We start from the raw sequence: 111192 nt of genomic DNA on the forward strand, positions 1-111192 counted from the left end.
CCCGCCGGAGCGTCTACCTGTGTAGCGGGCCGGCGCACATGCCATCCGGCCAGTGTATCAAGCGGCCCTGGACCGCTCAGGAGCGGTGATAGATTTCCGCCCCCTTCTTCACGAACTCCACCGCCTTCTCCTGCATTCCCTTGTTCAGGGCCTCGGCCTCGCTGACGCCGATCTGCTCCGCGTATTCGCGCACGTCCTGCGTGATCTTCATGCTGCAGAAGTGCGGCCCGCACATCGAGCAGAAGTGGGCGACCTTCATTGAGTCCTTGGGCAGGGTTTCGTCGTGGAAGTCCTTGGCGGTGTCCGGGTCCAGGCCGAGATTGAACTGGTCTTCCCAGCGGAATTCGAAGCGCGCCTTGGACAGCGCGTTGTCGCGGATCTGCGCGCCGGGGTGGCCCTTGGCGAGATCGGCGGCGTGGGCGGCGATCTTGTAGGTGATGATGCCGTCCTTGACGTCCTTCTTGTTGGGCAGGCCCAGGTGTTCCTTGGGCGTGACGTAACAGAGCATGGCCGTGCCGTACCAGCCGATCTGCGCCGCGCCGATGCCCGACGTGATGTGGTCGTAGCCGGGCGCGATGTCGGTGGTCAGGGGGCCGAGCGTGTAGAAGGGCGCTTCGTGGCAATGCTCGAGCTGCAGGTCCATGTTTTCCTTGATCATGTGCATGGGCACATGGCCGGGGCCTTCGATCATGACCTGCACGTCGTGCTTCCAGGCGACCTGGGTCAGTTCGCCCAGGGTGCGCAGTTCGGACAGCTGCGCTTCGTCGTTGGCGTCGTAGATCGAGCCCGGACGCAGGCCGTCGCCCAGCGAGAAGCTGACGTCGTAGGCCTTCATGATCTCGCAGATTTCCTCGAAGCGTTCGTACAGGAAGCTTTCCTTGTGGTGCGCCAGGCACCACTTGGCCATGATGGAGCCGCCGCGCGAGACGATGCCGGTCATGCGCTTGGCGGTCAGCGGCACGAAGGGCAGGCGCACGCCGGCGTGGATGGTGAAGTAGTCCACGCCCTGTTCAGCTTGTTCGATCAGCGTGTCGCGGAAGATTTCCCAGGTCAGTTCCTCGGCCTTGCCGTCGACCTTCTCCAGCGCCTGGTAGATGGGCACGGTGCCGATGGGCACGGGCGAGTTGCGGATGATCCACTCGCGCGTTTCGTGGATGTGCTTGCCGGTGGACAGGTCCATGACGGTGTCGCCGCCCCAGCGGATGGACCACGTCATCTTCTCGACTTCCTCGGCGATGGAAGAGCTGACGGCCGAGTTGCCGATGTTGGCGTTGATCTTGACCAGGAAATTGCGGCCGATGGCCATCGGCTCGATTTCCGGGTGATTGATGTTGGCCGGGATGATGGCGCGCCCGCGCGCGACTTCGTCGCGCACGAACTCGGGCGTGATGCGCGCGGGGATCGAGGCGCCGAAGGACTGGCCCGGGTGCTGGCGGCCCAGCAGCTCGGCCAGGCGCTGGCCTTGCGGGCCGCTGGCGCGCAGGGATTCGATGTATTGCTCGCGCCGCAGGTTTTCGCGGATGGCGACGAATTCCATTTCCGGCGTGACGATGCCGCGGCGCGCGTAGTGCATCTGCGTCACGTTGGCGCCGGCCTTGGCGCGGCGCGGGGCGCGGTGCAGGTTGAAGCGCAGCTCGGCCAGCTTGGGATCGGCCAGGCGCTCGCGGCCGTAGGCGCTGCTGGGGCCGTCGAGCTGTTCCGTGTCGCCGCGTTCGGCGATCCAGTTCTCGCGCAGCGGCGCCAGGCCCGAGCGGATGTCGATCTTGACGTCGGGGTCGGTGTAGGGGCCGCTGGTGTCGTAGACGGTGATGGGCGGGTTCTTTTCGCCGCCGAACATGGTGGGCGTGTCGGCCTGCTCGATCTCGCGGAAGGGCACGCGGATGTCGGGGCGCGAGCCCTGTTCGTAGACCTTGCGCGACTTCGGCAGCGGCTGGATGGCGGCCTGGTCGACCTGGGCCGTGGCGGCGATGAACTTGGGATTGGCGTTCATGGAAGCTCCAAGAAAAAGGTTTCCGGAGCCGAACGAAGGAAGGGATTTTCCGGGTGGCCCCCGGGGACGTCCGTGCACGGACTGGGGGGGCGGCCTGGGGCCGCATGCCGGGAACGCGAGGTTCCGCCGGAAAACGCTCCCTGCATCGGCATTATCCGTACAGGTGCTGAGGGTGTCATCTCAACCCACGCCGAACCGGCGATGAGTACCCCTGCGTCACGGGCGTAAGTATAGGCCGGCGGCGGTCAATGTCCAGCGCGCGTTTCTTGCGCGTTGCACCATGAAGCGTGTCAGGACCGCAGGCCTGGCCTGGCCGACTCGGTCAGCAAGCGCTCCTGCACGCGCTGGGCGGTTTCCATCACGTGCTTGCGCATGAGGCGCGCCGCTTCGTCGGCCTGCAGGGACACCGCCGCCTGGAACAGTTTTTCGTGTTCGTTCTCGCGGCCCTTGCGGTACTCGGCCGTGATGCGGGAGTAGCGGCGGTAGTAGGTGGAGGCTTCGAACATCTGGTTGCAGTAGTCGATCATCCAGCGCGAGCGGCAGCCGGCGATCAGGGCGGTATGGAAGTCCCGGTGCGCGGCTTCCCACTCGGGATTCTCGCGGGGACCGTCCTTGCCCTTCAGATAGCGGTCCAGCCGCGCCAGGCGGTGGTAGGCCTGGACCAGTCCCTGGACCCAGGTCTGGTCCGCGTAGTCGATGGACGCTCGCAGGGCGATGTCGTTGAGCCAGGACCGCGTGCGCGAGAGCTCTTCCAGGTGCGCGCCGCCGAAGTTGGGCACGGCGAAGCCGCGCCGGTCATGCTGTACGACCAGGCCCTCGCGCGACAGCCGCGTCAGCGCCTCTCGCAGCGGGGCGAGGCCGACGTCGTAGCGTTCGCTCAACTGGCGGGTGCCCAGCTTCTGGCCGGGCGCGTAATGGGCGTCCACGATGTCGCGCCGCAGACGCTCGTAGGTCTGCGAGGCGAGGGTGGCGGGCACGATGCGGCCGGCGTGGCCAAGGCCGCGCCCGACGGCTACACCCTGCTGCACGTGACGACCTCGTTCGTCATCAATCCCCATGTCTACAAGAAGCTGCCCTACGACATCGGCAAGGACTTCGTGCCGGTGGTGAACGTGGCGACCGGCACGGGCTACCTGCTGATGGTCAATCCCGCGCTGCCCGTGCGCACGGTGGCCGAGCTGGTGGACTATGGCCGCAAGGCCGCCAAGCCGATCACGTATTCGTCGCCCGGCATAGGCAACACCCTGCACCTGGCGGGCGAGCTGTTCGCCGCGCGCGCCGGCATGAGCATGCTGCACGTGCCGTACAAGAGCGCCTCGCAGGCGCTGAACGCGGTGGCGGCGGGCGACGTGGACATCATGTTCATTCCGCCCACGATCGCGCTGCCCTATGTCCAGTCGGGCAAGGTGCGCACGCTGGGCTTCACCGGCGAGCAGCGCACGCCCGAGTATCCGGATGCGCCGACCATGGCGCAGGCGGGCGTTGCCGACTTCGTGCTGCCGGCGGCCTGGCAGGGCCTGTTCGCGCCGGCCGGAACGCCGCAGGCGGCGATCGACACGATCGCGGCCACCGTGCGCGACATCGTCGCCCAGCCGGCGTTCGCCAAGATGCTGCGCGATGGCGGCTATGAACCCGACCCGCGCGCCGGCCAGGCGTTCGCGGAACTGGTGCGCGCCGATTCCGCCCGCTACGCGGAAGCCGTCAAGCGCGCCGGTATCGAAGCCCAATGATCCGATGACCATGACCGAACGAGGAAACGACATGGATGTATTGAACCTGCACGCCGGCGCGACCGAGATCCATCCGCCCGCCGGCTTCCTGCTGCCCGGCGGCAAGCGCATAGGCGTGGTGTTCCGCATGGCCTACGAATGGTGGTCGGACGGCGCGTGGCCGGGCATCGGCCCCATGGGCAATCCGCTCAAGGGCGGCATTCCCGACCTGAACGCGGTCGGCTGGGCCGAGTACGGACATCGCCGCGGCGTGCACCGCGTGCTCGAGGCGCTGGCGCGCAACGGCGTCCGGGCCTCGATCCTGGTGAGCGGGATCATGGCCGAGCGCTATCCGGAAGAGGTGAAGGACATCGCCCAGGCCGGCCACGACGTCGTCGCGCATTCGTACGCGATGGACGTGATCCCCGCCTATCTGGACGAGGCGCAGGAGCGCGACAACATCCGCCGCACGACCGACCTGATCGCGGCGGCGACGGGCACGGCGCCGCTGGGGTGGATCAGTCCGCGCGGCACGCCCAGCCACCGCACGGCGCGCCTGCTGGCCCAGGCCGGCTATCTCTGGCATGGCGACACGCTGAACGACGACATGCCCTACCTGGTGGATTTCGGCGACCACGCGATCGTGGCCGTGCCCGGTACTATGGAAGTGAACGACCTGCCGCTGGTGATGCGCCATGGCCAGCCGCCCAGCGCCATGGTGGACATCTTCGAGGACTGGCTCGACTACGTCCGCAAGTGGGAACGCACGCCGCAGAAGATCGATCCCACGGTGCATGCCCACGTATGCGGGCGCCCGGCCGGGATGGCGGCGTTCCAGCGGCTGCTGGAGATCGCCACGGCGGCGGACGACATCTGGATAGGCACGCGCGCCGAGCTTGCCCGGCACCTGATGCAGGCCATCGGCCGCCCCGTGCCGGCCCACCAACAGCCATAGGCGGAAGACTCATGGATCTGCAGATTCGCGGCCGCAAGGCCATCGTGTGCGCGTCCACGCGCGGGTTGGGGCGGGCTTGCGCCGCCTCGCTGGCGCGCGAGGGCGTGCATGTCGTGATCAACGGCCGCTCGCCGGATTCGGCGGCCGCCGCCGCCCGGGAGCTGGCCGCCGAAACCGGCGGCGCCGTGCGCGCGATCGCGGCGGACATCAATACCGACGCGGGCCGCGCGGCGCTGGTGTCGGCCTGCCCGGACGCCGACATCCTGGTGACGAACAACGAGGGGCCGGCGCCCGGGCGCTTCGTCGACTGGGAGCGCGAAGACTATCTGCGGGCGATCGAGGCCAACATGCTGGCGCCCGCCCTGCTGATCCGCGCGCTGTTGCCCGGCATGCGAGCCCGGAGATTCGGCCGCATCGTCAACATCACGTCGGCCATGGTGAAATCGCCCAGCCCGGCCATGGGTTTGTCGACGTCCGCGCGCACCGGCCTGACGGCGCTGTGCAAGGCCATCTCGCGCGAGGTGGTGGCCGACAACGTCACCATCAACAACCTGCTGCCCGAGCGTTTCGACACCGACCGCCAGCGCTTCATGGCCGAGCGCATGGTGCGCGAGCAGGGCCTGGGCTATGAGGAAGCGCGGCAGCGCATCGTCGACACCATCGCGGCCGGCCGGCTGGGGCAGCCGCGGGAATTCGGCGACGCCTGCGCCTTCCTGTGCAGCGCGCAGGCAGGTTATCTGTCGGGGCAGAACCTGCAACTGGATGGAGGGTCGTATCGCGGCGTGTTCTGAACAGGACCGCCAGCCGGGCCCGCTCGGTTTTCTTCACTGGATCCTGTGATGCGCCGGGCGGCGCGATTTTCGAGAATGCCGACATTGCCTATTCATTCAGTAAGGAGTCGAGCATGTCGAAATCGTTGACCGCACTTTGCGCCGCCTTGATGGCGGCATCGCTGGCCGCCTGCGGGGGCGGCGGCGGTGATGATTCGGGCGGTGGCGGAGGCGGCGGTGGGGGCGGCGGCGACGGCAAGACGCTCAGCGAGAAACAGATCTGGTACGGCCACGAGACGGCGTTCTCGGCCGTGTCCCTGCACCAGGCGTTCGAACCCATGCTCGAGAACGGAATCGTCATTGGCCGGGACGGCACGCCCGAGTGCCTGGACGGCGGGACGGTCTCGGGCGTCTGGACCGATGCGGATGACAGCGGCACCCTGTCGGCCGGGGACTCGGTGGCATTGACCATGAACGACTGTCGCGTGTCCGACAACGGCATTCCGTTCACGGGCAAGGCGACGGTCGATTTCGACGAGGTGGAGGGCGACCTGCTGGAAGAGGAGTCGGACTGGACATTGGCCGCCAGGGTCTCGCTGGGCGAGGGCGCGTCCTTCGACGGGACGTCCGCGTCGGGAACGGCATCGGTGAAGGCGTCCAACGACGTGAGTTCGGCCGAACCCAAGGGGCAGCGCGCCGAGTTCGATATTCCCGCGATCGTCCTGACCGAGGATGGCGGTGCCGTGACGATGAAGTTCAAGGACTACGCCGTGGCCGTGGCCTACGATCCCACGACGGATGCCGATACCTATTCGCGCATTTCGTTCTCGGTCAGCGGCTCGGATCCGGTGCTCGGCCCCGACTACGCCTACGACGCCAGCATGACCGAGACGGTCCGCTTTTCGCATGAGGCGGGCGGTTTCCTGGCGGGTGCGTTCGCCACGAAGACCGCGGCCGAAACGATCACCACCCGCTTCCAGGCGAATGGCAACGCGCCGGGCACCGTCACCTTCTCGTCCAGCCTGGGCGGCAGCAAGACGATGACCTACGGGGAATTCGACGACCTGTAATCACGATCAGTCCCCCGGCGTCAGCAGGCCCAGGTGTCCCATCAGCCGCACCAGGTCTGCCTGCCGCCGGGTCTGGGTCTTGTCGAAGATCGATCGCAGCTGCGTACGCAGTGTGTTGAGCGAAACGCCCAGGGTTTCGGCAACGGTGGGCAGCGGATCGTCGTGCCGGGCCAGGTGGTGGGCCAGGCGGATTTCCGCCGGCGTCAGCCGGAACAGGGTACGCAGCAGCGTGCCCCTCGGGGTGGGACGCCATTGCGGCCCCTGCGCGGCAAGCAGCGCCAGGGCGTCGCCGCCGCGCAGGTCTTGGGTGAGCGGACATGGCAGGACGATGAGCCGGCCGCCGTCTGGTAGCGCGAGCGAGCCGGCCGAGGGGGCCTCGGCGCCGTGGCCGCAGGCCCTGTCCAGCAGCCGGCGGATGGGCTGGGGCAGGCTGGAGGCGCGGGCGCCCAGGGGGCAGTCGGGCTGTTGCCGCCAGATGTCGCCCAGGTGGTTGGACTGCACGATGCGGCCGCGCGCGGAACAGACCAGCAGCGGGAAGCCGAGCCGGTCCAGCATGTGCCGCAGAAGCAGCGATTCGGCTTGTTGCTGGCGGAATCGAAGTTGCAGGTGCAAGGCGGTGCGCAGATGGGGCAACACGGCATGCATCAGCCGGGTCTCATCGTCGTCCAGCGGCGGACGGCCGTTTTCCCTTTGCACGGAAAAGGTGTACATGCGCTCTTCGTCCTGTCCCAGCGGGAGCAGGGCATAGGTGCCCAGGCCGTTCGGCTTCAGGAACTCCTGGTAGAAGGGTTCGCGCTGCAGGCGCGCCTGGCCATGGAATTCGTAGTCCAGGTAGATGCGGCCCGATGCGAGCAGCGACGATGCCGCGCGGCCAGGGTCCAGGTCCTGCATTTCGTTGAAATGCGCGATGACCTTGGGCGGCAGGCCGATGAGCTCGTCCAGTTCCAGCGAGTCCGTCGGCACGTGCAGGGCCACCTGACCGGCGCTGGCCGCGCCGAGCGACAGGCTGATGTCCCGCAGCGACTGCCGCCATTGGTCCTCCGAAAGGACGCCGTCATAGAGCCGCTCCAGCAAGTGGAGTGCAGTCCCTTTCGTATCCATCGGTATATCTATTCTGTGTCCGGAGCGGGCCGCCGCGGCCGCAGATGCCTGGCGGAACTCCCGGGATGTGTCGAAGGGTAACGGTCACCATAGCCGCAAACGAGAGGCAAGCGCAACTCATGCGGTTCTACACCGGGCTGCCCAGTTCCCCCAGCCGCCCCGCGATCATGTCCACGCATGCCCGGACGATGGGATCGGTCTGGTCGACATATTGGAGGCTGGCCTCGTCCGGCGCCTGCCGGCGAACGATGAACAGCGTGATGTGCATGCCAGGATCGACGATGGGGCGCGCGATGACTTCGCCCCGCTCCAGCTCGCGCGCGATGGCGCCCAGGGGCATGACGGCCGCCGCCGCGCCGCGCAGCACCAGGTCGCGCTGGCTGGTGATGGAGTGCGTCTCGCACTGGATGCGGGGCTGCGCGCCTTTCTCGAAGGCGCTGGCCTCGACCAGCCGGCGCGCGACGTCGCGTTCGTTGCCCAGCACCAGCTCGTGCGCCAATACTTCGTCCATGGTGACGGGGCCGCAGGAAGGCGCCAGGTCGGCCCGGACCGTCAGCAGCAGCCGTTCCTTCAGCACCGGGGTCGTGGACAAGCCGGGGTGGGGCGATACGGAATAGGCCAGCGCGGCATCGATGTCCTTGCGCTCGAGCGCGTCCACCAGCAGGAAGCTCGGGTTCTCGTACAGCTGCAGGTCGATGTGGGGGTACCGGCGCTTCAGGGTCAGCAGCAGGTCCGAGCCGATCAGCAGCATGGTGCTGGAGGTCAGCCCCAGGTTGAAGCGGACCGGCGCGGCCTGGTCGGCGCGCCGTACGTCATCCTGAGTCCGTGCGACCAGCTCGAAGATCTGGCGCGACCGTTCCAGCAGCAGGCTGCCGGCCGGCGTCGGATCCACGCCGCGCGAATGCCGCGACAACAGCGGAACGCCCAGGGCCGCCTCGAGCTCGCGCATATGGGTGCCCAGGGCCGGCTGGGCGATGTGCAGCTGTTCCGCGGCGCGGGTGATGTTTCTCGTCTCCACGACCTTGGCGAAGTATTCGAGTCGCTTCAGCGTGATCATAGGCGGCAGGCATGGGGGATTCCGCCCTATAGTAGGCCGATTCCGCCGCGGCCGGCACCGCGGCGGAAGGTGGCGAGCTATTGGGTGCCGGCCAGCCCCGCCCGCTGGACCATGCCGCCGAACCGGTCGATCTCTCGCCGCATGTAGTCCCCGTACTCGGCCAGGACGCGGCCGTCGGGGACGATGCCCAGGTCGGCCAGTTTGCGCCGCACGTCGGGCAACTGCGCGACGCGCGCCTTGCTGGTCACGCCCAGCAGCCGCAGGCGGCCCGCCCGCACCAGCCCTTCTATCGAGGGCAGGCCGGCCAGCAGCATGTCGGCCGTCCCCGCCGCGACGGGGGCGGAAGGCTGTTCGCGGAACGGGACATGCATGATGTCGATGCCGGCCGAGCGGCGGATCTCCTCGAACATGACGTGGTGCAGCGAACCGATGCCTATGGTGCCGTAGGTGAGCTTGCCCGGGGCGGCCTTGGCCTGGGCCACCATTTCCTGGAAGGAGTTGGCCTTCAGCGAGGGGCCGGCCGTCAGGAACAGCTGGGCCGCGCCCAGGAAGGCGATGGGCTCGAAACTGTCCATGCCCTGGTAGGGCAGCTTCTTGTACAGCGTGGGGTTGATGGTAAGCGGGCTGGAGTCGGCCACCAGCAGGGTGTAGCCATCGGGATTGGCCTTGGCCACCGATTCCAGGGCGATGATGCTGCCCGCGCCGGTCTTGTTCTCGACGGCGATGGGCTGCCCCAGCGAGGCGGACATGTGCTGGCCCACCAGGCGCGCGATGACGTCGGGCACGCCGCCGGTGGGCGCGGCCACCACCATCTTGATCGGACGGCTGGGAAACCCGGCGTCGGCATGGCCAGCGGCGGGAGCCATCGCCAGCAGCAGGGCGGCGAATAGAGCTGGCTTTTTCATGTCAGGCCTCCACCGGTTGCGCGATGCGGGAAAGATGGGCGATGACCTCGTCTAGCGGGACGACGTCGCCGTACTTCGCATCCATGTCGAGCAGACTCTGGCGATGGGCCGCGCCGGAGCGGTCGCCCACGGCTTCGGGCGCGACGATGGGGCGGAAGCCGCTCTGCACCGCGTCCACCACCGTCGCCCGCACGCAGCCGCTGGTGGTGCAGCCCGTCACGATGACGGTATCCACGCCTTGCGAGACCAGGCGCGCGGCCAGGTCCGTGCCGGCGAAGCAGCTCGCGTATTTCTTGGACATGATGGAGTCGCCATCCACCGTGTCCAGGCGCGGATCGAGCCGGACGTTGTCGCTGCCTTCCAGCAGGCTGGCCATGCCGCCCATCTTGCGCTGCCAGACGCCGGCGTCGGACAGGTCGGCCCGGTAGCCCACCGTGAAGAAATGAATGGGCGCGCCGATCCGGCGGCATGCGGCGACGAGGCGGTTGGTGGCGAGCACCGCCTGCTTCAGGTCGGCGCCCAGGGGCTGCGCCGGGTCCGTGAAGCCGCGGATCATGTCGACGACGATCAGCGCGCAGTGGCGCCCGAAACCGATGCGGCGCCCGAAGCCCTTTTCCTTGAACAAGGGGTCGTCGATCTGCAAGTCCTGGTCCATTTCTCCTCCATGGAATGTGAACGGCCACTCGGTGGCTCTGGAGGAGAATTGGACCGCGCGGGAGGCGGCCCTGTCCAAGACGGGTTTCGGCTGGAAGCCATACGTGCGGGGTATGGCTGGCGCCGGCGGCTAGAACTTGTAGGTCGCGCTGGCGATGATGCTGCGGCGCGCGCCGTACCAGCAATCCCCGCGCGACAGGCACGTCGCCACGTAGGTCTTGTCGGTCAGGTTGTTCAGGTTGAGCGCGTAGCGCCAGTGGTCGGTCTCGTACGAGACCATGGCGTCGAACAGCGTGACCGATGGCGTGGTGGGGGCCACGCCATCGCGGAACGAGCTCATCCAGCGCACTCCGGCTCCCAGCGCGAAGCCGTTGACGCCACCCAGCGCGAAGCGCCACTTGCCCCAGGCCGCGGCCTGGTGGCGCGGCATGCCTTCGAGCGACTTGTCCAGGTCGATGTAGTTGTAGTGTGCGATCAGATCGAAGCCGCGGGTGATCGCGCCGCGATACTCGAGCTCCAGGCCTTTGGTCTTGGTCGCGCCCACCTGGATGGAATAGAGCGGATTGGCCGGATCGCCCGCCAACTGGTTCTTTTCCTTGAGCTGGTAGACCGAGGCGGTGGCCATCCGCCGGCCGTCGGCCGACTGATGCTTGACGCCCAGCTCCCACTGTTCGCCGCGCAGGGGCTTGAAGCGCGCGCCGTCCTTGTCGGTGCCCGGCACGGGCGTGAAGGATTCGCTGTAGTTGATGTAGGGCGCCAGGCCGTTGTCGGCCACGTACATCACCCCCAGGCGCTTGGTCGTGGCGTTGTCTTTTTCGTCGGCGCTGCCCGCCAGTCCGGCGGTTGTTCGATCGTGGCGCACGCCCGCGGCGACGATCCAGTGCTTGCCTATCTTCATCTGGTCCTGCAGGTACAGGCCCGCCTGGCGCAGCGTATAGCGCGGCTCGTCGGTCAGCACGGGCGGCGTGTAGTTGCCGTAGACCGGATCGTAGGCGTCGATGGTGCCGCCGTCTGCGGCGCCGCTGCGGCGATCGCGGCGGTAGCGGGTCCAGTCGAAGCCCAGCAGTACCTGGTGCTGCACGATGCCGGTCTGCAGCTTGCCGGTCAGGTGCTGGTCCAGGGTGTCGATGCGCACCTTGGTAAGCGCGTCGTCCGCGTAGCGGCCGATGCGGCGCTGGTTGATCGGGTCGGCGGCCCAGCCCCCGGGTTCGGTGAACGAGTCCGCATAATGCGTCAGGTAATCCACCTTGTTGTTGGCATGGCGGAAACCCTGGCTGAAGGACCACTGGTCGTTGAAGCGGTGCTCGAACAGCCAGCCGAACGAGGTGCGGCGCGAATCGTAGCGATCATGGCCGGGTTCGCCGATGAAGCGGCTGGTGGGGATCCTGCCGTTGGGATTGTCGGTGCGCATGCCCGACCACGGCATGAACTGCGCGGTCGAGCCGCTTTCATCCTTCTGCCACAGGCCTTGCAGCGTGAGCGAGGTGGACGCGCCGGGGCGCCACGTCAGCGAGGGCATGACCAGGCTGCGGTTGTCCTTCACGTAGTCGACCTGCGTGTCGGCATCGCGCTTGAGCGCGACGAGCCGGTACAGCCACTGCCCGTCGGCCGTCAGCGGCCCGGTCAGGTCTACCTGGGCCTGCTTGCGGCCGCGGTTGCCCAGTTGTATGCCCGCTTCGCCCTGGAACTCGGCCTGCGGGCGCTTGCTCACCATGTTGATGATGCCGCCGGTGCTGCCCTGGCCATACAGCATGGCGGCGGGACCGCGCAGCACTTCCAGGCGCTCCAGCGTATAGGGCTCGGTGCGGGTGGTGCTGGTGTAGTAGTCGTAGTGCTGGCGCAGGCCGTCCAGGTACAGGGTGGGCTCGGTGCCGCGTATGCGTACCGAGTCGGCGCGCGAGTCGATGCCGTAGGCGTCCGATCGCACGCCGGCCGCGTAGCCCAGCGCGTCCTGCAGGTTGGTGGCTCCCTGGTCCGTCAACTGGTCGCGCGTGACCACCGTGACCGACTGCGGCGTCTCGTGCAGCGGCGTGTCTGTCTTGGTGGCGGTGGCCGAACGCTTGGCGGCGTAGCCGTAGACGGGCCCGCTGGCGGTCTCGCGCTCGGGAGTGGCTTCGACGCGGATTTCCTGCAAGGTGGCCGGTTCGGTGGTCTGCCCGAGCAGGGCGCCGGGAAGCGTGCCCAGCGCGGCGGCCAGGCCCGCGCGGCGCAGTGGGGTGGAGAAGGGTGGCATGGGGTGCGATTTCCGGTGGCTATGGTGAATAAATCTTTTAATGATAATTATTATCAATTCTATTTCAATAGTGAATTTGTAAACGCCGGAGTGGTCGGCACAAGGTGCCCAGACGAAAAAAAAGCGGCCTGGAAAGGCCGCCCGGGTCAGGCGTGGCAAGTGCCCGGCGCGAGGCCGGGCCGGCCGTCACGGTTTGGCGTTGGGGAAGAACAACTGCTGGCCGTCGATCTTGTAGCTGGCGATGGTTTGCTGGCCGGCGGGGGAAATGACCCAGTCCACGAATTTTTGCGCGGCTGCGACCTTGACGTGCGGATGCTTGGCCGGGTTGACGACCATCACGCCATACTGGTTGAAGAGGCGTTCGTCCCCTTCCACGAGGATGGCCAGGTTGCCCCGGTTCTTGAAGCTGAGCCAGGTGCCTCGGTCCGACAGCACGTAGGCGCCGGTGGAGGACGCCATGTTCAGCGCGGGGCCCATGCCGCAGCCGCAGGCCTTGTAGCCGCTGCCCTTCTTGTCGTCCAGGCCGGCCTCCTTCCAGTAGCGCAGCTCGGCCGAGTGCGTGCCGCTCTTGTCGCCGCGGGAGATGAATTCGGCGTTCGCCGCCGACAGCTTCTTCAGCGCCTGGACGATGTCCTTGCCCTTGACGCCGGCGGGGTCGGCGGCGGGACCGATCAGCACGAAGTCGTTGTACATGACCGGATAGCGCTTCACGCCATAGCCCTCGGCGATGAATTTCTCCTCGGCGGCCTGGTCGTGCACGAACAGGACGTCGGCATCCCCGCGCCGACCGGTGTCCAGCGCCTGCCCCGTACCTTGCGCGACGACCTTGATGTCGATGCCGCTGGCCTTCTTGAAGGCGGGCAGCAGGTGGGCGAACAGGCCGGACTGCTCGGTCGAGGTGGTCGAGGCCATGACGATGGTTTCGGCGGCCGCGGGCAGGCTGGCCAGGGCGGCGGCAGCGGGCAGCAGGCAGCCCAGGACCAGCGGACGCAGGCGGTGGAAGAGCTTCATATTTTTTCTCCTTTGACGAAAAGACCGGCTTCCTCGGGCAGCGGCCCGTTGAAGAAAGCATGGACGGGAAGGTCCGCCAGGACGCGGCCCCGCTCCAGATAGACCACCCGGCTTGCCAGGCGCTTGACCTGGCCCAGGTTGTGGCTGCTGAACACCATGGTCATGGTGCGTCCCGAACGCGGCTGCGCGAATTCCTGCATCAAGGCTTCCACCTCGCGCTTGGCGTGCGGATCGAGATTGGCGGTGGGCTCGTCCAGCAGCAGGGCGTCCGCGTCCATGGCCCAGGCCTGGGCCAGCGCCACGCGCTGCTGCTGCCCGCCGGACAGCGCCTTGGCGTTGCGGCCGGCCAGTTCGGCCATGTCGACGCGCGCCAGCGCGTCCACGGCAGACCGCCGCGCCTGGCGCCAGCCCATGCCCCGCAGCCACAGTCCCAGCGCGACGTTGTTCCGTACCGAGGTGCGCAGCATGTGCGGCCGCTGGAACACCAGGGCCTGCCGGTTGCGCGGCAGGCAGGAGACGGTGCCCGACGTGGGGGCGAGCAGGCCGTGCAGCACGCGCAGCAACGTGCTCTTGCCGCTGCCGTTCGTGCCGACCAGGGCGACGCGCTCGCCCGCGTGGATGGACAGGTCGACCCCGTGCAGCGCTCGCACCTGCCCGTAGTGCAGATCGACATCGCGCAGCGAGAATAGGGCCGGCGCAGGGGCCGGCTCGCGCACGTCCGCCGCGGCCGGAATCGCGAGGACCGGGTCGGTGTCCAGGGGCATGATCGAGGCCGCGCGTTTCATGCGGCCGGACCCGGCATGCGCAGCCACGCGGACAGTCCCGCGTCGCGCCGTTCGCGCCAGCGGCGCACCAGCGAGATCAGCGTGTTCAGCAGCAGCACCACGGCCAGCAGCACCATGCCCAGCGCCACGGCCAGGGGCAGGTCGCCCTTGCTGGTCTCGAGCGCGATGGCCGTCGTCATGACCCGCGTGTAGCCTTCGATGTTGCCGCCGACGACCATCACGGCGCCCACTTCGGAGACCGCCCGGCCGAATGCCGCGATGAGGATGGTCAGCAGCGCGAAACGCTCGTCCCAGGTCAGCAGCAGCCCGCGCATGAAGGTGCCCGCGCCCAGCGAGCGCAATTGTTCGCCATGGCTGCGATCGGCATCCTCGACCACCTGCCGCGTCAACGCCATGACCACCGGCAGCACCAGGATGGACTGCGCCACCACCATGGCCTGGAACGAGAACATCCAGCCCAGAAAGCCCAGCGGCCCCGACCGCGACAGCAGCAGATAGACCAGCAGCCCCACCACGACGGAAGGCAGGGCCAGCATGGTATTGAGCAGCGTCAGCACGGCCCCCCGCCCGGGGAACCGCGCCACCCCCAGCCATGCTCCCAGCACCAGCCCGGCGGCACAGGCCAGCAGACAGGCGCAGGCGCTGACCGCCAGCGACAGCCGGACGATGTCGAGCAGGACGGGATCGAGAGAAGTGATAAGGCGCAGCGCTGTGCCCGCGCTTTCCGCAAGAGTGTTCATGCCGTCTTCAAATGTGCCGCCCCAGCGTAACGGAGTGCGACAGCCGAAGCGATATGAAGCAGCGTGCATAGGTGCCCCACCCCCAAGCGGCCTTCGGCCGCTCCCCCTCAAGGGGGCGGCGCTGGCGGACCGGCAGGAGAGCCCACCCCACGCGGCCTATGGCCGCGCCCCTCAAGGGGCGGCACTAGCGGACCGGCAAAGCCGGATCCGCGGCGCCCTGGGTCTAGTACCCGTTTCTTGGTACGCCACACCGTTGCTACCGCTGGCAGCCAGCGAAGCACCGGCGCCACAACTCAAGACAGCGGTACTAGACCCAGGATGCGGTGGATCCGGCTCCGCCGGTCCACCCGCATCGCCCCCTGGGGGGCGCGCGAAGCGCGTAGGGGGGGGTCATATATACTCCTTCAGTGCATCAAATCGAACTCTCCTACACCTTCGGCGTACCGCGCGCCAACGCCGCCTCCATCCGCAATCCGCTGATGGACCTGCTGCATGCCATACGCGAGCAGGGTTCAATCTCGGCCGCCGCCAAGGCCCTGGACCTGTCCTATCGTCACGTCTGGGGCGAGCTCAAGCGCTGGGAAAAGAGTCTCGGGCACGCGCTGGTGGTCTGGGACAAGGGCCAGCCGGCCCGGCTGTCCGAGTTCGGCAACAAGCTGCTATGGGCCGAGCGTCAGGCGCAGGCGCGGCTGGCGCCGCAGATCGGCGCCTTGTACGCCGACCTGGAGCGCGCCTTCGCGGTGGCGTTCGACGATGCCGCCCACGTGGTGGCCCTGCATGCCAGCCATGACGACGCACTGGCATCGCTGCGCGAGCACGCCGTGGCCAGCGACAAGCTGCACCTGGACATACGTTTCACCGGTAGCGTCGATGCGATCAAGGCGTTGAACGAGGGCCGGTGCGTGATGGCGGGGTTCCATGTCCCCGCCGATTCCCCGCCGGGGTCGTTGGCCGAGCGCACGTACAAGCCGCTGCTGCGGCCCGGGCAGCACAAGATCATCGGCTTCGCGCGCCGCAGCCAGGGGCTGATGGTGGCGCGGGGCAACCCGCTGGGCATCGTGTCGCTGGCCGATCTCGCGCGGCCCGCTGTGCGCTTCGTGAATCGTCCGCTGGGCACCGGCACGCGGGTGCTGCTGGATGAACTGCTGGCCAGGCAGGACTTGCCTGCGTCGGCCATCCAGGGCTATGCCCACACCGAGCCGTCGCACGCGGCGGTGGCGCACGCGGTGGCCTCGGGAGCCGCGGACGCGGGCCTGGGCATCGAGGTCGCGGCGCGGGCCAGCCGGCTGGATTTCATCCCGCTGGTGTCCGAGAACTATTTCCTGGTGTGCCTGAAATCCACGCTGGAGCTGCCTTCGACCCAGGCCTTGCTGGGCATCCTGCGCAGCGAGTCCTGGCAGCGCAAGCTGGCGGCGATGCCGGGCTACCAGCCGCAGCAAAGCGGCGAGGTGTTGTCGATGCGGCGCGTGCTGCCCTGGTGGAGTTTCCGCACGCCCAAGGCCGGCAAGCGCGCTTGAGCCCGCGCGGTCAGGCGCCCTGCGGCGCGGTGCGTGCGGGGCGCGGCGCCGCCGCCAGTTCCGGCTGCAGCGTCAGGCGCCAGGGCGCCGTATAGCAAAGGAAATGCTTGTTGGTGGCCCGGCCGATCGCGCACAGGCCCAGCCGCTCGGCCAGCTCGTAGCCCATCTGCGTGATGCCGCTGCGCGAGACGACGATGGGGATGCCCATCTGCGCCGCCTTGATGATCATTTCGCTGGTGAGCCGCCCCGTGGTGTAGAACACCTTGTCGTCGCCCGCCATCCGGGCCGGGTCCTGCAGCCACATCCATCCGGCGATGGTGTCGATGGCGTTGTGGCGCCCCACGTCCTCGACGAACATCAGCATGCGCTCGCCCTGGAACAACGCGCACCCGTGCACGGAGCCGGCGGACTTGTAGGTGGTTTCCTGCAGCCTTATGGCATCCAGCAGGCCGTAGAGCTGGCCCTGGGTGAGACGCGCGTCGCCGGGCAGGCGGATGTCGTCGATCTCGTCCATCAACCCGCCGAAGACGCTGCCCTGGCCGCAGCCGGTGGTGACCACGCGCTGGGAGGTGCGGGCTTCCAGGTCCTGGATGCCGTCGCGTGTCTGCACGGCCGCTGCCTGGACTTCCCAATCGACCGTGACCGCCTCGACCTCGTCTATCGAACGCACCAGGCGCTGGTTGCGCAGATAGCCCAGCACCAGCAGTTCGGGCATGGCGCCCAGGGTCATCAGCGTGACCAGTTCACGCTTGTCGACGTAGACGGTCAGCGAGCGTTCGGCCGGGATGGAAACCGTATCGCGTATGCCGTGTTCGTTGACGACGGCGATCTCGCGCGTCAGCGGGGCACGGGCATCGGTCAGGAAAGGACGGTGGCGGGGCGATGCGGTCACTGTTTGGGCGTGGCGGCGTCGGGCGCGGCGGAATTGTGCGGCGCCTTGGCCGTTTCCGACGGCGAGTGCGCACCCGCGGCTTCCAGCGGCTTGGCTTCGGGCGGCGTGTAGACGAACGGGCCCGGATCGGCGCAGGGCGGCGTGGACGCTGATGCGTGGACGGGCTTGCCGGCGGCGCGCGCGCTGGCGAAATAGGCGGCCGCGGCCTTGTCCTGCGCCTGGCAGAGCTTGTAGCCGTCGACCTTGGCGGCCCAGGCCGTGCGGGCGGCCGCCTCGGCCGCCTTGGCCTGGGCCTCGGGGCTGGGTGGGGGCAGCTTGGCCAGGGAGGCGGTGGAGAAGACGGCCAGCAGCAGCGCGAGGGCGGTTTTCATGCAGGATCTCCTGGTCGGGGCCGGCGGTTCAGGCGTTCGCCGGCCGGGTGTCCGGCTTCTTCTGGGCGGGCTGGGTGCGCTGGGCGGGGATCTTGCCCGCCTGGATGTCGTTGTACCAGAGTTCGTGGTGCTCGCGGGCCCAGGCCTCGTCCACGTAGCCGGTCTTCATGGCCTTGTAGGCGCCCTTCATGCCTATGGTGCCCAGGTAGATGTGGCCCATGAACATGCACATCATCAGGATGGTCGCCACGGCGTGGACCATGTGCGCGACCTGCATGGTGCCGCGGGTGTAGACCAGGCCGGGGATGACCCGGTCCAGCACCAGCCCGGATCCGATGACGATGAAGCCCAGGAACAGCACGCCGCCCCAGAACACGAGCTTTTCCCCGGCGTTGAAGCGGCCGGTGGGGATGTGCTGGCCGTTGAACAGTCCGCCGCCCTTGCGCAGCCAGACCATGTCGTCGCGCGTGGGCAGGTTGTCGCGGATGAAGGTGAGGAAGACCACCACCAGCGAGACCGCGAACAGCGGGCCCACGAAGTTGTGGGCGGTCTTGAGCAGCCAGGTCATCCAGCCGAACAGGGCACTGCCCATGATGGGCAGCAGGAAGAACTTGCCGAAGGCCATGATCAGGCCCGAGATCGCCAGGATCACGAAGGCGATGGCGTTGACCCAGTGGGCCGCCCGCTCGAAGTACGTGAAGCGCTCGATCTTGCGGCCGGTCTCGGCGCCGTGGACGGTAAGCGGGCCCTTGGTGAAATAGAACAGCGCGATGGCCACCAGCACGATCAACAGCAGCGAGCCGCCGTAGGGGATCAGCCAGTTGTTGCGCACCTGGCGCCAGGCTTCGCCGGCCGAGGTGTATTTCGAGCCCGGGTACTGCACGAAACGCTGGATCAGCACGCCGGCCTCCGGAGCTTCGCTGCGCGGCAGGCTGCTATAGCCGGGCTGCCCGGAGTTGACCAGGCGCCAGTTCGGCGCGTTGTTGCCCGGCTGGACCTTGGCGCGTTCGGCGTTGGTCTGGTCGGCATAGCCCGGGTCCTGGCTGGCGTCGGGCTTGACCTCGAAGATGTTGGCGCTCTGGATGGCACCCATCGAGGTGCCGGCGGGGGGCTGCGCGGCATCCGCCGCCTGGGCGGCGGGGGATCCCAGCATGGCGCCGAACAGCGCCAGCGCGGCAAGTAGCGACCGTAACATGGCGACCTCCGGTCAGTTCACCCGGGTGTATTCGTTCTGGCCTCGCTGGGCCCGGGTCTTGAGTTCCTGCTCCCAACTGTTCCGGTCGCCCGGCGACCAGCCCGGCGCGGTGAAGGCCGAGACGCCCGTGCCCTTGTACGCGGGCTCGCCGTTCTGGACCTTGCCCTGGTAGAGCGACTGGTCACGTTCGGTACAGGCGGCCGTGCCGAAAACGAGCAGGACGGCGAGAAAGATGCTGGCTTTCATCACTTGCCTCCGGTGTTCGTGCCGCCCGGCTGCGGGTTCTGCGGCGGCTGGCCGGCCTGCTTGGAGCCGTAGGCCGTGCCCCAGCCCCAGACTTCGGCGCCCTTGCCGCGCGTGACCACGCGGGTGCGGAAGATGTCGGCGATCACGTCGCCGTCGCCGCCCAGCAGCGCCTTGGTCGAGCACATCTCGGCGCAGGCGGGCAGCTTGCCCTCGGCCAGCCGGTTGCGGCCGTACTTCTTGAACTCTTCCTCGCTGCCGTGGGCCTCGGGGCCGCCGGCGCAGAACGTGCACTTGTCCATCTTGCCGCGCACGCCGAAGGTACCCTGCGAGGGGAATTGCGGGGCACCGAACGGACAGGCGTACGAGCAGTAGCCGCAGCCTATGCAGGTGTCCTTGTTGTGCAGCACCACGCCTTCGTCGGTGTGATAGAAGCAGTTGACGGGGCAGACCGCCATGCAGGGCGCGTCGCTGCAGTGCATGCACGCCACCGAAATGGATTTCTCGCCCGGCACGCCGTCGTTCAGCGTGACCACGCGGCGGCGGTTCACGCCCCACGGCACCTCGTGCTCGTTCTTGCACGCGGTGACGCAGGCGTTGCATTCGATGCAGCGCTCCGCATCGCAGATGAACTTCATTCTGGCCATGGCGCGCTCCTTATGCCTTCTCGATGTTGCAGATGGTGGTCTTGGTTTCCTGCATCATGGTGACGCTGTCGTAGCCATAGGTGGTTGCGGTGTTGACCGCCTCGCCGCGCACGATGGGGGCCGCGCCCTCGGGGTAGTAGGCCAGGAGGTCCTTGCCCTGCCAGCGGCCGGCGAAGTGGAAGGGCATGAACGCGGTGTCCGGTCCGACCCGTTCGGTGACCAGGGCCTGCACGTTGAGCCGTGCGCCGGTGGGCGTGACCACCCAGCAGCGCGAGCCGTTGGTGATGCCGCGCTCGGCGGCCGCCTTGGGGTTGATCTCGACGAAGCTTTCCTGCTGCAGCTCGGCCAGCCAGGGGTTGGAGCGGGTCTCGTCGCCGCCGCCCTCGTATTCGGTCAGGCGGCCGGAGGTCAGGATGATGGGGAATTTCTCGTACAGCTTGTCGTCCACGTTCTTCTGCTGCAGCGATTTGTACAGCGTCGGCAGGCGCCAGAAGGTCTTCATGTCGTCGTGGGTGGGGTACTTGGCGACGAGGTCCGGACGCGTGCCGTAGATGGGCTCGCGATGCTGCGGGATGGGGTCGGGGAAGTTCCATACCACCGCGCGTGCCTTGGCGTTGCCGAAGGGGTGGCAGCCGTGGATCTTCATCACCACGCGGATGATGCCGCCCGACAGGTCGGTCTTCCAGTTCTTGCCTTCGGCCGCCGCCTTCTCGGCGTCGGTCAGTTCGTCCCACCAGCCGAGCTTCTTCATCAGCACGTGGTCGAATTCCGGATAGCCGGTGGGGATGTCGGCACCCTTGGAATGGGAGCCGTCCTCGGCCAGCAGGTTGACGCCGTTGCGTTCCACGCCGAAGTTGGCGCGGAAGTTGCCGCCGCCGTCCATGACGTGGCGGGAGGTGTCGTACAGGTTGGGCGAGCCGGGGTGCTTGAGCTCGGGCGTGCCGAAGCAGGGCCAGGGCAGGCCGAAGTAGTCGCCCTGGATGTCGTAGCCGGTTTCCTTGTCGACCACGCTGCCCTTGGCGCGCAGGGTCTTGACGTCGAAGGCGTGCATCAGCCGCATGTGGGCCTTGAGCCGTTCCGGGCTCTGGCCGGTGTAGCCGATGGTCCAGTTGCTGCGGTTGATCTCGCGCAGGATGTCCTCGATCACGGGCTCGTCCATGCCCTTGACCTTCTGCATCTTGTAGTTCTTGCACAGCTCGGCGCCGAAGCCGAGTTTCTGCGCAAGCTGGTACATGATCATGTGGTCGGTGCGGCTCTCCCACAGCGGCTCGATGACCTTCTCGCGCCATTGCAGCGAGCGGTTCGAGGCGGTACAGGAGCCGCTGGTCTCGAACTGTGTGGCCGCGGGCAGCAGGTAGACGGCGCGGTTGGGGTTCAGGTCCTCGCTCTTGCCGGGCATGGCCGCCATGGCGGCGGTGGCCGAAGGGTAGGGATCGATCACGACCAGCAGGTCGAGCTTGTCCATGGCCCGCTTCATTTCCAGGCCGCGCGTCTGCGAGTTGGGCGCGTGGCCCCAGTAGAAGACGGCCCGCAGGTTGGAGTCCTGGTCGATGACGTCGTTCTTTTCCAGCACGCCGTCTATCCAGCGCGAGACGGTGATGCCCGACTTGGTCATCATCGCCGGCGAGGCGTAGCGGCTCTTGATCCAGTCGTAGTCGACGTCCCAGACCTTGGCGTAGTGGCGCCACGAGCCCTCGGCCAGGCCGTAGTAGCCCGGCAGCGAATCGGGGTTGGGGCCGACGTCGGTGGCGCCCTGCACGTTGTCATGGCCGCGGAAGATGTTGGCGCCGCCGCCGGAGACGCCGATGTTGCCCAGCGCCAGTTGCACGATGCACGAGGCGCGCACCATGGCGTTGCCGATGGAGTGCTGGGTCTGGCCCATGCACCACACCAGCGTGCTGGGACGGTTCTCGGCCATGGTCCTGGCCACTTCGTACACCGTGGCCTCGTCCACGCCGCAGACGTCCTGCACCTTGTCCGGCGTCCACTTGGCCATGACGTCGGCCTTGACCTGGTCCATGCCGTAGACGCGGGCGTCGATGTACTTCTTGTCTTCCCAGCCGTTCTTGAAGATGTGATAGAGCACGCCGAACAGGAAGGCGACGTCGGTGCCCGAACGGATGCGGATGTACTTGTCGGCCTTGGCGGCGGTGCGGGTGAAGCGTGGATCGACCACCATGACCTTGCAGCCGGTTTCCTTGGCGTGCAGCAGGTGCAGCATGGACACCGGATGGGCCTCGGCGGCGTTCGAGCCGATGTAGAGCGCCGCCTTGGCGTTCTGCATGTCGTTGTACGAGTTGGTCATCGCGCCGTAGCCCCAGGTGTTGGCGACGCCGGCGACCGTGGTCGAGTGGCAGATCCGAGCCTGGTGGTCGCAGTTGTTGCTGCCCCAGAAGCTCATGAACTTGCGCAGCAGGTAGGACTGCTCGTTGTTGTGCTTGGACGAGCCGATGACGTAGACCGAATCCGGGCCGCTTTCCTTGCGCAGCTGCAGCATGCGGGCCGAGATTTCCTCGAGCGCGGTGTCCCAGCTGATGCGCTGGTACTTGCCGTCGACCAGCTTCATCGGATAGCGCAGGCGGTGCTCGCCGTGCCCGTGCTCGCGCACCGAGGCGCCCTTGGCGCAATGCGCGCCCAGGTTGATGGGCGAATCGAACACGGGTTCCTGGCGGACCCAGACGCCGTTCTCGACCACGGCGTCGATCGCGCAGCCCACCGAACAGTGGGTACAGACGGTGCGCCGGACCTCGACCTTGCCCTTGCCGGTGCCGGCCTTCTGGTCGCCGTCGGCGGCGCCGGCCTTCCTGACCAGGCCGAGCTGCGTGGCCGCGAGCCCCGCGCCCACGCCCAGGCCCGAGCGGCGCAGGAAGGTGCGGCGGTCCATGGTGGGCAGCGCGTGGGCCATGCCGCGGCGCAGGCTGTGGACGAACGAGGAAGAGGATGCGCCGGAGTCGCCGGCGCCCGTTTTCTTGGTCAGCAACATGCCGTGCTCCGGTGGTTAGACCAGCGTGGACTTGTAGTAGCGCTTGACGTGGTCGGTCACGCTGTAGCCGCCGCCTCGTTCGGGGGCGGGCTTGGCGTCTGCCTGCGGGGCCGGATCGGGGCGCAGCGAGGGCGCGACGGCCGCCCCGACGGCGGCGGCGCCGGCGGTGGCGGCACCCACGAAGAAACCCCGGCGGGATAGGTTGGCGGTCTTGGGCATCTCTGTCTCCGTTGGAGCTGGCAGATATGAAGTGCTGTGCATACTGTACCCCCGGTAACCAGTTACAGGCAATGCCGCCAGCCGCGCCACGCCTCGGGTATACCCTCGACCGTAGCCGGTCAGGGCAGCATGTCGAAGCCCTGCGCCTCCACGCTGGCGAAGGCCCGCGTGAATTCGCCCAGCGCCGCGTAGAAGCGGGCGCGCGGGTGGGCCGACAGGGCGTCGCACATGGCGGGCACCCACGGCAGCAGGTGGTCGCCGAAGAATTTCCGCTGATTGGCGAGATGGCACTGTCCGGCGTCGTCTCCGGCGATCAGGTAGCGCATGACCTCGCACAGGTAGGCGATGTGATCCTCGGTCTCGGGCATGGCCGGATCCCGGGCCAGGCCCAGGGCGGCCAGGTCGTTCCTCAGCGCGATCAGCGATTTTTCGTTCAGGAAACCGTTCAGGTAGTGCGACCCGTACAGGTAGACCTCGGGCTTGCCCAGGCCGCCGAACAGCGTTTCGTACTCGTCGCGCAGCGACGGATCGTCGGCGGCCCGGGCCGCGGCCACGAGGTCGCGCCACGGAGCTTCCAGGAAGGCGCCCGCCATCGGCGCCTCGGTGGCCGCCGCGCGCAGGCCGGCCGCGAAGTCCGGATCGGGCGGGGCGTAGAACAGGCGCGCCAGCACGCCGTACAACTCGGCGCGGGCGATTTCCTCGTCGAGCGAGGCCGAGCCGATGTCGGCGGGGGAAATGGAAGCGTTCATAGATCGGTGATGCGCGTTTCGTTGGCGCCGGAGTACAGGTCGATCACGCGGCAATCGCCGCACATCTTCAGCCGTTCCAGGCCGGCGCCCTGGAACATCGGGTGGCCGCTCAGCCGGGCCAGCATGGCTTCGATCGCCTTTTGCGTGCCGAAGGGCTTGCTGCAACGCACGCAGTGGTAGGGGGCCGTCTCGTTCAGCACGCGCGGCCGGGTGCGTTCGGGCGTGGAAAGCAGGCGCGGCACGAGGGCGAGCGCGTCCTCGGGACAGGTCTCGACGCACAGCCCGCACTGCACGCAATTCTTTTCCAGGAAACGCAGCTGGGGCGCGTCCGGGTTGTCGAGCAGGGCGCTGGACGGACACGCGCCCACGCAGCTCATGCACAGCGTACAGGCGTCCTTGTCGATGGCCAGGCCGCCGAGGGGCGAGCCGGTGCCCGGCGGGCCGCCGGGCAGGGCAATCTCGTCGCGTGCGGCCGGGGCGTGGGCGATCAGGTGGTCCAGCGCGAGGTCCAGCGTGCTGCGTTTCTCGCGCACCATGGCGAAGCGCGCCGGCGCGGCCGGCACCCCGGGACGCCGCGCCGCCAGCTCCCGCAGCGCCGCGTCCAGCGCCTGCGGCGTATCGGGGCGCAGCAGGTGCAGGTGCGGTCCCGCATAGCCCAGGCCGTCGAGGATGGCCTGGCCCACCGCGAGCTGCGCGGCCAGGTTGTCCAGGTATTGCGGCGCTTCCTCGGCCGTGGCCAGGATGGCGACCTGCGAGGCGCCCAGCGCGACGGCGCCCAGCCACGCTTCCAGGCCGAGGCTGGCGGTGTGCCAGACTCCCAGCGGGATGACGTTGGCGGGCAGGCCGTGGCGCCTGCCCAGGCTGGCGTCGCGGCCCAGGCGTTCGACCATCGCGCGGCCGGCCTCCTGGCTGTGCACCAGCAGGACCGGGGCCTGGCCGCCGGCCCGCGCATAGGTGGACAGCAGCGTGCGCAGCACCGCGCCCTGGTCCGTCATGCGCGGATAGGCGTAGGTGATCGCGCCGGTCGGGCAGGCGGTGGTACAGGCGCCGCAGCCCACGCACAGGTTGGGATTGACCTTGATCTGCTGGCGCGCCTTGTCGCTTTCGATGGCGAGGGCCGAGCAGATGTCGACGCAGGCGCGGCAGCCTATCGTGTCGTTGCGGCTGTGCGCGCACAGCGATTGCTTGTAGTCGAAGAACTTGGGCTTCTCGAATTCGCCCACGAGCTCGCGCAGGCGCAGGAGCGGGGCCGGGTCCGCGCCGTTCCAGGCGAAGTAGCCCTGCGGCGGCGCATGCTGCGCGAACAGCGTGCCGCCACCCAGCTCCAGGACCAGGTCGAAGCGCGCTTCCTGCCGTTCGGGGGCGCGGACGAAGTCGATGGCGCCCGCGGTCGTACAGGCCGCCACGCAGGCGCGATGGTCGCGGCACCGGGCGCGGTCGATCTGGTAGTCGAGCCCTATGGCGCCTTCGGGACACGCGGCAAGGCAGGCATTGCAGCGCGTGCACAGGTCGAGGTCGATGGGGTTGTCCTGCACCCATGTCAGGTCGAACGCGCCCAGCCAGCCTTGCAGCGACTCCAGGCGGCCCGCCAGCACGGGATGGCGCCGTTCCTGGCTCGCGTCCGCCGTGCCCGGGCCGCGCGCGAAGATGGTGACGTCAAGCGTGTCCGCCAGCATCGCCGCGGCGCGTTCGGCCTCGTCCAGCGGGCCGACGATGAGCAGGCGCCCCGCGCTGCGATAGCTGACGGTGGGGACCGGTTCGGGGTCCGGCAGCCGGGCGGCCGCCAGCAGCGCCGCCAGCTTGGGCGTGGCTTTCGGGGCCTCGCGGCTCCAGCCTCCGGTCTCGCGGATGTTGACGAAGCGCACGGGGGCGACGGCGGCCTCGGTGTGCTCGCCTATCTGCGCGAACAGGCGCTTCTCTTGCGTACAGGCGACGATGACGGAAGCGGTGCCCGTGACGGCCTGCTGGAACGCGCCGGCCTCGTGGCGGCAGAGCGTGGAGTGCAGAACCAGCTTTTCGTCCAATGCCGCGCCGAGTGCATCGGCGTCCAGGGGCATGGTGTTGTTGCAGTCGCAGATCAGTGTGGGCATGGGCGCTCGAGGGAGCCCGGCTACCTGGGAGGATCGGGCTCGGGAAAGTCGAAATGCGTCTGGCCGTCGCTGGGCGCTTGGCCTGTGGATGCGCCAGACTCTAGCACGGAACCCCGCGCGCCATCATCGGCCGGCTCCTTGCTTGCGGGGGCGTGGCCGGGCGCCGCATCGCCCGCAGGCGGGGCGGGATCGTCCTGGACCAGGGCCAGCACGCGCGCGCTCACCATCTGCCTGAGCGTGGATGCGGGCAGCTTCTCGGGCGAGGAATAGTCGTCGATGTAGACGTCCAGCCCGTCCATGACGTTGTAGTGCGGGTCGGAGAAAAGTTTCTTGAGCGCGGCCAGCTTGACGTCGGGCTCGACCGCCGGCCGCATGAAGGGCGAGAAATCGGAGTCATGCGTCAGCGCGGCCAGGTCTTCCCGCGTCGGGGCGGGCGCTGCCTTGGCGGCGGTGTCCGGCGCCTGCGTCGCGCCGGCGTCGTGGGCCTCGCCCTGGGGGTGGTCCTGCGGATGCGTGGACGGCGCGGCGGGCACGCCCGGCGAGGCCTCGAGCGGCCCCGGCTCGGCCTCGGGAGCGGAAGCGGCGTCGACCGGCCGTTCGTCCCCCACGCCTGCCCGCGACCGGGCCTTGCGCCGCGACCAGCGGCCGAGGAAGCCTTCGCCGTCGCCGCTCATGGTTCTTCGCCGTGCTTGCGCCGGCCGGTGCTGACCGACGCCGGGTTGCCGAAGCGGTCCTGCAACGGCACGAAGCTGACCGGGCGCCGCTTGCGCTTGGGCTCGGCCACGTAGTGTTGCGCCACGAAGGCCCGCAGCCAGCCCACGACGTCGGCGGGGGCGGGCACCTGTTCGACCGTTTCCTGGGCGTCCAGCAGCCGGCCGGCGTGGTAGTAGCTGAGCGTGACCAGCTCCGGCCGCGCCAGCGGTTCATCGTCCGGGCCCGCCGCTTCCTGCATGCGCCACATCACGAACCAGCAGGGCGCCTCGGTCGTGGCGTTCAGGTAGTAGCCCTCGGCGTCGTCCTTGAACAGCTCGACCGCGAAGCCGGGATGCAGCCACAGTTCGCCGTGCGCGTCCTGGCGCAGCCGGTGGGGCGCGCCGCCGAACGCCGGCTCGTCGGCCACCACGTCCGCCAGGGTCCACCGCCAGGACTGCCACCGGCTCATCGGGCCGTGGACGCGCTCCTTGCGCATGATCACGGCGACGTCGATGCGGGGAGCCTGGCTGGTCATGGCGGCCTCGGGTCAGGAATCGGCGCTGATGGAGATGGTGGGGAACTTGGACGAGAAGTCCTTGTTCCGGGCGGCGATGGCCACGGCCACCTGGCGCGCGACGGTCTTGTACAGGCCGGCGATCTCGCCATCGGGGTCGGCCACCACCGAGGGCCTGCCGCTGTCGGCCTGCAGCCGGATGTTGATGTCCAGCGGCAGCGCGCCCAGGTAGGGCGTGTCGTATTCGGCCGCCATCTTCTTGCCGCCCTCGGCGCCGAAGATGTGTTCGACGTGTCCGCACTGGCTGCACACGTGCACGGCCATGTTCTCGACCACGCCCAGGATGGGCACGCCCACTTTCTCGAACATCTTGATGCCCTTGCGCGCGTCCAGCAGGGCGATGTCCTGCGGCGTGGTGACGATGACGGCGCCGGTCATGGGCACGCGCTGGCTGAGCGTGAGCTGGATGTCGCCGGTGCCGGGAGGCATGTCGACGATCAGGTAGTCGAGGTCTTTCCAGTTGGTTTGCCGCAGCAGTTGCTCGAGCGCCTGCACCGCCATGGGGCCGCGCCAGATCATGGCTTCGTCGTGGGCGACGAGGAAGCCGATGGACATGACCTGCACGCCATAGTTCTCGAGCGGCTCCATGGTCTTGCCGTCGTCGCTGACGGGGCGTGCGTCGATGCCCATCATGAGCGGCTGGCTGGGGCCGTAGATGTCGGCGTCGAGCAGGCCGACGCGCGCGCCTTCGGCCGCCAGGGCCAGGGCCAGGTTGACGGCCGTGGTGCTCTTGCCCACGCCGCCCTTGCCCGAGGCGACGGCGACGATGTTCTTGACGCCCTGCAGCAGCGGCACGCCGCGCTGGACCGCGTGGGCGATGATCTCGCTGCGCACGTTGGCGCTGACGTTGGAGATGCCGGGCACGGTGCGGGCCGCCGCGATCAGCGCGCTGCGCAGGGCGGGGATCTGGCTCTTGGCGGGATAGCCGAGCAGGACGTCGAAGGAGACGTCGCCGCCGTTGATCTCGATGTTCTTGATGGCTCGCGTCGAGACGAAATCCTTGCCGGTATTGGGATCGACGACGGTTTGCAGGGCCTGGAGCAGGGAATCGGATGTGGCCATGGGAAGGGGGCGGACTCGTGAGTGGGAGGCTGCGTATCGCAGGCCGATGAGGGATATTAGACCACCAGCCCGCGGACGGCGAAATCCGCGGGCGCCTCGTCTATACTCAGCCGCATGATCGACAAGGACTCCATTACCGGCCTGATCCTGGCGGGCGGGCGCGGCAGCCGCATGGGCGGTGTCGACAAGGGCCTGCAGAACTACCAGGGCATTCCGATGGCCATGCATGCGCTGCTCAGGCTGGGGCCCCAGGTGGGGCAGGTCCTGGTCAACGCCAATCGCAACCTGGCTGCCTACGAATCCATGGGCGTGCCGGTGTGGCCCGACGCGCTGCCCGACTACGCGGGGCCGCTGGCCGGATTCCTGACCGGGCTCGAGCACTGCGAGACCGCCTACCTGGTCACGGTGCCTTGCGATACGCCGAAGTTTCCCGAAGATCTCGTCGCCCGCCTGGCCGGCGAACTGGAGGCGGCCGGCGCCGAGATCGCCATGGTGGCCACCCGCCAGGACGGCGCCGTGCGGACCCAGCCGGTGTTCTGCCTGCTGCGGGCGGAGCTGCTGGACAGTCTCGTGGCCTTCACCGCCGCGGGGGGACGCAAGATCGACAAGTGGACCGCCACCCATCGCTGTGTCGAGGTCCTCTTCGACGACCCCGCGGCTTTCGCGGGCGCCAACACGATCGCCGAATTGCAGCAGCTCTGATGCCATGAACGACAAGCCCGCCCCCTCGCTAGAAGAAATCTCGTCCTGTGTCAGCGGCTACGACCCGAATGCGCTGCCGGTCGAGCAGGCCCGCGAATTCATCGCCCGGCTGGTGCCGCGCGTGGAGGGCGTGGAGATGCTGGCGTTGCGCTCGGCGATGGGGCGCGTGCTGGCGCGCGACATCGTGTCCGACATCGACGTGCCGGCCCACGACAACTCGGCCATGGATGGCTACGCGTTCTACGGTTCCGACCTGGCCGCCGGCGGCGATACGGCCTTGCAGGTCGTGGGCAGCGGCCTGGCCGGCAATGCCTACACGGGCAGCGTGGCGTCCGGGCAGTGCGTGCGGATCATGACCGGCGCCACCATGCCCGACGGGCTCGATACCGTGATCCCGCAGGAATTCGTCCGCCAGGATGGCGACCGTATCGTCGTGCCCGCGGGCGCGGTCAAGGCCGGCGAGAACCGCCGGCTGGCGGGAGAGGACCTGGCCCGCGGCGACGTGGCCCTGTCCGCCGGCCGCGTGCTGCGCCCGGCGGACCTCGGCATGCTGGCCTCGCTCGGCCGGGCCGAGGTGCCGGTCTGGCGCCGCCTGCGCGTGGCGTTCTTCTCCACCGGCAACGAACTGCGCTCGATCGGCGAGCCGCTCGATCCGGGCTGCGTGTACGACAGCAATCGCTACACGCTGTGGGGCATGCTCCAGCGGCTGGGCGTCGACGTGCTCGACATGGGCGTGGTGCGCGACGATCCGCAGGCGCTCGAGTCCGCGTTCCGCGACGCGGCCGCGCAGGCCGACGTGGTCATCACGTCGGGCGGCGTGAGCGTGGGCGAGGCCGACTACACCAAGGCCATCATGGCCAGGCTGGGCGACGTGCTGTTCTGGCGCATCGCCATGCGGCCGGGGCGCCCCATGGCCATCGGCCGCATCGATACCGGCGGGCGTAGCGCCATCCTGTTCGGCCTGCCGGGCAACCCCGTGGCGGTGATGGTGACTTTCTACGCGCTGGTGCGCGATGCCCTCCTTGCCATGGCAGGCGCGCCGGCCCAGCCGCTGCCCATGCTGCGCGCGGCCAGCGCGGGGGCTATCCGCAAGAAGCCGGGGCGTACCGAATACCAGCGAGGCATCGTCACGCCCGCCGCGAACGGCGGCTGGGAAGTGCGCATCACCGGTTCGCAGGGGTCGGGCATCCTGCGCAGCATGAGCCAGGCCAACGGCCTGGTCGTGCTGGGGCACGAGCAAGGCAACGTGGAGGCCGGCGAGCTGGTCGACGTCCTGCCTTTCGACGGACTGATCTGATGACGCGCGTCCTGGGGCTGGCCGGGTGGAGCGGAGCCGGCAAAACCACATTGCTGACGAGGCTGATTCCCGCGCTGCGGGAGAAGGGCTACAGCGTGTCGACGCTCAAGCACGCGCACCATTCGTTCGACATCGACAAGCCGGGCAAGGACTCCCATCGACACCGCGAGGCCGGTGCCGGGGAAGTGCTGGTCGCATCGGGCAGCCGCTGGGCGCTGATGCACGAACTGCGCGGCCAGGCCGAGCCCCGCCTGGGCGAGCTGCTGAACAAGTTTTCGCCCGTCGATTTCATCCTGGTCGAGGGCTTCAAGCGCGATCCGCACGTCAAGATCGAGATCCACCGCGCCGCCAACGGCAAGCCGTGGCTGTATCCCGACGACGCCAGCATAGGCGCCGTCGTCAGCGACGTGCCTCCCGCGGGCCAGGCATCGCTGCCCTTCGTCGACCTGGACGACCTGCCCGGCATCGCCAACCTGGTCGTGGATCTGGCCTGGCCCATGGAACGAACCTTGGCCGCTCTGCGCGCGTAAACAGACGACCGTTCACCATGCCGGCGCGCGTAAGCGCGTAGGAGGGCCTACCCCAGCCGTTTAATCAGGGATGACGTGTCCCAGCGGCTGCCGCCCATCTGCTGCACGTCGGCATAGAACTGGTCGACCAGGGCCGTCACGGGCAGCCGTGCGCCATTGCTGCGGCTCTCGTCCAGCACCAGGCCCAGATCCTTGCGCATCCAGTCCACCGCGAAGCCGAAGTCGAACTGGCCGTCCACCATGGTCGCGCCGCGGTTTTCCATCTGCCAGCTTTGCGCCGCCCCCTTGGATATGACGTCCAGCACGAGTTTCATGTCCAGGCCGGCCTTCTGTCCGAATGCAATGCCCTCGGACAGGCCCTGCACCAATCCGGCGATGCAGATCTGGTTGACCATCTTGGCCAGCTGGCCGGCACCGGGCTCGCCGACCAGCGTGACGGCCCGCGAGTAGGCCTGCGCCACGGGCTTCATGCGCTCGAACGCGTCGGCATCGCCGCCGCACATCACCGTGAGCACGCCGTTGACCGCGCCGGCCTGGCCGCCCGAGACGGGAGCGTCGATGAAAGCGACTTCCTGGTCCTGGGCCGTGGCGTACAGTTCGCGCGCGACCTTGGCCGAGGCCGTGGTGTGGTCCACCAGCAGCGAGCCGGGCTTCATGCCCGCCAGGGCGCCATCGGCGCCCAGCACGACGCTGCGCAGGTCGTCGTCGTTGCCGACGCACAGGAAGACCATGTCCGCGTCCTGGGCGGCCTCGCGCGGCGTCGGCGCGTGGCTGCCGCCGAACTCCTGTACCCAGTCGCGGGCCTTGGACGGGGTGCGGTTGTAGACCCGGACCGCATGCCCGGCCTGGGCCAGGTGGCCGGCCATGGGAAAGCCCATGACGCCCAGGCCGATGAAGCTGACGTTGAGCGGGGAGGTGCTGTCGTAGGTCTTGGTGCCAATCGATGCCATGCTGATTCTCCATTGCCAGAGGCAAGTGTATAGCGTCCGGGGTGCCTGTTTCCGCCGGATGGCGAAGGTGGGCGGTGCTGCCCTCCAGGGGGGCGCTTTTTCATCCTGGGGCGGCCCGGCAATGAAAAATGGCCCCCACGCTTGCCGCTTCGCGGCGGCGCTGCCCCCCAAGGGGGCGTTTTTCATCTTGGGGCGGCCCGGCAATGAAAAAAGGCGCCCGGAGGCGCCTTTTTTCTTGCAGCCGCCGGAGCGGCTGGTGTGTCGTCAGTCTTCGACGAAGGTTTCTTCGCGCTTCTTGCGGATCGTGGGCGAGGCCACGATCAGCACCAGGATGACGGCGATGACCAGCAGGGTCGCCGACAGCGGGCGGGTCACGAAGGTCGTGAAGTCACCACGCGACAGGAGCAGGGCGCGGCGGAAGTTCTCTTCCATCATGGGACCCAGCACCAGGCCCAGCAGCAGGGGGGCGCCTTCGCACTTCAGCTTGGACCAGATGTAGCCGATCAGGCCGAAGGCTGCCGTCATCCAGATGTCGAACACGTTGTAGTTCAGCGTGTAGACACCGATCGAGCAGATCAGCAGGATGGCCGGGAACAGGATGGGATAGGGCACCTTCAGCAGCTTGACCCAGATACCGATCAGCGGCAGGTTCAGGATCACCAGCATCAGGTTGCCGATCCACATCGACACGATCAGGCCCCAGAACAGGTCCGGGTTGCTGGTCATGACCTGGGGACCAGGCTGGATGTTGTGGATGGTCATGGCGCCGACCATCAGGGCCATGATCGCGTTACCCGGGATACCCAGCGTCAGCAGCGGGATGAAGGAGGTCTGCGAGCCGGCGTTGTTGGCCGATTCCGGACCCGCCACGCCGCGGATGTTGCCCTTGCCGAAGCTGGAGGGATCCTTGGCGAGCTTCTTTTCCACCGTGTACGAGGCGAACGAGGACATCACCGCGCCGCCGCCGGGCAGGATGCCCAGGGCCGAGCCGATGGCCGTGCCGCGGATGATGGCGGGCGCGGCTTCCTTGAGGTCGGGCCAGGTGGGGTACAGGTGGCCGATCTTGTCCAGGAAGACTTCGCGCTCTTCCTTCTGCTCGACGTTGTTGATGATTTCCGAGAAGCCGAACACACCCATGGCGACCGCGGCGAAGTCGATGCCGTCGGTCAGTTCCGGGATGCCGAACGAGAAGCGGGCCACGCCCGAGTTCACGTCCGTGCCGACCATGCCGATCAGCAGGCCCAGCAAGATCATGCAGATGGCCTTGATCAGTGAACCCGACGCCAGCACGACCGCACCGACCAGGCCCAGGCACATCAGCGAGAAGTATTCCGCGGGACCGAACTGGAAGGCCACTTCGGCCAGCGGGGGCGCGAAGGCGGCGATCAGCAGCGTACCCACGCAGCCGGCGAAGAACGACCCGATGGCCGCAATGGCCAGCGCCTGTCCGGCGCGGCCGTTCCGCGCCATCTGGTAGCCATCCAGGCAGGTCACCACCGCGGAGGTTTCACCCGGCAGGTTCACCAGGATGGCGGTGGTCGAACCGCCGTACTGGGCGCCGTAGTAGATGCCGGCCAGCATGATCAGGCCGGCCACCGGGGGCAGCGCGTAGGTGATGGGCAGCAGCATCGCGATGGTCGGAACGGGACCCAAGCCGGGCAGCACGCCCACCAAGGTGCCGATCAGGCAACCGAGAAATGCGTAGATGATGTTCTGAAACGAGAGCGCCGTTTCAAAACCTAGGGCCAAGTGCTCTAACACTTCCATGGATGGCTTTCCTTAGTTCAAACCGAGAAACGAAGGCCACAGCGGGAAGATCAGACCCAGGCCCACAATGAAGATGAGGTGGACGGCGACCACCAGGCAGATGCCGTTGATGATCGCGACCTTCCACTTGAATTCGTGGCTGGCCATGCTGGACAGCAGCACGAGCAGGAACGCCGACACGTACACGCCCAGCGGACGGAGCAGGATGCCGAACAGGACCACGTTGCCCAGGATGATGCCCGTGGTCTTGAGATTGAGTTTCGGGATTTCCGTGGGCTCGGCCTTGGGCGACAGGCCGGAGATGCCGATGATCGCACCGAGGATCGCCAGGATCACGCCCAGCCAGAACGGGAAGTAGCCCGGCCCCATCTTGGCTGCCGTGCCCATCTGGTAATCAACGGCGAACCCGGCAAAAAATAGCCCGAGGAAGACGAACATCACCCCGGACCAGAAATTTTGTTTTGACTGAATGCGCATTGGAAGTGGGCTCCTATCTGACTTCACTTGCAAGGCCGGCATGTTAGCTCACGCGAAGCTGGCGTGAATAACGAAATTGCTCGCAATGAGTCGGGGTTTTCCCGAAAAATGATGGATCGGCACAACTTTGTGCCAAATTGATCCATAGGATGTTCAGACTCCTGTCAGCCTTGACAGCTTTTTCGCATCCGACGTGTCGTGCAGACTTCCCCTGGGGGGCGCGAAGCCCTTCCCACGGCAAGGTTATCCAATGAAGGGGAAGCACGATGAAGGCGATGCACGGGTGGGACGATGGCCAGGAACGCGGCAAGTCTCTGACGCCGCGGGAACGCGAAGTCATGGACCTGCTGGTCGAGGGACGTGCCAACAAGGTGATCGCCGACCGGCTGGGCATATCCATCCGGACGGTCGAGGTCCACCGCGCGCGGGTGCTGGCCAAGCTGGGCGTGCGCAACGCCGTCGAGCTGGTCTGGCGCATGCACACGGACAGGATGGCCGTGGTGGCCGAGATGCAGGGACTGCGGGTGGCCGAGGGCGGAACCGACCGCTGGGACCACCGCGCTGATTGAGCAGAGGGGCCGGACCTGCATCCGGCCCCCTGCTCAGTTCAGCTTGGCGCCCGAGATCCTGACGATCTCGGCGTACTTGCGCAGGTCGGACTGCACCAGCGCGGCCAGCGACGCCGGCGTGCCGGGTTCGGCGTCCGAGCCCATGTCGGCCAGGCGCCGGCGCATGTCGGCGCCGCCGAGCGCCCGCGCGTATTCATTATGGAGTTTTTGCACCACGGCCTCCGGCGTGTGCGCCGGCGCGAAGATCCCGAACCACGTTCCCAGGTCGAAGTCCGGCACGCCGGCCTGCATCATGGTCGGAACCTCGGGCAGCAGGCGCGACCGGGCCGCCGTGGTGACCGCCAGGGCCTTGAGCTTGCCGGCGGCGATGAGCGGCGAGGCGGCCGCGAGATTGTCGAACATGAAGTCCGTCTGTCCGCTCATCAGCGCCACCTGCGCCGGCGTGGCGCCGGCATAGGGGATGTGCGCGGCGAATACGCCGGCACGGGTCTTCAGCAATTCCCCCGCCAGGTGCCCCGCGCTGCCGTTGCCGCCCGAGCCCATGTTGAGCCTGCCCGGGTTGCGCCGGGCGTAGCCGATCAGGTCCTGCACGGTCTGGATGCCCAGCCTGGCGGCCGTGGCGGGGTTCATCACCAGCACGTTGGGCACCGAGGCCACGAGCACGATGGGGGCGAAGTCCTTGACCGGATCGTAGGGAATCGAGGGGAAGAGCGCCGGGTTGATCGCATGCGTGGCGACCGCCCCCATCACCAGCGTGTAGCCGTCGGGCGCCGACTTGGCGACGAGATCGGCGCCGATGTTGCCGCCGGCGCCCGGCCTGTTCTCGACGACCACGGGCTGTCCCAGCGTGGGGCGGATCTTTTCCGCCAGCGCGCGCGCCATGATGTCCAGCGGGCCGCCGGGCGGATACGGGACCACGAAGCGGATGGGGCGCGTGGGATAGGCGGCGTCCTGCGCGGCGGCCGGCGCGGACAGGCAGGCCGCCGCGACCATGGCGCCGCCTGCGAGCAAGGCCCGGCGTCGGTTCATGAGGGGTTCCTTCAGGATTGCTTGAGCTTGTGGGAGAAATTCTTGCGCATCTTGGCCACCTTGGGCGCCACCACGAAGGCGCAATAGCCCTGGCCGGGATTGCGCAGGAAGTAGTCGCGGTGATAGTCCTCCGCCGGCCAGACCGTGGCCGGGGGCAGCAGCCGGGTCACGATGGGCGAGCCGAATACCTGCCGCGCCTCAAGGTCGGCGATCACCTCGCGCGCCGCCGCTTCCTGCGCCGGGGTCTGCCAGAAGATGGCCGAGCGATACTGCGGCCCGACGTCGTTGCCCTGGCGGTCCACGGTGGTCGGGTCGTGCGAGGCGAAGAAGATTTCCAGCAGTTCGTGATAGGTGATGGCAGCCGGATCGTAGGTGACGGTGACCACCTCGATGTGGCCGGTATCGCCGTCGCAGACCTGCTCGTACGTGGGGTTGTCCACGTGCCCCCCGGCATAGCCGGAATCGGCGCGCAGCACGCCCTCGATCTGCTGGAACACCGCTTCGATACACCAGAAGCAGCCACCGCCGAATACGGCCTTGTCGACTTGTGCGGGCATGATCGTCCTCTTCGAGAGAGCCGGCGCCAGGGGCGCCCATGACGATAGTGTATGCGTTCCCTGGGGGCCGACAGGGTGCCATGGATGTCGATTCCGGCGTTCAGGACGCGGCGCGGGGTTGCCGGAACAGCTCTGCGAACAGCTGTCTCAGCCAGACGTTGGCGGCGTCGTGATGCGCGCGTTCGTGCCAGAACATCCGGATCTCGTACGAGGGCAGCGGCACGGGAGGCGGCAGGATGCGCAGCGGCATGGCGCCGGCCAACTGGTCGGCCAGGCCGCTGGGCATCGTGACGACCAGGTCGGACGACGGGATGATGAAGGGAAGGGCGATGAATTCGGGGGCCTCCAGCCCGATGCGGCGCACGATGCCGTGCCGGCGCAGCGCCTCCTCGACGACACGATGGGCCATCGCGCCGGTGCCTGTCACTGCGTGGCGGGCTTCGCGGAAGCCGGCTTCCGTCATGCCGGCGGCGAAGCGCGGATGGTCGGGGGAAACGGCGCACACATAGTGTTCATGGAACAGCAACCGCTGGTGGAAGCCCGCGCTCAGGGCCGTGATATGGCCGACGGCCAGGTCGACCTCGCCGCTCTCGAGCAGGGCCCCGGGCTGGTGGTCGGGCAGCGTGCCGATCTTCAGCGCGATGCCTGGGGCGTGCCGGCGCAAGTGGTCGAGCAGCCTGGGCAGCATGACCATCTGCCCCACTTCATTCATATAGACGCGGAATATCCGCTCGGCCGTGGCCGGGTCGAAGCTGCCGGTATCGCGCAGGGCCTCGCCAAGCGTGGCCAGCGCGGAGCGGGCGGCGTCCGCGATGCGGGCACCCCGCGGCGTGGGCACCATGCCGCCCGGCGTCCGTACGAACAGCGGATCGCCCAGGGTCCTGCGTAGCCGCGCCAGAGAGTGGCTGGCCGCCGATTGGGTCAGGCCCAGCGCATCGGCGGCTTTCGAGACGCTGCCACCCGTGCGCAGCGCATCAAGCAGTTGCAACTGCGTCAATTCCAGTTGGTGGATATGCACAAAGTTCATGAAGAGAATGATCGGCGTGACATTGACAGCATGAGCGCCATTCTAGATCATGGCGTGGCGAATTTTTCCGGAGTCTCGTCCCATGCTCGCCCCCCATCTCCAGGCCCGCTGTCCTTCCGGGGACGTCCAACTGGCATACCGTCTTTTCGGCCCCGGGCCGCGTCCCGCCCAGGCCACGCCCGTCGTGTTCATCCACGGCCTGTCGTACTTCTCGTACGACTGGGTCGATTTCGGCGCGCGGCTGTGCGGCAGCGATCGCGCCGGCTGCGCCATGGACATGCGCGGCTTCGGCGACTCGTCCTTCAGTCCGCAGAAGGACTATTCCATCCCGGCCATGGCTCAGGACGTCGAGAACCTGCTCGATCACCTCGGCTGGCCGCGGGCCGTCCTGGTCGCCCACTCGATGGGCGGACGCAGCGCGACCTGCCTGGCGGCCCGCCGGCCCGAGCGCGTGGCCGCGCTGGTTCTGGTCGACTGGTCGCCCGAGAACGCGCCCGCGGGAAGCCGGCGCGTAGCAATGACCGTGGCCGGCACGCCGGACAGCTTCCCGTCGGTGGATGCCGCCATGCGCCACTTCGGCACCGATCCCGACACGCCCGCCGCCAGCCGGTTGCGCCCGCGTTTCGAAGCCTATCTGCGCGAGGTGCCGGGGGGTTATGCGCTCAAGCGCGATCCCCATTTCCGGGATCAGTTCCGCCGTCAGTTGGAAACCGGCGAGAAGCCGCGGCACGGTGTGGACCTGTGGCGCGCGCTGGGCGACGTCTCCGTGCCGACGCTGGTCTTGCGGGGAACCCGGTCGGACCTGTTCGCGGCCGAGACCCTGCCGGCGGTCCAGGCCTGCAATCCGCGCATACGCACTCGCGAAATCGAGGGCGGGCACCACATCGCCGGCGAGAACCCCGACGGGGTGCTCGAGGCCATCCAGACCTTTCTGTCCCAGGAGTCCCTATGAATTCCTCCGCTCGCAGCTCCGCGCCCATGCGCGGAATCGACCACCTGGCGTTCGTCACCGACGACCTGCCCACCACCATGGATTTCTATACCCGCGTGCTGCAGATGCGCCTCGTGCACGTACGGCGCGTGCCCTTCGAACAGGATCGGGGCCAGCCTCCGTACGACAACCTGCGCCACTACTTCTTCGACATGGGGCACGACCAGTTGCTGGCGTTCTTCGAGTATCCGACCGGGCTGGCGCGCCAGAACCGCGACCTGCCCGGCGGGATGCAGCACGTCGCCTTCCACGTCGAACCCGAGCGGTTCGATGCGCTGCTGGCCCATGTGCGCGGCGCGGGAGTCGACGTCATCGGACCGGTGGCCCTCGGGGGACGTTTCTGGTCCGCTTATTTCTACGACCCCAACGGCATTCGCCTGGAGTTCGCGACCAGCCGCGGGCCGCGGCAGGACGGCGTGGTCGATTCGGTCCTGCAGTCCGAGGACGAGGCCCGCGCCGAACTGGGCACCTTGTTCGCGGATCCGGCCCGGGTCGAATTCTGGCTCGGCCAGATGCCCCTGCGGGAACACGCGGACGCATCCTAGCGCCCGACGACCAGTAAGGAGGAGACCATGCACCGCTATTCCAACAACGCAAGGCGGCGGCTGCTTGCTGCCGCGACAGTCGCCGCGGCTGCCGCGGGCACGCCCTGGCGGACATCCCTGGCCCAGCATGTCGTCCGTCTGCTGGTGGGCTTCCCGCCCGGTGGAGCGATAGACGTGACCGCCCGGGTCTACGCCGAGGCCATGCGCGGCGTGGGGACCTTCGTCGTCGAGAACCGCGCGGGGGCCGCCGGCAACATCGCGGCGACGGCGCTGGCGCAGAGCCGGCCGGATGCTTCGACCGTCATGCTGGCCCCGCTGAATGTGTATTGCATATCGACGGCCCTGTATCGCAGCCTGTCGTTCGAGCCCGCCAGGGATTTCGCGCCGGTCGGCATCGTCGCCACGTTTCCGTGGGTGCTGGCGGTGCATCCCGACGTCCCGGTCAGATCGGTGCAGGAGTTCATCGCCTGGGCCCGGGCGCGGCCCGAGCAGTCCTTGTGCGGTATGGCGGCCGTCGGCAGCGAGGGCCACCTGATGGCATTCGGGTTCAGCCGGAGCGAGAGGTGCCCGGTGACCTTCGTGCCTTACAAGGGCGGCGCGCCCATGGCACAGGATCTCATGGCCGGCCACATTCCGGCGGTGTTCGATCCCATCGTCAACCTGGCGCCGGCACACAAGGCCGGCAAGGTGCGGATACTGGCGGTGACGAGCGCGGAAAGGTCGGCACTCCTGCCCGAGGTGCCGACCTTCGCGGAACTGGGTTATTCGTCGGCGGTGGGCGAGACCTGGATAGGCGCGAGCGTCAGACAGGGTGTTCCGGCCTCGGCGGTGCGGGATCTGTCGACGGCCCTGCTGGCGGCGGGCCGGATCGCCGCGGTGCACGACAAGCTGGCCGCCATCGGCCTGGCGGCCAGGGCCCAGGGGCCCGAGGCCATGGCCGCGGTCTTGGCCTCGGACACACGGCGCTATGCCGGGCTGGTGCGCGAGTTGGGATTGAAGCTGGACTGACGCGCGCCAGTCCGGGGGAACGTCAGTTCTTCAGCGTCAGGATCCACTGAGCCAGCTTGCGCGCCTCGTCGTCATTGACGGCGTTCTGCGCGGGCATGGGAATGGCGCCCCACTTGCGGAAGCTGCCCTTGCGGATGGAGGCGACCAGCTTGTCGGCCGCTTCGGAGTCCGTGGCATAGCGTTGCGCCACGCTTTGATAGGAGGGGCCGACAAGCTTGGCGTCGACGCTGTGACAGGCCATGCAGTTCTTGGCCTTGGCGAGATCGAGTCCGGTGGTCTGCGCTCCGGCGGTCGTGTGCAGGGCGGCCAAGGCCACCAGTGCGCCCAGGCTGAGGGAACGAATGGACATGAAGATTCTCCGTTGGATGCTGCGCGATGCGCGTATTTCTCGACGGGGCAGAGTATATACAAGCGAAGCGGGTGTACACCGGCTCGGATGCCGCCTGCGTCGATCTGTCACAGGGCCTCGGGACAAGGGGCGTTATGATCGCCACTGTTCGACAGACATCGTGGCCGGGCAGACGTCCGGCCTTTCCTTGAAAGGCGCGCGCAAACATGTTGGTTCACCCGCAGTTTTCTCCCATCGCGTTCGAGATCGGACCCCTGGCGGTGCGTTGGTATGGCCTCATGTACCTGGTCGCGTTCCTCCTGGCCTGGACGCTGGGCCGCTGGCGCATCCGCCACGGCAAGACGGCGCTTACGACGCGCGATCTGGACGATCTCCTGTTCTACAGCGTGCTGGGTGTCGTGCTGGGCGGGCGCCTGGGCTATGTCCTGTTCTACAAGCCGGGCTACTACCTGGCGCATCCGCTGGAGATTCTCGCGGTCTGGCATGGCGGCATGTCGTTCCATGGCGGCTTGCTGGGCGTGCTGCTGGTCATGGCGCTGTTCGCGCGCCGGCGCGGTTTCCGTTTCCTGCAGGTAGGCGATTTCGTCGCGACGCTGGTGCCGCTGGGGCTGGCGGCCGGGCGCCTGGGCAATTTCATCAACGGCGAGTTGTGGGGCCGGCCCACGACGGTGCCCTGGGGCATGGTGTTTCCGCAGGCCGGCGACGGCGTGGCCCGCCATCCTTCGCAGCTGTATGAGGTCGGCCTGGAAGGCCTGGCCCTGTTCGCGCTGGTCTGGCTGTTCGCCAGCAAGCCCCGGCCGGTGGGCCAGGTCAGCGGCGTGTTCCTGATGGGCTACGGGTTCTTCCGCTTCATGGTGGAGTACACCCGGGAGCCGGACAGCTTCCTGGGCATCCTGGCGGGGGGGTTGAGCATGGGGCAGTGGCTGTCGCTGCCCATGGTGCTGGTGGGACTGGCCCTGTTCGTCTGGGCGCGCCGGCCGGCGACGGCCTGAGCCGCCGGCCGGCAGGCACGGCCTATTGCAGGTAGACCGTGCCCCGCACCGAGACCGACACCGACGACTTGCCGCCTTCCAGGGGCAGGTCGGCCGCCTTGGCTTCCATGGCGGGAGCCGCCATCGCATAGGCGCGCGGCATGGGCGTGACCGTGCCGCTGCCGCTCAGGTCGAGTTGCTTGACCGCATAGCCGGAGAAGCCGAATGCCTTGGCGGCCTGGGTTGCTCGCGTGGTGAAGGCCTTGGCCGCTTCGGCCAGCAGGCGCTGCTCTTCGGCCTCGCGCGCCTCGCGCGACAGCGAGAACGACACGTTCGACACCGCCATCTGGCGGCTCAGTTCACCGGCCAGCTTGGAGGCGGCGCCGAAGTCCTTGGATTCCAGGATCAGTTCCGCGCGTCCGCGCCAGGTGGTGATGCGCCCGTTGCGATCGGTGTTGGCCCAGACGTTGTAGTTGCCGCTGCGCGCGGTGACCGCGGTGTTGCGCTTGGCTTCGGCCAGCGTGGTCTCGAGCAACTGGTTGAGTTGCTGCGACAGCTTGGCCTGGTCGTTGCCCTCGATCTCGTTGGCGAGCGTGATGGTCACCTTGTCCTGCGCCACTTCCGAGGTGGCGGCGGCCGACAGCGACAGCGTCGGCCGATCGGGCTTGGCGGTGTCCGGCGCGGCCTGGGCGACGGCGATGGACGACATCGCGGCCGAGGCGGCCAGTGCCGCGCCGCACAGGGCGCGGCGCATGGTGGGAGCGAGGGTGGGGCGGTAAGCCATGGTGTGAGTCCTTGTTCTGATTGATGGAAGGGCTGACCACGCGCACCGCGACCCGGACCGCGGCGCCTGTCAGGCCCCCGTCAGCGCGGTGACAGCCTTGTATAGCATATAGGCCGCCAGCAGCATCAGGAGGTAGGCGAAGATGCGCTTGAGCGAACGCACCGGCAGCTTGTGCGCGGTATGGGCACCCACCGGTGCCAGCAGCACGCTCGAAACGATCAACACGATCAGCCCCGGCCAATAGACATACCCGAGCATGCCGGGTTGCCCGCTGGGATGCTGCATGCCTGACCAGATGTAACCCGCGGTATTGGCCAGCGCGATGGGAAAACCCAGCGCCGCCGAGGTGGCGACGGCGTTGTGCAACGGGACGTTGCACCAGGTCATGAAAGGGACGGACACAAAGCCGCCGCCGGCGCCGACCAGTCCGGACAGGAAACCGATGCCGGTTCCCGCGGCGGACGTGCCCAGCGTGCCCGGCATCTGGCGGGTCGGCTTGGGCTTCTTGTCCAGCAGCATCTGGATGGCCGAGTATCCGACGAACAGCGCGAACACCAGCGCCAGCCATCCGGTCTTGAGCGCCGAGAACACCGCCCCGCCCGCGAGCAGCCCGCCGATCACCAGCCCAGGCGCGAACCGCGCCACGATGTCCCACCGCACCGCGCCCCGCTTGTGGTGCGCGCGCACGCTGGAAACCGACGTGAACAGGATGGACGCCATCGACGTCGCGATCGCCGCATGCACCACCAGTTCGGGCGGCAGGCGCTGCCAGGTGAACAGCATGGTCAGGAAAGGCACCATGATCATGCCCCCGCCTATGCCGAGCAGCCCCGCGGCAAAGCCCGTGCAGGCCCCGAGTACGAGCAAGGCAACGATAAACAATGGATCCATGTTGAAGTCTTGACGATAGTTGGTAAATCGGTGGACGCGTCTCTTCTCCCCAAGACGCACCCTTCGTTCTAGTTCTAGCACCGAAAAAAACTACCTCGGCAATGCTTGGTCGAAACCAATCAAGTCGGCATTGACGAACGCCGCCCCCCGCCAGCCTGTTGGTACCCCAGGATGCGGTGGATCCGGCTCCGCCGGTCCACCCGCATCGCCCCCTGGGGGGCGCGCGTAAGCGCGTAGGGGGGGGCAAAAAAGAACCCGGAGCATAACGTATATGCTCCGGGTCGGATAGGATCCCCGCCTGTGTCGCTAGGCCGGCATCTTGAACCGGGGTTCAAGGTGGTCGCGGTCAGCCGCGCTTCGGGTTCGTCTGACGGAGAGACGATCACGCCCGCGGGCAATTTCCACAACCTCATGCCATAAGCATGGGTCCAAGAAATATAAGGCCAAACACGAGCACGGCAGGGAAGACTGATCATACGCGTTTGTGCCGCACAGAAAAGTACCGCACAAACATCAAAACTTAAAACAACTTCTCTTGGGCCCCCAGGGCTGCATCGACCATGCGATGCATGTCTTCAATTTTACGCTTGTAGTCACCGACTGCAAGTCGTGAGTCGGGAGAATTCGCATTCATCAACTCGGCGGCCAATTGCAGCGCCGCCATCACCGCGATGCGTTCGGTGCCCGCGACCTTGCCTCCGGCCTTGATGCGCTGCATGGCGCGATCGACCATGGTGGCCGCGGTCAGCAGCGCTTCCTTTTCGGAAGGTTCGCAAGCCAGCGGGTAGTCCTTGCCGAGGATGGTGACGTCAAGACGTTCCATATAGACTCCGAGCGCCCGGGGCGGCGCTTTCTGATCCAGGAGAGGAAGCGTTGTCCGGCGCATCGGCCTCGCCCTCGACTTCCTCGGCGGGTTCCTCGCCGCCGGGCAGGCGCGCCAATACGCCCTCGACCCGCGACTGCGCGGCGGCCAGCGTATCGCGCAGCACGCGGATGTGCGAATCGCGTTGCGCAAGGCTCTTGCCCAGCGCCACGTTTTCGTCGCGCAGGCTTTGCGTCAGCTCGGTGAGCTGGCGTATGCGGCTGGCGAGAAGGTCGAGATCTTCGATCATGGGCGTATCGTAAACCATCCAGTGCCGGGAATTGTAGCGAACGGCGCGCAGCCGGGGACCCGGCCGCGCAGCGCTGTATCAATTGCTTGCAAGCCTCGCAACCGAGGCCGGATGGCGCGCCCGCCTACAGCTCCAGGTTGTCGATCAGCCGGGTCGTGCCGAGCCTGGCCGCGGCCAGCGCGACCAGCGGCTCGCCGCCTTCGACCTCTTCGCGGCTGGGCGGCAGCAGGTCGCGCTGGCGCCGCACCGAAATGTAGTCCACCTTCCAGCCCCGTCCGTCCAGCGTGGCGACCGCCCCGCGCTCGAGCGCGGCGACGTCGTGGTTGCCGCTGCGCAGGTCGGCCTGCACGCGGCGCAGCGTCGCGTACAGCTGCGGCGCCTCGGCGCGCTGGTCCGCGCTCAGGTAGCCGTTGCGCGAGGACAGGGCCAGGCCGTCGTCCGCGCGTATCGTTTCCTGCGGCACGATCTCGATCGGCAACTGGAACTGCCGGCACATGGCCCGCACCACCATCAGCTGCTGGTAGTCCTTCTTGCCGAACACGGCCACGCGCGGCTGCACACAGGACAGCAGCTTGAGCACGACGGTGGATACGCCGGCGAAGAAGCCGGGGCGGAACTCGCCTTCCAGGATGCCGCCCAGGTCGTCGGGCGGCTGGACGCGGAAGTTCTGCGGCTCGGGGTACATCTCGCGCTCGTCGGGCGCGAACAGCACGTAGACGTTGCGGTCGCGCTCGAGCTTCTCGATGTCGGCGGGCAGCGTGCGCGGATAGCGGTCGAAGTCCTCGTTGGGCCCGAATTGCAGGCGATTGACGAAGATGCTGGCGACGACCGGGTCGCCATGCTGGCGGGCCGTCTTCATCAAGGCCAGATGGCCCTCGTGCAGGTTGCCCATCGTGGGAACGAACGAGACCCGGAGCTGGCCGCGCAGTTGATCGCGCAATTCTTCGATGGTGTGGACGACCTTCATGGCGTTGGATTCGGTAAGGTGGGCTTGGAGGCCGGGGAGGCGGGCGGCCGGGCCGCGCGCCGGGGCCTCAGTGGGTATGGACGGAAGTGAAGGCGAGGCGCACGTAGATCGGCGCGTACGGCTCGGCCTGGGTGATCTCGAGCAGCGACTCGCGTGCCAGTTCCAGCATGGCGATGAAGTGCACGACGATCACCGGCACGCCGGCGCCGTCCTGCACGCGTTCCATGAAGAGTTCGGTGAACTCCATGTAGCGCACGTTCTGCAACCTGCGCAGGATCTGGCTCATGTGATCGCGCACGGACAGTTCCTCGCGCGAGATGTGGTGGTGCGCATTGAGCTTGGCGCGCTTGACGATGTCGGCCCACGCGTCGCGCAGTTCCTCGACGTTGACGTCGGGCAGGCGGCGCACGGTGGTCTGTTCCAGCAGCACCTGGGCCCGCACGAAGTCGCGTCCCAGCTGCGGCAACTGGTCCAGCTTCTGCGCGGCCAGCTTCATCTGTTCGTACTCGAGCAGGCGCCGGACGAGTTCGGCGCGCGGATCCTCGACTTCCTCGTCGGTGTCGGCCTTGCGCACGGGCAACAGCATGCGTGACTTGATCTCGATCAGCAGCGCCGCCATGAGCAGATACTCGGCGGCCAGTTCCAGGTTGTGCTTGCGGATCTGGTCGACGTACGACAGGTACTGGCGCGTGACTTCCGCCATGGGAATGTCCAGTACGTTGAAGTTCTGCTTGCGGATCAGGTAGAGCAGCAGGTCGAGGGGGCCCTCGAAGGTCTCGAGGAAGACCTCGAGCGCATCGGGAGGGATGTACAGGTCTTGCGGCAGCGCGAACAGCGGCTCGCCGTAGAGCCGGGCGATGGCAACGCCGTCGACGACGTCGGGCGTGCTGTCGACCGCGGGTTCAGCCAATGCTGCCAGCCCGTCGTTGGGGGGCGGGGAAGAGCCCATGCGGGAGGTGATCAGTCTTCAGTCTGATAGACATAGGGCTTCTGCGGCACCGTGCCGGCCTTGAAACCTTCGACGAGTTCCGGATCGATGGTCTTGTCCCACAGGCGGGCGCGGCCCTGCTTCTGCTCGCTTTCGAGGTTGGGGCGCTGCTGCTTCAGGTCCTGCAGGAATCGGGTGATGTCGGATTCGTAACTCTTGGCCATGACTAACCTTTGTTCTGGCATGCCGTGCCGCCGGCGCGTGGGCCGTCGGTCGGGACGTCTGCTGTGCACCCGGGAGTTTACTGCACGCCGGGCCGTGGCGCCGGCCGGCGGGCGTCCGGGGCGGTTTGTCCGGGGTGGCGGGGTGATTTTTCTTCATTTTCCCGGATTTGGGGAATGATTTTTATCTTCCGGCCTGGCTTGGACGTAAATTTGCAGTAATTTTGCGGGGCTCAATTGATAAAGTATTCCCCGGTTTCCCTACTTTCCGACATTCCCATGAGCAAATGGTCGTTCACTTCGCATCCCGCTTCCGTGGGTGAGACGTACTTCGAACATCTCGCCGCGTCGTGGGGGTTCGCGTTCCGCATGTTGATGGGCGGCCTGGCGGCCCTGATCCACGGCCTGTTCCCGTTCCTGTGCGTGCGCACCGGTTCGTCCATCATCAAGAACCTGAACGACAAGATGGTGGTGAATCGCGTCAAGGCCGGCCACGCGCCGGCCGGGCAGACGCCGCAAGCCCGGGCGCGCTAGGCCCGGCGGGCGCCGCCCCCCGGGCGAAGGCACGGCCCGCCGCGCCGCCTACCGTACGCGCATGCCGGGCTGGGCGCCCGCCACGGGCTCCAGCACATAGATGCCGGGCTGCGTCTTTTCATCGGCGTGGCTCGCGGCCAGCACCATGCCCTCGGATACCCCGAACTTCATCTTGCGCGGCGCGAGGTTGGCCACCAGCACGGTGAGCTTGCCGACCAGGTCTTCCGGTTTGTAGGACGACTTGATGCCGGAGAATACGTTGCGGGTGCGGCCTTCGCCGGCATCCAGCGTCAGCCGCAGCAGCTTGTCCGAGCCTTCCACGTATTCGCAATTGACGATCCTGGCGATGCGCAGGTCGATCTTGGCGAAGTCGTCGATGGTGATGACGGGTGCGATCTCCTCGCCGCCAGGCGTGGGCGCCGCGGGCGCCGGCGCGGCGGGCGCTTCCAGCAGCGCGTCGAGCAGCTTCGGGTCGACCCGCTGCGCAAGGTGCTTGTAGGGCGCGATGCGCTGCGGCGGCACGACCACGTCGCGCCATTCGAAATCGCGCCCCAGGCCGAACAGCTCGTGCGCCACCCGCCGCGTCAGCTCGGGCAGGACCGGCGCCAGCATGACCGACAGCGCCTTGAAGCCGATCATGGTGCGCGAGCAGATCTCGTGCAGTTCGCGCTTCTTGTCCGCGTCATCCAGCTGCTTGGCCAGCACCCAGGGCTGGGCCGCGTCGAAGGCCTGGTTGATGCGGTCGGCGGTGGCCATGATCTCGCGGATGGCCTTGCCGAACTCGCGCGCCTCGAATGCGTTGCGCACGAGCGTCGCCGCGGCGTTGAGCTCGTTCTCGAGTTCGATGGGCGTCCCGCCTTCATAGCAGAGCTGGCCGTCGAAATGCTTGATCAGGAAGTTCGAGGCGCGGCTGGCGATGTTGACGTACTTGCCGACCAGGTCGCTGTTGACGCGCGCGACGAAGTCCTCGGGGTTGAAGTCCATGTCCTCGACGTGGGCGTTGAGCTTGGCGGCGATGTAGTAGCGCAGCCACTCGGGGTTCATGCCCAGGTCGAGGTAGCGCAGCGGCGAGATGCCGGTGCCGCGGCTCTTGGACATCTTCTCGCCGCTGACGGTGATGAAGCCGTGGACGTGCAGGCCGTCGGGCGTCTTGCGCTGGGCGAAATGCAGCATCGCGGGCCAGAACAGGGCGTGGAAATAGACGATGTCCTTGCCGATGAAGTGGTACTGCTCGGTATCGGACTGCGGATCGAGCAGGGCGTCGAAGTCCAGGCCGGTCTTCTTGCAATAGGCTTTCAGCGAGGCCAGGTAGCCCACCGGCGCGTCGAGCCAGACATAGAAATACTTGCCCGGCGCATCGGGGATCTCGATGCCGAAGTAGGGCGCGTCGCGCGAGATGTCCCAGTCCGCCAGCTTGCCTTCCTCGCCCAGCCATTCGCGGGTCTTGGCGTAGACCTCGGGCTGCAGGCGCGGCGTGCCGTTGCCGTTGACGCTGCCGGTCCATTCCTGCAGGAAGGCGTAGCAGCGCGGGTCGGACAGCTTGAAGAAGAAGTGGTCCGACGTCTTGAGGACGGGCGTGGCGCCGGTCAGGGTGGAATACGGATTGCGCAGGTCGGTGGGGGCGTAGACGGCCCCGCAGACCTCGCAGGAATCGCCGTACTGGTCCTTGGCGCCGCACTTGGGGCATTCGCCCTTGATGTACCGGTCGGCCAGGAACATGCCCTTGACGGGGTCGTAGAACTGCTCGATGGTGCGGGTCTCGATCAGGCCGGCATCGCGCAGTTTCAGATAGATCTGGCGCGACAGCTCGGTGTTCTCGTCGGTGTCGGTGGAGTGCCAGTGGTCGAATGCGATGTGGAAGCCCTGGAGGTACCTGGGGCGTTCGGCGGCGATGCGGGCGACGAGTTCGCGCGGCGTGATGCCTTCGCTTTCCGCCTTCAGCATGATGGGCGCGCCATGGGCGTCGTCGGCGCACACGAAGTGGACCGTATGGCCTTGCATGCGCATGTTGCGGACCCAGATGTCGGCCTGGATGTATTCCATGATGTGGCCGATGTGGAAGGATCCGTTGGCGTAGGGCAGGGCGGTGGTGACGAAGAGTGTGCGCGACATGGGGCGGAAACGAGGGGGCGATGAAAGTATCGAATAAGGGATTTTAGCCGCTGGGGCGGCCGATGGCCGGGCACGGCGCTTGCGCGCGCCGCTTGGCCGCCGTTTTTGCCATACTGGGCGTACAGGAGGCATCCATGTCCATGAACACCGTTTATGCGGCCCGGGAACCCGCCCGGGACGAGATCGACGCCCTGGGCGAGCCCACGGTGCTGGAGTTCGGCGCGCCCTGGTGCGGGCATTGCCTGGCGGCCCAGCCGCTGATCGAGGCCGCCTTCGAGGGACACGCCAAGGTGCGGCACCTGAAGATCGAGGACGGCAAGGGCCGGCCGCTGGGGCGCTCGTTCGGGGTGAAGCTATGGCCCACGCTCGTGTTCCTGGATCGCGGGCGCGAAGTGGCGCGCCTGGTACGCCCCGGCCAGGCGGGGCAGATACGCGAGGCGCTGGCCCTGATCGATCCGCCGGCCTGAAGGCGGGCGCCGTCAGGCGCGCGCCGCGCGGCCGGCGTTGCGCAGCATGTCGTAGAGCAGGTTGGCGGCCGGGGAAAGCGGCCGCCCGTGCTTGGAGATCAGCCCCAGCGTGCGGCTGACGCGCGGCTGCGACAGCGGAATGCCGACCAGGGTCGCGTGCGTGGTCAGGGGCAGGGCCAGTTGCGGGACGGCCGCGACACCCAGGCCGGCTTCCACCATGCCCAGCAGGGTCAGGATATGGCTGACCTCGATGGCGGTTTGCGACCGCTTGCCGCTCTTGGCCAGCGCGGCTTCGATCAGCAGCCGGTTGCCGCTGCCCTTGTCCACGGTCATGACGCGTTCCCGGGTCAGGTCCTCCCAGGTGACCGACTTGCGCCGGGCCAGGGGATGGTCCTTGCGCGCCGCCAAGACGAAGTTTTCCTTGAAGATGGCCTTGAAATCGACCTCGGCCTCCTGGGTGCCGATGAAGTTCACGCCGAAGTCGGCCCGGCCCGAGATGACGGCGTTCAGGACGGTGTTGGCGCCTTCGTCGATGACGCGGACCCGGATGCGCGGGTGCTTGGCGGTGAAGTCGCGCAGCACCGAGGGCAGGAAGTAGTAGGCCACCGACGGCACGCAGGCCACCGTGACCAGGCCGCTGAGCTGCGCCGCGAGGTCGCTCACGCCCAGCATGGCGCTTTCCAGCTCGTCCAGCGCGGCGCGCGAGCGTTCCAGGAACACGCGCCCCACATTGGTGAGCGAAACGTGCCGTGTGGTGCGGTCGAGCAGGCGCGCGCCCAGGATGGCCTCGAGCTTCTCGATGCGCCGGCTGAGCGCGGGCTGCGACAGATGGAGGTCGTCCGCGGCCGCGCGGAAGCTGGAGCGTTCCGCGACCGCGACGAAAGCCTGCAATTCCTGGAGGTCAAAACTGATGCGTGCCATGCATCAAATTATATAAAAAATGCAATTTACTAATGCACAAGCCAGGTGCATTATTTCGTCATGCAAAAAGCCATACCTTGTGTACTGATGCGGGGCGGTACGTCCCGCGGTCCCTATTTTCGCGCCGAATGGCTGCCGCAGGACGTCGCCAAGCGCGACCAGGTGCTGCTGGCGGCCATGGGCTCGCCGCACGAACTGCAGGTCGACGGGCTGGGCGGGGCCAATACGCTGACCAGCAAGGTCGCCATCGTTTCGCCCTCGACGCGTCCCGGTTGCGACGTCGACTACCTGTTCGCCCAGGTGTCGGTCGACCGCGCCCTGGTGGACACCCGCCCCAACTGCGGCAACATGCTGTCCGGCGTCGCGCCCTTCGCGATCGACCAGGGCATGGTCGCCGCCAGCGACGGCGAGACCCGCGTGCGGATCTACAATGTCAACACGAATTCGACCATCGATGCCGTGGTGCAGACGCCGGGCGGCAAGACCGAATACGAGGGCGATGCCCGCATCGACGGCGTGCCGGGCACCGGCGCGCCGATCCGGCTGAACTTCCTCGATGCCTGGGGCTCGGTCACGGGCAAGGTGTTTCCCACGGGCAACACGCAGGACGTCATCGACGGCGTGCCCGTCACCTGCATCGATGCGGCCATGCCGCTGATGATCGTGCGCGCATCGCAACTGGGCGTGAAGGGCGACGAGACGGCGGCCGAGCTGGATGCCAACACGGCCATGCTGGCACGGCTGGAGTCCCTGCGCCTGGAGGCCGGCCGGCGCATGGGCCTGGGCGACGTCACCGACAGCGTCATTCCCAAGCCCGTACTGGTCAGCGCGTCGGCGGATGCGGATACGGTGGTGTCGCGGTATTTCACGCCGCACAAGTGCCACCGCTCGCATGCGGTGACCGGCGCCATCGGTGTGGCAACCGCCTTCGTGACGCCGGGCACGGTGGCGTTCGAGCTGGGCGCGCCGCGCGCGGCCGGCATGCATCGCATCGCCGTGGCGCACCCCTCGGGGCGCATCGAGGTCGATGTCGAATTGCGCGGCACCGCGCCTTCGATCGAAGTGTGCGGTGCAGGCCTGATTCGCACCGCCCGGAAAATCATGGAAGGGCAGCTTTACATTCCTGCACGCTTTTTTTAGGACCGCGTCATCCGCCTCCGGGCGCCATCGTCGAGCGCCTGGCGGAAGCCGCTTACGCTTCGGTAGTTCCGAAGAATCACACGGAGACTCATTCATGCAAGCCTCGTTCCGAGTGCCGGCGATCGCCGCCTTTGCCACTGCCTTCACCCTGTCCCTGGGCGCCGCCAGCGTCCAGGCCGCCTGGCCCGAGCGCCCGATCACCATCGTCGTTCCCACCGCTCCCGGCGGCGGCAACGACGCGTTCGCGCGCGTCATCGCCCAGAAGATGGGCGACAGCCTCAAGCAAAGCGTCGTGGTCGTCAACAAGGCCGGCGCGCAGGGCGCCATCGGCAGCGAGTACGTGGCGCGCGCCCCGGCGGATGGCTACACCATCCTGTTCGGCTACATCGCCACGCACGGCATCAACCCCGCGCTGCAGAAGCTGCGCTACGACCCGGTCAAGGACTTCAAGCCCATCGGCCTGCTGGCCAGCTCGCCCACGCTGCTGGTCGTGTCCTCGTCCTCCGGCATCACCTCGGTCAAGGACCTGATCGAGAAATCCAAGAAGGATCCCAAGGGCCTGAGCTACGCCTCGGCGGGCGCCGGCACCGCGCCGCACGTCACGGCCGAGCTGTTCAAGATGGTGACGGGCGCCAACATGCTGCACGTGCCGTACAAGGGCTCGGCGCCGGCGATGACCGACACGCTGGCCGGCACGACGCAGGTCATGTTCCCCAGCCTGTTCAGCGCCTATCCTCACCTGGCCTCGGGCCGGATCAAGGCCCTGGCCCTGGCCGGCGACAAGCGTTCCGACGTCCTGAAGGACGTGCCGACGCTGGAAGAGCTGGGCGTCAAGGGCGTCAGCGTGCCCCAGTGGTATGCGCTGTTCGCGCCGGCCGGCACCGACGACGCCATCGTCGAGCGCCTGAACAAGGAGCTCAACGCCGCGCTGCATGACCCCGAAGTCATCGCCAAGTTCAAGGAGCAGGGCGCCGACACGAAGAGCAGCACGCCGCAGGAGCTGGGTGAATTCGTGAAGTCCGAAGTGGCTCGCTGGAAGAAGGTGGTGGAAGCGGCGAAGATCACCACTGAGTAAGGGTCCCCCCCTACGCGCTTCGCGCGCCCAGGATGGTGGGCCCCCAGCCGCTACGCGGCAGCCCCCCCAAGGGGGCCGGGACCCGCCTTGGGGCGGCCCGGCGCCGGGTCCCCAGGGGGCGGCACTGGCGGACCGGCGGAGCCGGATCCGCTGTGCCCTGGAGGGGGCAGAGTGGTTTGGAGGGCGGTGCTTGCACCGCCTTTTTCTTTATCAGGAGGAGATATGAAGAGGACAGTTGCGGCGGTCGCGGTGGCGGCGTCGGCTTGGGCGGGGGCTGCGGTGGCGCAGCCTATCGTGTTGCGCGACATGGGGTCGTTCCATATCGGCGGCGAGCCTTTCGTGGTGTCGGGCGAGCCGGTGAAGGAGGTGAAGTTCACCGCCAACGGCGTGCCGCTGAAGATCGATCCCAACGGCACCTACATGGTCGGGCAGATGTACGTGCAGTACTTCATCCCCGAGCCCCGCAAGGGCGCGGTGCCGCTCTTGATGTGGCATGGCGGCGGTTTGACGGGGGTGACGTACGAGACGACGCCCGATGGCCGGCCCGGGTGGCTGAACGATTTCCTGCGCAAGGGATGGGCGGTCTACAACTCGGACGCGGTCGAGCGTGGCCGTTCGGGATGGCCGGCCACGGCCAAGCCGGTGTGGCAGGGCGATCCGGTGCTGGTCACCGCGGCCAATGCCTACGAGCGCTTCCGCATCGGCGGGGCGGGGTCGTGGAGCGATGATCCGGCGAAGCGCAAGCTGCTGCCCGGGAACCAGTTTCCCGCCGACCAGATCTGGCAGTTTTCACGGCAGTTCGTGCCCCGGTGGATCACCACGGACGAGCCCACGCTGAAGGCCTATCTGCAACTGGTGGACAAGGTATGCCCGTGCGTGCTGCTGGTGCACAGCCAGGCCGGCAAGTTCGGTTTCCAGGCCGCGCAGGCACGCCCGGACAAGATCCGCGCCGTGGTGGCGGTCGAGCCGGCCGAGGTTGGCGACGAGGACAAGGAAAAGATCGCGGCGTTGAAGTCGGTGCCCGCCCTGATGGTGTACGGCGACTACATCGAACAGGACTCGCGCTGGCCGGCGATCCGCGCCAAGGGCGCGCGCTTCGCCCAGGCCGTCAGGGAGGCCGGCGGCCAGGTGGACGAGGTCGATCTGCCCAAGGTGGGTATCAAGGGCAATTCCCACATGGTGATGATGGACAAGAACAACCTGGAAGTGTCCGCGCTGATCAACGAGTGGCTGGCCAAACGCGGGTTGTATCGGTAGGTTGGCGAGGGAGCGGCCGAAGGCCGCATGGGGGAGGGCTTGCCTTTCAGGACAGCTCTCTTACCTCGACGTCGACGATGTCGCTGCGCTTCATGCGGTTGGCGTAGCCGCTCGTGGAGCGGGCGGGGGCCGCCGCCGCGGTGGCGCCCTCGGCGTTGCCGCCGCCGAAGCCCCAGCGGGTCTGGGAGCGCTTCCAGTAGGTATTGGCGACGAACGGCTTGCCGCGCAGCTTGGCCACGACATAGACGATGGCCAGGGCGACGGCGGTCGAGGCGAGGAGGATGGCCGCCATGATCATGCCGACCAGGGCGATGCCCGCCACGAAGGCGGTGCGTAGCAATTTGGCGATGGTGTCAGTCATAGGTGGTGCGTCGGGCGGGAGCGCCCGGAACGGGCGGTGAAAGCGTTTGGGCGGCGGGGGGCTTGGAAAAGTTCCCGGTTTTTCGGGCTCACCTTGCAGGTGGGGACGTCCGCGGCTAGGTTCAATAGGGTTCTTCCGGGGTTTCGACCGGTTCGATGCGGGTGGCGATGACCTTGTCGATGCGTTTGCCATCCATATCGACCACTTCGAAGTTCCAGCCCGCCCAGTCGACCTGCTCGCCGGTGTGCGGGATGCGGCCCAGCAGCAGCATCAGCATGCCGGACAGCGTATGGTAAGTGCCCGAATCGCCTTCGGGTAGATGCTGTAAACCCAGCATATCCTCCATCTCGTGCACGTCGAGCAGGCCGTCGAGCAGCCACGAGCCGTCCTCGCGCTGCACGGCCGAGGATTCCTCGGGCGCGGTGGAGGTATGGAATTCGCCGACGATGGCTTCGAGCACGTCGCGCAAGGTCACCAGGCCTTGTACGTCGCCATATTCATCCACGACCAGCGCCGTCTGGGTGTGCGAGTCGCGGAAATTCTGGACGAGCTCGGTGCCGGTCAACGTTTCGGGTACATACAGCACCGGGCTCAGCCGGCTGGCAAGATCGAGCGGCTCGCCGGCCATGAGCTGGGCCAGCAGGTCCTTGGCGCGCACGAAGCCGATCACGTCCGACAGGTCTTCGCGCACGACGGGGAAGCGGGAGTAGTGCGAGCTTTCGATCTTCGCCCGCGAGACCTCGAGCGGTGCGTTGACGTCCAGGTAGACGATGTCCGAGCGCGGCACCATGAGCGAGGACAGGCGCCGTTCGTCCAGCCGGAAGACGTTGCGCACCATTTGCTGCTCGGCCTGTTCGAAGATGCCCGCCGTGGCGCCCTGGGCCATCAGTACCTGGATTTCTTCTTCGGTGACGAGCTGGTCGTTGTTTTCCCTGACGCCCATGAGCTTGAGCACCGTGTCCGTGGCCAGCGACAGCAGCTTGACGAAGGGCGTGGCGACCCACGACAGCAGGCGCATGGGCGCGGCGATCAGGCCCGCGATGGTCTCCGCGTGCATCTGGCCCAGCCGCTTGGGGACCAGCTCGCCGATGATGATGGACATCAGGGTGATGACGATGACCACCAGGGTCAGCGCGATCGCGCTGGCCGCGTCCGCCAGTGCCGGGAAGTGGTCGCGGATGGCCTCGGCCAGCGGCTTGGCCAGGGCGCCCTCGCCCACGATGCCGGTCAGGATGCCGATCGAGGTGATGCCGATCTGGACAGTGGAAAGGAAGCGCGTGGGGTGTTCGGCCAGTTCGAGCGCGGCGCGGGCCTTGGCGTCGCCTTCGTCGGCGCGCTGTTGCAGGCGGGATTTGCGGGCGGTGACAACGGCGATCTCGCTCATGGCGAAAATGCCGTTGGCGATGAACAAAATCAGAAGTAAGCCAATTTCCATTTTTTCAGGCGGGTCGGTCAGGCGGGCATTCCCCTTTTGTTTGGAAAACGCTTGTAACGCCAGCGAAACCGGTCTTATTTGACCGAATTTCCCCCACCTACTGTTATGAAGACCCCGTAGTCTAGCCGAGGATGGCCGTATTCCAAATGGGCAATGCTACTTACGGGCGCCGGAGCGGCCGTAAACAGATGGAAACAATACTCCGCGCGCGATCACGGAACACGCGCATGATCCGCTATGCTTGCGGTTGAAAATCAATACAGCGGAAGCGTCATGAGTTTGTCAGTCGAACGGGCCTGCGCGGCCGTACCCGGCATGATCGATCCTCTCCTGGGCGCCGACGGGGCTGGCGCCGCAGTCGCGAACGGAAACGTATTGCCTGCTCCGCGGACGTGATGCGCCTGCCTTTCGCGCCCGCCGTCCTGTGCGCCTTGCTGGCCCAGCCCGCGTTCGCGGCGCGGCCCGAGATCACCATCGATCCGGGCGGGCTGCCTGCCAGCGCCCTGCAAGCCGTCACGCACGCCGTGGACAGCATGGCGGACATGGCCGACGACCAGGACGGCGGCGAGGGCATACGCCTGCGCCGCCGCGCCCGCGAGGCCACGCTGGACGCCCTGGCCACCGAAGGCTATTTCTCGCCCGAGGTCCAGCTCGAGGCCGGCACCGACGTGGCGGGTCCCACCTGGGACATCACCATCGTCCCGGGCGAGCGCACCCTCATCGAGACCGTGGGCATCTCTTTCCTGGGCGCCATATCCGGTCCGGAGTTCGAGGAGCGCGTCGCCAAGCTGCGCCAGGACTGGGAACTGAAGGAAGGCAGCCCGTTCCGCAACGACGAATGGGAAACCGCCAAGCGCAACCTGCTGGACGCGGCGTCCGAGCGCGATTTCCCGGTGGCCCGCCTGGTCGATACGGCGGCGGACGTGGACGCCGACCGTGCCCGGGCGGCGCTGCACGTCAAGCTCGACAGCGGCCCTGCGGTGCGCCTGTCGGGCGTCGAGGTCCGGGGCCTGAAGCGCGTGCCCCAGGGCACGGTCGAGCGCTATGTCCGCATCCGCCCGGGCGAGCCCTACGACCGCGACCGCATGGTGGACTGGCAGCAGACGCTCCAGTCTTCGCCGTTCTTCTCGGGCGCCAAGCTCGACATCGACCGCCAGGGCATCGCGCCCAACCATGAAGAGGATCCGGCCCTGATGCCCAAGGGGCTGGAGCCGGACCAGACACGCACCGAGCGGGCCTACCAGGGGCCCAGCCACCTGACGCTGCCGGTGCTGGCGGACGTGGTCGAATCGCGTCCCCGCCGCATGAGTGTCGCGCTGGGCGTGGACGACGAGGCCGGACCGCGCATCGAGACCATCTACCGGCAGAACGTGGTCCTGGGCCAGCCGGTGGAGCTCGAGACCGGGCTGCGGCTGGACCGCCTGCGCAAGCTCGGCTATGCCGACATCCATCTCGCGCCCAACGAGAACGGGTTCCGCGACAGCTTCGGCGTGCTGGCGCAGGACTCGGACGTGCAGGGCCTGCACGTGCGGCGGCTGGCGGTGGGCGCCATCCGCGCCAAGACCTATCCCGCCGGTTTCCAGAGCCGCGTCGAGTACGAGACCCGCTACGGCGCGCGGGTCGCGCACGAAATGACCGACATCGACGGCTACAACTCCTTCACCACCAACACGGCCACGGCCACCGCCGAGATCATCCGCCGCGACGTCAACGACAAGTACGACCCGCGCGAAGGCACGCTGTTCGCGCTGGGCGCCGGCGCGGGCACCGCGCTCGACGCCAGCAATCATTTCCACCGGCTGACCGCGCGCGGCCAGTTCTGGTGGTCGCCCACCAAGCGCGACGTCATCACGGTGCGCGGCGAGGTCGGGCGCCTGTGGGCGCAGGATCTCAATCGCGTGCCGGACGATTTCTCGTTCCGCACCGGCGGCGCGCGTTCGGTGCGCGGGTATCGCTACCTGGGCCTGGGGCGCCAGGTCGGCAACGCGGTGCTGGGCGATGCCGTGCTGTTCGTCGCCAGCGTGGAAGCCACGCGCTACTTCGACGACCGGCTGGGCGGGGCGGTGTTCGTCGATACCGGCAATGTCGCCTCGCGCTTCTCGGACATGAAGCTGGCCACCGGCGTGGGCGCGGGGCTGCGGGTCCGCACGCCGGCCGGTCCGCTGAGCGTGGACCTGGCCTACGCGCTGCGCGACAAGAACATCCGCCTGCACTTTTCCCTGGGGATCGCATTTTGAACGGGCCCGTCACTTCGCCTCCCAAGCCGGCTCCGCGCCGCCGCCGCTGGCCCTGGGCCGTGGCGGGCGTGTTCGTGCTGGGCGTGGCCGCGGTGGCCGGCGCGGGCGCCTGGATCGCGTCCTCGGCCAGCGGCGCGGCCTGGGCCGTGCGCACAGGCGTGCAACTGGCGGGCGGATCCGTGCGCCTGGAGGGCGTGCGCGGGTCGCTGCTGGGCGGACTGGACATCGATGCGCTGGAGCTGCGGCTGCCGACGTTGGATGCCGACCTGGAGAGGCTGCGCCTGGATGTCCGCTGGCGCGCGCTGCGCGGGGCGCGGCTGCACGTTTCCGAATTGTCGGCGCGGCGGGCCAGGCTGAACCTGCGGCCGTCCGACGAGCCCGCCACGCCGCTGACCTCGCTGCGGCTGCCGCTTGCCATCGACGTGGACAAGCTGGGGCTCGGCACGCTGGACATCGAGATGGATGGCGAACGGCTGCCCGCCAGTTTCGACGGCATCGACTTGCGCGCGACGTCGTCGGGCGCCGAGCACCGGGTGCTGCTGGCCAACCTGCACGTGGCGGCGCCGCAGGCCGAGGCGACGCTGCGGGGCGAGGCCAGCGTGGGCGCGGATGCGCCGTTCCCGGTGAAGCTGGCGCTGCACGCCGGCGGCCATCAGGCGGCGCACGCGTTCGACCTGGGCGCCTCGGCCACCGGATCGCTGGAACGCCTGGCCTTCGCCGTGAGGGGCGACGGCGCGGGCGTGGACGTGAATGCCGAGGGGCAGGCGGCGCTGCTGGAAGGATTCCCGCTGCGCGGCCTCAAGCTGCAATTGCACGGCATCGATCCCGCCGCCTGGATGCCCGGCGCGCCATCCGCCAACCTCGGCCTGACCGCCGACCTGGCGGTGGCCGACGGCAGCGGCCCGCCGCTGTTGCAAGGCCCGTTCGCGCTGACCAATTCCACCCCGCGCCCGCTGGACAAGGACGGCGTGCCGGTGGCCGCGATATCGGGACAACTGAGCGCGCCGGTCGAGACCTTCGACGCGCTGGACGTTGCCTCGCTCCTGATCGAGTTCGCGGGGGGCGGGCGCCTGTCGGGCCAGATGGACTGGCGCCGCGACGCCGCGGCCGGCGACGCCGGACGCGTGCAGGGCCGGCTGCAGGCCAGCGGCATCGATGCGTCGCGGCTGCACGGCGCGGCGCTGCCGACCAGGCTGGCGGGCACGCTGGCGTTTTCCGCCGACGCGGTGGTCCAGTCGCTGACCGCGGACCTGTCGGACCGGTCGCGCAAGGTGCCGCTGGCGCTCAAGCTCGAGGCCGGCGTGCGCGACGAGGTCGTGCGCATTCCGCAGTTCGCGCTGACCGCCGGCGAGGCGCGCGCGAACGGCAAGGGCGAACTGCAATTGGCCGAGCCCCGGCGTTTCGCCGCCGAGCTGCGGCTGGACCGTTTCGACCCCAGCCACTGGGTGCGCAGCGAGGCCCTGCCGCCGGCCCAGGTCTCGGCGCGAGCCGAGGTGAAAGGGGCCTTGCTGCCCGAACTGGGCGGGACGGCACAACTGCGCATCGAGGAGGGCAGCCGCTGGAACGGGCAGCCCCTGGGCGGGCACGGCGAACTGGCTTTTGCCGGCATGCGCGTCACGCGTGCCGACGCGGCGCTGAACGCCGGCAGCAACCGGCTGACGGCCAAGGGCGCGTTCGGGCGTCCGGGCGACAAGCTGGATTTCGACCTGGACGCGCCACGCCTGCAGACCTTGTCATCGCTGCTGAACGGCCGCTTGTCCGCGCGCGGCTCGCTGGGTGAAACGCTGGATGCGCCGGTGCTGGACATGACGCTGGACGCGGGCGACCTGCAGTTGCCCGGCGGCGTGCGCGTGGGCAAGGTGCAGGGGCGCACGAGCCTGGGCGGATCGCCGGTCAACGGCAAGCGTCCGCAGGGCGGGTTCGCGGCCGCGCCGGCCGACATCGACCTGCGCATCGACAACGTGGCCGTGTCCAGCGCGCCGCAGGCCACCATGAGCCAGGCCACCCTGCGTCTGCAAGGCACGATGGCGCGCCATGAAGGGACGGTGGATGCCGAGTTCGTGCCGGCCGACCGGTCGGCGCCGGCCACGCTGGCGATCCGTTTCGACGGCGGCTGGGGCGCGGGTCCGGGCCGGGGCGCGCCGCCCGGCTGGCGCGGCAAGGTAGGGCAGTTCGACCTGTCCCGCGCGCCGCTGGGCATGTCGCTCGAGGCGCCGGTGGAACTGAGTTACGTGCCGTCCGCGGCGGCACCGCAATGGCAATGGGAAGTGGGGCCCGCTGGCATCGCCTTGCGCCTGCCGGGCGGGCAGACCGGCAAGCTGGTCAACGAGGGGGCACGCGGCGGTGGCGGCCGCTGGGAGTCGCGCGGCCGCGCCGAGGGACTGGCCTGGGCGCCGGAGATCCTGCTCGAGGCACTGGGCGGCAAGCCCATTCCGCGCGAGCGCGTCATCGTGCTGGATGCCGACTGGGACATGCGTTTCGCCGGTTCGCTGCAAGGGACGGCGAACATCCGCCGCCGCAGCGGTGACCTGTGGGTGCCCGGCACGCCGCCCATGGCGCTGGGCCTGCGCACGCTGGATGCCAGCCTCAGGGCGACGCCGGATGGCAACGCGGGCCACAGCCGCATCGTCCTGCAAGCCCTGGTCGAGGGCGACCGCGTGGGCAGCGTGCGGGTGGACGGCGAGGCCGGCGTCATCGCCCGTGGCGGCGCGATCGGCCTGGACCGTGACCGTCCGGCCCAGCTCGATGCCCAGGTGGACCTGAAGGACCTGAGCTGGGTCAGCCTGTTCATCGGCGACAGCGTCGAGGTGGGCGGCAAGGTGGCCGGTTCGGCGCGCGTCGCCCAGTCGGGCGGCCAATGGCATGCCTCCGGCGGCCTCCAGGGGGAAGGCATCCGGATCGTACGGCTGGACGACGGGCTCAGGCTGTTGGACGGCACGCTGAAGGCCACGCTGGAGGATGACCGCATCGTGCTGGAATCCTTGCGTTTTCCCAGCGTGATCCGGGTCAACCCGCGCGATTCGCGGGTGCAGCAGTGGATCAAGAACGAGAGCCAGGGCGGCTGGATGGAAATCAGCGCCGATTGGCGGATGTCTCAGGCCTCGGGCCACGCGACGCTCAAGGCCGAACGTTTCCCCGCGATCCAGCGCGCCGATCGCTTCGTGGCCGGCTCGGGGCGGGTGGACATGGACATCATCCCGGACCGCATGCGTATCGCGGGCCTGTTCGAAGCCGACACCGGCTGGGTCGACATGGGCACCCAGGCTCCGGCCAAGTTGTCGGACGACGTGTACGTGCGCCGTACCGGCGAGGAGCGGCAGAAGAAGACGCTGGGCATCGCCATCGACGTCGGCGCCAAGCTGGGCGACCGCTTCTACCTGCGAGGCTACGGCCTGGATACCGGCATCACCGGCGACCTGCGCATCGTCGGCATGGTCGGCGCCTTGTCGTCCAGCGGCACGGTCCGCACGCGCGGCGGCCGCTTCGATGCCTATGGCCAGACGCTGACGGTGCGCCGCGGCGTGCTGACCTTCCAGGGGCCGCTGGACGATCCCCTGCTGGATGTCGTGGCGGTGCGTGTCGGCCCGCGCGTGGAGGCGGGCGTGCGGATCAGCGGCACGGCGCGCCGCCCCCGCATCGCGCTGGTCTCCACGCCCGAGGTGAGCGACGTGGAAAAACTCTCGTGGCTGCTGCTGGGCCGGGGCCCCGACGAAGGCGGAGGCGGCGCCGATGCCACGTTGTTGCTGAGCGCGGCGACGTCGCTGCTGGGGCCGCAGGGCAGCGAACCGATCTCGCGCCAGCTTGGGCTGGACGAGATCGGCGTGCGGTCGGGCAACGTGGGCAGCAGCCGCGGCCTGCTGCCGGACCGCACGGTGGCGGGGGACAGTACCTCGTCGGCCTACGCGCTGTCGAACAACCAGTTCCTGGTGGTGGGCAAGCGCCTGTCCGACCGGCTCTACGCCAGTTTCGAACAGGCGCTGTCGGGCCGCGACGGTGTGGTCAAGCTCAGCTACCGCCTGAGCAATCGCCTGTCGGCGGTGGCCAAGGGCGGCACCTTGAACGGCCTGGACCTGCTGTATTTCGTGCTGTTCGACGACTGACGCAGACGCGGGGGGCCGTTGCCGGCCCCCCGCGCGTTCAGGGAATGGCCGGCAGCACTCGCCCCCGTACGCTGCCGAAACCCACGCGCAGCGCGCCTCGGCGGGCATGGCCGCGAATGACGACTTCGTCGCCGTCCTGCAGGAAGCCGCGCGTGCTGCCGTCCGCAAGGGCCAGCGGTTGCCTGCCGTTCTCGGTCAGCTCCAGCAGGCAGCCTCGCGCCTCGGGGCTCGGCCCGCTGATGGTGCCCGAGCCCATCAGGTCGCCGGTGCGCAGGTTGCAGCCGCTGCTGGTGTGGTGCGCGAGTTGCTGCGCCATGGTCCAGTACAGGTGCCGGAAGTTGCTGCGGGTGATGGTCGCGGATGTGCCGTCCGGCGTGCCGAGTTCCACCGACAGTTCGATGTCGTAGGCGTGGCGATCGGTTTCTCGCAGATAGGGCAGCGGCACCGGATCCTGTTGCGGGGCGTCCACCCGGAAGGGCTGCAGGGCGTCCAGCGTGACCACCCACGGCGAGATCGATGTGGCGAACGCCTTGGCCTGGAAGGGGCCGAGGGGAACGTATTCCCAGCGCTGGACGTCGCGGGCGCTCCAGTCGTTCATCAGCACCATCCCGAAAATGCGCGCGATCGCGGCATCGGGATCCAGCCGGCTGCCCAGGGCCGTGCCCGGCCCCACGAAGAAGGCCGTTTCCAGTTCGAAGTCCAACTGGCGGCAGGGCCCCCACTCGGGCGTGCCGCCGGCGACGGGCAGTTGCCCCATGGGGCGGTGCACGTCGTGGCCGGACAGCACCACCGAACTGGCGCGGCCGTTGTAGCCGATGGGCAGGTGCTTCCAGTTGGGAGTGAGCGCATTGGCCGGATCCCGGAACAGCTTGCCCACGTTGGTGGCGTGGTCCTCCGACGAATAGAAGTCGGTGTAGGACGCGATCTCGAACGGCAGGTGCAGCGTGCACGCCTGCATGGGCAGCAGCGCGCGGGAGCGCAATCCGGCGTCGTCGCGCAGGCGCGAGTCGGTGCCGGACAGCAGCGCCGCCAGGCGTGCCCGGACCGCGTTCCACACGGGCCGGCCGGCGGCGGCGAAGGCATTCAGGCTGCCCTGGCCGAACAGCGCCGGTCCCGAGGGCGTGGGCAGCAGTCCCGCGCGCTCGAGCGCGTGCAGGTCCACCACCCAGGAGCCCAGCGCGGTACCGGCCCGGAGCCCGCCGTCCGGCGTGGAGAAGATGCCGTAGGGCAGGTTCTGGATGGGGAAGTCGCTGTCGGGCTCGACGTCGATGAAGGCGCGCAGCGACGCATCGATGATCTCGTACATGGCCGTGCTCAGTTGCCGGTGTTCAGCAGGCCGAGCGACTGGATCAGCGCACGGTTGGTGTCGTTGTCGCTGGCCAGCCGGCTGGCGAAGGTGGCGCTGTCCAGGTAGTTGACCTGCTGGTAGAGCTGGCCGGCCGCCTTCTGGAATTCGCTCTTCTGCGTGGCGGCGTGGCAGGCTTGCTGGAGCTTGTCGCGCGCGGCCTGCGGCACGCCGCGGCTGACGTACAGGCCGTTGCGGGCGATGACCGCGTGCTTGATGCCGAACTCCGTGATGGCGGGTACCTCGGGCAGGCCGGCCAGGCGCTTGTCGCCGTACACCGCCAGGATGCGCAGGTCCTTGCCCACCACCGACGAGACGCCCAGGGCGCCGAAGTCGATGTGGCCGCCCAGCAGTTGCGGGATGACCTGGGCATCGCCGCGGAAGGCGATCTCGTTGAAGTTCACGCCCGAGGACTTGGCCAGGTTGGCCGTGGCCAGGTGCGGTACCGATCCGGGACCGGCGTGGCCGTAGGACAGCTTGCCCGGCTGCTGGCGCGCCTGGTCCAGCAGTTCCTTGACGCTGTGGATGGGCGAGTCCTTGCGCACGGCGATGACGAACGGGTTCTCGAAGATCTGGCAGATCGGCGTGATGCTGTCGGGCTGGTAGGGCAGGCGGCCCATCAGGAAGGGGGCCTGGGTCAGCGGCGACGAGGGCGAGAACAGCACCGTGTAGCCGTCGGGACGCGCGGAGGCCACGGCGGCCACGCCTATGGTGCCGCCCGCGCCGTCGCGGTTGTTGACGACGATCTGCGTCGACAGGATCTCGGACAGTTCGCGGCCGAAGGCGCGCGCCATGACGTCCACGCTGCCGCCCGCCGAGTACGGAACGATCAGCTCGACCGGGCGCGACGGGTAGGTCTGGGCGGTGGCCGTGGCGCACATGGCGGCCAGGAGCGGAACGAACAGGATCTTCTTGAAAGACATGCTTGGTCTCCTCTTGGAGTGGGGGTTACTGCTGCACGGGCAGGGCCGGATCGAACTTGCCGTCGACCAGGACGAACAGCACGCGGGCCGGCTCGTTCGTGCGGTTGGTCCAGGCGTGATTGGTGCCGCGCTGGATCAGGACTTCGCCGGCGCCGAGCGTGACCTCGGATTCATCCAGCAGCATGGTGATCTCGCCCGACAGCACGATGGCGTAATCGATGGTTTCGGTGCGATGCATGAAGGGGTGGCGCTGCTTGCCGCCGCCCTGGGCGGTCAGCGCATGCTGGCCGCCGAACATCGAGAACGCCTGTTTGGCGGCATCGGCATCCACGTCGCGCAGTTCCAGGCCGGCGGGCGGGAATTCGATGATGCGCACGACCGTGCCCAGTTTCGGCGGGGCCAGCGACACCGGCCCCAGGGTGGGGTCGGCGCCATTGTCGATGGGCGCGGGGGCCGTGGGCGTCAGCCACAGCTGGGTCAGGTAGTAGCCGGGGCGGCTGGCATCGTGGCGGACGTTGGGCGCATAGCCGTCCTCCAGCACGACGGCGCGGCCCTGCTCGTCATGGCCGGTCACGACACGGCGGATCTTTCCGTTCATGGGGTTCCTCATGCGGGCGCCGGATGGCGCGTCAGGGTCCATCATAGGAATTCCCAGCCATTCGGTCAAACGAATGATTCAATCAATCGACTGAAACAAAAATCCAGGCTTTGCGGGTAACATAGGCTCCCTATCGCTTTCCGGACGACTCCATGCCCAGCCCCGCCGCCGATCCCGCCGAATCCGCCTCTACCCGCGACCGCATCGTCGACGTGGCCGAGCGGCTGTTCGCCGAGCACGGCTACAACGGCGTATCGCTGCGCACGATCACCGCCACCGCCGGCGTCAACATGGCCGCCGTGCACTACTACTTCCGGACCAAGGAAGGATTGCTGCGGGCGATCTTCGAGGCGCGCGTGGGCCGGATGAACGACGAGCGGCACGCGCTGCTGCAGGCCTGCGTGCCCGCCGACCCGCAGGCGCGGCCCGAGGTGCGCGCCGTGCTCGAGGCCTTCATCGGACCGGGCATGCGCGTGGGGCAGACCGAGGAAGGCGCCCGCTTCAACCGGCTGTCGGCCATCTGCTCGGTCGAGCCCGATCCGGCGGTCAAGAACATCGTGTTCGGCGTCCACGACGACGTCGGCCGGCTGTTCGTCGACATCCTGGCCCGCGCCTGTCCCCACTTGACGCGGGATGAGCTCTACCTGCGGCTGCAATGCGTGTTCGGCAGCATGATGTACATCCGCGCCGACAACGGCCGCGTCGCCCGGCTGATGCCGGACGTGCGCGCCACGCCGGTGTCCGCCGCCAGCGTCGACCTGACCCTGTCGCGCCTGCTGGATTTCCTGGCAGCGGGGCTGGCGGCGCCCGCCGCCGGCTAGCGCCTTACATCACAACTCCCGGCAGACCTCGAAGATCAATTCCCGCAGCCAGCGCTGGGACTGGCTGGGATGGGTCCGTTCGTGCCAGAGCTGCGAGACGACGAACTCGCCCAGCGGCAGCGGATGGGGCGCCATGCGCAGCGGATAGAGACCGCAGAAGGCCAGGGCGATGCGGCGGGTGACGGTGGCGATCAGGTCGGTGCAGGCCAGCGTGGGGGCGATGGCGAGCATGTGGGGAACCTGGGCGGCGACGTCGCGCGAGATGCCGTGCTGTTGCATCGCATCCTGCAGCACGCGCTCGCGCGCGCCGTTCTGGCGCGGCATGGCGACGTGCCGCGCCGAGGCGAACTGGCGGGGGCCGAGCGTCTGGCCATCCAGCGGGTGGCCGATACGGTGCAGGCAGACATAGTCGTCCCTGAACAATTCCTGCCGGTAGATGGGATAGGTGGCGGTGGCCACCGGCGACAGTACCAGGTCCACCTTGCCCAGCAGCAGCAATTCCTCGGGCATCAGGGGCTCGATGGGGTGGATGGCCACCGACACCGAAGGGGCCTCCGAGGCCAGGCGCCGCATGAGCGCGGGCAGCAGGGTAAAGGTGACGTAGTCCGTGGCCGCGATGTTGAAGTGCATGCGCGCGGCATGCGGCGCGAAGGGCTCGGACGGCGAGGCCAGTCCGTTCAGGGCGAGGATGGCGTGGCGCACGCCGGTGGCCATCTCCATGGCCTTGTGGGTGGGCACGACGCCGCGCCCGTTCCGCAGGAACAGCGGGTCGTGGAAGATCTCCCGCAACTGCGCCAGCCCCTTGCTGACGGCGGACTGGCTGATGTCGATGCGGTCGGCGGCGCGGGTCACGTTGCCTTCGGCCAGCACCGCATCGAAGATCATCAGGAGATGCAGGTCGACGTGCTTGATGTCCATGGATCGGGGCTTCATCGGGGCCGGCGGCCGGCCGTCATAATCAAATATTCCACAACGGAATCGAGATAGCCATTCTTGGCCGGAAGGCACGGCCCGGCCAGATCCTCGCTATGGGGTCGCGCGCCCTCGATCCCGCTTCTGCCTTCATCACACACGTTCTTCATCGATCTCGCGCATTTTTGCGTGACGCCCGTTCTCGCTGCACGGCATGGGCGAGCCGCGTTCCTGGCTTCCGGCGGCCGGTCCACCGCGTTGACAGTCCCGGCAATTGCTCAGCATGCTGAGAACCTGGCATCGGCAGTGCATCGCAGGATCAATATTGGCAGAACGCGGAGGAAAAAGACCAGCATGAAAACCAGGATCAACGGCGACTGGGTGGTGGGATACGAGAACGGCGGGCATGTGCTCTACCGGCAGGCCTGCGTGGTCTACGACGGGGACCGTATCGTCTACGCGGGGGACGATTACCGGGGCGAGGCGGACCGCGTCATCGAGGCGCCGGGCTGCCTGTTGTCGCCGGGCTTCATCGACACGCACGTGCACTCGGGTCACCGCGCGCTGCACAAACTGCTGACCGACCACGGCCGGGCGGACCTCTTCGGCCAGCCCTACATGGACGTCACGATCGCCCGGTCGGGCACGCGCATACAGGGCTATCCCAATTACCTGACCAAGGAAGAGGCGCAGGTGGATCCCGGCATCGCCCTGCATGCGGCGTTCACGGTCAGCGAACTGCTGCGCAACGGCGTGACGACTTTCGTCGAACTGGGCGGGCACGTGATCGTCCAGGAGGCGTTGTGGAGGCAGTGCGAGGCGCTGGGGGTGCGGGGCTACCTGGGGCCGGGCTATGACAGCGGGCGCTGGGCCTCGGACGACGATGGCAACCTGACGCGCGTGCCCTATCCCGACGGCGGCCTGCACCTGTTCAACGACGCGGTGGCGTTCATCGAGCGGGTCGAGCGCGATCCGAGCGACCTGGTCCACGGGATCCTGGTGCCGCGCGAGGTCGAGAACTGCAGCATCGACATCCTGCGCCGGACCGTGGCGGCGGCGCGCGACCTGGGCGTGCCGATGGCGACGCACGCCGGCTACAACGTCATCGAGTTCTACGAGACCGTGCGCGAACATCGCAAGACGCCCATCGAGCTGCTGGACAGCGTGCAGATGCTGACCCCCGCGCTGAACATCGGACACGCCAATTTCATCTCCGACAGTCCGCGCCTGAACTATTCGGGCGGCCGCGATCTCGAGCGCATGGGGAAGAGCCAGGTCTCGGTGTCCCACTGCCCGATCAACATCGTGCGCCGGGCCCGCGTGCTGGATTCGTGGAAGTCGTACCGCGAGGCCGGGGTGAACATGACGATAGGCAGCGATACCTATCCGCGCGACATGATCATGAACATGCGCACGGCTTCCTATCACGGCAAGGTCATGAGCCATGACCTGACGGCGGCCAGCGCGGAACAGGTGTTCGAGGCGGCCACGCTGGGCGGCGCCCGCTCGCTGGACCGCGAGGACCTGGGCCGGCTGGCGCCCGGCGCCCGCGCGGATATCGTCGCCATCAACCTGGGGCGCAAGGACGTGCTGCGCTACGGGCCGATCTGGGACCCGATATGCAGTCTGGTCGAGTGCGGCGTGGGCGACGACGTGGACCTGGTCGTCACCGGCGGGGAGATCCGCATGCGCGACGGCCGCATCCCCGACGTCGACCTGGGCGGCCTGCGGGCCGAGGCCCAGGCGTTCGCGGAAGGGGTGTGGGGCCAGGTCCAGGACTGGGACCCGCTGCGGCGTACCGCCCGCATGATGTGCCCGCCTTCGTTTTGCCCCGATTGCGAATAGCCCGGCGCGCCGGATCCGATCGTTTCCAAGGATATGTCCATGAAGATCTCACGCTTTTCCCTTGCCCGGGCGAACTTCCTGCGGGCGGCCGTCTGCGCGGTGGCGGCCGGCCTGGCCGCGCCGGCATTCGCCCAGGACCATGCCGCCGATGCCTACCCCGAGCGCCCGGTCCGCATCGTCGTGCCCTACGGCGCGGGCGGCGCGGCCGACCTGCTGGCGCGCGTCCTGGCGGAACGCCTCGCGCAGGATTGGGGCCAGCCCGTCATCGTCGAGAACAAGCCCGGCGGAGTGGGGACCATAGGCATCTCGGCCGTGGTGAAGGCCGCGCCCGATGGCTATACGCTGGTGTCCGTGCCGGTGTCGGACCTGGCGGTCAACCCGCACCTCTACCGCAAGCGCCCGTTCGACATCGCCCGCGACCTGGCGCCCGTCGCCCAGGTGGGGGCGGTGCCCAACGTGCTGGTGGTGTCGAACACGCTGGGCGTGGCGGATGCCAGGGCGCTGATCGCCAAGGCCAAGGCCGGGCGCCTGAGCTATTCGTCGCCGGGCATAGGCAGCCAGGCGCACCTGGCCGCCGAGATCTTCGCCGGGCGCGCGGGCGTCAGCCTGCTGCATGTGCCCTACAACAGCGTGTCGGCGGCGCTGGCGGACGTGGCGGGCGGCCAGATCGACATGATGATCGCGCAATTGCCGGCGGCGCTGCCGTTCATCCGCGGCGGGCGGGTCAAGGCGCTGGGTGTGGTCGCCGAGCAACGCTCGCCGCTGGTGCCCGAGATGCCGACGCTGAAGGAAACCACCGGCCTTTCTTTCGGCGACGCGATTTCGTGGTCGGGGCTGATGGCGCCGGCTGCCACGCCCCTGGCGCTACGGGAGAAAATCGCCCTGGCGGTTACCCGGGCGATGCGGTCGCCCCAGGCCCAGGAACTGTTGGCGCGCCAGGGCACGGTGGGGCTGGGGGGCACGCCGGACGATCTTTCCAGGGCCATCGCTGAGGATTCCCGCAGGTACGGCAAGGTGATCAAGGCGCTCGACATCCGGCTGGACTGAGCCGAAAGGGGGAGGGGACGGTGGGGGGTATTGGGGGTATCCCCAGTCCAGCTACAATTCCCCCTTTACGTAGACGTCCCCTGACGAGACCCCGTCCATGAGCATCAAAAGCGACCGCTGGATCCGCCGTGTGGCGGCCGAAGGCATGATCGAGCCATTCGAGCCCGGCCAGGTCCGGGCGCACGACGGCCAGCGCATCGTCAGCTACGGCACGAGCAGCTACGGCTACGACGTGCGCTGCGCCGACGAATTCAAGATCTTCACCAACATCAATTCGACCATCGTCGATCCCAAGGCCTTCGACGAGAAGTCCTTCGTGGACTTCAAGGGCGAGGTCTGCATCATCCCGCCCAACTCCTTCGCGCTGGCGCGCACGGTCGAATACTTCCGCATTCCGCGCAGCGTCTTGACCATTTGCCTGGGCAAGAGCACCTACGCGCGCTGCGGGATCATCGTCAACGTCACGCCCCTGGAACCCGAATGGGAGGGCCACGTGACGCTGGAGTTCTCGAACACCACGCCGCTGCCCGCGAAGATCTACGCCGGCGAGGGCTGCGCCCAGATGCTGTTCCTGGAAAGCGACGAAATCTGCGAGACCTCGTACCGGGACCGCGGCGGCAAGTACCAGGGCCAGCAGGGCGTGACGCTGCCTAGGACATAGGCCCCCCCCTACGCGCTGACGCGCGCCCCCCAGGGGGCCGACGGCGGGGGACCGGCGGAGCCGGATCCCCCGTGTCGTGGTCTGGGGGCAGTGGATTGCGTGGGGTGGTCCTCAAACCGACACTGAATTGTTTTACGCTAGTTGTTTGTTTTTTTACGCCCGGAGGCGCTGTGCGAGGTAACTTGCTCGCGGCCGGCCGTTTTTCAACCGATTTCCCTGCCGCCACGTGCCCTGCCAGGGCACAGCGGATCTGGTCCGCCAGTCCGCCAGTGCCGCCCCCTGGGGGGCGCGCGTCAGCGCGTAGGGGGGGGGCTTCAACCTCAATGAAATTCCGTTTCCCCATCGTCATCATCGACGAAGATTTTCGTTCCGAGAATGCATCCGGTCTGGGCGTGCGCGCGCTGGCCGCGGCCATCGAGGCCGAGGGCATGGAGGTGCTGGGCGTGACCAGCTACGGCGACCTGTCGTCCTTCGCTCAGCAGCAGAGCCGCGCCAGCGCGTTCATCCTGTCGATCGACGATGAGGAATTCGGCGAGGGCATGCCCGAGGACGTGGCCAATGCCGTCAGCAAGCTGCGAGCCTTCATCGGTGAACTGCGCTTCCGCAATGCCGAGATCCCCATCTACCTGTACGGCGAGACCCGCACCTCGCGGCACATCCCGAACGACATCCTGCGCGAGCTGCACGGCTTCATCCACATGTTCGAGGACACGCCGGAGTTCGTGGCCCGCCACATCATCCGTGAAGCCAAGAGCTACCTGGAATCGCTGCCGCCGCCGTTCTTCCGTGAGCTGGTCAAGTACGCGCAGGATGGTTCGTATTCCTGGCACTGTCCCGGCCACTCGGGCGGCGTGGCGTTCCTGAAGAGCCCGGTGGGGCAGATGTTCCACCAGTTCTTCGGCGAGAACATGCTGCGCGCCGACGTCTGCAACGCGGTGGACGAACTGGGGCAACTGCTGGACCACACCGGCCCCGTCGCGGCCTCCGAGCGCAACGCGGCGCGCATCTTCAACGCCGATCACTGTTTCTTCGTGACCAACGGCACGTCCACGTCCAACAAGATCGTCTGGCATGCCAACGTGGCGCCCGGCGACGTGGTGGTGGTGGACCGCAATTGCCACAAGTCCATCCTGCACGCCATCATCATGACGGGCGCCGTGCCGGTGTTCCTGCGGCCCACGCGCAACCACCTGGGCATCATCGGGCCGATTCCGCTGGAGGAGTTCCGTCCCGAGAACATCCAGAAGAAGATCGACGCCAATCCCTTCGCCAAGGACAACGCCGGCCGCAAGCCCCGCATCCTGACCATCACGCAGAGCACCTACGATGGCGTGGTCTACAACGTCGAGATGATCAAGGAGCTGCTGGGCAGCAGCATCGACACCCTGCATTTCGACGAGGCCTGGCTGCCGCACGCGGCGTTCCACGACTTCTACCGGAACATGCACGCCATCGGCAAGGACCGTCCGCGCAGCACCGAGGCGGTGGTGTACGCGACCCACTCCACGCACAAGCTGCTGGCCGGCATCTCGCAGGCCTCGCAGATCATCGTGCAGGAGTCCGAGACCCGCAAGCTGGACCGCTACGTATTCAACGAGGCCTACCTGATGCACACGTCGACCTCGCCGCAGTACGCGATCATCGCGTCCTGCGACGTGGCGGCGGCGATGATGGAGCCGCCGGGCGGCACGGCGCTGGTCGAGGAAAGCATCCTCGAGGCGCTGGACTTCCGCCGCGCCATGCGCAAGGTGGAAGCCGAGTTCGGCGCCAGCGACTGGTGGTTCAAGGTCTGGGGTCCGGACAACCTGGTGGCCGACGGCATCGGCGAGCGCGATGACTGGCTGCTGGAAACCGATGCCAACTGGCACGGGTTCGGCGCCCTGGCGCCCGGCTTCAACATGCTGGATCCGATCAAGGCGACCATCGTCACGCCGGGCCTGGACGTGTCGGGCACCTTCGGCCAGACCGGCATTCCCGCGTCCATCGTCACCAAGTTCCTGGCCGAACACGGCGTGATCGTCGAGAAGGCCGGCCTGTACTCGTTCTTCATCATGTTCACCATCGGCATTACCAAGGGCCGCTGGAACACGCTGCTGACTGCGTTGCAGCAGTTCAAGGACGACTACGACAGGAACCAGCCCATGTGGCGCATCCTGCCCGAGTTCTGCCACGACTACCCGCAGTACGAGCAGGTGGGGCTGCGCGACCTGTGCACCCGCATCCACGAGATGTACCGGGCCCACGACGTGGCGCGCCTGACCACCGAGATGTACCTGAGCGACATGGTCCCGGCCATGAAGCCGTCCGAGGCCTTCGCCAAGATGGCGCACCGCGAGATCGAGCGGGTCGACATCGATGCGCTGGAAGGGCGCGTGACCAGCGTGCTGCTGACGCCGTACCCGCCGGGCATTCCGCTGCTGATCCCGGGTGAACGCTTCAACAGCACCATCGTCAAGTACCTGCAGTTCGCCCGCAAGTTCAACGCCCAGTTCCCGGGCTTCGACACCGACATCCATGGGCTGGTGGAGGAAGTGCTGCCCAACGGCGACATGCGCTTCTACGTGGATTGCGTCAAGGACGCCTGATGGCGGCGGACGGGCCGCGCGGCGCGGCCTTCGACGTGGCGGTGATCGGCGCGGGCGCAGCCGGCATGATGTGCGCGGCGGTGGCCGGGCAGCGCGGCCGGCGCGTGGTGCTGATCGACCACGCCCGGCGGCTGGCCGAGAAGATCCGCATCTCCGGCGGCGGGCGGTGCAATTTCACCAACCGCGATGCCGGACCCGCCAATTTCATTTCTGGCAATCCCCACTTCTGCCGCTCGGCGCTGTCGCGCTACACGCCGGGCGATTTCCTGGCGCTGATGGCGCGCCACCGCATCGCCTGGCACGAGAAGCACCGGGGCCAGCTATTCTGCGACGAATCCAGCGAGGACATCATCCGCATGCTGCGCGCCGAGTGCGACGCGGGCGGCGTGGCGTGGCGCATGCCCTGCACGGTCGAATCGGTGGAGCAGGGCGAGGCGGGTTTCATGCTTCGTACCTCGTCCGGCGCCATCCGCGCCGCACGCGTGGTCGTCGCGACCGGCGGGCTGCCCGTCGCGCAGATCGGCGCCTCGGACTTCGGCCTGCGCATCGCGCGGCAGTTTGGCCTGAAGATCGCCGAGCCCCGGCCGGCGCTGGTGCCGCTGACCTTCGACGCCGCGTCATGGCAGCCCTTCGTGCCCCTGGCCGGCGTCGCGCTGGAGGTCGACATCCGCACCGGTTCGGGCCGGGGCGCGGCCTCGTTCCGCGAGGACCTGCTGTTCACCCACCGGGGCCTGTCCGGTCCGGCGGTGCTGCAGATATCGAGCTATTGGCAGCCGGGCGAGCCCATCGTGATCGATCTCGCACCGGGCGTGGACCTGATGGCGGACCTGTTGGCCGCCAAGGCCGGCGGCCGCCAGCACCTGGCCAACGTGCTGGCCGGCATGGTGCCGCGCCGGCTGGCCGAACAGTGGCTGGCCGCGGCCCATCCCGGCCTGGGCGAGCAGCGTATCGCAGACCTGCCCGACAAGGCGCTGCGCCAGGTGGCCGAGGGCATGAAGCGCTGGACCCTGACGCCGTCGGGTACCGAGGGGTACAGGAAGGCCGAGGTCATGCGCGGCGGCGTCGATACCCGTGGCCTGGACCAGCAAACCATGGAAGCCAAGGCCGTCCCCGGCCTGCATTTCATCGGCGAAGTGGTGGACGTGACGGGATGGCTGGGAGGCTACAACTTCCAGTGGGCCTGGGCGTCCGGCGCGGCCTGCGGCCAGTCGGTCTGATTGCCAGCGGGCGCTACGCCTCCGGCGGCTCGATCGGCGTGGGCGCCTGCGCGTTTAGAGCCGCGACCATTTTCGACAGCAGCGCTGTCAACTGTTGACGCTCGAGGGGAGCGAGCGGCTCCAGCATGCGATCCGACACATGGAGCGCAGCCTTGTTCGCGTCCTTGACCAGTTTGCGTCCGTCGGCCGTCAGGACTACGACCTTGCGCCGTGCATCGCCCGGCGCGGTCGACCGCTCTACCAGGCCTCGATTTTCCAATCGGCGGATCACTTGGCCAACCGTGGCCCTGTCCATGCCTATGGCTTTCCCTAATCCGATTTGATCCAGCGCCTTGCAGCGATCGAGCACGATCAAGCATACGTGCTGGGGCGGGGTCAGGCCGATACGGGCAGTCTCCTGTTCGGCGATGTGCATCAATACCTGGCTGGCACGACGAAACAGGAAGCCGGGCCGTTCGTACATGTCGTCCAGTGGCGATATGCCACTAGCGATCTTGACACTTGGTTTGCTCATTGATCAAATTGTATGTTCGCATACAAACAAATGCTGGCCATGAACGAATCCATTCCCGCATGCCTGGGGCCGCGGCCGAATCCCGGACGTTCGATCCGAAGTTTACCGAAAGGATCCTGGGATACGCATTTCCACGTCCTGGGGCCGCAGAGCCGCTTTCCATATCCTGGCAAGCGCAAATACACACCGCCAGACGCGCCGCTCGAACATGCTCTGCAGATGCACGCGGCTTTGGGCATCGATCACGGTTTCGTCGTTCATGCCAATACCCATGGTTTCGACAACGAAGTGGACATGGACGCGGTAGAGAAGGCCGCCGGACGCTATCTGGCCGTGGTGCGTCTCGGGGGTGACTGTACGCCGGAACTGTGCCGCGAATTGCACCAGCGAGGCGCGAGAGGGGTGCGTTTCGCGTTCAATCCACAGCACGGCGGTCAACTCGACCTCGATGTTTTCTCCCACGTGCAGCGCTGCCTGGACGGCCTGGGCTGGTTCGTCGAACTGCATTTCGCTGGTAGCGCTTTACCGGAACTTGCTCCGTGGATCGCTTCGATAGGCGTACCTGTGGTGATCGATCATTTTGGCCGCGTTGATCCCGCCGACGGCCTCGACGGTTCTTCGTTTCGGGCGCTGGCCATGTTGGCGACTCGTCCTGGGATATGGATCAAGATGACCGGCGCGGATCGGATATCGCGCTCGGGAGCTCCGTATGCTGACGTGGTCCCTATTGCGCGTCGGTTGATCGATCTGGCGGCCGACCGGATGTTATGGGGGACGGATTGGCCGCATACAGGCTATTTCGACGCGGATCGAGTGCCCGATCTGAGCGTCTTGTTGGACGCTTTCCACGAGTTCGTTCCCGACCCGTCCATTCGCGAGTCCATCCTCGTGCGCAACCCGCTGCGGCTGCTCGATGGGGGTTGTTGAGCCAGCACTTTCTTGTCCAAGACCGTATGGAGACACAGATGAAAACAGCTGCGCATATCGTTCTGCCAACGTTGATCGTCATGGGAGGCTGGGCCGCCGGGGCGCATGCGGCCAGCGATTATCCGTCGCGTCCCATCCGGATCATCGTGCCTTTCCCGGCAGGGCAGGGTGCCGACATCCTGGCGCGCTTGCTGGGAGAACAACTGGGACGGGAACTGGGACAATCCGTCGTAGTGGAAAACAAGGCCGGCGCGGGCGGTGTGATTGGCACCGCGGCCGCCGCTCGAGCCGCGCCCGACGGCTATACGCTGTACATGGGGTCCAGCGGACCGCTCGCTATCAGTCCGAGCGTTTATAAGGCGGTAGGATACGATGCGGTCAAGGACTTTGCGCCGATTACCAATGTTGCGTCGGTTACCCAGGTCATGGTGACGGCTCCCGAGTCGAAGCTGGATTCGATCGCGGCGTTGATTGCGCAGGCGAAACAGCGGGCGGGGGCATTGCAATATGGGTCCGGCGGTAATGGGACCACCAGCCATTTGACCATGGAGTTGTTCATGCAGCGCGCTGGCCTGGCGCTCAATCACGTACCCTACAAAGGCAGCCCGCAAGCCATGGTGGACGTAATCGCAGGCCGGGTCGACGTCATGTTCGATGCGATCCCCGGCGTGCTGGCAAACGTCAAATCGGGAAAGCTCAAGGCGCTGGCTGTTTCTTCGTCGCAGCGCAGTCCGTTCCTGCCTGACGTGCCGACGGTGGCCGAGTCGGGTATTCGGGATTTTTCCACGGTTGGCTGGATCGGCCTATTGGCGCCGGCGGGAACCGATACGCCCATCATCGAGCGGTTGCACACAGCCGTTACGAAAATCCTGCACACTGATGCCACGCGCGATCGCATGGCGACTCTGGCGTTTACGCCGATCGGTGATACACCCAGCCAGTTCGCCCAGTTCATTCGTACAGAAGTCGGTCTTTGGGCCAAGGTCGCCGCGACGGCAGGAGTCAAGATGGAATGAGCCGATCGAGCTGGATTGTGGCGCGATAGGTTCGGCGCACCCACGTTCCGCTGCATGGAGGCCAAGGCGGTCTGATCATGCGCGTGGCGCCTGGGCGGGCAGGCGCATGTCCGGATGGGTCTCCAGCCAGGCGGCCAGCGTGCCGCGGGTGCCACCGCGCCGGACGACGTCCGCCAGCAGCGGCGACAAGGGCGGAACCTCGATGCGCTGCCCGGTGTCCAGATTGACGACCGTACCCCGGGTGAAATCGACGTCCAGCCGGTGGCCGGTGCGCAGGGCCGGATCGATGCCGGGCAGGCCGGCCAGCACCGGAACGCCTTTGGAGATCGCGCCGCGCAGCGTCTTGTAGGGCATCGACACGCACAGCACCGACAGGCCCAGCGCCGCCATCGCGATGAAGCCCTGGAAGTGAGGCTTGCCGCAGCCGAAGTTGGCGCCGGCCACGATGATGTCTCCCGGTTCCACCCGGTCGGGGAAGGCCGGGTCCACCATCCGGAGCAATTCGGGCCGCAACAACTGCGGATCGTCGATGCGGCGTATCGCCATCTCGAAGGGGATCAGGCCGTCGTCCAGGGGAATGTCGTCGCCGAACACGTGGCAGCGTCCGACGCGTCGCATCGTGCCGGTCATCGGATGGGCTCCCGTTCTTGCGTCAGCGCGCGCGGATCGGCAATGCAGCCGGCCAGGGCCGATGCCGCCACCGTCAGCGGGCTGCCCAGGTAGGCCTGGGCCGTTTTCGCGCCGAAGCGGCCGGCATGGTTGGTCGCGGCCGTGGAAATGGACGTTTCGCCCTCGGCCAGGGGCCCCATCACGCCGCCCGCGCAGGGGCCGCATCCGGGGGGAAGCAGCATCGCACCGGCTTGCTGGAACACCTCCGCGAGTCCGTCGCGGGCCATGCGCAGCGAGGTCTCGACCGTGCCCGGGACGATGAACATGCGCACGTGGCCCGCGATCCGGCGGCCGCGCAGCAGGGCCGCGGCCGCGGCGAAATCCTCGTACATGCCAGATCCGCACGACCCGATGTAGGCATGATCCACGTGCCGCCCGGCCACCTCGTTTACGTCCACGCCCCGATGCGGGCCGCCGGGCAGGGCGACCTGCGGCGCCAGGCTCGCCAGGTCGATGTCGGCCTCGGCCTCGACCGGCGCGTCGGCGTCGCCGGCGTGAACGGAGCCGTCGCCGGCCGGGGTGAACCAGACGTTGGCGACGCCGATCTCGGTCAGCGAATTGCAAAGGGCCACGCGTTCCGACAGCGGCAGCCCGGCCGCGTAGTCGCCGGCGAACTCGATCATGCGGTTGTCGTACGCGGGCAGCCGGCCGTCGGCGAACAGGCGGGTGACATGGAAGCCGACGTCGCGCGCGGTCAGCGCCGGCCCCGTGGCGCCTTGCAGGCGCACGCGCACGGTCGCGGGGACCTGTTCCCAGACCGAACCGGTGGCCAGCACCGAGACGATCTCCGGTCCGGGCGCGCAGGCCACCGCGCCGACCGCGCCGAAATTCGTGGCGTGCATGTCGTAGCAGGACAGGAACATGCCCGCCCGCACCAGGCCGGCCTCGATGGGGAAGAGATGCCCATGTCCGCCGCGGCCGGCGTCGTAGAAGCGGCCCACGTTCCATTCGCGGGCGATCTGGCGGATGCGGCGGGCGCGCAGGGCCGAGGCCGGGCTGGCGTAGGCCACTTCATGGTCGGTCACGAACATCACGCGTTCGGGGCGGGCGATGCGGCGGTACCCCAGGTTCGACAACTCGTTGTAGGCGGACTCCACGTAGCCGTCGTGGATGATGACCAGTTCGGGTTCCGGCGAAACGATGTCGCCGGGGCGGACGCAGGGCTTGCCGCTGGCGCGCGCGAGGATCTTCTCGGCGCCCGTCTGGGGGATTCTGGAGGCGATACGGTTCATGGGGGCGGTGTCAGGCGGGCTTGCGGGCCATGACGTCGGCGTAGCGGCCGCCTTCGTCGACGATGCGGGCGGCCTCGCGTTCGAAGTCCAGGCGCGCCCGCAGCCGCTCCAGGAAGGGGGCCGCGCCGGCGCGCGGGATGACGACGATGCCGTCGTCGTCGGCGCAGAGGACATCGCCGGCCTGGACCACCCGGCCGCCCACCGACACCGGCACGCCCGTCTCGCCCCGGCGGCCGCCCGACCAGCCGGTGGCGACCGCGCCGCGGGCGAATACGGGAAAGCGTGCGCGGCGTATCTCGGCCAGGTCGCGCACCCGTCCGTTGCTGACGACACCCGAGACGCCGCGCCGCTGGGCGACGGCCGTTCCCGTGCCGCCCCAGGTGCAGGCGTCCGGCGCGGGGCCGACGTCGATCACGATGACCGAGCCCGGCGGCGCTTCATCGGCCGCGCGCACGATCTCGTCGCCGTAGCCGGCGGGGGCGCGCACGGTGTACGCCGGCCCGGTGCACAGCACGCCGGCCACGAGGGCCGACAGCGTGGGCGACATGTGCCCTCCGCGCTCCATGGCTTCGTACGCGGCGGCGGCCGATGCCTGCCGCAGCAGGGCGCACAGCGCCACGACGGCGTCGGTGTCTGGGGATATGGTCATTCCTGGGGGATCCGGGCGGCGGTCACGATGTCTTTCCAGCGCTGCGCGTCCTTGCGCAGGAACTGCGAGAACTCTTGCGGCGAATTGGCGGCAGCGGTGGCGATGTTGGCCTTGGCCAGCCGCTCGCGCATGTCGGGCGAGGTCAGGACCGCCACGATCTCGCGGTTCAGGCGCTGCGTGATCGCGGCCGGCGTTCCGCGGGGGGCCAGCAGGCCGACCCAGCCTTCGATCTCGAAGTCCTTGAGCTCCGGGACGGCGGACTGCGCGGCCGCCGGCACGCCCGGCATCTGCGCGATGGGCGCCAGGCTGGCCACGGCCAGCGGCTTGAGCCGTCCGGAATCCACGTGGGGCTTGCCCGACAGCACGGCGTCGAACATGAACTGCACCTGGCCGCCGATGAGATCGGTCAGCGCCTGGGGGCTGCCCTTGTAAGGCACGCCCAGCACGTCGGTCTTCAGCCGGGACAGGAAGGCGGCGATGGCCAGATGCTGGATCGTCCCGGTGCCCGCGGTGGCGTAGGTATAGCGTTCGGGGTGGCTGCGGAGCTGCGCCACGAAATCCTCCAGGCTGGCATACGGCGCATCGGCGCGGACCAGCAGCACCATGGGCGCCACGGCGACCCGCACGATGGGCGCGAAGTCGCCCAGGATGTCGAACGGGATGGATTTGTAGATGGCGGGGCTGATGGTGGCCGAGGTGGAGGTCATCAGCAGCGTGTAGCCGTCGGGGTCGGCCTTGGCCACATAGGCCGCGCCCACCTGGCCGGAGGCGCCGACCTTGTTCTCGACCACCACCGGCTGCCCGAGCCGGGCGGCCAGTTGTTCTCCCAGGAAGCGCGCGGCGACGTCGGACGAATTCCCCGGCGGGAAGGGAGCGATGATGCGGATGGGCTTGGCGGGATAGGCGTCCTGGCCGGCGGCCGGCGCGGCCGCGAGCAAGGCCGCGGCCAGCGCGGACAGCAGGAGTCCCAGGGGGCGTGAACGGTTCATGGCTTGTCTCCAGAGGGTCCGGGCCCGGATGGCCCGGCCGCATCGTGCCAGCCGGTCGCGGGCATCGTGCGGTTTCCATGCCGTGCAGTGTAGGAATCGCCCGGTGCAACGACAATCGCGATTATTGTTAGGATTGAGAAGATTTTCCGTACAATCTTTTCGTCCGCGAAAACAGGCGAGCTTCCATGGCCAGACCCGGCGATCCGATTTCCTCGGTCAACCTGAAACTGCTGCACACCTTCATGCTGGTGGGCGATAGCCGGAGCTTTCGTACCGCCGCCGGGCGCGCCCACCGGTCCGGTTCGGCGGTCAGCGGCCAGATCCGCCGCCTGGAAGAACAATTGGGGGTGCCGCTGTTCCATCGCACCACGCGCCAGGTCACGCTGACGCGCGAGGGCGAGCAACTGCTCCAGTGCGTTCGCCGCGCCTTGCAGGAAGTGGAAGGCGGACTGCAGGCGATCCAGGAAGCCGCCGACGTCCAGCGCGGGCGCATCGCGCTGGCCTGCGCGCCCACCATCGCCGGCGCCTACCTGGGCGACGTGCTGGCGGCCTTCCAGGGCCGGTATCCCGGCATCCAGGTCTTCGTGCGCGAGATCACCGCGGCGGCGCTGTTCGAAAGCGTCAGGCAACGGGAAGTGGATTTCGGCATCAGCGTGATGACCGGTTCGCCCGAGTTCCGCTTCGAGCCCCTGCTGACCGACGAACTGGTCGCGCTGGTGCCGCGCGCGCTGCTGGACGGCGACCGCAAGACCATCTCGCTCAAGGCGCTGGCGGCCATGCCGCTGCTGGTGCTCGAACAGGGCACCGCGCTGCGCGCCATCGTCGAGGAAGCGATGGCCGCGCAGGGGTTGCAGCTGGCCACGCGCTTCCAGTTCATGCATTCTCAGACGCTGATCTCGATGGCGACGGCTGGCCTGGGTGCGGCCATCCTGCCGGCTACCGCGCTGCCGCGCACGCTCGGCGCGGGCGTCCAGAAACTGCGCATCGTCCGTCCCACCCTGGTCCGCAGCATGGCGATCGTGACGCTGCCCGGCCACGCGTTGTCGCCGGCGGCGCTGAAACTCGTGGACATGCTGCGCAGCATCCTGGCCCAGGCCCGGGCATAATCCAAGGAAATGTTCAAGCGCTTGATGATCTGCCCATACCGGCGCGAATCGGCATCGAGCCGGGCCTGGAACTGCTCGGGCGTCATCGCCTGCGGTCCGCCGGCCTCGCCCATGGTGGGGACCGATTCGAACCCCCGCACCCGCGCCGGCGCCGCGGCCGCCAGCAACCTGAGCTTGCCCCCCTTGTAGAGCGCGTTCATGCTGCCTATCGTGCCGAACGCCCACGGGACCTGGCTGCTCGCCACGGCCGTGTAGAGCTGGGACATTTCCTTGTACGCGATGTGCGTCATGGACGTGCCCGCCGCCTGGTCGAGCATGGCGCCTCCCAGGTGCCCCGGGCTGCCCACGAACCATGACCCGTAGTTGATGTTCCCCGGAGCCGCCTTGGCGTCGGCGAGCAGCTCGCCCGCGCTGCGGTAGCGGCTGTCCGTGGGCACGGCCAGGAAGAAGTAGTTCCGGAACAAAGTCGTGACGGGCGTGAAGTCACGCTTCAGGTCGTAGGGAAGCTTGCTGAACAGATAGGGCTGCGCGGCCATCTGCGCACTATCCAGTTGCAGCAGGGTGTAGCCGTCGGCGGACGCGCGCCTGACCGCTTCGATGGCGATGAAACCCGCGGCGCCAGGCTTGTTCTCGACCAGCACGGGCTTGCCCCAGGCCCTGGACAGGCGTTCGGTCACCATGCGCAGGTTCACGTCGACCCCGCTGCCGACCGGAAAGGGCGTGACGATGCGCACGGGGCGATCGGGATATTGCGCCGCCGCCTGCGGCAAACCGCAGACCGCCAGCAGGGCGATCTGACAGAGGACGGCCAGAGGCCGCCAGGCAGGGGGGAAAGGGAATGCGGCCATGACTGTCTCCTCGCATTTCTCATGTGGGAATCGTGCCGCGTCCGGCACGAGCGGCGCAGGCGGCTGCGCAAGCAGCGACGCCTTGACGCCGGCGACTATGTCACCTGCTTCGAAGACGGGTCAAACACCTGTCTCGGTGATTGAGAATCCCCTGGAGGCCCGGCCCGCTTTCGCGGCGACATCGAGTCAGGCACAATCGAATCCGACGCACCCACGTCCCGCCTCACTCGTTCACCAGAAAAGGGGAAACCCCATGATGCTCGCGTTGTTGGGTAGTTCGTCGCAGTCGAAGTTGTTGCGCCGGTGCGCGCGGGGGATGGCCGTCCTGGCCGCCTGCGCGCTGCCTGCCCTGGCCAGTGTCCAGGCGGCGGAAAAGCCGGGGTCGTCGTATGTTCCCGACGTCGGCCAGGAAGGCAAGGACGTGGTGTGGGTGCCGACCCCCCAGAGCCTGGTCGACAAGATGATAGACATGGCCAAGGCAGCGCCCGGCGACACGCTGATCGACCTGGGATCGGGCGACGGGCGCCTGGTGATCACCGCGGCCCAGCGGGGCATCAAGGCCCACGGCATCGAATACAACCCCGACATGGTGGAGCTGGCCCGCCGCAATGCGCAGGCCGCGGGCGTGTCCCGCGTCGCCACGTTCGAGAAGGCCGACCTGTTCGAGACCGATCTTTCCCGCGCCACGGTCATCACGCTGTTCCTGCTGCCCACCATCAACGAGAAGCTGCGGCCCAGGCTGCTGGAGCTCAAGCCCGGCACCCGCGTGGTATCCAATACCTTCCCCATGGGCGACTGGCGGCCCGACGAACAGGCCACGGTCACCGAGCAATGCCAGACGTGGTGCTCGGCGCTGCTGTGGATCGTGCCGGCCAGGGTCGAGGGCACCTGGAAGCTCGACGGCCGCGAACTGAAGCTGGCCCAGCAATACCAGCGGCTGAGCGGCACCCTGGATGCCCGGCCCATCGACGACGCCACCCTGCGCGGCGACGAGATCTCGTTCTCGGTGAACGGCGTGCGCTATCGCGGCAAGGTGAACGGCGGCACCATGCAGGGCACGCGTGCCGGCGCCTCGCCCGCTTCGTGGTCCGCGGTGCGCGGCTGACGTCCGTCCATCCCGTTGCGCAGGAATCCGCATGACCGCGTCTCTCCCCCTGAAACAGACTCCGCTCTTCGCCGAGCACCTGGCCTTGTCCGGCAAGATGATCGACTTCGGCGGCTGGTCCATGCCCGTCTCGTACGGCTCGCAGATCGACGAGCACCATGCCGTCCGGCGCGGCGCGGGCATGTTCGACGTCTCGCACATGCTCAACGTGGACGTGGCGGGAAGCCAGGCGCGCGCCTACCTGCGCCATCTGCTGGCCAACGACGTGGATCGCCTGGCCGAACCGGGCAGGGCGCTGTATTCCTGCATGCTCAATCCGCAGGCCGGGGTGGTGGACGACCTGATCGTCTACCTGCTGACGCCGGAGCACTACCGGCTCGTGGTCAACGCCGCCTCGGCCGACAAGGACCTGGTGTGGATGGCGCGGGTCGCCCAGGCCGGCGGCTACGACGTGACGATCGAACCGCGCCGCGAACTGGCGATGATCGCGGTCCAGGGGCCCGAGGCCCGGGAAAGGCTGGCGCAGGCGAGGCCGGCGCTGGGCCGCCTGGCGCGCGGCCTGGCGCCGTTCACGGCCGAGGGGGCCGAGGGCGTGCTGGTCGCGCGCACCGGCTACACCGGCGAGGATGGCGTGGAAGTGGTGCTGCCCGGCGCCGAGGCGCCCGCCCTGTGGCGCGACCTGCTGGCGGCGGGCGTCGCGCCCTGCGGCCTGGGGGCGCGCGACACGCTGCGGGTCGAGGCCGGCCTGAACCTGTACGGGCAGGACATGGACGAACTGACCCAGCCGGCCGAGGCCGGACTGGCCTGGACCGTGTCCGACCATGACCCGCAGCGCGACTTCGTCGGGCGCGCGGCGCTGGCCTACGGCCTGAAGTGGCAGTTGCTGGGGCTCAGGCTGCTGGACCGGGGTGTGATGCGCGCCCAGATGGCGGTCCACACGGCCGAGGGCGCCGGCATGGTCACCAGCGGCACCATGTCGCCCACGCTGGGCACGTCCATCGGTTTCGCCCGCTTGCCGGACAGCGTATCGCCCGGCGACGCGGCCGAGGTGGAGATCCGCGGCCGGCGCGTCCCGGCGGTGGTCTGCCGGCTGCCCTTCGTGCGGCGCGGCAAGGTGCTCGACAGCGGCGAGCCCTGACCCGCGTCGCCCGCCCCAAGGTTCACTACAATTCCCCCATCTCTTCGACTCACTACCTGGATCCGCCTCCATGAATCTTCCTTCCGAACTCAAGTACGCCAAGACCCACGAATGGATCCGCGCCGACGGCGACCTGCTGGTGGTGGGCATCACGGACCATGCGCAGGACCAGCTGGGCGACCTGGTCTACGTCGGCGACGTCAAGGTGGGGGCCCGGCTCCAGGCCGGCGAGACGGCGGGCGTGGTCGAGTCGGTGAAGGCGGCTTCCGACATCTATGCCCCGGTGGCGGGCGAGATCGTGGCCTTCAACGAAGCGCTCTCGGCCAGCCCCGAGCAACTGAACCAGGAACCCTATGCCGCCTGGATCTTCAAGCTCCGGCCGGACAACATGGCCGATACCGCCGGCCTGCTGGACGCGGCGGGCTACCAGGCCTCGGTCGACGCCGGCTGACGCCACGGCAGGTATCCGGCCGCCGCCGCTGAGCGGCCATGCCCGGCGGCGGTCAGTCCATGGCCACGTGCGGCGCGTCCTCGCCCGCCGCGCGCCGGCGTGACCGCACGATGGCAAGCAGCGGCACCACGCACAGGGTGGCGATGAACATCAGCTTGAACGCGTCGACGTAGGCGATCATCGACGCCTGCTGCGTGACCATCCGGTTCAGCGACTCCAGCGTCGAGGGCGAACTCAGGTCATAGTTCTGCACGAGCGCGGCGTTGGCCGGATTCATGTGCTCGACCAGCGAGGCATGCACGACCTGCGTGTTGCGCGTGACCTGGGCCTGGATCACCGAGATGCCTATGCTGCTGCCGATGTTGCGCACCAGGCTGAAGATGGCCGTGCCGTCGGCCCGGAGCTCGGGAGCCAGCGTGGCGAAAGTGACCGCGCTCAGCGGGACGAAAACGAAGCCCAGCCCCACGCCCTGGATGACGCCCGGCCAGACGATGTCGCTTTGCGAAAGGACCAGCGTGTAGCCCATCATCTGGTAGAGGGCGACCGCCGACACCAGGAATCCGGCCAGCAGCATCATGCGCACGTCCATGCGCCCGACCAGCCGTCCCGCGATCAGCATGGCCACCATGGTGCCCACCCCGCTGGGCGCGGTGACCAGGCCCGTGGTCGCCACCGGGTAGCCCATCAATGCCTCCAGCATGGGCGGAAGCAGCGCCCGCGTCGCGTACATCACCGCGCCGATCACGAAGATGAAACAGGTGCCGGTGACGAAGTTGCCGTCCTTGAGCAGTTCGTAACGAAAGAAGGACCCCTTGCCGGCCGTGGCCGTATGCAGCGCGAAGAAGACGAAGCTGACCAGCGCGATGGCGGCCTCGATGCGTATCTCCAGCGAGCCGAACCAGTCCAACTGCTGGCCGCGGTCCAGCATGGCCTGCAGCGCCCCGATGGCCAGCGACAGGGTGATGAACCCGAAGAAGTCCAGGGCCTGCCGCGCCGAGGGCTTGGAGCGGGGCAGGTAGGTCAGCACGCCGAACAGCGCGAAGGCGCCGATCGGCAGGTTGATCAGGAACACCCATCGCCAGTTGTAGCTGTCCGTCAGCCAGCCGCCCAGCGTGGGACCCAGTATCGGCCCCACCATCACGCCCACGCCCCAGATCGCCATGGCCTGCGGCTGCTTGTCGCGCGGATTGATGTCCAGCAGGATGGACTGGGACAGCGGCACCAGCGCGGCGCCGAACAGGCCTTGCAGCAGCCGGGCGCCGACGATCTGGGCCAGGCTTTCGGACATGCCGCACAGCAGCGAGGCCACGGTAAAGCCGCTGACCGCGACCGCCAGCAGGCGCTTGACGCCCAGCCGCGCGGCCAGCCAGCCGGTCAGCGGCGTGGCGATGGCGGCGGCCACGATGTAGGAGGTCAATACCCAGCTGATCTCGTCCTGCGAGGCGGAAAGCGTGCCTTGCATGTGGGGCAGTGCGACGTTGGCGATGGTGCTGTCCAGCGTCTGCATCAGCGTGGCCAGCATGATGGACAGCGTGATCATGCGCCGGTTGAGCGGCGCGGCGGAGGTTTGCACGGCGGATGCCCGGCTGGTCTGGAATGATATGCACGTATATCATATGCTTGCTTACATATTCCCGAACGCACGGCGATGGGCGACAATATCGCGCGTTCTTCTTCCGGTCCTCCCATGGCGACTCCCTACGACAAGCGCTTCGGTTTCCTGGTGTCCGACATCGGCCGGCTGATGAGCACCGAATTCGACCGCCGCGCGCGCGGGCGGCTCGAGCTCAGCCGCGCGCAGTGCCGCCTGGCGCTGTACCTGTCCTTCCTGGGCCCGATGACGCAGGCGCAACTGGCCGAGACGCTGGACGTCACGCCCATGACCGTCGCCCGCATGCTGGACCGGATGCAGGAGGGCGGCTGGGTCACGCGCATGCCGGTGCCCGGCGACAGGCGGGCGTTCCGTGTCGAGGTCACGGCCAAGGCCGAGGCCATGCTGGCCGAGGCGCTGAACGTGGGCGACGAGCTGGCCGATTTCGCGCTGCGTGGCCTGACCGAGGCCGAACAAGGGCAGTTGATAGGATTGCTGCAACGCGTCCGCCGCAACATGACCACCCCGGACGGGCGGTGAGCCCCGCGGGGGCCGCGCCGCCGCGCATTCGGGGCGAAATGAGAGTGAATTGCAAAAACTCTCGCAGCGCTTAAAATGCTGCACATGCGACATTGGTACGTGTTCCTCGTATTGCTGTGCCTGCCCCTGCAATGGGTGTGGGCGGAGTCCGCCGCGTGCCAGCTCAAGGCCCACGTGGTGGCCAGCTACCAGCACGCCCGTGTCGCGTCCCACCTGCCCGTGGCGGCCGGCCACGAAATGCGCGAGGCGCCCCAGGCCGGCGCCGCCGTCCGGATCGACATGCCGCGCTGGGAATTCGAGCTGGACGAGGAATTCGACATCGTCGAGCAGATCTCCGAGCCCGACTGGGGCGACGTGGCGGTGGACGACCTGGTCTGCCGGCCGCCGGCCAACGACAATTCCTACGCGGGGGCGCCGCTCGATCCCCACGAGTTCGATCTTCCCCTGTGCGTCGCGATCGCCGAGCCCGTCCTGGGCGACTCGCTGTTCATCGCGTCGCAGCATCCGCCCGCGCCGGCTCCGGTGTTCCGGGCCTACCGCCCGCCGTCACTGACGGCCTGATCCGCGTCACCCTCGTCTGCGGCGGCAGGTAGCCGCCGCACGCGCCTTGCCGGCGGCCTTGTGCCGCCGCGCGTGTCCGTTCCTACGATCATCATGAAGCCCATCACACTCGTTCTGTCAGTGTGGCTGGCGGGCATGTGTACCCACGCGGCTGCGGCGCAGCCCTACACGCTCGACCAGCTATTGTCCCTTGCCCTCCAGGGCAACAAGGGTGTCGAGGCCGCTGCGGCCGGCGTCGATGCCGCCCAGGCCGGCCTGACCACCGCGCGCGCCTATCCCAACCCCGAGGTGGAATTCACCACTGGCCGCGTATCGGCGCGCCAGCCGGGCGCCGCCACCGGCATCGGCCAGACGCTGTCCCTCACGCAGCGCATCGATCTGCCCAACCAGCGCCGGCTGCGGTACGAATTGGCCACGGGCACGCTGCGGGCCGTGACCGCGGGGCAGGAGTTCTTCGTGGCGGGGCTGGTGGCCCAGGTCAAGCGCGGGTTCTACGAAACGCTCCGGCGCGAGGCCGAGTTCGCCGCGGCGCAGGAGGACCTGGCGCTGACCCAGCAGTTGTACAACCGTGCCCAGGTCCGGGTGGACGTGGGCGATGCGCCCAAGTACGAGGCGATCCGCGTCGCGGCCGAACTGCTGAACGCGCAGAAGAACAGCCAGAGCGCCCTGCTGCGCGTGAACCAGGCCAAGTCATTCCTGCGCCAGCAGGTCGGCGGCATCCTGCCGGCGGGTTTCGCGGTGGAAGGCCAGTTGAGCGGGAAGCCGTCCCTCGAGAACCTGGAGCGGCTGCGCGAGGTGATGCTGGCGGGCAATCCCGAGCTCACCCAGTTCCGGGCCGAATTGCAGCGGGCCCGCACCGCCGTGGACTACGAGCGTTCGCTGCGCATGCCTTCGGTGGCGCTCAAGGCGACGTCCAGCCGCGATCCCGACACGCGCGACACGCAGTTCGGCGTGGTGGTCAGCGTGCCCCTGTGGGACCGCCGGCAGGGGCCGATCGACGAGGCCGCCGCCACCGCCATGCGCGCGCGCAGCCTGCTCGAGGCCCGCGAATTCGAGCTGACCCAGCAACTGGATTCCGCCTACCAGCAATACCAGATCGCCGCTTCGCAGGTCGAGGCGCTGGAGTCGGGCATCGTGCGCCAGGCCGAGGCCGCGCTGAACGTGGCCGAGGCCGCCTACCGCTACGGCGAGCGCGGGATCATCGACTACATCGATGCGCAGCGCGTGCTGCGCACCGCGCGCAACGACCTCATCGCCGCCCAATTCGATCTGCAAATGGCCGCCGTGGAAATCGAGCGGCTGCTGGCCAACTCTTCCGCAGGTGACCCCTCATGATTCCGCGCCCTTTCCGCACGACCTCCCACGGCGCACGCCGGACCCTGCCCGCCGCCGCGCGGTGGAGCCTCCTGGCCGCTGTCTGCCTCGTCCTGGCAGCCTGCGGCGACAAGCCCGCGAACGAGGCCGAGCCGGCCGAAGTCCTCGACCCCAGCATCGTGGTCGCGAGCGAGGCCATGCTGGCCCGCATCAAGATCGCCCCGGTTTCGACCGAGCCGTTCAGCGACGTGCTGCGCGTGGCGGGCCGCATCGATTTCGACCGCCAGCGCATGGCCCGGATCGGCGCTCCGGTGACGGGGCGGGTCACCGACATCAACACCACGCTGGGCGCGGCGGTCAAGCCCGGCGACGTGCTGGCGCGCCTGCACAGCACCGAACTGGGCAGCGCCCAGCTGGCCTACCTGAAGGCCAAGGCCCAGTCCGAGCTGCAGCAGAACGCCCGCGAGCGCGCGCGGCTGCTGTTCGCCGCCGACGTGATCGGCAAGGCCGAACTGCAGCGGCGCGAGAACGAATACGCGGTGGCCGCGGCCGAGCTGCGCGCCGCCTCCGACCAGTTGAGCGTCCTGGGCATGTCGCCGTCGGCGATCGCGCGCATGGGGCAGTCGGGCGAGATCAGTTCCTTCTCGCCGGTGGTGTCCACCTTGCGCGGGTCCGTGGTCGAGTTCAAGGTGTCGCCGGGGCAGGTGGTCCAGCCCGCCGATTCGTTGTTCACGGTGGCCGACCTGTCGCGCGTGTGGGCGGTGGCCGAGGTGCCCGAACAGCAGGCCGACCTGGTGGCGGCGGGCCAGACGGTCGACATCGAGGTGCCGGCGCTGGGCAACCGCAAGATCTCCGGCGAGCTGATCTTCGTCGGCCAGGTGGTCGATCCCGCCACGCGCACCGTGCCGGTCAGGACCTCCATCGACAACGCCGACGGCCGGCTCAAGCCGGCGATGCTGGCGACCATGCTGATCGCCAGCCGGCCCACCGAGCAATTGGTGATTCCCGCGTCGGCCGTGGTGCGTTTCGAGAACGAGGACCTGGTCTACGTCGAGATCGAGCCGGGCCGCTTTCGCGCGACTCACGTGCAGATGGGCGCCTCGTCCAACGGCAAGCGCGTGGTGGCCTCGGGCCTGAAGGCCGGTGAGCGCATCGTCGTCGAAGGAGCCTTCCACCTCAACAACCAGCGCGCTGGCGTCGATCCGGAGTAACGATCATGCTCGAGAAAATCGTCCGCGCTGCCCTGCAGCAGCGGCTGATCATCGCCGTGCTGGCGGTGGTGGCCCTCGTGGTCGGCCTGGACGCCATGCGCAAGCTGTCGGTGGATGCCTTCCCGGACGTCACCAACGTCCAGGTCCAGATCGCCACCGACGCCACCGGCCGCTCGCCGGAGGAAGTCGAACGCTTCGTGACCGTGCCCATCGAGATCGCGATGACCGGCCTGCCCGGGCTGGAGGAAATGCGCTCGCTGAACAAGCCGGGGCTGTCGCTGATCACCCTGGTGTTCACCGACGCGACCGATGTCTATTTCGCGCGCCAGCTGGTGATGGAACGGCTGATCGAGATCGGCTCGCGCATGCCCACCGGCGTGACGCCCGTGCTGGGGCCCGTGTCCACGGGCCTGGGCGAGGTCTACCAGTACACGCTGGATAGGCCCGACGACGGCGATCGGGAACTGACGCAGAAGGAGCTGACGGAACGGCGCATCGTCCAGGACTGGGTGGTGCGTCCGCTGCTGCGTTCGATTCCGCAGGTGGCCGAGATCAATTCGCAGGGTGGCTACGTGAAGCAGTACCAGGTCCGGGTCAACCCGGACCGCATGAGCCACTACGGCATCACGCTGCATCAGGTGTACGAAGGGCTGGCGCGCAACAACGCCAACTCGGGCGGGGGCATCCTGCCTCACTACGCCGAGCAGTACCTGATACGGGGCGTGGGCCTGATCGAGAACCTGCAGGACATCGCCAACATCGTGCTGGCCGAATCCAACGGCACGCCCGTGTACGTGCGGGACGTGGCCGAGGTCGGGATGGGGCACGAGGTCCGCTACGGCGCCGTGGTCAAGAACGGCGTGACCGAGTCCGTGGGCGGCATCGTCATGATGATGCGCGGCGGCAACGCCAAGGAAGTGGTGGCGCGCATCAAGCAGCGTGTGGCCGAGATCAACGGCCAGGGCATGCTGCCCGACGGCCTGCAGATCGTGCCCTACTACGATCGCAGCGAGCTGGTCGACGCGGCCTTGTGGACGGTGGCCAAGGTGCTGCTGGAGGGCGTCGTGCTGGTCGTCGTGATCCTGTTCCTGTTCCTGGGCGACGTGAGGTCCTCGCTGATCGTCGTGGCGACCCTGGTGCTGACGCCGCTGCTCACCTTCTTCGCGATGAACCGGCTGGGCATATCGGCCAACCTGATGTCGCTGGGAGGGCTGGCGGTCGCGATCGGACTGATGGTGGACGGCTCCGTGGTCGTGGTCGAGAACGCCTTCGCCCACCTGGGCCATGCCAAGGAAAGCGGCGAGAGCAAGCTCCGCATCATCCTCAAGGCGGTGGCCGAGGTGGCGACACCGGTGGTGTTCGGCATCGGCATCATCATCCTGGTGTTCCTGCCGCTGATGACGCTGCAGGGCATGGAAGGCAAGATGTTCGCGCCGCTGGCCTACACCATCGCCATCGCGCTGGCGATCTCGCTGGTGCTGTCGCTGACCCTGTCGCCGGTGCTGTCCTCCTATCTGCTCAAGGGCGGGGCCGAGCACGACACGCGCATGATCGCCTTCATGAAACGGCGCTACCTGCGCATGCTGGACTGGGTGCTGCGCAACACGAAGAAGACGGTCGTGATGGCCGTGCTTGCCTTCGGCGCGTCGGTGGCCGTGCTGCCTTTCCTGGGCACCTCCTTCATCCCGGAGATGAAGGAGGGATCGATCGTGCCGGGCATCAACCGCGTGCCCAACATCTCGCTCGAGGAATCGATCGAACTGGAGCGCCAGGCCATGAAGATCGTCATGGGCGTGCCCGGCGTGAAATCGGCGATCTCCGGGGTGGGCCGTGGCGAGAGTCCCGCCGACCCGCAGGCGCAGAACGAGTCCACGCCCATCGTCAGCCTCAAGCCGCAGGACGAGTGGCCGGAGGGCTGGACCCAGGACACCATCGCCGAGGAGATCCGCAATCGCCTGGAGGTGATTCCCAGCGCGCAGATCATCATGGCGCAGCCCATTTCCGACCGGGTCGACGAAATGGTCACCGGCGTGCGCTCGGACGTGGCGGTCAAGGTGTTCGGCGAGGACCTGGACCGGCTGCTGCAAAAGGCCCAGGAGATCGCGCGGGTGGCCGAGACGGTGCCGGGTGCGCGCGACGTGCGGGTGGACCGGGTCAGCGGCCAGCAGTACCTGTCCATCAACATCGATCGCCAGGCCATTGCCCGCTACGGCCTGAACGTGTCGGACGTGCACGACGTGATCGAGGTGGCCATCGCCGGCAAGACGGCCACCGAGATCTACGAGGGCGAGCGCAGGTTCTCGGCGGCCGTGCGCCTGCCCGAGGAGTTCCGCGGCAGCGTGCAGGCCATCCGCCAGATCCTGCTTACCACGCCGCATGGTGTGCGCGTGCCGCTGGAGAGCCTGGCCGCCATCGAGGTACGCGACGGGCCGGCGCAGATCAGCCGCGAGGGCGGCAAGCGGCGCGTGGTGGTTGCCATCAACGTGCAGGACCGCGACCTGGGCGGATTCGTGGCGGAGTTGCAGCAGACGGTGCAGGGCAAGGTGCAACTGCCCACGGGCTACTACCTGGAATGGGGCGGGCAGTTCCAGAACATGGAACGAGCGCTGGGCCACCTGTCCATCATCGTGCCCGCCACCGTGGCCGCCATCTTCTTCCTGCTGTTCCTGCTGTTCAACTCGGTGCGCTACGCGACGCTGATCATCACCGTGCTGCCGTTCGCCTCCATCGGCGGCATCATTGCCCTGTTCGTGACGGGCGAGTATCTGTCCGTGCCGGCGTCGGTGGGCTTCATCGCGCTGTGGGGCATCGCCGTGCTGAACGGGGTGGTGATGGTGTCCTACATACGCAAGCTGCGGATGGAGGGCATGCCGCTGGCCGAGGCGGTGGTGGAAGGGGCGACCATGCGGTTCCGGCCGGTCATGATGACGGCGACCGTGGCCATGCTGGGCCTCGTCCCTTTCCTGTTCGCCACGGGACCGGGCTCGGAAGTGCAGCGGCCGCTGGCGGTGGTCGTGATCGGTGGATTGATCACCTGCACGCTGCTCACGCTGCTGGTGCTGCCCACGCTGTACCGCTGGTTCGACGAGGAATCGCCCGAGGCATAGGCGAACGCAAGGAGAAATCGAATGAAGGAAATCAAGGCGATCATACGGCCGGTGCGCCTGGACGACGTACGCGAGGCGCTGATGCGCACGCCGGGTTTTCCGGGCATGACCGTCAGTCACGTGGAAGGGTGCAGCGCGCCGGGGCGGCACCAGCCGCAGAACCTCAAGGAAGAGCTGCTGGATTTCTCGCCCAAGGTGCGCATCGAGATGGTGGCGGCGGACGACCACGCCGATGTCCTGTACCAGGCCCTGAAGCAGGCGGCCACGACCGGGCACGTCGGCGACGGGCTGGTCTGGATGAGCGAGGTGGCGCGTTGCGACTATCTGTGGCAGCCGGGACAGCGGGGCGGCTGATCCGGGCGGGACCGCCGAGTGCGGTTGTCCGGACAATTTTTTCGTTGTTTTTCTGAGATATGGCAATGCCGGCCCCCATGGGGGCCGGTTTTCGCATGCACGAGACCCTTGCTCGATGGCATGGATATTGCACGGTCCGCCTGTCGTCCCGCCCATGGGGCGGTTCATCTGCAAGGGGAGAGAAAGAAAAAGCGCATGGCGTAAGGCGGCCCGCCGCATCGGTGCGGTGGACGCAATGACTGAAGTGTCGCAAAGAAAAAACGGAGACAGACATGGACAGGTACGGACGAATCCGATGGTCGTCGTTGGCGGCGGCCGCCTTGTTGCTGGCCGCCTGTGGCGGAGGCGGCGATGGTGACGGCGGAGGCTCGAATCCCCCGCCGGGTCCGGGCACCCAGGTGCCGGGCGTCAAGGAGCAAGTGGAGATCGTACGGGACCGTCATGGCGTGTCCCACATCTTTGCCCAGAATCAGCGCGACCTGTTCTTCGCCCAGGGCTACAACGCCGCGCGCGACCGCCTCTGGCAACTGGACCAGTGGAGGCGGCGCGGCGAAGGCAAGATGGCCGAGCAGTTCGGTGCCCGCTTCGTGCCGGCCGATCGCGCGGCACGCAAGTTCCTGTTCCGCGGCGATGCCGAGGCGGAGTTCGCCAGCTACCACCCGCAGGGCAAGGAAATCCTGACCGCGTTCTCCGACGGTATCAACGCCTACATCGACGAGGTCAAGGCCGATCCCGCCAAGCTGCCCATCGAGTTCCGCCTGACCGGCACCGAACCCGGCCGCTGGTCGCCCACGTCGTCGCTGATCCGCATCTACGGCATCACGCGCAACGTCAGCACCGAGATCTCCATGGCGCGCCGCATCGCGGCCGTCGGCCTGGCGACCACCCAGGAGCTGACCGACCAGCAGCCGGTCAAGACCCTGCAAGTGCCGGCCGGACTGGACGTCGGTACCCTGACTACCGCCATCCTGGCCGAGTATCAGCTGGCGCGCAACGGCATGGCGTTCGAGGCGGGGGATTTCCCGCGCAGCCCGCTGGCGCCGGCCGATCGCGAGCGCCTGGCCTCGGCCCTGTCGGCCAGCGGCGGCACCGCCAAGCGCGAGCCCGAGGAACTGCTGGCCCTCCAGCACGAAAGCAACAACTGGACGGTGTCCGGCGATCGCACGGCATCCGGCAAGCCTATCCTGGCCGGAGACCCGCACCGCGCGATCAGCATGCCTTCGCTGCGCTACATGGTGCACCTGCACGCGCCAGGCTGGAACGTGATCGGGGCCGGCGAACCCGCGCTGCCCGGCGTGTCGATGGGGCACAACGAACGCATCGCGTTCGGCCTGACCATCTTCGCCTACGGCGACGAGGAAGACCTGTACGTCTACGAGACCAATCCGGCCAACCCCGACCAGTACCGCTACAAGGGGGCATGGGAAACCATGAGGAAGGTGGAGGAAAAAGTGCCCGTGCGCGGCCAGGCCGAGCAGAGCGTGACACTGAAATTCACGCGCCACGGCCCGGTGGTGTACGAGGACGCCGCCGCCAACAAGGCCTACGCCGTGCGCGCCGCCTACCTGGAGTTCCCGGGCACCGCGGCCTACCTGGCCAGCCTGCGGCTGAACCAGGCCAGCAACTGGACCGAGTTCAGCGAAGGCATGGCGCGCCATTTCACGCCCGGCGAGAACATGGTCTATGCCGACGTGGACGGCAACATCGGCTGGTTCGGCGGTTCGCTGGTGCCGATACGGCCCAACCCGGATTGGTCGGGGCTGCTGCCGGTGCCGGGCGACGGGCGCTACGAATGGGCGGGCTACCTGTCCGGCTCGCTGCTGCCGCGCATCCTGAACCCCCGCGAGGGCTTCTTCGCCACGGCCAACCAGTACAACGTGCCCGACGACTACGCCTACCGCGACCTGACCAACACCATGGGCTGGGCCGAACCCTATCGCTACGACCGTATCGTCGAGGTGCTCAAGACCTCCACGCGGCACACCGTGCGGGACTCGGCCAAGCTGCAGATCGACGAATTGTCGATACCCGCGCGCACGCTGGTTCCCATGCTGGCGGGCCTGAACTCCGGCGATGCGGACGTGGCCGAGGCCTTGCAGCGCCTGCGTGCCTGGGACTACGTGGCCAGCGTCGACTCCGTGGCCGCCACCATCTTCGAGGCCTGGCTGCCCAAGGTGTCCGCGCAGGTGACCAGTCTCGTCGTGCCGCCTGCGGGGCGTTCGGTGTTCGGTACGCTGTCCAAGCCCGTGGTGTTCGCCCGGCTCGCGTCGCCGGACGCGGTGTTCGGGCCCGATCCCGTGGCGGGGCGCAACGCGCTGCTGCTGGACACGCTGAAGTCGGCCATGGGCGACCTGAAGACACGGCTGGGCGGGGACGTCTCGACGTGGAAGTGGGGGTCGTTGCACCACATCAAGTTCGACCACGAACTGGCCGCGTTCCTCGATGCCGGCACGGCCGGAGACCTGGCCACGCAGCGCTTCCCCGTCGGCGGGACCGGCGATACCGTCCACCGCGCTTCCTACCGGACGTCGGATTTCCGCGTGACCAGCGGCGCGTCCTACCGGCAGATCATCGACGTGGCCGATTGGGACAAGTCGCTCGCGATCAACGTGCCGGGGCAGTCCGCCGATCCGGCAAGCCCGTACTACGACAACCTGCTGGAGGCCTGGGCCAAGGGCGACTATTTCCCGATGGTCTATAGCCGCGGTGCGATCGATGCCGTGAAGGCCGACTCGTGGACCCTGCGTCCCGTGGCGCGCTGAGGGAGGCGGCGATGCGCAAACCGATCGTGATCGCATCGGTGCTGGTGGTGCTGGCGGCCCTCGCCGCCGGCGCCGTCGCCGGCAGCCGCGTCACGCTGCTGGTGCTGGACGTGCCGGACCGGCAGGCCACGCTGCTGGTCAAGCGCAGCGCGACGCTGGGCATGGGTTGGCTGGAGTCCGAGACCACCCTGTGCCGCCGGCAGCAGCCCGGTTCGCCCCTGCATTCGGTGATGCTGTCGCCGGATTTCTGCCCGCTGGCCCTGGCGGCGGGCCAGGAAACGCGTGGGGAGCGCGTCCTGCTGACCCTGCCGTTCATGGCCTGGCTGCACGGCCTGGCCGGGCGCACGCTGGCCTAGCCTAAGCCCGTATCCGGTCGTAGGTGACGAAGTCGTAGCCCAGCCCGTCCTCGGGCGGCTGGGCCTCGCGCGAGGATTCGCGCCATTGGCCGGCGGGCAGCAAGGGAAACCAGGCGTCGCCCGGCACGTCCGCGTGCACTTCCGTCGCGATGATGGTGTCCGCCCGATCCAGCGTCGCGGCATAGATCTGCGCGCCGCCGATCACGAACACCCGGGCGGCGTCCCCGGCCACGGCCAGGGCATCCTCCAGCGTGTGCACCACCGTCGCGCCCTCGGCCGCATAGGCCGGATCGCGGGTGATGACGATGTTCCGGCGGCCCGGCAGCGGCCGGCCCAGCGATTCCCAGGTCTTGCGTCCCATGACGATGGGATGGCCGAGCGTGGTGCGCTTGAAATGCGCCAGGTCGCCGCGCAGGCGCCAGGGCAGGGCGTTGTCGCGTCCGATGACGCGGTTGCGGGCGTAGGCGACGACAAGGATGAGCTGGGCGGGCATGGCGGGGAAAAGTCTGGCGTATCCAGACCGCAATCTAGCACGAACCTCCCGGGCCTCCGGTGGCTCGCCCGTTGAGACGGGAGGCTGCCAGCCCGCGGGATTTCTGATACAACGCAAGGCTGTGAGCCCGGTTCGCGCCGCGGCCGGACCGCAACGACAATCATTCATCACCAATCGACAAGGGAATCATGGGAACGCAGATCGAATTGACCGCCTCCGACGGTGTCACCATTTCCGCCTATCGTGCCGACCCCGCGGGCAAGCCGCGCGGCGGCCTGATCGTGTGCCAGGAGATCTTCGGCGTCAACGTCCACATCCGCAGCGTGTGCGATCGCTATGCCCAGGAAGGCTACCTGGCCATCGCCCCCGCGTTCTTCGACCGCGTCCAGCCGGGCGTCGAACTGGGCTATGAGCCCGACGACATCGCCAAGGGGCGCGAACTGATGCAGAAGGTCTCCATCGACAACGCCCTGAAGGACGTCGCCGCCGCCCTGGCCATCGCCAGCGAGGCGGGCAAGGTCGGCATCGTCGGCTATTGCTGGGGTGGCACGGTGGCGTGGGCCGCCGCGGGACGCCTGGATGGCCTGTCGGCCGCCATTCCGTACTACGGCGGCGGCATCGCCGGCATGGCCGACAAGAAGCCCCGCATCCCGACCATGGCGCATTTCGGCGAGAAGGACCACGCCATTCCGATGACCGACGTCGAGAAGGTCCGCGCCGCGCAGCCCGAGGTGATCGTCCACACCTATGCGGCCGGCCACGGTTTCAACTGCGACATGCGCGGTTCGTACGACAAGCCCAGCGCCGACCTGGCGCTGTCGCGCTCGCTGGAATTCCTGCGCCAGCACGTGGGCTGACGCGGGTACGCCGGTCCGGCCGCGGGTCCCAGGGGAACAGGCCCCCTAGGCCGGCGCGCCGGACGCGGCGGCCTCCTCCAGGCATTCGATCAGCAGCGTGGTGCTGGGGGACATGGTCCGGTCGCGGTTCCATGTGATGCCCAAGGGGCGCATCAATTTCGGGAAATTGAAAGGCAGCACCGACACCAGGCCCTGGCGACGGTAGTGGTGGGCGATGTCGCGCGTCATGGTGGCGATGGCATCGGTCTGCTGGAGGTTCGCCAGCACGAACTGTACTGACAGCGCCTCGACGAAATCGGCCGGCATCGGGAAGCCGTGCTGCTCGAAGGTGCGCTCGCACATGGGGCCGATCACCATCAGCCCGGCGCTGCAGCCGGAACTGCCCACCATCGCCGAGCGCTTTCCCGATTACGAGATCAATTCGTGGTATGGCGTGATGGCGCCGGCCGGGACGCCGCAGGCGATCATCGACAAGCTGCAGGGCGAGATCGCGGCCATCGTGAAATTGCCGGACGTCGCGCGGCAACTGGAGGCGTTGGGCCTGGCGCCCGGGTGAACCGGCCCTAGACGGCCATGGGCGCCGTCAGCGGCGCGTGGTGCTGGTAACCGACCAGCGAGAAATCGCCCGGCTCCACGCGTTCCAGCCACTCCGGCTCGTACTTGCCGGTGACGGCATAGTCGGGAATGCGGTCCGACAGGGCCAGCTGCGGCGCGGGGAAGGGCGTGCGGGTCAGTTGTTCCCGCAGCATGGGCAGGTGGTTTTCGTAGATATGGGCATCGCCCATGAAATAGCTGAACCAGCGCGGCTGGTAGCCGGTCAGCCGGCCTACCAGGTGCAGCAGCGCGGCGCCCTCGGTCAGGTTGAACGGCGTGCCCAGGCCGATGTCGTTGGACCGGATGTACAGGCACAGCGAGATCTCGCGCGTGGTGGCGTTGGGCAGGAACTGATAGAGCAGATGGCAGGGCGGCAGCGCCATTTCCTCGATCTGCGCCCAGTTCCAGCCATGGAAGAGGATGCGGCGATCGCCGGGATTGTTGTGGATGGTGTCCAGGCACTGGCGCAACTGGTCGACGGCCTTGTAGAGCAGCACCTTGCGCGCGCCGTCCTCGTCGAACTCGGCCACGCGGGCATAGCCGCGGCCCAGCGCGTCCTGCAACTGGGCGGTGCGCGATGCGTCCAGTACCTTGTAGGCCGGCCATTGGCGCCACTGGACGCCGTAGACCGGACCCAGGTCATCCTCGCCTTCGCGATAGGGATTGGCCAGCCATTGCGCGTTCTCGTTGGCGTTCTGGTCCCAGACCTTGCAGCCCAGCGCGCGGAACTCCGCGGCATTGCGCGAGGCGCGCAGGAAGCCCACGAGTTCGCCGATGGCGGACTTGAACGCCAGCTTCTTGGTGGTGACGGCGGGAAAGCCCTGCCGCAGGTCGAACCGCAGCGAGGCGCCGGGCAGGCTGAGGGTGCGGATGCCCGTTCGGTTCACTTGCCACGAGCCGTTGTCGAGGACGGATTGGACGAGGTCGAGGTATTGTTTCATGGGCCTGGGCTGCACAGATGCGACGGGCGGGCCGAAGACGCCCGCCGGTCCCGATTATCGCATGCCGCCGGGTCCGGCCGGGTGGCGTGAAGTCCGCGCAACCCGGGCGGCCGTCGTATGCTCCGGGCCCTGGCACGAGTCCTGCGTGCGATAGTTACGTCTGCTCGTTCCTTGTTGCGTCCATGCGTCCCGCCTCCGTTCCCGATACCCTGCGCCGCCTCTGGGCGCACGACACCTTCGTCTACAGCCTGCGCGTGTTCATCGCCCTGGCCAGCGTCATGGCGCTGTGCTGGTGGCACGACCGGATGGATCTGGTCATTCCGGCTTTCCTGGGGATCATCGCCTGCGCGCTGGCCGAAACCGACGACAACTGGCGCGGCCGCCTGCTGGCCCAGGTCGTCACGCTGGCCTGCTTCGCCGTGGCGGCCGTCGCCGTCAAGGCCCTGTTTCCCCACCCATGGCTGTTCCTGGCCGGAATGGTGTTGTCCACGTTCTGCCTGACCATGCTGGGGGCCATTGGCGAACGCTACCGCGCGATCGGATATGCGACCCTGATCCTGGCCATCTACACCACCATCGGCGTGGAGCAGGGCAGGGGCCAGGGCGGCTTCTGGCACGAGCCGGCGCTGCTGATGGCGGGGGCGGCGTGGTACGGCCTGTTGTCGGTGATGTGGGCGGCGCTGTTCGTGCACCAGCCCGTGCAGCAGCGGCTGGCGCGGCTGTATGCCGTGCTGGGGGACTACCTGGTGCTGAAGGGCTCGCTGTTCGAGCCCGTGCGCGGCATCGACCTGGAGGCCCGCCGGCTGGAGCTGGCGCAGCTCAACGGCAAGGTGGTGGGGGCGCTGAACGCGGCCAAGGAAAGCATCTTCAGCCGCCTGGGCCAGAGCCGGCCGGGCCGCAAGACGGCGCGCTATCTGCGCCTGTATTTCATTGCGCAGGACGTGCACGAACGCGCCAGTTCCTCGCACTACCCCTATGACGAACTGGCCGACGCATTCTTCCACAGCGACATCATGTTCCGCTGCCAGCGGCTGCTGGGCCTGCAAGGGCAGGCCTGCCGCCGCCTGGCGCGGGCGATACGGATGCGCCTGCCCTTCGATGCCGGGGACGAGGCGCGGCAGGCCCGGGCCGACCTGGACGCCTCGCTGGAGCATCTGCGGCGGCAGGGGCGCCCGGAATGGGCGCGGTTGCTGCGGTCGGTGAACGCGCTGTCGGCCAACCTGGCGGAACTGGACCGGCGGCTGGGCAGCGCGAGCAACCCCGACAAGCTGGACGAGCAGCAGCAGGACAACAGCCTGCTGGACCGCTCGCCCCAGTCGGTGGGCGAGGCCTTCGACCGCGTGCGGCTGCAGTTGACGCCGGGGGCGCCGGTGTTCCGCTACGCCGTGCGGCTGACGCTGGCGATGGCGGCCGGCTACGGGATGCTGCATCTGGTCCATCCGCAGCAGGGATACTGGATCGTGCTGACGACGTTGTTCGTCTGCGCGCCGAGCTATGGCGCCACGCGCACCCGGCTGGTGCAGCGGGTGCTGGGTACGGTGCTGGGGCTGCTGGTGGGATGGGTGCTGTTCAAGCTGTTCTCGAGCCTGCTGGTGCAGGCGCTGTTCGCGGTGGTGGCGGGCGTGGCGTTCTTCGCGACGCGTTCCACGCGCTACATGATCGGGACGGCGGCGATCACGGTGCTGGTGCTGCTGTGTTTCAACCAGATCGGCAACGGCTACGATCTGTTCGTGCCGCGCCTGGTGGATACGCTGATCGGCGCGGGCATCGCGGGCCTGGCGGTGCTGGTGGTGATGCCCGACTGGCAGGGGCGCCGGCTGACGCAGGTGGCGGCCAATGCACTGGCCGCGAACAGCCGTTACCTGCGCGAGATCATGATCCAGTACGAGACGGGCAAGCGCGACGACCTGGCCTATCGGCTGGCGCGGCGCAGTGCGCACAATGCGGACGCGGCCCTGTCGATGGCGATGTCGAACATGCTGGCCGAGCCGGGGCATTTCCGGCGGGACGCGGACGCGGGACTGCGGTTCCTGACGTTGTCGCACACCTTGCTGAATTATCTGTCGGGGCTGGGGGCGCATCGGGAAAGCCTGTCGGACCATGCGAGCGATGCGCAGATCGCGCGGATGACGATGGCAGTGATCGAGGCGCTGGACGGGATCGCGGCGGGGTTGGCGGGGAAGGGGGGGCTGGATGCCGGCGGGGGCGAGGAAGGGGCGTTGGCGCGGGCGCTGGAGCAGTTGCCCGAGGACGACGCCGATGATGGGCACCGGTTGGTGTTGACGCAGCTGGGGTTGATGGCGGGGTTGCTGGAGCCCTTGCGGAGGGTGGGGGGACGGTTGGTCCGGTTGGAGACTCGGGAAGTGGAGGAGGAGTCGGCGGACCAGCCCGCACCGGTGTAGGCCGGGCCGCCGACTCGATGGGCCGGGCGCTAATAGCCGACGGCCTGGCCGTCGCGGCGGGAGTCGGAGGCGGCGATGTAGCCTTCGTCGCTGCGGTAGATCAGCTGGGCGGTGCCGAAGTCCAGGCTGTGGCGTTCCGAGACTTCGACGGTGTGGCCCAGCTTGCGCAGGCCGTCGACCACGGCGGCGGGGGTGTGGGCTTCCAGGCGGACCTCGCCGGGTTCCACGCGGAAGCGCGGGGCGTCGCTCATGGCCTGGGGGTTCTGGCCGAAGGCGCCCAGGCGCACCATCATCTGCATGTGGCCCTGCGCCTGCATCGAACCGCCCATGACGCCGAAGGCCATGACGGGCTGGCCGTTGCGGGTGACGAAGCCGGGGATGATGGTGTGCATCGGTTTCTTCGAGGGGGCGACGCAGTTGACGTGGCCGGGACGCAGGTTGAAGCCGATGCCGCGGTTGTGCAGCGAGATGCCGGTGCCGGGCACCACGACGCCCGAGCCGAAGCCCTGGAAGTTGGACTGGATGAACGAGACCATGGTGCCGTCGGCGTCGGCGGCGGCCAGGTAGACGGTGCCGCCCAGCTTGGGGGTGCCGGCGGTGGGAGTGGTGGCGCGGGCGGGGTCGATCAGGGCGGCGCGTTGCGCGAGGTAGGCCGGGTCCAGCAGGTCGGTGGGGCCCAGGCGCATGGCGTCGGGGTCGGCGACGTGTTCGTGCAGGTCGGAGAAGGCCAGTTTCATGGCCTCGACCATGGCGTGGTACATGGCGGGGCTGTCCAGGCCCATGCCTTCGAGGTCCAGGTGCTCGAGCATGCCCAGCGCGGCCAGGGCGGCGATGCCCTGGCCGCTGGGGGGGATCTCGTGCAGGGTGTAGCCGCGGAAGTCCTGGCGCAAGGGTTCGACCCATTGCACTTCATGGGCGGCCAGGTCGGCCAGGGTCATCGTGCCGCCGGTGCGCTGCGCGAAGTCGACGATCTTCTGCGCCAGCGCGCCGCGATAGAAGCTGTCGCCGCCGGTCCGGGCGATGTCGGCCAGGGTGTCGGCCTGTTCGGGGAAGCGCCAGCGGTCGCCGGCCCGCGGCGTGCTGCCGTCGCGGAAGAAGGCCTCGGCGAAGCCGGGCTCCTTGGCCAGGTTGGGGGCCTGGCGGGCCCACAGGCGGGCGATCTGCGGGGTGACCTGGAAGCCTTCCCGGGCATAGTGCAGGGCGGGCTGGACCAATTGCTCGAAGGGCAGCTTGCCGAAGCGTTCCGACAGGGCGCGCCAGCCGGCGACCTGGCCGGGCACCGTGACGGCATCCCATCCAGTGACCGGCATGGACGCGCGGCCGCGGAAGTGGTCCAGGGTCCAGGCGGCGGGCGAGCGGCCGCTGGCGTTGATGCCGTGCAGGCGCCCCTCGTGCCAGAGGATGGCGAACAGGTCCCCGCCTATGCCGTTCATGACCGGCTCGACCACGGTCAGTACCATGGCGGCCGCCAGCGCGGCATCGACGGCGTTGCCGCCCTCGTACAGCATGCGCAGGCCGGCCTGCGAGGCCAGCGGCTGGCTGGTGCTGACGGCGTTGGCCGCCAGCAGCGGCATCTTCTGCGAGGGATAGGGGAAATTCCAGTCGAAGGGCAGCATGGCGTCGTTTACGGGGAGTCGTCCTGGGACACAGCATACCAAGGGCCGGGCCGCGGCACTCCACTACAATGGACGCCGTCCGCCGGGCCGCGCCGGCGCGCCATCCGGGGCTTTTGTCGCGGCCGCTTCCCTTGCCACCACCATGAACCGTATCCTGCTTCCCCTGTGCGCCGGCCTGCTGGCGCTGGCCGGCACCGCCGCCTCGGCCCAGACCTGGCCCGCCAGGCCCGTGCGCATCATCGTCGCCTATCCGCCCGGCGGGGTCAGCGACATCGTGTCGCGCGCCCTGGCCGACAAGCTCGGCGGCCAGCTCGGCACGACCGTCATCGTCGAGAACAAGGCCGGCGCCGGCGGCACGCTGGGCATGGACGCGGTCGCCAAGGCTGCGCCCGACGGCTACACCGTCGGATTTTCCTCGATCAGCCCGCTGTCGCTGAACCCGCTGCTGGGCCGGGTCAACTATGATCCGTTCAAGGACATCGCGCCGGTCGCCAGCGTGATGTATTCGCCGGTCGTGCTGCTGGGCACGCCGGCGTTCCAGGGCAAGAGCCTGGCCGACGTGGTCGAGCAGGCGCGCAGCCGCCCGGGCGCGCTGCGCTGGGGCACCTCGGGCCTGGCCACGGTCGGCCACATCACGCTGGAACAGTTCAAGCGCGCGGCCGGCGTGGACATCACCCACATTCCCTACAAGGGCGGCGGCCAGCAGCAGAACGATGCGCTGGGCGGCCAGTTCGAGCTGCTGTCCACCAATCTCGGCCCGGTGCTGAACGGCCACATCAAGGCCGGCAAGCTGCGGCCGCTGGCCGTGGGCGCGCCGGAACGCATCGATTTCCTGCCCGACGTGCCGACCTTCGCCGAGGCAGGCTTTCCCAAGGCCAACCTGATGTCGGTGTTCGGGGTCTTCGCGCCGGCGGGCACGCCCGAGGCGGTGCTGGCCCGGCTGAACGCCGAGATCAACAAGGCCCTGGCGCAGCCGGACCTGCGCGCGCGCCTGGTCGACAGCGACAACGTGCCCACCGGCGGCAGCGCCGCGGCGTTCGCGCGCCTGATCCGCGCCGAGTACGACAACAACCGCGACATCATCCGGCAGGCCGGCATCAAGCTGGAGTAGCGCGGCCGCCGGTTCGCCTTTCCCGCGCGAACCGGCCTACACTGTCTGCTTCGCCACAGCGGGGCCGGCCGAGCCGGCCCCGCGCCCTTTTTCCTTTTCGTACGTCCACCCATGGCCCAATACGTTTTCACCATGAATCGCGTCGGCAAGATCGTGCCGCCCAAGCGGCAGATCCTGCGCGACATCTCGCTGTCGTTCTTCCCGGGCGCCAAGATCGGCGTGCTGGGGCTGAACGGCGCAGGCAAGTCCACGCTGCTCAAGATCATGGCCGGCGTGGACCAGGACATCGAGGGCGAAGCCCGCCCCATGCCGAACCTGAGCATCGGCTACCTGCCCCAGGAGCCGCAGCTCGATCCCGAGCACACCGTGCGCCAGGCGGTCGAGACCGGGCTGGGAGGCGTGTTCACCGCCAAGAAGCGGCTGGACGAGGTTTATGCGGCCTATGCCGAGCCCGATGCCGACTTCGACGCGCTGGCCTCCGAGCAGGCCGAGCTCGAGGCCATCATCGCGGCGGGCAGCGGCAGCGGCAACGACGACATCGAGCACCAGCTCGAAATCGCCGCCGACGCCCTGCGGCTGCCGCCGTGGGACGCGGTGGTGGGCCACCTGTCGGGCGGCGAGAAGCGCCGCGTGGCGTTGTGCCGCCTGCTCCTGTCCAAGCCCGACATGCTGCTGCTGGACGAGCCCACCAACCACCTGGACGCGGAAAGCGTGGACTGGCTGGAGCAGTTCCTGCAGAAGTTCCCGGGCACCGTGGTCGCGGTCACCCACGATCGCTACTTCCTGGACAACGCCGCCGAATGGATCCTGGAACTGGACCGTGGCCACGGCATTCCATGGAAGGGCAACTACAGCTCCTGGCTGGAGCAGAAGGAAGACCGCCTCAAGCAGGAAGAGGCCAACGAATCCGCCCGCCAGAAGACCATCAAGAAGGAACTGGAGTGGGTGCGCCAGAACCCCAAGGCGCGCCAGGCCAAGTCCAAGGCGCGCATCGCCCGCTTCGAGGAGCTCAGCTCGCACGAATACCAGAAGCGCAACGAGACCTCCGAGATCTTCATTCCCGTGGCCGAGCGCCTGGGCAACGAGGTCATCGAATTCAAGAACGTCAGCAAGGGCTATGGCGACCGCCTGCTGATCGACGATCTCAGCTTCAAGGTGCCGGCCGGCGCCATCGTCGGCATCATCGGCCCCAACGGTGCCGGCAAGTCGACGCTGTTCCGCATGATCGCCGGCAAGGAGCAGCCCGACAGCGGTGAAGTCGTGCGCGGGTCGACCGTCAAGCTGGCCTACGTCGAGCAGATGCGCGATGCGCTGGAAGACACCAAGACCGTGTTCGACGCCGTGGCCGACGGCGCCGACATCCTGACGGTGGGGCGCTTCGAGATGTCGTCGCGCGCCTACCTGGGCCGCTTCAACTTCAAGGGCGGCGACCAGAACAAGACCGTGGGCAACCTGTCGGGCGGCGAGCGCGGCCGGCTCCACCTGGCCAAGACCCTGCTGGCCGGCGGCAACCTGCTGCTGCTGGACGAGCCGTCCAACGACCTGGACGTGGAAACCCTGCGCGCGCTGGAGGATGCCCTGCTGGAGTTTGCCGGCAGCGTCATGGTGATCAGCCACGACCGCTGGTTCCTGGACCGGATCGCCACGCATATCCTGGCGTTCGAGGGTGATTCGCAGGTGGTGTTCTTCGACGGCAACTACCAGGAATACGAGGCCGACAAGAAGCGCCGCCTGGGCGAGGAAGGCGCCAAGCCCAAGCGGGTGCGGTTCAAGCCGCTGAAGTAACGGACGCTTCGGCGTGTTCCGGGGCCCGGTCCTGCCCAGGCAGGCCGGGCCCCGATGCTTTCAGCGATCGAAGACAGGGGTCCATTCCCGGCCTGTGCGAGCCTCCTTCTAGCGTGAACAGGCCTTAAAGCTCGCCGTCGTCGGACGAGCCGCTCCACCGCACGCCGGACGAAGATTCGATCAGTACGTTGCTAGCGCCCGCGGCTGGGCTGCTGAACGTGGTCGTGATCGTTTCCCCCCGGGTCTCCACGGTAAAGCGGCCGGAGATCGGGCCTGGCGCGCCGCCGTCTTCGGCATGGACGAAGACCAGCGGGTCGATCAGCTTCGTGCGCTGCTCGAAGTCGCCGACGTTGACGCTTTGCCCGCGGCTGGAGAATTGCAGCGCGGTATAGCGTTCGGTCCCGGTGGCGTACAGGTAGTGCGATTCGGCGGCATAGTCGCTGATCGCATTGCCATAGGTCTTGCCATCTTCCGTGTAGCGGACCTTGAAATCGCCACCGGACTGGCTGATGTTCAGGATCTCCTCGATGTCGTCGGGCGTGGCCGAGTCCTCGGGTATGTCGTGGGTGGTCTGTTCGAACCGGACTTGCAGCGTGCCGGCGATCGATTCGTTGGCCGAGAGCGCCAGGTCAGGGGCTTCAAGCGTGAAGACGCCCGAGGTGTTGAACCCGTCGACAAGATCGCCCTGGACTTCCCGCACCAGGATCCTGACCTGCCCGTTCAGCGCCTCGCCCAGGCCCCGCGTGGCGCAATCGGTCATGTCTATCGCCAACGAGTCGCCGGCGCTGATTTTCCCGTCATGGTCGGCATCGGTGTAGACAGAGGTGCGGCTGCCTTTCCCCTCCGCGCACGGCTGCGGCCCTTCGGGCATGCCGTCGCCGACATGGGTGATCAGGGCGTTGACGTAGCCCAGCGCGAAATACGGCAGGAAGAGTCCCGTGGTGTAGGCGCTGCTGGAAAACGTGCGCAGTTCGCCCTGGGTCATCGGTGGCGGGGTGTCGTTCTTGCTCTCGGCTCCGCCGCCCCCGCCGCACGCGCCCAGCAGTGCCGTCAATGCCAGCGCGCCGGCCGTCTTCAGTCCCGGTTTCATGACGCTCCCCGCCCCCGATGGAAATAGTGGAGGGCATCTTGCCAGCGCCGATGGCGCGGCACATTGGACTAAAGTCCTGCTTCCGACGAAAAGCGGCCCGGAGGAAACCGGGCCGCTAGCGGAAGACGCGGGGATGCTCGCGGGGAAGGCTCAGAGATCGTCGAAGGCGGCGAAATCCATTTTCGACGAAAGGCCGGAGGTCGACTTGATTTCGACCAGATCCTCGGTGTCCGTCAAGACGATCGTCGTCGTGATGGTTTCACCAGGGGTTTTCGTCTCGAATGCTCCCGCGTCGGGTGAACCGTCGCCCAGATCACGCCAATAGACGAGGGGCGTGGTCATCTTGACGGTGTGGTTGAACGCGCCCAGCAGGGGGTCCGTTCCGCTGGTGCGATAGCCGATGGCCGAGAATGTGTACAGCCGGGTTTCGCTCCCATAGGTGTAATCGCTGGAATAGTCTTCGATGCGCGTGGCGTAGCTCTTGCCGTCCTGGGAGTAGCCGATGTCCAGTTGATCGGCTGTGGTCTGGACCGAAAGTGTGTCGTCGCTGTCGTCCACCGTATCCTTGGTGTCACGTGCGTAGTCGATGACGACCGTCCCGTTCAGGGTCTCGCTGCCGTCCAGCTTGAAGTCCGCCAGCGGGATGGTCATGGTGGCGCCGGAAGATGCCGATCCGTCCAGGAGGTCGCCGGTCACGTTGCTGTAGGTGATGGTGACCGTGCCATCGACCAGCTCATCCCCGACCGGGCCACGGCAGTTGACGAGCTTGAAGGTGACCTTGTCGCCGTTGTCGATCTTGTGGTTGCCATTGCCATCGGTGAACGTGGCGGTAACCGTGCCGGGCGAGTCGCCGTCGCATTCTTCCGAATCCGTCGTGATGTCGTGCTCGACGGCATAGCGGACGAAACCCAGGCTCGCCTGGGCAATCAAGCCGGGGATCTGGGTGACGCCTACCGAGGTGTAGAAGCTCTCATGGCCGGCCCATTCCATCTGCTGCTTGGTGTACAGGGGGGCCGGCGTGCCGCCGCCACTTCCGCCTCCGTCCCCGCCGCCGCTCCCTCCCGAACCGCTCGAACTCCCATCGCCCCCGCCACAGGCGGCCAGGATGGCCAGGGCGAGAACGGAGCCGGCTGTCTTGATGTGCTTCTTCATGTCAGGTTCCCCCGTGAAATCGCGCGGTTCCGCCGCGCATGTTGTGGATAGGCGGAGTATGAGGTTGCGGTGCGTGCCGCTGCATCCCCCAACAAGGGGATGCGCAAGCGTCCGCAATGTGCGATCCATCGGATCCATCCGCCTTGACTAGCGGCCCCCGGTTTCCCTAAAATTGAACGTGCTCAAAATTTTTCATGGCCGCCGCCCAGCGGCACCGGAGACCAAATGAAGATTTGCCGCTACGACGAAGGCCGGATCGGCCTCGTGGAAGGAGACACCGTCTACGACGTGTCGTCCGTGAAAGACCAACTGCCCGCGCTGGCCTGGCCCGTGCCGCCCGGCGATCTGTTCATCGAACGGTTGGGCGAACTGATTCCCGCCATCCAGGCCGCCAAGGCCGGCGCCGCCACGCGGCGCCTGGCCGACGTCCGGCTGCTGAGCCCGGTCGCCACGCCGTCCAAGGTCATCGCCGCGCCGCTGAACTACCATGCCCACGTGGACGAGTCGCTGGCCGATTCCCAGATCCACAACAACGTGCACATCGCCCACTACGAAGGCTTCAAGAGCCCGGTCGCCAAGTTCGGGGTGTTCCTGAAATCGGCGCAGTCGGTGGTGGGCGCGAGCCAGGGCGTGCGCATCGCCTTCCCGGGCAGGCGCAACGACCACGAGGTGGAACTCGCGGTGGTGATCGGCAAGCAGGGCAAGGACATTCCGGCCGCCGACGCCATGGGCTACGTGGCCGGCTACTGCATCGGCCTGGACATGACCGTGCGCGGTACCGAGGATCGCAGCTATCGCAAGTCGGCGGACAGCTATACCGTGCTCGGCCCCTGGCTGGTGACGGCGGACGAGATCGCCGATCCGGGCAATCTGGATTTCTCGATCGAGGTCAACGGCGAGCCCCGCCAGCGCGCCAATACGCGCGACCTCATCACCGGCATCGCCGAACTGATCGAAGTGGCCTCGCACGTCTACACCCTGTATCCGGGCGACGTCATCATGACCGGCACGCCCGAGGGCGTGAACACGGTGCAGCCGGGCGACGTCATGCATGCCCGCATCGAGGGTCTGGGCGAGATGGACGTGGCGGTGCGCTGAGCGCCGCCGGAGACGCCGCAGGGCGGAGGAGACACATGAACGATTCCAGGCAAGAACCGGCAGCCGCGGCAACGCGGGCCGAACGCGAGGCGTTCTACGCCCGCATCGGCGCCGACAATCTCGCGCCGCTGTGGGAACAGCTGCATAACCTGGTCACGCGGACGCCGCGTTCCGATTGCCAGCCGGCCCACTGGTCGTACGGCAAGGTGCGGCCCTACCTGACCGAGGCGACCTCGCTCATCACCGCCGAGGAAGCCGAGCGCCGCGTGCTCATCCTCGAGAATCCCGGGCTGCGGGGCAAGGCGGCCATCACGACCTCGCTGTACGCCGGCCTGCAGGCCATCCTGCCGGGCGAAGTGGCGCGCGCCCATCGGCACAGCCAGGCCGCGATGCGCCTGATCCTGGAAGGCAGCGGCGCCTATACGTCGGTCGAGGGCGAGAAGACCATCATGCGGCGCGGCGATTTCGTCACCACGCCGTCATGGACCTGGCATGACCACGGCAACGACAGCGACGCCCCGATGATCTGGCTCGACGGACTGGACGTGCAACTGGTCGCCATGCTGGACGCCAGCTTCGCCGAGGCCTCGTCCGAGGACCGCCAGGAGCTGCGCCGTCCGGTGGGAGACAGCCTGCTGCGCTATGGCAACGGGCTCGCCCCGGTGGATTGGACGCCGCCGGCCAATCGCGCCTCGCCGCTGTTCTGCTATCCGTACGAGCGCACCCGCGAGTCGCTGCTGGGCATGCAGGCCGCGGGCGCGCCCGATCCGCACCTGGGCTACAAGCTGCGCTACGTGGATCCGCTGACCGGCGGCTCGCCCATGCCGACCATGGGCGCCTATGCGCAGTTGCTGCCCAGGGATTTCTCCACGGCATCCTATCGATGTTCGTCGGGCACGGTGTTCACGGTGCTCGAGGGCCGGGTCGAGGTCGTCCTGGACGATCGCGTATTCATGGCCGAGCCCAACGACGTCTTCGTCATCCCCAGTTGGACCGCGCATCGGCTGGTGGCGCGGGAACCCTCGATCCTGTTCAGCTTTTCCGACCGTCCGGTGCAGGAACTGCTGGGCTTGTGGCGCGAAAGCCGGGATTGACCGGCTGTCCCGTATCCGAATCACTCCAGTCATCGTAGAACCGAATCATGCAACAGCATCCTGTCGTCATTTCCGGCGCCGGCCCCGTGGGCCTGGTGGCCGCCCTGTCGCTCGCGCAGAAAGGCGTGGACGTCGTCGTCCTGGAAAGCGAGGACCACATTCCCCAGGACCTGCGGGCCGGTACTTTCCATCCGCCCACGGTCGAGATGCTCGACACGCTCGGCATAGGCGAAACGCTGCGGTCGCGGGCGCTGCGGGTGCCCGAATGGCAGATACGCGATCGCAAGGAAGGGCTGGTGGCCCAGTTCGACCTGGGCATGATCGCCGACCTGACGCCGTATCCTTTCCGCCTGCACGTGGAACAGCACAAGCTGTCGGCCATCGTGGCCGAGGCGCTGCGCGAACACCGCAACGCGCGCCTGCTGTTCGCGCACCAGTGCGCCGGCTATGAGCAGGACGCCGACGGCGTCACCGTGCAGGTGGCCGGTCCCGATGGACGGCAGGAGATCCGCGCCAGCTACCTGATCGGCGCGGACGGCGCGCGCAGCATCGTGCGCAAGACCATGGACACCGAGTTCGAGGGCTTCACCTGGCCGGAACGTTTCCTGGTGTTCGCCACGCGCTACGACCTGCGCCAGCAAGGCTATACCGGCAACGCCTACATCGCCGATCCGGACGAATGGAGCGCGATCTTCATCCAGCCCCACGACGGGCCGCCGCCGATCTGGCGTATCGCGTTCCCGATCGCCCCCGGCATGGACGAAGCCGAGGTGCTGGCGCCGGATTTCGTGCAGGGCAAGATCAAGGGCTTCCTGTCTCCGGACCAGGACTACGACATTCCCTACAAGAGCGTCTATCGCGTCCACCAGCGGGTCGCCAAGGATTTCCGCGACCGCCGGGTGTTCCTGGCCGGCGACGCCGCCCACGTGAACAATCCGCTGGGGGGCATGGGGCTGAACAGCGGCATACACGATGCGATGAACCTGACCGGCAAGCTGGCCGAGGTCATGCTGCACGGCGCGCCCGACGACCTGCTCGA

At 67.9% G+C, this 111192-nt stretch carries 103 protein-coding genes, 1 other RNA gene, 2 pseudogenes and 1 riboswitch (1 of these 107 only partly in view); of the genes and pseudogenes, 48 read left to right on the plus strand and 58 right to left on the minus strand.

From position 1 onward, the window contains the following. Positions 1–76: 76 nt before the first annotated feature. Together thiC and N5K27_RS17050 are read right to left on the minus strand one after the other, a co-directional pair. Positions 77–1990 carry a phosphomethylpyrimidine synthase ThiC gene (gene thiC, locus N5K27_RS17045; protein WP_279817709.1) on the minus strand — a complete coding sequence of 638 codons (1914 nt, stop codon included), beginning with the start codon at positions 1988–1990 and terminating at the stop codon, positions 77–79. A gap of 120 nt (positions 1991–2110) precedes the next feature. Continuing rightward, positions 2111–2213, minus strand: a riboswitch (TPP riboswitch). Between the two features lie 67 nt (positions 2214–2280). Then, a complete protein-coding gene (locus N5K27_RS17050; protein ID WP_279817710.1) occupies positions 2281–3018 on the minus strand; it encodes a GntR family transcriptional regulator in 738 nt (245 codons plus the stop codon). Between N5K27_RS17050 and N5K27_RS17055 the strand changes: the two genes are divergently transcribed. The 4 genes from N5K27_RS17055 to N5K27_RS17070 all read left to right on the plus strand — a co-directional run bounded on the left by N5K27_RS17055 (position 2980) and on the right by N5K27_RS17070 (position 6494). Then, positions 2980–3720, plus strand: coding sequence for a tripartite tricarboxylate transporter substrate-binding protein (locus N5K27_RS17055; RefSeq protein ID WP_279817712.1), 741 nt, complete (start codon positions 2980–2982; stop codon positions 3718–3720). The two genes, N5K27_RS17050 and N5K27_RS17055, sit on opposite strands and share 39 nt — an antisense overlap. A 31-nt stretch (positions 3721–3751) precedes the next feature. Next, on the plus strand, positions 3752–4654 hold the full coding sequence (locus N5K27_RS17060; RefSeq protein WP_158213209.1) for a polysaccharide deacetylase family protein: 903 nt from the start codon (positions 3752–3754) through the stop codon (positions 4652–4654). Between the two features lie 11 nt (positions 4655–4665). Further along, positions 4666–5445, plus strand: a complete 780-nt coding sequence (locus N5K27_RS17065; protein ID WP_087837269.1) for an SDR family oxidoreductase — start codon at positions 4666–4668, stop codon at positions 5443–5445. 113 nt (positions 5446–5558) lie between these two features. Further along, on the plus strand, positions 5559–6494 hold the full coding sequence (locus N5K27_RS17070; RefSeq protein ID WP_279817718.1) for a hypothetical protein: 936 nt from the start codon (positions 5559–5561) through the stop codon (positions 6492–6494). Between the two features lie 6 nt (positions 6495–6500). On the opposite strand, the gene N5K27_RS17075 is transcribed toward N5K27_RS17070, so the two are convergent. From N5K27_RS17075 to N5K27_RS17110, 8 genes are all read right to left on the minus strand, one after another. After that, positions 6501–7595 (minus strand): helix-turn-helix transcriptional regulator, encoded by a 1095-nt coding sequence (locus N5K27_RS17075; protein WP_132978966.1) that lies wholly within the window; start codon positions 7593–7595, stop codon positions 6501–6503. Positions 7596–7722: 127 nt separating this feature from the next. Then, entirely contained in the window at positions 7723–8652 is a 930-nt protein-coding gene (locus tag N5K27_RS17080; protein ID WP_279817720.1) for a LysR family transcriptional regulator, read from the minus strand. A 77-nt stretch (positions 8653–8729) separates the two neighbouring features. Continuing rightward, on the minus strand, positions 8730–9557 hold the full coding sequence (locus N5K27_RS17085) for a tripartite tricarboxylate transporter substrate binding protein (protein WP_279817722.1): 828 nt from the start codon (positions 9555–9557) through the stop codon (positions 8730–8732). Between the two features lies 1 nt (position 9558). Further along, positions 9559–10212, minus strand: coding sequence for an isochorismatase family protein (locus tag N5K27_RS17090; RefSeq protein ID WP_087779405.1), 654 nt, complete (start codon positions 10210–10212; stop codon positions 9559–9561). A gap of 129 nt (positions 10213–10341) precedes the next feature. Further along, positions 10342–12444, minus strand: coding sequence for a TonB-dependent siderophore receptor (locus N5K27_RS17095; protein ID WP_132978964.1), 2103 nt, complete (start codon positions 12442–12444; stop codon positions 10342–10344). A gap of 186 nt (positions 12445–12630) precedes the next feature. Next, entirely contained in the window at positions 12631–13455 is an 825-nt protein-coding gene (locus tag N5K27_RS17100) for an extracellular solute-binding protein (protein ID WP_132978963.1), read from the minus strand. Beyond that, the gene (locus N5K27_RS17105; RefSeq protein ID WP_279817727.1) at positions 13452–14240 is read right to left on the minus strand and encodes a phosphate ABC transporter ATP-binding protein; all 789 of its coding nucleotides are present in this window, start codon (positions 14238–14240) and stop codon (positions 13452–13454) included. Before N5K27_RS17105 ends, N5K27_RS17100 begins: the two co-directional genes overlap by 4 nt. Next, entirely contained in the window at positions 14237–14980 is a 744-nt protein-coding gene (locus N5K27_RS17110; protein WP_279817728.1) for an ABC transporter permease, read from the minus strand. Before N5K27_RS17110 ends, N5K27_RS17105 begins: the two co-directional genes overlap by 4 nt. Positions 14981–15387: 407 nt before the next feature. Here N5K27_RS17110 and N5K27_RS17115 point away from each other — a divergent pair, with 407 nt between their 5' ends. After that, positions 15388–16497: a substrate-binding domain-containing protein gene (locus tag N5K27_RS17115; protein ID WP_279817729.1), complete on the plus strand. Its 1110-nt coding sequence runs from the start codon at positions 15388–15390 to the stop codon at positions 16495–16497. 10 nt (positions 16498–16507) lie between these two features. Here N5K27_RS17115 and N5K27_RS17120 read toward each other — a convergent pair whose 3' ends face one another. The 12 genes from N5K27_RS17120 to apbC form a co-directional block, all read right to left on the minus strand. Next, complete coding sequence (locus tag N5K27_RS17120) at positions 16508–17389, minus strand: formate dehydrogenase accessory sulfurtransferase FdhD (protein WP_279817731.1); 882 nt, start codon at positions 17387–17389, stop codon at positions 16508–16510. Beyond that, positions 17386–17760 (minus strand): hypothetical protein, encoded by a 375-nt coding sequence (locus N5K27_RS17125; protein ID WP_087837263.1) that lies wholly within the window; start codon positions 17758–17760, stop codon positions 17386–17388. The genes N5K27_RS17120 and N5K27_RS17125 overlap by 4 nt, the downstream gene beginning before the upstream one ends. Positions 17761–17788: 28 nt before the next feature. After that, positions 17789–18955, minus strand: coding sequence for a formate dehydrogenase subunit gamma (locus N5K27_RS17130; protein ID WP_087837262.1), 1167 nt, complete (start codon positions 18953–18955; stop codon positions 17789–17791). Positions 18956–18967: 12 nt separating this feature from the next. Next, positions 18968–19201, minus strand: coding sequence for a hypothetical protein (locus N5K27_RS17135; RefSeq protein WP_279817735.1), 234 nt, complete (start codon positions 19199–19201; stop codon positions 18968–18970). Further along, positions 19201–19845: a formate dehydrogenase FDH3 subunit beta gene (fdh3B, locus tag N5K27_RS17140; RefSeq protein ID WP_087837260.1), complete on the minus strand. Its 645-nt coding sequence runs from the start codon at positions 19843–19845 to the stop codon at positions 19201–19203. Before fdh3B ends, N5K27_RS17135 begins: the two co-directional genes overlap by 1 nt. A gap of 10 nt (positions 19846–19855) precedes the next feature. Beyond that, positions 19856–22828 carry a formate dehydrogenase subunit alpha gene (locus N5K27_RS17145; RefSeq protein ID WP_087837259.1) on the minus strand — a complete coding sequence of 991 codons (2973 nt, stop codon included), beginning with the start codon at positions 22826–22828 and terminating at the stop codon, positions 19856–19858. 15 nt (positions 22829–22843) lie between these two features. Then, positions 22844–23047: a twin-arginine translocation signal domain-containing protein gene (locus tag N5K27_RS17150; RefSeq protein ID WP_279817736.1), complete on the minus strand. Its 204-nt coding sequence runs from the start codon at positions 23045–23047 to the stop codon at positions 22844–22846. 119 nt (positions 23048–23166) lie between these two features. After that, the gene (locus N5K27_RS17155) at positions 23167–23796 is read right to left on the minus strand and encodes a molecular chaperone TorD family protein (protein WP_132978958.1); all 630 of its coding nucleotides are present in this window, start codon (positions 23794–23796) and stop codon (positions 23167–23169) included. Continuing rightward, positions 23793–25886, minus strand: coding sequence for a 4Fe-4S binding protein (locus tag N5K27_RS17160; RefSeq protein ID WP_279817739.1), 2094 nt, complete (start codon positions 25884–25886; stop codon positions 23793–23795). The genes N5K27_RS17155 and N5K27_RS17160 overlap by 4 nt, the downstream gene beginning before the upstream one ends. 20 nt (positions 25887–25906) lie before the next feature. Then, on the minus strand, positions 25907–26560 hold the full coding sequence (locus N5K27_RS17165) for a DUF3306 domain-containing protein (RefSeq protein WP_279817741.1): 654 nt from the start codon (positions 26558–26560) through the stop codon (positions 25907–25909). Further along, positions 26557–27114, minus strand: coding sequence for a DUF3305 domain-containing protein (locus N5K27_RS17170; protein ID WP_279817743.1), 558 nt, complete (start codon positions 27112–27114; stop codon positions 26557–26559). Before N5K27_RS17170 ends, N5K27_RS17165 begins: the two co-directional genes overlap by 4 nt. Before the next feature lie 12 nt (positions 27115–27126). Continuing rightward, on the minus strand, positions 27127–28215 hold the full coding sequence (gene apbC / locus N5K27_RS17175) for an iron-sulfur cluster carrier protein ApbC (protein ID WP_087837253.1): 1089 nt from the start codon (positions 28213–28215) through the stop codon (positions 27127–27129). A gap of 114 nt (positions 28216–28329) precedes the next feature. On the opposite strand from apbC, the gene mobA reads away from it, so the two are divergent. Genes mobA through mobB form a run of 3 tightly spaced genes read left to right on the plus strand, consistent with a single transcriptional unit; the run spans position 28330 to position 30744 of the window. Further along, complete coding sequence (mobA, locus tag N5K27_RS17180; protein ID WP_279817744.1) at positions 28330–28917, plus strand: molybdenum cofactor guanylyltransferase MobA; 588 nt, start codon at positions 28330–28332, stop codon at positions 28915–28917. Between the two features lie 4 nt (positions 28918–28921). Then, the gene (glp, locus tag N5K27_RS17185) at positions 28922–30214 is read left to right on the plus strand and encodes a gephyrin-like molybdotransferase Glp (protein ID WP_279817746.1); all 1293 of its coding nucleotides are present in this window, start codon (positions 28922–28924) and stop codon (positions 30212–30214) included. Then, positions 30214–30744 (plus strand): molybdopterin-guanine dinucleotide biosynthesis protein B, encoded by a 531-nt coding sequence (mobB, locus tag N5K27_RS17190; protein ID WP_087837250.1) that lies wholly within the window; start codon positions 30214–30216, stop codon positions 30742–30744. The genes glp and mobB overlap by 1 nt, the downstream gene beginning before the upstream one ends. A 47-nt stretch (positions 30745–30791) precedes the next feature. Here mobB and N5K27_RS17195 read toward each other — a convergent pair whose 3' ends face one another. From N5K27_RS17195 to N5K27_RS17205, 3 genes are all read right to left on the minus strand, one after another. Then, complete coding sequence (locus tag N5K27_RS17195) at positions 30792–31694, minus strand: NAD(P)-dependent oxidoreductase (RefSeq protein ID WP_087837249.1); 903 nt, start codon at positions 31692–31694, stop codon at positions 30792–30794. A 264-nt stretch (positions 31695–31958) separates the two neighbouring features. Beyond that, positions 31959–33461 (minus strand): tripartite tricarboxylate transporter permease, encoded by a 1503-nt coding sequence (locus tag N5K27_RS17200; protein WP_087837248.1) that lies wholly within the window; start codon positions 33459–33461, stop codon positions 31959–31961. Between the two features lie 12 nt (positions 33462–33473). Further along, positions 33474–33938, minus strand: a complete 465-nt coding sequence (locus tag N5K27_RS17205) for a tripartite tricarboxylate transporter TctB family protein (RefSeq protein WP_132978955.1) — start codon at positions 33936–33938, stop codon at positions 33474–33476. 314 nt (positions 33939–34252) lie between these two features. Here N5K27_RS17205 and N5K27_RS17210 point away from each other — a divergent pair. Further along, positions 34253–34405 (plus strand): annotated as a pseudogene (locus tag N5K27_RS17210) (helix-turn-helix transcriptional regulator); the annotation flags it as partial. Positions 34406–34540: 135 nt separating this feature from the next. Here N5K27_RS17210 and N5K27_RS17215 read toward each other — a convergent pair. The 3 genes from N5K27_RS17215 to N5K27_RS17225 form a co-directional block, all read right to left on the minus strand. After that, positions 34541–35536 carry a tripartite tricarboxylate transporter substrate binding protein gene (locus N5K27_RS17215; RefSeq protein ID WP_087837245.1) on the minus strand — a complete coding sequence of 332 codons (996 nt, stop codon included), beginning with the start codon at positions 35534–35536 and terminating at the stop codon, positions 34541–34543. 11 nt (positions 35537–35547) lie between these two features. After that, positions 35548–36093: a peptide-methionine (S)-S-oxide reductase MsrA gene (msrA, locus tag N5K27_RS17220; protein ID WP_279817751.1), complete on the minus strand. Its 546-nt coding sequence runs from the start codon at positions 36091–36093 to the stop codon at positions 35548–35550. 100 nt (positions 36094–36193) lie between these two features. Further along, positions 36194–37120: a LysR family transcriptional regulator gene (locus N5K27_RS17225; protein ID WP_132978953.1), complete on the minus strand. Its 927-nt coding sequence runs from the start codon at positions 37118–37120 to the stop codon at positions 36194–36196. Positions 37121–37202: 82 nt separating this feature from the next. Here N5K27_RS17225 and N5K27_RS17230 point away from each other — a divergent pair, with 82 nt between their 5' ends. From N5K27_RS17230 to N5K27_RS17240, 3 genes are read left to right on the plus strand one after another with little or no spacing between them, the layout of a single operon-like run. Further along, positions 37203–38072 (plus strand): alpha/beta hydrolase, encoded by an 870-nt coding sequence (locus tag N5K27_RS17230; RefSeq protein WP_279817753.1) that lies wholly within the window; start codon positions 37203–37205, stop codon positions 38070–38072. Continuing rightward, a complete protein-coding gene (locus tag N5K27_RS17235; RefSeq protein WP_132978951.1) occupies positions 38069–38656 on the plus strand; it encodes a VOC family protein in 588 nt (195 codons plus the stop codon). The genes N5K27_RS17230 and N5K27_RS17235 overlap by 4 nt, the downstream gene beginning before the upstream one ends. Positions 38657–38683: 27 nt before the next feature. After that, entirely contained in the window at positions 38684–39664 is a 981-nt protein-coding gene (locus tag N5K27_RS17240; protein WP_279817755.1) for a tripartite tricarboxylate transporter substrate binding protein, read from the plus strand. Positions 39665–39686: 22 nt separating this feature from the next. Here the strand turns inward: N5K27_RS17240 and N5K27_RS17245 are convergent, their stop codons facing one another. Beyond that, positions 39687–40013, minus strand: coding sequence for a c-type cytochrome (locus N5K27_RS17245; protein ID WP_087837242.1), 327 nt, complete (start codon positions 40011–40013; stop codon positions 39687–39689). Positions 40014–40219: 206 nt separating this feature from the next. Here N5K27_RS17245 and lgt point away from each other — a divergent pair, with 206 nt between their 5' ends. Further along, the gene (gene lgt, locus N5K27_RS17250) at positions 40220–41005 is read left to right on the plus strand and encodes a prolipoprotein diacylglyceryl transferase (RefSeq protein WP_087837241.1); all 786 of its coding nucleotides are present in this window, start codon (positions 40220–40222) and stop codon (positions 41003–41005) included. Between the two features lie 22 nt (positions 41006–41027). Here lgt and N5K27_RS17255 read toward each other — a convergent pair whose 3' ends face one another. The 8 genes from N5K27_RS17255 to N5K27_RS17290 all read right to left on the minus strand — a co-directional run bounded on the left by N5K27_RS17255 (position 41028) and on the right by N5K27_RS17290 (position 45890). Further along, complete coding sequence (locus tag N5K27_RS17255) at positions 41028–41768, minus strand: SIMPL domain-containing protein (RefSeq protein ID WP_243724367.1); 741 nt, start codon at positions 41766–41768, stop codon at positions 41028–41030. Positions 41769–41837: 69 nt separating this feature from the next. After that, positions 41838–42659 (minus strand): sulfite exporter TauE/SafE family protein, encoded by an 822-nt coding sequence (locus N5K27_RS17260; protein ID WP_087837240.1) that lies wholly within the window; start codon positions 42657–42659, stop codon positions 41838–41840. Positions 42660–42946: 287 nt separating this feature from the next. Further along, a non-coding RNA gene (gene ssrS / locus N5K27_RS17265) (6S RNA) lies at positions 42947–43127 on the minus strand. A gap of 52 nt (positions 43128–43179) precedes the next feature. Next, positions 43180–43482, minus strand: a complete 303-nt coding sequence (locus tag N5K27_RS17270) for a cell division protein ZapA (RefSeq protein ID WP_087837239.1) — start codon at positions 43480–43482, stop codon at positions 43180–43182. Then, positions 43469–43771 carry a hypothetical protein gene (locus N5K27_RS17275; protein WP_279817758.1) on the minus strand — a complete coding sequence of 101 codons (303 nt, stop codon included), beginning with the start codon at positions 43769–43771 and terminating at the stop codon, positions 43469–43471. Before N5K27_RS17275 ends, N5K27_RS17270 begins: the two co-directional genes overlap by 14 nt. A gap of 124 nt (positions 43772–43895) precedes the next feature. Next, positions 43896–44738: a pantoate--beta-alanine ligase gene (gene panC, locus N5K27_RS17280; protein ID WP_279817760.1), complete on the minus strand. Its 843-nt coding sequence runs from the start codon at positions 44736–44738 to the stop codon at positions 43896–43898. A 67-nt stretch (positions 44739–44805) separates the two neighbouring features. Next, on the minus strand, positions 44806–45687 hold the full coding sequence (locus tag N5K27_RS17285) for a ScpA family protein (protein ID WP_087837236.1): 882 nt from the start codon (positions 45685–45687) through the stop codon (positions 44806–44808). Positions 45688–45698: 11 nt separating this feature from the next. Next, positions 45699–45890, minus strand: coding sequence for a DUF3460 family protein (locus N5K27_RS17290; RefSeq protein WP_087837235.1), 192 nt, complete (start codon positions 45888–45890; stop codon positions 45699–45701). Positions 45891–46166: 276 nt separating this feature from the next. Between N5K27_RS17290 and N5K27_RS17295 the strand changes: the two genes are divergently transcribed. Further along, positions 46167–46421, plus strand: coding sequence for a DUF6356 family protein (locus N5K27_RS17295; RefSeq protein WP_087837234.1), 255 nt, complete (start codon positions 46167–46169; stop codon positions 46419–46421). Positions 46422–46469: 48 nt separating this feature from the next. Here the strand turns inward: N5K27_RS17295 and metG are convergent, their stop codons facing one another. After that, positions 46470–48533 carry a methionine--tRNA ligase gene (gene metG / locus N5K27_RS17300; RefSeq protein WP_279817763.1) on the minus strand — a complete coding sequence of 688 codons (2064 nt, stop codon included), beginning with the start codon at positions 48531–48533 and terminating at the stop codon, positions 46470–46472. A gap of 134 nt (positions 48534–48667) precedes the next feature. Between metG and N5K27_RS17305 the strand changes: the two genes are divergently transcribed. Beyond that, positions 48668–49000, plus strand: a complete 333-nt coding sequence (locus tag N5K27_RS17305) for a thioredoxin family protein (protein ID WP_279817764.1) — start codon at positions 48668–48670, stop codon at positions 48998–49000. Positions 49001–49012: 12 nt separating this feature from the next. Here N5K27_RS17305 and N5K27_RS17310 read toward each other — a convergent pair whose 3' ends face one another. Beyond that, entirely contained in the window at positions 49013–49921 is a 909-nt protein-coding gene (locus N5K27_RS17310) for a LysR family transcriptional regulator (protein ID WP_087837231.1), read from the minus strand. A gap of 60 nt (positions 49922–49981) precedes the next feature. Here N5K27_RS17310 and N5K27_RS17315 point away from each other — a divergent pair, with 60 nt between their 5' ends. The 3 genes from N5K27_RS17315 (at position 49982) to N5K27_RS17325 (ending at position 53393) form a co-directional block, all read left to right on the plus strand. Next, positions 49982–51061 (plus strand): 4-oxalomesaconate tautomerase, encoded by a 1080-nt coding sequence (locus N5K27_RS17315; protein WP_087837293.1) that lies wholly within the window; start codon positions 49982–49984, stop codon positions 51059–51061. A gap of 94 nt (positions 51062–51155) precedes the next feature. Further along, positions 51156–52136, plus strand: a complete 981-nt coding sequence (locus tag N5K27_RS17320; protein WP_087837230.1) for a tripartite tricarboxylate transporter substrate binding protein — start codon at positions 51156–51158, stop codon at positions 52134–52136. Between the two features lie 222 nt (positions 52137–52358). Next, on the plus strand, positions 52359–53393 hold the full coding sequence (locus tag N5K27_RS17325) for an esterase (protein WP_279817766.1): 1035 nt from the start codon (positions 52359–52361) through the stop codon (positions 53391–53393). Between the two features lie 46 nt (positions 53394–53439). Here the strand turns inward: N5K27_RS17325 and N5K27_RS17330 are convergent, their stop codons facing one another. After that, the gene (locus N5K27_RS17330) at positions 53440–53754 is read right to left on the minus strand and encodes a hypothetical protein (protein ID WP_087837228.1); all 315 of its coding nucleotides are present in this window, start codon (positions 53752–53754) and stop codon (positions 53440–53442) included. 121 nt (positions 53755–53875) lie between these two features. Continuing rightward, positions 53876–55189 carry a hemolysin family protein gene (locus tag N5K27_RS17335; RefSeq protein ID WP_087837227.1) on the minus strand — a complete coding sequence of 438 codons (1314 nt, stop codon included), beginning with the start codon at positions 55187–55189 and terminating at the stop codon, positions 53876–53878. A 395-nt stretch (positions 55190–55584) separates the two neighbouring features. On the opposite strand from N5K27_RS17335, the gene N5K27_RS17340 reads away from it, so the two are divergent. Together N5K27_RS17340 and N5K27_RS17345 are read left to right on the plus strand one after the other, a co-directional pair. After that, entirely contained in the window at positions 55585–57426 is a 1842-nt protein-coding gene (locus N5K27_RS17340) for a BamA/TamA family outer membrane protein (RefSeq protein ID WP_279817767.1), read from the plus strand. Next, positions 57423–61526: a translocation/assembly module TamB domain-containing protein gene (locus tag N5K27_RS17345; RefSeq protein ID WP_279817769.1), complete on the plus strand. Its 4104-nt coding sequence runs from the start codon at positions 57423–57425 to the stop codon at positions 61524–61526. The genes N5K27_RS17340 and N5K27_RS17345 overlap by 4 nt, the downstream gene beginning before the upstream one ends. Positions 61527–61563: 37 nt before the next feature. Here N5K27_RS17345 and fahA read toward each other — a convergent pair whose 3' ends face one another. Genes fahA through N5K27_RS17360 form a run of 3 tightly spaced genes read right to left on the minus strand, consistent with a single transcriptional unit; the run spans position 61564 to position 64392 of the window. Further along, positions 61564–62832, minus strand: coding sequence for a fumarylacetoacetase (gene fahA, locus N5K27_RS17350; RefSeq protein ID WP_279817772.1), 1269 nt, complete (start codon positions 62830–62832; stop codon positions 61564–61566). Between the two features lie 8 nt (positions 62833–62840). After that, positions 62841–63794, minus strand: coding sequence for a tripartite tricarboxylate transporter substrate binding protein (locus N5K27_RS17355; protein ID WP_087837223.1), 954 nt, complete (start codon positions 63792–63794; stop codon positions 62841–62843). Between the two features lie 25 nt (positions 63795–63819). After that, on the minus strand, positions 63820–64392 hold the full coding sequence (locus N5K27_RS17360) for a cupin domain-containing protein (protein ID WP_087837222.1): 573 nt from the start codon (positions 64390–64392) through the stop codon (positions 63820–63822). A gap of 152 nt (positions 64393–64544) precedes the next feature. Between N5K27_RS17360 and N5K27_RS17365 the strand changes: the two genes are divergently transcribed. After that, positions 64545–65213, plus strand: coding sequence for a TetR/AcrR family transcriptional regulator (locus N5K27_RS17365; RefSeq protein ID WP_087837221.1), 669 nt, complete (start codon positions 64545–64547; stop codon positions 65211–65213). Positions 65214–65222: 9 nt separating this feature from the next. Here N5K27_RS17365 and N5K27_RS17370 read toward each other — a convergent pair whose 3' ends face one another. Further along, positions 65223–66131, minus strand: coding sequence for a LysR family transcriptional regulator (locus N5K27_RS17370; RefSeq protein ID WP_279817777.1), 909 nt, complete (start codon positions 66129–66131; stop codon positions 65223–65225). A 348-nt stretch (positions 66132–66479) separates the two neighbouring features. Between N5K27_RS17370 and N5K27_RS17375 the strand changes: the two genes are divergently transcribed. The 5 genes from N5K27_RS17375 to N5K27_RS17395 all read left to right on the plus strand — a co-directional run bounded on the left by N5K27_RS17375 (position 66480) and on the right by N5K27_RS17395 (position 73480). Beyond that, complete coding sequence (locus N5K27_RS17375; RefSeq protein WP_279817779.1) at positions 66480–67970, plus strand: chlorohydrolase family protein; 1491 nt, start codon at positions 66480–66482, stop codon at positions 67968–67970. A gap of 39 nt (positions 67971–68009) precedes the next feature. Continuing rightward, on the plus strand, positions 68010–69017 hold the full coding sequence (locus N5K27_RS17380) for a tripartite tricarboxylate transporter substrate binding protein (protein ID WP_279817781.1): 1008 nt from the start codon (positions 68010–68012) through the stop codon (positions 69015–69017). Between the two features lie 97 nt (positions 69018–69114). Further along, positions 69115–69678 (plus strand): dCTP deaminase, encoded by a 564-nt coding sequence (dcd, locus tag N5K27_RS17385; protein ID WP_124688076.1) that lies wholly within the window; start codon positions 69115–69117, stop codon positions 69676–69678. A 323-nt stretch (positions 69679–70001) separates the two neighbouring features. Then, the gene (locus tag N5K27_RS17390) at positions 70002–72263 is read left to right on the plus strand and encodes an arginine/lysine/ornithine decarboxylase (RefSeq protein WP_124688077.1); all 2262 of its coding nucleotides are present in this window, start codon (positions 70002–70004) and stop codon (positions 72261–72263) included. Then, positions 72263–73480, plus strand: coding sequence for an NAD(P)/FAD-dependent oxidoreductase (locus tag N5K27_RS17395; protein ID WP_279817784.1), 1218 nt, complete (start codon positions 72263–72265; stop codon positions 73478–73480). The genes N5K27_RS17390 and N5K27_RS17395 overlap by 1 nt, the downstream gene beginning before the upstream one ends. Positions 73481–73493: 13 nt before the next feature. On the opposite strand, the gene N5K27_RS17400 is transcribed toward N5K27_RS17395, so the two are convergent. Then, positions 73494–73994 (minus strand): MarR family winged helix-turn-helix transcriptional regulator, encoded by a 501-nt coding sequence (locus N5K27_RS17400; protein WP_279817786.1) that lies wholly within the window; start codon positions 73992–73994, stop codon positions 73494–73496. A 12-nt stretch (positions 73995–74006) separates the two neighbouring features. Here N5K27_RS17400 and N5K27_RS17405 point away from each other — a divergent pair, with 12 nt between their 5' ends. Together N5K27_RS17405 and N5K27_RS17410 are read left to right on the plus strand one after the other, a co-directional pair. Further along, positions 74007–74921, plus strand: coding sequence for an amidohydrolase family protein (locus N5K27_RS17405; protein WP_279817788.1), 915 nt, complete (start codon positions 74007–74009; stop codon positions 74919–74921). A 38-nt stretch (positions 74922–74959) separates the two neighbouring features. After that, entirely contained in the window at positions 74960–75937 is a 978-nt protein-coding gene (locus N5K27_RS17410; protein ID WP_279817789.1) for a tripartite tricarboxylate transporter substrate binding protein, read from the plus strand. 75 nt (positions 75938–76012) lie between these two features. Here the strand turns inward: N5K27_RS17410 and N5K27_RS17415 are convergent, their stop codons facing one another. The 4 genes from N5K27_RS17415 to N5K27_RS17430 are packed head-to-tail and all read right to left on the minus strand — an operon-like array spanning position 76013 to position 79476. Next, the gene (locus N5K27_RS17415; protein WP_279817791.1) at positions 76013–76567 is read right to left on the minus strand and encodes a 3-isopropylmalate dehydratase; all 555 of its coding nucleotides are present in this window, start codon (positions 76565–76567) and stop codon (positions 76013–76015) included. Further along, the gene (locus tag N5K27_RS17420; RefSeq protein ID WP_279817792.1) at positions 76564–77838 is read right to left on the minus strand and encodes an aconitase family protein; all 1275 of its coding nucleotides are present in this window, start codon (positions 77836–77838) and stop codon (positions 76564–76566) included. The genes N5K27_RS17415 and N5K27_RS17420 overlap by 4 nt, the downstream gene beginning before the upstream one ends. 10 nt (positions 77839–77848) lie before the next feature. Next, entirely contained in the window at positions 77849–78487 is a 639-nt protein-coding gene (locus N5K27_RS17425; RefSeq protein ID WP_279817794.1) for an RraA family protein, read from the minus strand. Then, entirely contained in the window at positions 78484–79476 is a 993-nt protein-coding gene (locus N5K27_RS17430) for a tripartite tricarboxylate transporter substrate binding protein (protein WP_279817797.1), read from the minus strand. The genes N5K27_RS17425 and N5K27_RS17430 overlap by 4 nt, the downstream gene beginning before the upstream one ends. A 185-nt stretch (positions 79477–79661) precedes the next feature. Here N5K27_RS17430 and N5K27_RS17435 point away from each other — a divergent pair, with 185 nt between their 5' ends. Then, the gene (locus N5K27_RS17435) at positions 79662–80582 is read left to right on the plus strand and encodes a LysR family transcriptional regulator (RefSeq protein WP_279817799.1); all 921 of its coding nucleotides are present in this window, start codon (positions 79662–79664) and stop codon (positions 80580–80582) included. 95 nt (positions 80583–80677) lie between these two features. On the opposite strand, the pseudogene N5K27_RS17440 reads toward N5K27_RS17435, so the two are convergent. Continuing rightward, a pseudogene (locus N5K27_RS17440) lies at positions 80678–81430 on the minus strand (tripartite tricarboxylate transporter substrate binding protein); the annotation flags it as partial. Between the two features lie 253 nt (positions 81431–81683). Between N5K27_RS17440 and N5K27_RS17445 the strand changes: the two are divergent. The 3 genes from N5K27_RS17445 (at position 81684) to gcvH (ending at position 84124) form a co-directional block, all read left to right on the plus strand. Then, positions 81684–82535: a class I SAM-dependent methyltransferase gene (locus tag N5K27_RS17445; RefSeq protein ID WP_243724366.1), complete on the plus strand. Its 852-nt coding sequence runs from the start codon at positions 81684–81686 to the stop codon at positions 82533–82535. Positions 82536–82566: 31 nt separating this feature from the next. Next, positions 82567–83673 carry a glycine cleavage system aminomethyltransferase GcvT gene (gene gcvT, locus N5K27_RS17450; RefSeq protein ID WP_132978941.1) on the plus strand — a complete coding sequence of 369 codons (1107 nt, stop codon included), beginning with the start codon at positions 82567–82569 and terminating at the stop codon, positions 83671–83673. Between the two features lie 70 nt (positions 83674–83743). After that, positions 83744–84124 (plus strand): glycine cleavage system protein GcvH, encoded by a 381-nt coding sequence (gcvH, locus tag N5K27_RS17455; RefSeq protein WP_087837207.1) that lies wholly within the window; start codon positions 83744–83746, stop codon positions 84122–84124. 52 nt (positions 84125–84176) lie between these two features. Here the strand turns inward: gcvH and N5K27_RS17460 are convergent, their stop codons facing one another. Next, entirely contained in the window at positions 84177–85664 is a 1488-nt protein-coding gene (locus N5K27_RS17460) for a DHA2 family efflux MFS transporter permease subunit (RefSeq protein WP_254914552.1), read from the minus strand. A 147-nt stretch (positions 85665–85811) separates the two neighbouring features. On the opposite strand from N5K27_RS17460, the gene N5K27_RS17465 reads away from it, so the two are divergent. The 8 genes from N5K27_RS17465 to N5K27_RS17500 all read left to right on the plus strand — a co-directional run bounded on the left by N5K27_RS17465 (position 85812) and on the right by N5K27_RS17500 (position 95920). After that, positions 85812–86255 carry a MarR family transcriptional regulator gene (locus tag N5K27_RS17465; RefSeq protein ID WP_279817802.1) on the plus strand — a complete coding sequence of 148 codons (444 nt, stop codon included), beginning with the start codon at positions 85812–85814 and terminating at the stop codon, positions 86253–86255. Positions 86256–86330: 75 nt separating this feature from the next. Further along, positions 86331–86816, plus strand: coding sequence for a hypothetical protein (locus N5K27_RS17470; RefSeq protein ID WP_087837206.1), 486 nt, complete (start codon positions 86331–86333; stop codon positions 86814–86816). A 93-nt stretch (positions 86817–86909) separates the two neighbouring features. Beyond that, positions 86910–88151: a TolC family protein gene (locus N5K27_RS17475; RefSeq protein WP_279817804.1), complete on the plus strand. Its 1242-nt coding sequence runs from the start codon at positions 86910–86912 to the stop codon at positions 88149–88151. Then, positions 88148–89341, plus strand: a complete 1194-nt coding sequence (locus N5K27_RS17480) for an efflux RND transporter periplasmic adaptor subunit (protein WP_087837204.1) — start codon at positions 88148–88150, stop codon at positions 89339–89341. The genes N5K27_RS17475 and N5K27_RS17480 overlap by 4 nt, the downstream gene beginning before the upstream one ends. 5 nt (positions 89342–89346) lie before the next feature. Next, a complete protein-coding gene (locus tag N5K27_RS17485; RefSeq protein ID WP_279817806.1) occupies positions 89347–92448 on the plus strand; it encodes a CusA/CzcA family heavy metal efflux RND transporter in 3102 nt (1033 codons plus the stop codon). 21 nt (positions 92449–92469) lie between these two features. Continuing rightward, positions 92470–92802, plus strand: coding sequence for a P-II family nitrogen regulator (locus N5K27_RS17490; RefSeq protein ID WP_087837202.1), 333 nt, complete (start codon positions 92470–92472; stop codon positions 92800–92802). Between the two features lie 272 nt (positions 92803–93074). Next, positions 93075–95564 carry a penicillin acylase family protein gene (locus tag N5K27_RS17495; protein WP_132978938.1) on the plus strand — a complete coding sequence of 830 codons (2490 nt, stop codon included), beginning with the start codon at positions 93075–93077 and terminating at the stop codon, positions 95562–95564. An 11-nt stretch (positions 95565–95575) separates the two neighbouring features. Next, positions 95576–95920 carry a hypothetical protein gene (locus N5K27_RS17500; RefSeq protein WP_132978937.1) on the plus strand — a complete coding sequence of 115 codons (345 nt, stop codon included), beginning with the start codon at positions 95576–95578 and terminating at the stop codon, positions 95918–95920. A 1-nt stretch (position 95921) separates the two neighbouring features. On the opposite strand, the gene N5K27_RS17505 is transcribed toward N5K27_RS17500, so the two are convergent. Further along, complete coding sequence (locus tag N5K27_RS17505) at positions 95922–96413, minus strand: dihydrofolate reductase (protein WP_087837199.1); 492 nt, start codon at positions 96411–96413, stop codon at positions 95922–95924. 188 nt (positions 96414–96601) lie between these two features. On the opposite strand from N5K27_RS17505, the gene N5K27_RS17510 reads away from it, so the two are divergent. Then, complete coding sequence (locus N5K27_RS17510; protein ID WP_132978936.1) at positions 96602–97270, plus strand: dienelactone hydrolase family protein; 669 nt, start codon at positions 96602–96604, stop codon at positions 97268–97270. Positions 97271–97315: 45 nt separating this feature from the next. Here the strand turns inward: N5K27_RS17510 and N5K27_RS17515 are convergent, their stop codons facing one another. Then, positions 97316–97612: a LysR substrate-binding domain-containing protein gene (locus N5K27_RS17515; protein WP_165963003.1), complete on the minus strand. Its 297-nt coding sequence runs from the start codon at positions 97610–97612 to the stop codon at positions 97316–97318. Here N5K27_RS17515 and N5K27_RS17520 point away from each other — a divergent pair. After that, positions 97611–97826 carry a tripartite tricarboxylate transporter substrate-binding protein gene (locus tag N5K27_RS17520; RefSeq protein WP_165963002.1) on the plus strand — a complete coding sequence of 72 codons (216 nt, stop codon included), beginning with the start codon at positions 97611–97613 and terminating at the stop codon, positions 97824–97826. The genes N5K27_RS17515 and N5K27_RS17520 overlap by 2 nt on opposite strands. A gap of 7 nt (positions 97827–97833) precedes the next feature. Here the strand turns inward: N5K27_RS17520 and N5K27_RS17525 are convergent, their stop codons facing one another. Beyond that, positions 97834–98805, minus strand: coding sequence for a thymidylate synthase (locus N5K27_RS17525; RefSeq protein ID WP_087837196.1), 972 nt, complete (start codon positions 98803–98805; stop codon positions 97834–97836). 182 nt (positions 98806–98987) lie between these two features. On the opposite strand from N5K27_RS17525, the gene yccS reads away from it, so the two are divergent. Next, positions 98988–101207, plus strand: a complete 2220-nt coding sequence (gene yccS / locus N5K27_RS17530) for a YccS family putative transporter (protein WP_279817811.1) — start codon at positions 98988–98990, stop codon at positions 101205–101207. A 29-nt stretch (positions 101208–101236) separates the two neighbouring features. Here yccS and ggt read toward each other — a convergent pair whose 3' ends face one another. Beyond that, positions 101237–102823, minus strand: a complete 1587-nt coding sequence (gene ggt / locus N5K27_RS17535; RefSeq protein ID WP_279817812.1) for a gamma-glutamyltransferase — start codon at positions 102821–102823, stop codon at positions 101237–101239. Positions 102824–102965: 142 nt separating this feature from the next. Between ggt and N5K27_RS17540 the strand changes: the two genes are divergently transcribed. Both N5K27_RS17540 and ettA read left to right on the plus strand, forming a co-directional pair. Continuing rightward, positions 102966–103934, plus strand: a complete 969-nt coding sequence (locus N5K27_RS17540; protein ID WP_279817814.1) for a tripartite tricarboxylate transporter substrate binding protein — start codon at positions 102966–102968, stop codon at positions 103932–103934. A 111-nt stretch (positions 103935–104045) separates the two neighbouring features. Beyond that, complete coding sequence (ettA, locus tag N5K27_RS17545; RefSeq protein ID WP_087837192.1) at positions 104046–105719, plus strand: energy-dependent translational throttle protein EttA; 1674 nt, start codon at positions 104046–104048, stop codon at positions 105717–105719. A gap of 124 nt (positions 105720–105843) precedes the next feature. On the opposite strand, the gene N5K27_RS17550 is transcribed toward ettA, so the two are convergent. Continuing rightward, positions 105844–106809 (minus strand): hypothetical protein, encoded by a 966-nt coding sequence (locus N5K27_RS17550; protein WP_279817815.1) that lies wholly within the window; start codon positions 106807–106809, stop codon positions 105844–105846. Positions 106810–106959: 150 nt separating this feature from the next. Next, positions 106960–107961 carry a hypothetical protein gene (locus N5K27_RS17555; RefSeq protein WP_087837190.1) on the minus strand — a complete coding sequence of 334 codons (1002 nt, stop codon included), beginning with the start codon at positions 107959–107961 and terminating at the stop codon, positions 106960–106962. A gap of 225 nt (positions 107962–108186) precedes the next feature. Between N5K27_RS17555 and N5K27_RS17560 the strand changes: the two genes are divergently transcribed. The 3 genes in view from N5K27_RS17560 to N5K27_RS17570 are tightly spaced (at most 47 nt apart) and all read left to right on the plus strand, a layout consistent with a single transcriptional unit that may run on beyond the window. Beyond that, positions 108187–109059, plus strand: a complete 873-nt coding sequence (locus N5K27_RS17560; RefSeq protein WP_132978933.1) for a fumarylacetoacetate hydrolase family protein — start codon at positions 108187–108189, stop codon at positions 109057–109059. 35 nt (positions 109060–109094) lie between these two features. Continuing rightward, positions 109095–110153: a gentisate 1,2-dioxygenase gene (gtdA, locus tag N5K27_RS17565; RefSeq protein ID WP_087837188.1), complete on the plus strand. Its 1059-nt coding sequence runs from the start codon at positions 109095–109097 to the stop codon at positions 110151–110153. A 47-nt stretch (positions 110154–110200) separates the two neighbouring features. After that, a protein-coding gene (locus tag N5K27_RS17570) for an FAD-dependent monooxygenase (protein WP_087837187.1) crosses the window boundary here: on the plus strand, positions 110201–111192 show its 5' portion. It continues 214 nt past the right edge of the window; 992 of the gene's 1206 nt are visible here — the first part of the coding sequence; the start codon lies at positions 110201–110203; its stop codon lies off the right edge, out of view.

The organism is Pigmentiphaga sp. GD03639, assembly GCF_029845405.1.
Classification (GTDB): Bacteria; Pseudomonadota; Gammaproteobacteria; order Burkholderiales; family Burkholderiaceae_B; genus Pigmentiphaga; species Pigmentiphaga daeguensis.

Bases quoted from the DNA above. Each gene is read 5' to 3' on its own strand.
- N5K27_RS17465 (WP_279817802.1), top strand. From the start codon at position 85,812: ATGGCGACTCCCTACGACAAGCGCTTCGGTTTCCTGGTGTCCGACATC.
- N5K27_RS17235 (WP_132978951.1), top strand. From the start codon at position 38,069: ATGAATTCCTCCGCTCGCAGCTCCGCGCCCATGCGCGGAATCGACCAC.
- N5K27_RS17310 (WP_087837231.1), bottom strand. From the start codon at position 49,921: ATGGCACGCATCAGTTTTGACCTCCAGGAATTGCAGGCTTTCGTCGCG.
- N5K27_RS17080 (WP_279817720.1), bottom strand. From the start codon at position 8,652: ATGATCACGCTGAAGCGACTCGAATACTTCGCCAAGGTCGTGGAGACG.
- yccS (WP_279817811.1), top strand. From the start codon at position 98,988: ATGCGTCCCGCCTCCGTTCCCGATACCCTGCGCCGCCTCTGGGCGCAC.
- N5K27_RS17495 (WP_132978938.1), top strand. From the start codon at position 93,075: ATGGACAGGTACGGACGAATCCGATGGTCGTCGTTGGCGGCGGCCGCC.
- glp (WP_279817746.1), top strand. From the start codon at position 28,922: ATGAACGACAAGCCCGCCCCCTCGCTAGAAGAAATCTCGTCCTGTGTC.
- N5K27_RS17400 (WP_279817786.1), bottom strand. From the start codon at position 73,994: ATGAGCAAACCAAGTGTCAAGATCGCTAGTGGCATATCGCCACTGGAC.
- N5K27_RS17425 (WP_279817794.1), bottom strand. From the start codon at position 78,487: ATGACCATATCCCCAGACACCGACGCCGTCGTGGCGCTGTGCGCCCTG.
- N5K27_RS17165 (WP_279817741.1), bottom strand. From the start codon at position 26,560: ATGAGCGGCGACGGCGAAGGCTTCCTCGGCCGCTGGTCGCGGCGCAAG.
- N5K27_RS17485 (WP_279817806.1), top strand. From the start codon at position 89,347: ATGCTCGAGAAAATCGTCCGCGCTGCCCTGCAGCAGCGGCTGATCATC.
- N5K27_RS17200 (WP_087837248.1), bottom strand. From the start codon at position 33,461: ATGGAAGTGTTAGAGCACTTGGCCCTAGGTTTTGAAACGGCGCTCTCG.
- N5K27_RS17305 (WP_279817764.1), top strand. From the start codon at position 48,668: ATGTCCATGAACACCGTTTATGCGGCCCGGGAACCCGCCCGGGACGAG.
- N5K27_RS17125 (WP_087837263.1), bottom strand. From the start codon at position 17,760: ATGAAAACCGCCCTCGCGCTGCTGCTGGCCGTCTTCTCCACCGCCTCC.
- gcvT (WP_132978941.1), top strand. From the start codon at position 82,567: ATGACCGCGTCTCTCCCCCTGAAACAGACTCCGCTCTTCGCCGAGCAC.
- N5K27_RS17360 (WP_087837222.1), bottom strand. From the start codon at position 64,392: ATGAACGGAAAGATCCGCCGTGTCGTGACCGGCCATGACGAGCAGGGC.
- N5K27_RS17420 (WP_279817792.1), bottom strand. From the start codon at position 77,838: ATGAACCGTATCGCCTCCAGAATCCCCCAGACGGGCGCCGAGAAGATC.
- N5K27_RS17320 (WP_087837230.1), top strand. From the start codon at position 51,156: ATGCAAGCCTCGTTCCGAGTGCCGGCGATCGCCGCCTTTGCCACTGCC.
- N5K27_RS17075 (WP_132978966.1), bottom strand. From the start codon at position 7,595: ATGGATACGAAAGGGACTGCACTCCACTTGCTGGAGCGGCTCTATGAC.
- N5K27_RS17460 (WP_254914552.1), bottom strand. From the start codon at position 85,664: ATGATCACGCTGTCCATCATGCTGGCCACGCTGATGCAGACGCTGGAC.
- N5K27_RS17230 (WP_279817753.1), top strand. From the start codon at position 37,203: ATGCTCGCCCCCCATCTCCAGGCCCGCTGTCCTTCCGGGGACGTCCAA.
- N5K27_RS17255 (WP_243724367.1), bottom strand. From the start codon at position 41,768: ATGGCTTACCGCCCCACCCTCGCTCCCACCATGCGCCGCGCCCTGTGC.
- N5K27_RS17195 (WP_087837249.1), bottom strand. From the start codon at position 31,694: ATGGCATCGATTGGCACCAAGACCTACGACAGCACCTCCCCGCTCAAC.
- N5K27_RS17475 (WP_279817804.1), top strand. From the start codon at position 86,910: ATGAAGCCCATCACACTCGTTCTGTCAGTGTGGCTGGCGGGCATGTGT.
- N5K27_RS17285 (WP_087837236.1), bottom strand. From the start codon at position 45,687: ATGGGCTCTTCCCCGCCCCCCAACGACGGGCTGGCAGCATTGGCTGAA.
- N5K27_RS17505 (WP_087837199.1), bottom strand. From the start codon at position 96,413: ATGCCCGCCCAGCTCATCCTTGTCGTCGCCTACGCCCGCAACCGCGTC.
- N5K27_RS17170 (WP_279817743.1), bottom strand. From the start codon at position 27,114: ATGACCAGCCAGGCTCCCCGCATCGACGTCGCCGTGATCATGCGCAAG.
- N5K27_RS17295 (WP_087837234.1), top strand. From the start codon at position 46,167: ATGAGCAAATGGTCGTTCACTTCGCATCCCGCTTCCGTGGGTGAGACG.
- N5K27_RS17380 (WP_279817781.1), top strand. From the start codon at position 68,010: ATGAAGATCTCACGCTTTTCCCTTGCCCGGGCGAACTTCCTGCGGGCG.
- thiC (WP_279817709.1), bottom strand. From the start codon at position 1,990: ATGAACGCCAATCCCAAGTTCATCGCCGCCACGGCCCAGGTCGACCAG.
- N5K27_RS17060 (WP_158213209.1), top strand. From the start codon at position 3,752: ATGGATGTATTGAACCTGCACGCCGGCGCGACCGAGATCCATCCGCCC.
- N5K27_RS17335 (WP_087837227.1), bottom strand. From the start codon at position 55,189: ATGGAAATTGGCTTACTTCTGATTTTGTTCATCGCCAACGGCATTTTC.
- N5K27_RS17315 (WP_087837293.1), top strand. From the start codon at position 49,982: ATGCAAAAAGCCATACCTTGTGTACTGATGCGGGGCGGTACGTCCCGC.
- N5K27_RS17290 (WP_087837235.1), bottom strand. From the start codon at position 45,890: ATGGCCAAGAGTTACGAATCCGACATCACCCGATTCCTGCAGGACCTG.
- N5K27_RS17435 (WP_279817799.1), top strand. From the start codon at position 79,662: ATGGCCAGACCCGGCGATCCGATTTCCTCGGTCAACCTGAAACTGCTG.
- N5K27_RS17245 (WP_087837242.1), bottom strand. From the start codon at position 40,013: ATGTCCATTCGTTCCCTCAGCCTGGGCGCACTGGTGGCCTTGGCCGCC.
- N5K27_RS17205 (WP_132978955.1), bottom strand. From the start codon at position 33,938: ATGCGCATTCAGTCAAAACAAAATTTCTGGTCCGGGGTGATGTTCGTC.
- N5K27_RS17410 (WP_279817789.1), top strand. From the start codon at position 74,960: ATGAAAACAGCTGCGCATATCGTTCTGCCAACGTTGATCGTCATGGGA.
- ggt (WP_279817812.1), bottom strand. From the start codon at position 102,823: ATGCTGCCCTTCGACTGGAATTTCCCCTATCCCTCGCAGAAGATGCCG.
- N5K27_RS17490 (WP_087837202.1), top strand. From the start codon at position 92,470: ATGAAGGAAATCAAGGCGATCATACGGCCGGTGCGCCTGGACGACGTA.
- N5K27_RS17095 (WP_132978964.1), bottom strand. From the start codon at position 12,444: ATGCCACCCTTCTCCACCCCACTGCGCCGCGCGGGCCTGGCCGCCGCG.
- N5K27_RS17520 (WP_165963002.1), top strand. From the start codon at position 97,611: ATGGGGCCGATCACCATCAGCCCGGCGCTGCAGCCGGAACTGCCCACC.
- panC (WP_279817760.1), bottom strand. From the start codon at position 44,738: ATGAAGGTCGTCCACACCATCGAAGAATTGCGCGATCAACTGCGCGGC.
- N5K27_RS17340 (WP_279817767.1), top strand. From the start codon at position 55,585: ATGCGCCTGCCTTTCGCGCCCGCCGTCCTGTGCGCCTTGCTGGCCCAG.
- N5K27_RS17445 (WP_243724366.1), top strand. From the start codon at position 81,684: ATGATGCTCGCGTTGTTGGGTAGTTCGTCGCAGTCGAAGTTGTTGCGC.
- N5K27_RS17555 (WP_087837190.1), bottom strand. From the start codon at position 107,961: ATGAAGAAGCACATCAAGACAGCCGGCTCCGTTCTCGCCCTGGCCATC.
- ettA (WP_087837192.1), top strand. From the start codon at position 104,046: ATGGCCCAATACGTTTTCACCATGAATCGCGTCGGCAAGATCGTGCCG.
- N5K27_RS17395 (WP_279817784.1), top strand. From the start codon at position 72,263: ATGGCGGCGGACGGGCCGCGCGGCGCGGCCTTCGACGTGGCGGTGATC.
- N5K27_RS17405 (WP_279817788.1), top strand. From the start codon at position 74,007: ATGTTCGCATACAAACAAATGCTGGCCATGAACGAATCCATTCCCGCA.
- N5K27_RS17415 (WP_279817791.1), bottom strand. From the start codon at position 76,567: ATGACCGGCACGATGCGACGCGTCGGACGCTGCCACGTGTTCGGCGAC.
- fdh3B (WP_087837260.1), bottom strand. From the start codon at position 19,845: ATGGCCAGAATGAAGTTCATCTGCGATGCGGAGCGCTGCATCGAATGC.
- fahA (WP_279817772.1), bottom strand. From the start codon at position 62,832: ATGTACGAGATCATCGATGCGTCGCTGCGCGCCTTCATCGACGTCGAG.
- N5K27_RS17130 (WP_087837262.1), bottom strand. From the start codon at position 18,955: ATGTTACGGTCGCTACTTGCCGCGCTGGCGCTGTTCGGCGCCATGCTG.
- N5K27_RS17270 (WP_087837239.1), bottom strand. From the start codon at position 43,482: ATGGAACGTCTTGACGTCACCATCCTCGGCAAGGACTACCCGCTGGCT.
- N5K27_RS17275 (WP_279817758.1), bottom strand. From the start codon at position 43,771: ATGATCGAAGATCTCGACCTTCTCGCCAGCCGCATACGCCAGCTCACC.
- apbC (WP_087837253.1), bottom strand. From the start codon at position 28,215: ATGGCCACATCCGATTCCCTGCTCCAGGCCCTGCAAACCGTCGTCGAT.
- N5K27_RS17145 (WP_087837259.1), bottom strand. From the start codon at position 22,828: ATGTTGCTGACCAAGAAAACGGGCGCCGGCGACTCCGGCGCATCCTCT.
- N5K27_RS17100 (WP_132978963.1), bottom strand. From the start codon at position 13,455: ATGAAGCTCTTCCACCGCCTGCGTCCGCTGGTCCTGGGCTGCCTGCTG.
- N5K27_RS17375 (WP_279817779.1), top strand. From the start codon at position 66,480: ATGAAAACCAGGATCAACGGCGACTGGGTGGTGGGATACGAGAACGGC.
- N5K27_RS17150 (WP_279817736.1), bottom strand. From the start codon at position 23,047: ATGCCCAAGACCGCCAACCTATCCCGCCGGGGTTTCTTCGTGGGTGCC.
- N5K27_RS17085 (WP_279817722.1), bottom strand. From the start codon at position 9,557: ATGAAAAAGCCAGCTCTATTCGCCGCCCTGCTGCTGGCGATGGCTCCC.
- mobB (WP_087837250.1), top strand. From the start codon at position 30,214: ATGACGCGCGTCCTGGGGCTGGCCGGGTGGAGCGGAGCCGGCAAAACC.
- N5K27_RS17240 (WP_279817755.1), top strand. From the start codon at position 38,684: ATGCACCGCTATTCCAACAACGCAAGGCGGCGGCTGCTTGCTGCCGCG.
- N5K27_RS17155 (WP_132978958.1), bottom strand. From the start codon at position 23,796: ATGAACGCTTCCATTTCCCCCGCCGACATCGGCTCGGCCTCGCTCGAC.
- N5K27_RS17370 (WP_279817777.1), bottom strand. From the start codon at position 66,131: ATGGACATCAAGCACGTCGACCTGCATCTCCTGATGATCTTCGATGCG.
- N5K27_RS17065 (WP_087837269.1), top strand. From the start codon at position 4,666: ATGGATCTGCAGATTCGCGGCCGCAAGGCCATCGTGTGCGCGTCCACG.
- mobA (WP_279817744.1), top strand. From the start codon at position 28,330: ATGATCGACAAGGACTCCATTACCGGCCTGATCCTGGCGGGCGGGCGC.
- N5K27_RS17500 (WP_132978937.1), top strand. From the start codon at position 95,576: ATGCGCAAACCGATCGTGATCGCATCGGTGCTGGTGGTGCTGGCGGCC.
- N5K27_RS17480 (WP_087837204.1), top strand. From the start codon at position 88,148: ATGATTCCGCGCCCTTTCCGCACGACCTCCCACGGCGCACGCCGGACC.
- N5K27_RS17070 (WP_279817718.1), top strand. From the start codon at position 5,559: ATGTCGAAATCGTTGACCGCACTTTGCGCCGCCTTGATGGCGGCATCG.
- N5K27_RS17550 (WP_279817815.1), bottom strand. From the start codon at position 106,809: ATGAAACCGGGACTGAAGACGGCCGGCGCGCTGGCATTGACGGCACTG.
- metG (WP_279817763.1), bottom strand. From the start codon at position 48,533: ATGTCGCGCACACTCTTCGTCACCACCGCCCTGCCCTACGCCAACGGA.
- N5K27_RS17540 (WP_279817814.1), top strand. From the start codon at position 102,966: ATGAACCGTATCCTGCTTCCCCTGTGCGCCGGCCTGCTGGCGCTGGCC.
- N5K27_RS17160 (WP_279817739.1), bottom strand. From the start codon at position 25,886: ATGCCCACACTGATCTGCGACTGCAACAACACCATGCCCCTGGACGCC.
- msrA (WP_279817751.1), bottom strand. From the start codon at position 36,093: ATGCCCGCACAAGTCGACAAGGCCGTATTCGGCGGTGGCTGCTTCTGG.
- N5K27_RS17515 (WP_165963003.1), bottom strand. From the start codon at position 97,612: ATGTGCGAGCGCACCTTCGAGCAGCACGGCTTCCCGATGCCGGCCGAT.
- N5K27_RS17525 (WP_087837196.1), bottom strand. From the start codon at position 98,805: ATGAAACAATACCTCGACCTCGTCCAATCCGTCCTCGACAACGGCTCG.
- N5K27_RS17225 (WP_132978953.1), bottom strand. From the start codon at position 37,120: ATGAACTTTGTGCATATCCACCAACTGGAATTGACGCAGTTGCAACTG.
- gcvH (WP_087837207.1), top strand. From the start codon at position 83,744: ATGAATCTTCCTTCCGAACTCAAGTACGCCAAGACCCACGAATGGATC.
- dcd (WP_124688076.1), top strand. From the start codon at position 69,115: ATGAGCATCAAAAGCGACCGCTGGATCCGCCGTGTGGCGGCCGAAGGC.
- N5K27_RS17260 (WP_087837240.1), bottom strand. From the start codon at position 42,659: ATGGATCCATTGTTTATCGTTGCCTTGCTCGTACTCGGGGCCTGCACG.
- gtdA (WP_087837188.1), top strand. From the start codon at position 109,095: ATGAACGATTCCAGGCAAGAACCGGCAGCCGCGGCAACGCGGGCCGAA.
- N5K27_RS17105 (WP_279817727.1), bottom strand. From the start codon at position 14,240: ATGAAACGCGCGGCCTCGATCATGCCCCTGGACACCGACCCGGTCCTC.
- N5K27_RS17135 (WP_279817735.1), bottom strand. From the start codon at position 19,201: ATGAAAGCCAGCATCTTTCTCGCCGTCCTGCTCGTTTTCGGCACGGCC.
- N5K27_RS17110 (WP_279817728.1), bottom strand. From the start codon at position 14,980: ATGAACACTCTTGCGGAAAGCGCGGGCACAGCGCTGCGCCTTATCACT.
- N5K27_RS17330 (WP_087837228.1), bottom strand. From the start codon at position 53,754: ATGACTGACACCATCGCCAAATTGCTACGCACCGCCTTCGTGGCGGGC.
- N5K27_RS17470 (WP_087837206.1), top strand. From the start codon at position 86,331: ATGCTGCACATGCGACATTGGTACGTGTTCCTCGTATTGCTGTGCCTG.
- N5K27_RS17365 (WP_087837221.1), top strand. From the start codon at position 64,545: ATGCCCAGCCCCGCCGCCGATCCCGCCGAATCCGCCTCTACCCGCGAC.
- lgt (WP_087837241.1), top strand. From the start codon at position 40,220: ATGTTGGTTCACCCGCAGTTTTCTCCCATCGCGTTCGAGATCGGACCC.
- N5K27_RS17355 (WP_087837223.1), bottom strand. From the start codon at position 63,794: ATGTCTTTCAAGAAGATCCTGTTCGTTCCGCTCCTGGCCGCCATGTGC.
- N5K27_RS17215 (WP_087837245.1), bottom strand. From the start codon at position 35,536: ATGAACCGACGCCGGGCCTTGCTCGCAGGCGGCGCCATGGTCGCGGCG.
- N5K27_RS17090 (WP_087779405.1), bottom strand. From the start codon at position 10,212: ATGGACCAGGACTTGCAGATCGACGACCCCTTGTTCAAGGAAAAGGGC.
- N5K27_RS17430 (WP_279817797.1), bottom strand. From the start codon at position 79,476: ATGAACCGTTCACGCCCCCTGGGACTCCTGCTGTCCGCGCTGGCCGCG.
- N5K27_RS17560 (WP_132978933.1), top strand. From the start codon at position 108,187: ATGAAGATTTGCCGCTACGACGAAGGCCGGATCGGCCTCGTGGAAGGA.
- N5K27_RS17325 (WP_279817766.1), top strand. From the start codon at position 52,359: ATGAAGAGGACAGTTGCGGCGGTCGCGGTGGCGGCGTCGGCTTGGGCG.
- N5K27_RS17510 (WP_132978936.1), top strand. From the start codon at position 96,602: ATGGGAACGCAGATCGAATTGACCGCCTCCGACGGTGTCACCATTTCC.
- N5K27_RS17390 (WP_124688077.1), top strand. From the start codon at position 70,002: ATGAAATTCCGTTTCCCCATCGTCATCATCGACGAAGATTTTCGTTCC.